The sequence below is a fragment of the Streptomyces sp. NPDC092952 genome (assembly GCF_044754785.1).
Lineage (GTDB): Bacteria > Actinomycetota > Actinomycetes > Streptomycetales > Streptomycetaceae > Streptomyces.
Genome location: NZ_JBIVPT010000003.1, coordinates 284,929 through 396,861 on the forward strand (window position 1 = coordinate 284,929; position 111,933 = coordinate 396,861).

At 71.0% G+C, this 111,933-nt stretch carries 107 protein-coding genes and 3 tRNA genes (2 of these 110 cut by a window edge); 62 read left to right on the top strand and 48 right to left on the bottom strand.

What is annotated here, in order from left to right:
* The 3 genes in view from yidD to rpmH are tightly spaced (at most 20 nt apart) and all read right to left on the bottom strand, a layout consistent with a single transcriptional unit that may run on beyond the window.
* Positions 1–354 carry the 5' portion of a membrane protein insertion efficiency factor YidD gene (gene yidD, locus ACIQGQ_RS09030; protein WP_402392553.1) on the bottom strand. Its footprint begins 6 nt before the window's first position, so the window shows 354 of its 360 coding nt (coding positions 1–354); it begins with the start codon at positions 352–354; the stop codon falls past the left edge of the window.
* A complete protein-coding gene (gene rnpA, locus ACIQGQ_RS09035; protein ID WP_352274053.1) occupies positions 351–722 on the bottom strand; it encodes a ribonuclease P protein component in 372 nt (123 codons plus the stop codon). The genes yidD and rnpA overlap by 4 nt, the downstream gene beginning before the upstream one ends.
* Positions 723–742: 20 nt before the next feature.
* Positions 743–880: a 50S ribosomal protein L34 gene (gene rpmH, locus ACIQGQ_RS09040; protein WP_030930485.1), complete on the bottom strand. Its 138-nt coding sequence runs from the start codon at positions 878–880 to the stop codon at positions 743–745.
* Positions 881–1,293: 413 nt separating this feature from the next.
* Between rpmH and dnaA the strand changes: the two genes are divergently transcribed.
* From dnaA to ACIQGQ_RS09085, 9 genes are all read left to right on the top strand, one after another.
* The gene (gene dnaA, locus ACIQGQ_RS09045; protein ID WP_402392555.1) at positions 1,294–3,132 is read left to right on the top strand and encodes a chromosomal replication initiator protein DnaA; all 1,839 of its coding nucleotides are present in this window, start codon (positions 1,294–1,296) and stop codon (positions 3,130–3,132) included.
* A 1,009-nt stretch (positions 3,133–4,141) separates the two neighbouring features.
* Entirely contained in the window at positions 4,142–5,272 is a 1,131-nt protein-coding gene (gene dnaN / locus ACIQGQ_RS09050) for a DNA polymerase III subunit beta (protein WP_072487582.1), read from the top strand.
* Positions 5,273–5,453: 181 nt separating this feature from the next.
* Entirely contained in the window at positions 5,454–6,332 is an 879-nt protein-coding gene (gene gnd / locus ACIQGQ_RS09055) for a phosphogluconate dehydrogenase (NAD(+)-dependent, decarboxylating) (RefSeq protein ID WP_366288493.1), read from the top strand.
* Positions 6,333–6,420: 88 nt separating this feature from the next.
* Complete coding sequence (gene recF / locus ACIQGQ_RS09060) at positions 6,421–7,548, top strand: DNA replication/repair protein RecF (protein WP_402392560.1); 1,128 nt, start codon at positions 6,421–6,423, stop codon at positions 7,546–7,548.
* Positions 7,545–8,105 (top strand): DUF721 domain-containing protein, encoded by a 561-nt coding sequence (locus ACIQGQ_RS09065; RefSeq protein WP_402392562.1) that lies wholly within the window; start codon positions 7,545–7,547, stop codon positions 8,103–8,105. Before recF ends, ACIQGQ_RS09065 begins: the two co-directional genes overlap by 4 nt.
* A 356-nt stretch (positions 8,106–8,461) precedes the next feature.
* Positions 8,462–10,519: a DNA topoisomerase (ATP-hydrolyzing) subunit B gene (gene gyrB, locus ACIQGQ_RS09070; RefSeq protein ID WP_366288499.1), complete on the top strand. Its 2,058-nt coding sequence runs from the start codon at positions 8,462–8,464 to the stop codon at positions 10,517–10,519.
* 47 nt (positions 10,520–10,566) lie between these two features.
* On the top strand, positions 10,567–13,200 hold the full coding sequence (gene gyrA / locus ACIQGQ_RS09075) for a DNA gyrase subunit A (protein WP_402392566.1): 2,634 nt from the start codon (positions 10,567–10,569) through the stop codon (positions 13,198–13,200).
* Positions 13,201–13,293: 93 nt separating this feature from the next.
* Positions 13,294–13,902: a DUF3566 domain-containing protein gene (locus ACIQGQ_RS09080; protein WP_352274060.1), complete on the top strand. Its 609-nt coding sequence runs from the start codon at positions 13,294–13,296 to the stop codon at positions 13,900–13,902.
* 76 nt (positions 13,903–13,978) lie between these two features.
* Positions 13,979–14,055: transfer RNA gene (locus ACIQGQ_RS09085), tRNA-Ile, on the top strand.
* 291 nt (positions 14,056–14,346) lie between these two features.
* Here ACIQGQ_RS09085 and ACIQGQ_RS09090 read toward each other — a convergent pair.
* Entirely contained in the window at positions 14,347–14,721 is a 375-nt protein-coding gene (locus tag ACIQGQ_RS09090) for a DUF6344 domain-containing protein (RefSeq protein ID WP_402392569.1), read from the bottom strand.
* A 306-nt stretch (positions 14,722–15,027) separates the two neighbouring features.
* Between ACIQGQ_RS09090 and ACIQGQ_RS09095 the strand changes: the two genes are divergently transcribed.
* Positions 15,028–15,162, top strand: coding sequence for a DLW-39 family protein (locus ACIQGQ_RS09095; protein ID WP_312002983.1), 135 nt, complete (start codon positions 15,028–15,030; stop codon positions 15,160–15,162).
* A gap of 189 nt (positions 15,163–15,351) precedes the next feature.
* Positions 15,352–16,692, top strand: coding sequence for a hypothetical protein (locus ACIQGQ_RS09100; RefSeq protein ID WP_402392572.1), 1,341 nt, complete (start codon positions 15,352–15,354; stop codon positions 16,690–16,692).
* 20 nt (positions 16,693–16,712) lie between these two features.
* Here the strand turns inward: ACIQGQ_RS09100 and ACIQGQ_RS09105 are convergent, their stop codons facing one another.
* Positions 16,713–18,017, bottom strand: a complete 1,305-nt coding sequence (locus tag ACIQGQ_RS09105; RefSeq protein ID WP_402392575.1) for a serine/threonine protein kinase — start codon at positions 18,015–18,017, stop codon at positions 16,713–16,715.
* Between the two features lie 48 nt (positions 18,018–18,065).
* On the bottom strand, positions 18,066–18,614 hold the full coding sequence (locus tag ACIQGQ_RS09110; RefSeq protein ID WP_366288511.1) for a DNA-binding protein: 549 nt from the start codon (positions 18,612–18,614) through the stop codon (positions 18,066–18,068).
* 170 nt (positions 18,615–18,784) lie between these two features.
* Here ACIQGQ_RS09110 and ACIQGQ_RS09115 point away from each other — a divergent pair.
* Positions 18,785–18,857 (top strand) — tRNA-Ala (locus ACIQGQ_RS09115).
* A gap of 212 nt (positions 18,858–19,069) precedes the next feature.
* The gene (locus ACIQGQ_RS09120) at positions 19,070–19,366 is read left to right on the top strand and encodes a putative quinol monooxygenase (protein ID WP_402392578.1); all 297 of its coding nucleotides are present in this window, start codon (positions 19,070–19,072) and stop codon (positions 19,364–19,366) included.
* 204 nt (positions 19,367–19,570) lie between these two features.
* Here ACIQGQ_RS09120 and ACIQGQ_RS09125 read toward each other — a convergent pair whose 3' ends face one another.
* Positions 19,571–20,266 carry a DUF5324 family protein gene (locus ACIQGQ_RS09125; RefSeq protein WP_402392582.1) on the bottom strand — a complete coding sequence of 232 codons (696 nt, stop codon included), beginning with the start codon at positions 20,264–20,266 and terminating at the stop codon, positions 19,571–19,573.
* Between the two features lie 361 nt (positions 20,267–20,627).
* Here ACIQGQ_RS09125 and ACIQGQ_RS09130 point away from each other — a divergent pair, with 361 nt between their 5' ends.
* Positions 20,628–21,155 carry a peptidylprolyl isomerase gene (locus tag ACIQGQ_RS09130; RefSeq protein WP_402392585.1) on the top strand — a complete coding sequence of 176 codons (528 nt, stop codon included), beginning with the start codon at positions 20,628–20,630 and terminating at the stop codon, positions 21,153–21,155.
* 173 nt (positions 21,156–21,328) lie between these two features.
* Positions 21,329–22,231, top strand: a complete 903-nt coding sequence (locus ACIQGQ_RS09135; RefSeq protein ID WP_402393412.1) for a rhomboid family intramembrane serine protease — start codon at positions 21,329–21,331, stop codon at positions 22,229–22,231.
* 265 nt (positions 22,232–22,496) lie between these two features.
* Here the strand turns inward: ACIQGQ_RS09135 and crgA are convergent, their stop codons facing one another.
* Complete coding sequence (gene crgA / locus ACIQGQ_RS09140; RefSeq protein WP_402392588.1) at positions 22,497–22,751, bottom strand: cell division protein CrgA; 255 nt, start codon at positions 22,749–22,751, stop codon at positions 22,497–22,499.
* A gap of 141 nt (positions 22,752–22,892) precedes the next feature.
* Here crgA and ACIQGQ_RS09145 point away from each other — a divergent pair, with 141 nt between their 5' ends.
* From ACIQGQ_RS09145 to ACIQGQ_RS09170, 6 genes are read left to right on the top strand one after another with little or no spacing between them, the layout of a single operon-like run.
* Positions 22,893–23,660 (top strand): DUF881 domain-containing protein, encoded by a 768-nt coding sequence (locus ACIQGQ_RS09145; RefSeq protein ID WP_402392591.1) that lies wholly within the window; start codon positions 22,893–22,895, stop codon positions 23,658–23,660.
* Positions 23,661–23,685: 25 nt separating this feature from the next.
* Positions 23,686–24,390, top strand: coding sequence for a class E sortase (locus tag ACIQGQ_RS09150; protein WP_402392594.1), 705 nt, complete (start codon positions 23,686–23,688; stop codon positions 24,388–24,390).
* A 55-nt stretch (positions 24,391–24,445) separates the two neighbouring features.
* Positions 24,446–24,628: a hypothetical protein gene (locus ACIQGQ_RS09155; protein WP_402392597.1), complete on the top strand. Its 183-nt coding sequence runs from the start codon at positions 24,446–24,448 to the stop codon at positions 24,626–24,628.
* Complete coding sequence (locus ACIQGQ_RS09160) at positions 24,625–25,263, top strand: aminodeoxychorismate/anthranilate synthase component II (protein WP_352274071.1); 639 nt, start codon at positions 24,625–24,627, stop codon at positions 25,261–25,263. The genes ACIQGQ_RS09155 and ACIQGQ_RS09160 overlap by 4 nt, the downstream gene beginning before the upstream one ends.
* Positions 25,260–26,675, top strand: coding sequence for a class E sortase (locus tag ACIQGQ_RS09165; protein ID WP_402392600.1), 1,416 nt, complete (start codon positions 25,260–25,262; stop codon positions 26,673–26,675). The genes ACIQGQ_RS09160 and ACIQGQ_RS09165 overlap by 4 nt, the downstream gene beginning before the upstream one ends.
* 27 nt (positions 26,676–26,702) lie before the next feature.
* A complete protein-coding gene (locus tag ACIQGQ_RS09170; protein WP_402392603.1) occupies positions 26,703–27,443 on the top strand; it encodes a class E sortase in 741 nt (246 codons plus the stop codon).
* 84 nt (positions 27,444–27,527) lie between these two features.
* Here ACIQGQ_RS09170 and pknB read toward each other — a convergent pair whose 3' ends face one another.
* The 6 genes from pknB to ACIQGQ_RS09200 form a co-directional block, all read right to left on the bottom strand.
* Entirely contained in the window at positions 27,528–29,501 is a 1,974-nt protein-coding gene (gene pknB, locus ACIQGQ_RS09175) for a Stk1 family PASTA domain-containing Ser/Thr kinase (protein ID WP_402392606.1), read from the bottom strand.
* Positions 29,502–29,668: 167 nt separating this feature from the next.
* Positions 29,669–31,126: a penicillin-binding transpeptidase domain-containing protein gene (locus tag ACIQGQ_RS09180; RefSeq protein WP_402392609.1), complete on the bottom strand. Its 1,458-nt coding sequence runs from the start codon at positions 31,124–31,126 to the stop codon at positions 29,669–29,671.
* Positions 31,123–32,523: an FtsW/RodA/SpoVE family cell cycle protein gene (locus tag ACIQGQ_RS09185; protein ID WP_402392612.1), complete on the bottom strand. Its 1,401-nt coding sequence runs from the start codon at positions 32,521–32,523 to the stop codon at positions 31,123–31,125. The genes ACIQGQ_RS09180 and ACIQGQ_RS09185 overlap by 4 nt, the downstream gene beginning before the upstream one ends.
* Positions 32,524–32,547: 24 nt before the next feature.
* Positions 32,548–34,059 (bottom strand): PP2C family protein-serine/threonine phosphatase, encoded by a 1,512-nt coding sequence (locus tag ACIQGQ_RS09190; protein ID WP_402392614.1) that lies wholly within the window; start codon positions 34,057–34,059, stop codon positions 32,548–32,550.
* Positions 34,060–34,188: 129 nt separating this feature from the next.
* Positions 34,189–34,704, bottom strand: a complete 516-nt coding sequence (locus ACIQGQ_RS09195; protein ID WP_366288539.1) for an FHA domain-containing protein — start codon at positions 34,702–34,704, stop codon at positions 34,189–34,191.
* A 10-nt stretch (positions 34,705–34,714) separates the two neighbouring features.
* Positions 34,715–35,572 carry an FhaA domain-containing protein gene (locus ACIQGQ_RS09200; protein WP_402392617.1) on the bottom strand — a complete coding sequence of 286 codons (858 nt, stop codon included), beginning with the start codon at positions 35,570–35,572 and terminating at the stop codon, positions 34,715–34,717.
* Positions 35,573–35,888: 316 nt separating this feature from the next.
* Between ACIQGQ_RS09200 and ACIQGQ_RS09205 the strand changes: the two genes are divergently transcribed.
* Positions 35,889–35,971, top strand: a tRNA-Leu gene (locus tag ACIQGQ_RS09205).
* Positions 35,972–36,193: 222 nt separating this feature from the next.
* Here ACIQGQ_RS09205 and ACIQGQ_RS09210 read toward each other — a convergent pair.
* Entirely contained in the window at positions 36,194–36,640 is a 447-nt protein-coding gene (locus ACIQGQ_RS09210) for a MarR family winged helix-turn-helix transcriptional regulator (RefSeq protein ID WP_402392620.1), read from the bottom strand.
* Positions 36,641–36,728: 88 nt separating this feature from the next.
* Between ACIQGQ_RS09210 and ACIQGQ_RS09215 the strand changes: the two genes are divergently transcribed.
* The 4 genes from ACIQGQ_RS09215 to ACIQGQ_RS09230 all read left to right on the top strand — a co-directional run bounded on the left by ACIQGQ_RS09215 (position 36,729) and on the right by ACIQGQ_RS09230 (position 40,912).
* A complete protein-coding gene (locus tag ACIQGQ_RS09215; protein ID WP_402392623.1) occupies positions 36,729–37,832 on the top strand; it encodes a hypothetical protein in 1,104 nt (367 codons plus the stop codon).
* Between the two features lie 164 nt (positions 37,833–37,996).
* Complete coding sequence (locus ACIQGQ_RS09220) at positions 37,997–39,457, top strand: DUF2252 domain-containing protein (protein WP_402392626.1); 1,461 nt, start codon at positions 37,997–37,999, stop codon at positions 39,455–39,457.
* Between the two features lie 58 nt (positions 39,458–39,515).
* Positions 39,516–40,520 (top strand): hypothetical protein, encoded by a 1,005-nt coding sequence (locus ACIQGQ_RS09225; RefSeq protein WP_402392629.1) that lies wholly within the window; start codon positions 39,516–39,518, stop codon positions 40,518–40,520.
* Positions 40,521–40,567: 47 nt separating this feature from the next.
* On the top strand, positions 40,568–40,912 hold the full coding sequence (locus tag ACIQGQ_RS09230; RefSeq protein WP_402392632.1) for a rhodanese-like domain-containing protein: 345 nt from the start codon (positions 40,568–40,570) through the stop codon (positions 40,910–40,912).
* Between the two features lie 114 nt (positions 40,913–41,026).
* Here ACIQGQ_RS09230 and ACIQGQ_RS09235 read toward each other — a convergent pair whose 3' ends face one another.
* From ACIQGQ_RS09235 to paaA, 6 genes are all read right to left on the bottom strand, one after another.
* Positions 41,027–42,235, bottom strand: a complete 1,209-nt coding sequence (locus ACIQGQ_RS09235; RefSeq protein WP_402392635.1) for an acyl-CoA dehydrogenase family protein — start codon at positions 42,233–42,235, stop codon at positions 41,027–41,029.
* 93 nt (positions 42,236–42,328) lie between these two features.
* Positions 42,329–43,387, bottom strand: coding sequence for a 2Fe-2S iron-sulfur cluster-binding protein (locus tag ACIQGQ_RS09240; protein ID WP_366288553.1), 1,059 nt, complete (start codon positions 43,385–43,387; stop codon positions 42,329–42,331).
* On the bottom strand, positions 43,388–43,891 hold the full coding sequence (gene paaD, locus ACIQGQ_RS09245; protein ID WP_366288555.1) for a 1,2-phenylacetyl-CoA epoxidase subunit PaaD: 504 nt from the start codon (positions 43,889–43,891) through the stop codon (positions 43,388–43,390).
* Positions 43,885–44,586, bottom strand: coding sequence for a 1,2-phenylacetyl-CoA epoxidase subunit PaaC (gene paaC, locus ACIQGQ_RS09250; protein WP_402392639.1), 702 nt, complete (start codon positions 44,584–44,586; stop codon positions 43,885–43,887). The genes paaD and paaC overlap by 7 nt, the downstream gene beginning before the upstream one ends.
* The gene (gene paaB, locus ACIQGQ_RS09255; RefSeq protein WP_352274089.1) at positions 44,583–44,873 is read right to left on the bottom strand and encodes a 1,2-phenylacetyl-CoA epoxidase subunit PaaB; all 291 of its coding nucleotides are present in this window, start codon (positions 44,871–44,873) and stop codon (positions 44,583–44,585) included. The genes paaC and paaB overlap by 4 nt, the downstream gene beginning before the upstream one ends.
* Positions 44,870–45,904 carry a 1,2-phenylacetyl-CoA epoxidase subunit PaaA gene (gene paaA, locus ACIQGQ_RS09260; protein WP_402392643.1) on the bottom strand — a complete coding sequence of 345 codons (1,035 nt, stop codon included), beginning with the start codon at positions 45,902–45,904 and terminating at the stop codon, positions 44,870–44,872. Before paaA ends, paaB begins: the two co-directional genes overlap by 4 nt.
* Positions 45,905–46,019: 115 nt before the next feature.
* On the opposite strand from paaA, the gene ACIQGQ_RS09265 reads away from it, so the two are divergent.
* Genes ACIQGQ_RS09265 through ACIQGQ_RS09275 form a run of 3 tightly spaced genes read left to right on the top strand, consistent with a single transcriptional unit; the run spans position 46,020 to position 48,777 of the window.
* Positions 46,020–46,781, top strand: a complete 762-nt coding sequence (locus ACIQGQ_RS09265) for a DUF5819 family protein (protein ID WP_402392646.1) — start codon at positions 46,020–46,022, stop codon at positions 46,779–46,781.
* Positions 46,778–48,091, top strand: coding sequence for an HTTM domain-containing protein (locus ACIQGQ_RS09270; RefSeq protein ID WP_402392649.1), 1,314 nt, complete (start codon positions 46,778–46,780; stop codon positions 48,089–48,091). The genes ACIQGQ_RS09265 and ACIQGQ_RS09270 overlap by 4 nt, the downstream gene beginning before the upstream one ends.
* Positions 48,088–48,777, top strand: a complete 690-nt coding sequence (locus tag ACIQGQ_RS09275; protein WP_402392652.1) for a TrmH family RNA methyltransferase — start codon at positions 48,088–48,090, stop codon at positions 48,775–48,777. Before ACIQGQ_RS09270 ends, ACIQGQ_RS09275 begins: the two co-directional genes overlap by 4 nt.
* Positions 48,778–48,922: 145 nt before the next feature.
* Here the strand turns inward: ACIQGQ_RS09275 and paaN are convergent, their stop codons facing one another.
* Positions 48,923–50,623 (bottom strand): phenylacetic acid degradation protein PaaN, encoded by a 1,701-nt coding sequence (gene paaN / locus ACIQGQ_RS09280; RefSeq protein ID WP_402392655.1) that lies wholly within the window; start codon positions 50,621–50,623, stop codon positions 48,923–48,925.
* A 123-nt stretch (positions 50,624–50,746) separates the two neighbouring features.
* Between paaN and ACIQGQ_RS09285 the strand changes: the two genes are divergently transcribed.
* Positions 50,747–51,340, top strand: a complete 594-nt coding sequence (locus ACIQGQ_RS09285; protein WP_352274095.1) for a TetR/AcrR family transcriptional regulator — start codon at positions 50,747–50,749, stop codon at positions 51,338–51,340.
* 35 nt (positions 51,341–51,375) lie between these two features.
* Here ACIQGQ_RS09285 and ACIQGQ_RS09290 read toward each other — a convergent pair whose 3' ends face one another.
* The gene (locus tag ACIQGQ_RS09290) at positions 51,376–51,882 is read right to left on the bottom strand and encodes an Lrp/AsnC family transcriptional regulator (protein ID WP_366289124.1); all 507 of its coding nucleotides are present in this window, start codon (positions 51,880–51,882) and stop codon (positions 51,376–51,378) included.
* A 263-nt stretch (positions 51,883–52,145) separates the two neighbouring features.
* Between ACIQGQ_RS09290 and pdhA (ACIQGQ_RS09295) the strand changes: the two genes are divergently transcribed.
* The 7 genes from pdhA (ACIQGQ_RS09295) to ACIQGQ_RS09325 all read left to right on the top strand — a co-directional run bounded on the left by pdhA (ACIQGQ_RS09295) (position 52,146) and on the right by ACIQGQ_RS09325 (position 60,607).
* The gene (gene pdhA, locus ACIQGQ_RS09295) at positions 52,146–53,294 is read left to right on the top strand and encodes a pyruvate dehydrogenase (acetyl-transferring) E1 component subunit alpha (protein WP_402392658.1); all 1,149 of its coding nucleotides are present in this window, start codon (positions 52,146–52,148) and stop codon (positions 53,292–53,294) included.
* The gene (locus ACIQGQ_RS09300; RefSeq protein ID WP_402392661.1) at positions 53,291–54,322 is read left to right on the top strand and encodes an alpha-ketoacid dehydrogenase subunit beta; all 1,032 of its coding nucleotides are present in this window, start codon (positions 53,291–53,293) and stop codon (positions 54,320–54,322) included. The genes pdhA (ACIQGQ_RS09295) and ACIQGQ_RS09300 overlap by 4 nt, the downstream gene beginning before the upstream one ends.
* The gene (locus tag ACIQGQ_RS09305) at positions 54,322–55,755 is read left to right on the top strand and encodes a dihydrolipoamide acetyltransferase family protein (protein ID WP_402392664.1); all 1,434 of its coding nucleotides are present in this window, start codon (positions 54,322–54,324) and stop codon (positions 55,753–55,755) included. Before ACIQGQ_RS09300 ends, ACIQGQ_RS09305 begins: the two co-directional genes overlap by 1 nt.
* Positions 55,756–55,850: 95 nt before the next feature.
* The gene (locus ACIQGQ_RS09310; RefSeq protein ID WP_402392666.1) at positions 55,851–56,750 is read left to right on the top strand and encodes a DUF6457 domain-containing protein; all 900 of its coding nucleotides are present in this window, start codon (positions 55,851–55,853) and stop codon (positions 56,748–56,750) included.
* On the top strand, positions 56,747–58,402 hold the full coding sequence (locus ACIQGQ_RS09315) for a molybdopterin molybdotransferase MoeA (protein ID WP_402392669.1): 1,656 nt from the start codon (positions 56,747–56,749) through the stop codon (positions 58,400–58,402). The genes ACIQGQ_RS09310 and ACIQGQ_RS09315 overlap by 4 nt, the downstream gene beginning before the upstream one ends.
* Positions 58,360–59,502: a potassium channel family protein gene (locus ACIQGQ_RS09320; RefSeq protein WP_402392672.1), complete on the top strand. Its 1,143-nt coding sequence runs from the start codon at positions 58,360–58,362 to the stop codon at positions 59,500–59,502. Before ACIQGQ_RS09315 ends, ACIQGQ_RS09320 begins: the two co-directional genes overlap by 43 nt.
* Before the next feature lie 118 nt (positions 59,503–59,620).
* Positions 59,621–60,607, top strand: coding sequence for an NAD(P)H-quinone oxidoreductase (locus ACIQGQ_RS09325; RefSeq protein ID WP_402392675.1), 987 nt, complete (start codon positions 59,621–59,623; stop codon positions 60,605–60,607).
* 235 nt (positions 60,608–60,842) lie between these two features.
* Here the strand turns inward: ACIQGQ_RS09325 and ACIQGQ_RS09330 are convergent, their stop codons facing one another.
* The 3 genes from ACIQGQ_RS09330 to ACIQGQ_RS09340 form a co-directional block, all read right to left on the bottom strand.
* Positions 60,843–61,397, bottom strand: coding sequence for a bacterial proteasome activator family protein (locus ACIQGQ_RS09330; RefSeq protein ID WP_402392678.1), 555 nt, complete (start codon positions 61,395–61,397; stop codon positions 60,843–60,845).
* A gap of 173 nt (positions 61,398–61,570) precedes the next feature.
* Positions 61,571–61,840, bottom strand: coding sequence for a hypothetical protein (locus tag ACIQGQ_RS09335; protein WP_402392681.1), 270 nt, complete (start codon positions 61,838–61,840; stop codon positions 61,571–61,573).
* A 590-nt stretch (positions 61,841–62,430) separates the two neighbouring features.
* Positions 62,431–64,113 (bottom strand): protein kinase, encoded by a 1,683-nt coding sequence (locus ACIQGQ_RS09340; RefSeq protein ID WP_402392683.1) that lies wholly within the window; start codon positions 64,111–64,113, stop codon positions 62,431–62,433.
* A 434-nt stretch (positions 64,114–64,547) separates the two neighbouring features.
* On the opposite strand from ACIQGQ_RS09340, the gene ACIQGQ_RS09345 reads away from it, so the two are divergent.
* On the top strand, positions 64,548–66,191 hold the full coding sequence (locus ACIQGQ_RS09345; RefSeq protein ID WP_402392686.1) for a protein kinase: 1,644 nt from the start codon (positions 64,548–64,550) through the stop codon (positions 66,189–66,191).
* A gap of 93 nt (positions 66,192–66,284) precedes the next feature.
* On the opposite strand, the gene ACIQGQ_RS09350 is transcribed toward ACIQGQ_RS09345, so the two are convergent.
* From ACIQGQ_RS09350 to ACIQGQ_RS09360, 3 genes are all read right to left on the bottom strand, one after another.
* Positions 66,285–67,277 carry a phosphotransferase gene (locus ACIQGQ_RS09350; RefSeq protein WP_366289126.1) on the bottom strand — a complete coding sequence of 331 codons (993 nt, stop codon included), beginning with the start codon at positions 67,275–67,277 and terminating at the stop codon, positions 66,285–66,287.
* 240 nt (positions 67,278–67,517) lie between these two features.
* On the bottom strand, positions 67,518–67,946 hold the full coding sequence (locus tag ACIQGQ_RS09355) for a pyridoxamine 5'-phosphate oxidase family protein (protein WP_402392688.1): 429 nt from the start codon (positions 67,944–67,946) through the stop codon (positions 67,518–67,520).
* Between the two features lie 130 nt (positions 67,947–68,076).
* Positions 68,077–68,736 (bottom strand): response regulator, encoded by a 660-nt coding sequence (locus ACIQGQ_RS09360; RefSeq protein WP_402393415.1) that lies wholly within the window; start codon positions 68,734–68,736, stop codon positions 68,077–68,079.
* 342 nt (positions 68,737–69,078) lie between these two features.
* Here ACIQGQ_RS09360 and pdhA (ACIQGQ_RS09365) point away from each other — a divergent pair, with 342 nt between their 5' ends.
* The 3 genes from pdhA (ACIQGQ_RS09365) to ACIQGQ_RS09375 are packed head-to-tail and all read left to right on the top strand — an operon-like array spanning position 69,079 to position 72,804.
* Positions 69,079–70,359, top strand: coding sequence for a pyruvate dehydrogenase (acetyl-transferring) E1 component subunit alpha (gene pdhA, locus ACIQGQ_RS09365; RefSeq protein WP_402392691.1), 1,281 nt, complete (start codon positions 69,079–69,081; stop codon positions 70,357–70,359).
* Between the two features lie 2 nt (positions 70,360–70,361).
* Positions 70,362–71,342: an alpha-ketoacid dehydrogenase subunit beta gene (locus ACIQGQ_RS09370; RefSeq protein WP_402392694.1), complete on the top strand. Its 981-nt coding sequence runs from the start codon at positions 70,362–70,364 to the stop codon at positions 71,340–71,342.
* Between the two features lie 10 nt (positions 71,343–71,352).
* Complete coding sequence (locus ACIQGQ_RS09375; protein ID WP_402392696.1) at positions 71,353–72,804, top strand: dihydrolipoamide acetyltransferase family protein; 1,452 nt, start codon at positions 71,353–71,355, stop codon at positions 72,802–72,804.
* Between the two features lie 39 nt (positions 72,805–72,843).
* Here the strand turns inward: ACIQGQ_RS09375 and ACIQGQ_RS09380 are convergent, their stop codons facing one another.
* Positions 72,844–73,299, bottom strand: a complete 456-nt coding sequence (locus ACIQGQ_RS09380) for an ATP-binding protein (protein ID WP_402392699.1) — start codon at positions 73,297–73,299, stop codon at positions 72,844–72,846.
* A gap of 225 nt (positions 73,300–73,524) precedes the next feature.
* Here ACIQGQ_RS09380 and ACIQGQ_RS09385 point away from each other — a divergent pair, with 225 nt between their 5' ends.
* The 6 genes from ACIQGQ_RS09385 (at position 73,525) to ACIQGQ_RS09410 (ending at position 76,725) form a co-directional block, all read left to right on the top strand.
* Complete coding sequence (locus tag ACIQGQ_RS09385) at positions 73,525–74,400, top strand: helix-turn-helix domain-containing protein (protein WP_402392700.1); 876 nt, start codon at positions 73,525–73,527, stop codon at positions 74,398–74,400.
* Positions 74,401–74,402: 2 nt separating this feature from the next.
* Positions 74,403–74,588 carry a DUF397 domain-containing protein gene (locus ACIQGQ_RS09390; RefSeq protein WP_402392702.1) on the top strand — a complete coding sequence of 62 codons (186 nt, stop codon included), beginning with the start codon at positions 74,403–74,405 and terminating at the stop codon, positions 74,586–74,588.
* Positions 74,589–74,626: 38 nt separating this feature from the next.
* Entirely contained in the window at positions 74,627–74,809 is a 183-nt protein-coding gene (locus tag ACIQGQ_RS09395) for a DUF397 domain-containing protein (RefSeq protein WP_402393418.1), read from the top strand.
* Positions 74,810–74,887: 78 nt separating this feature from the next.
* The gene (locus ACIQGQ_RS09400) at positions 74,888–75,187 is read left to right on the top strand and encodes a DUF397 domain-containing protein (protein ID WP_402393420.1); all 300 of its coding nucleotides are present in this window, start codon (positions 74,888–74,890) and stop codon (positions 75,185–75,187) included.
* Positions 75,188–75,224: 37 nt separating this feature from the next.
* On the top strand, positions 75,225–75,794 hold the full coding sequence (locus ACIQGQ_RS09405) for a hypothetical protein (protein WP_402392704.1): 570 nt from the start codon (positions 75,225–75,227) through the stop codon (positions 75,792–75,794).
* 94 nt (positions 75,795–75,888) lie between these two features.
* The gene (locus ACIQGQ_RS09410; RefSeq protein WP_402392706.1) at positions 75,889–76,725 is read left to right on the top strand and encodes an SDR family oxidoreductase; all 837 of its coding nucleotides are present in this window, start codon (positions 75,889–75,891) and stop codon (positions 76,723–76,725) included.
* Between the two features lie 9 nt (positions 76,726–76,734).
* Here the strand turns inward: ACIQGQ_RS09410 and ACIQGQ_RS09415 are convergent, their stop codons facing one another.
* The 3 genes from ACIQGQ_RS09415 to ACIQGQ_RS09425 all read right to left on the bottom strand — a co-directional run bounded on the left by ACIQGQ_RS09415 (position 76,735) and on the right by ACIQGQ_RS09425 (position 78,614).
* Positions 76,735–77,406: a class I SAM-dependent methyltransferase gene (locus ACIQGQ_RS09415; protein WP_402392709.1), complete on the bottom strand. Its 672-nt coding sequence runs from the start codon at positions 77,404–77,406 to the stop codon at positions 76,735–76,737.
* A 92-nt stretch (positions 77,407–77,498) separates the two neighbouring features.
* Positions 77,499–78,035, bottom strand: coding sequence for a hypothetical protein (locus ACIQGQ_RS09420; RefSeq protein ID WP_402392712.1), 537 nt, complete (start codon positions 78,033–78,035; stop codon positions 77,499–77,501).
* Positions 78,036–78,218: 183 nt separating this feature from the next.
* On the bottom strand, positions 78,219–78,614 hold the full coding sequence (locus ACIQGQ_RS09425) for a hypothetical protein (RefSeq protein ID WP_402392715.1): 396 nt from the start codon (positions 78,612–78,614) through the stop codon (positions 78,219–78,221).
* Between the two features lie 166 nt (positions 78,615–78,780).
* Here ACIQGQ_RS09425 and ACIQGQ_RS09430 point away from each other — a divergent pair, with 166 nt between their 5' ends.
* Entirely contained in the window at positions 78,781–79,092 is a 312-nt protein-coding gene (locus ACIQGQ_RS09430; RefSeq protein ID WP_402392718.1) for a hypothetical protein, read from the top strand.
* Positions 79,093–79,102: 10 nt separating this feature from the next.
* Here ACIQGQ_RS09430 and ACIQGQ_RS09435 read toward each other — a convergent pair whose 3' ends face one another.
* Entirely contained in the window at positions 79,103–80,836 is a 1,734-nt protein-coding gene (locus ACIQGQ_RS09435) for a DUF4157 domain-containing protein (protein WP_402392721.1), read from the bottom strand.
* Between the two features lie 211 nt (positions 80,837–81,047).
* Here ACIQGQ_RS09435 and ACIQGQ_RS09440 point away from each other — a divergent pair, with 211 nt between their 5' ends.
* The 3 genes from ACIQGQ_RS09440 to ACIQGQ_RS09450 all read left to right on the top strand — a co-directional run bounded on the left by ACIQGQ_RS09440 (position 81,048) and on the right by ACIQGQ_RS09450 (position 82,689).
* The gene (locus ACIQGQ_RS09440) at positions 81,048–81,575 is read left to right on the top strand and encodes a DUF1203 domain-containing protein (protein WP_402392723.1); all 528 of its coding nucleotides are present in this window, start codon (positions 81,048–81,050) and stop codon (positions 81,573–81,575) included.
* Between the two features lie 78 nt (positions 81,576–81,653).
* The gene (locus tag ACIQGQ_RS09445) at positions 81,654–82,160 is read left to right on the top strand and encodes a DUF2004 domain-containing protein (protein WP_402392726.1); all 507 of its coding nucleotides are present in this window, start codon (positions 81,654–81,656) and stop codon (positions 82,158–82,160) included.
* Positions 82,161–82,254: 94 nt separating this feature from the next.
* The gene (locus tag ACIQGQ_RS09450; protein ID WP_402392729.1) at positions 82,255–82,689 is read left to right on the top strand and encodes a VOC family protein; all 435 of its coding nucleotides are present in this window, start codon (positions 82,255–82,257) and stop codon (positions 82,687–82,689) included.
* A 51-nt stretch (positions 82,690–82,740) separates the two neighbouring features.
* Here ACIQGQ_RS09450 and ACIQGQ_RS09455 read toward each other — a convergent pair whose 3' ends face one another.
* The 3 genes from ACIQGQ_RS09455 to ACIQGQ_RS09465 are packed head-to-tail and all read right to left on the bottom strand — an operon-like array spanning position 82,741 to position 84,292.
* Positions 82,741–83,370, bottom strand: a complete 630-nt coding sequence (locus tag ACIQGQ_RS09455; RefSeq protein WP_402392732.1) for a hypothetical protein — start codon at positions 83,368–83,370, stop codon at positions 82,741–82,743.
* Positions 83,371–83,400: 30 nt separating this feature from the next.
* Positions 83,401–84,063: a M15 family metallopeptidase gene (locus ACIQGQ_RS09460; RefSeq protein WP_402392734.1), complete on the bottom strand. Its 663-nt coding sequence runs from the start codon at positions 84,061–84,063 to the stop codon at positions 83,401–83,403.
* 55 nt (positions 84,064–84,118) lie between these two features.
* Positions 84,119–84,292 carry a hypothetical protein gene (locus ACIQGQ_RS09465; protein WP_402392737.1) on the bottom strand — a complete coding sequence of 58 codons (174 nt, stop codon included), beginning with the start codon at positions 84,290–84,292 and terminating at the stop codon, positions 84,119–84,121.
* Between the two features lie 260 nt (positions 84,293–84,552).
* On the opposite strand from ACIQGQ_RS09465, the gene ACIQGQ_RS09470 reads away from it, so the two are divergent.
* Positions 84,553–86,001 (top strand): MFS transporter, encoded by a 1,449-nt coding sequence (locus tag ACIQGQ_RS09470; protein WP_402392740.1) that lies wholly within the window; start codon positions 84,553–84,555, stop codon positions 85,999–86,001.
* A gap of 135 nt (positions 86,002–86,136) precedes the next feature.
* Here the strand turns inward: ACIQGQ_RS09470 and ACIQGQ_RS09475 are convergent, their stop codons facing one another.
* Positions 86,137–86,295 carry a hypothetical protein gene (locus ACIQGQ_RS09475; RefSeq protein WP_402392742.1) on the bottom strand — a complete coding sequence of 53 codons (159 nt, stop codon included), beginning with the start codon at positions 86,293–86,295 and terminating at the stop codon, positions 86,137–86,139.
* Between the two features lie 710 nt (positions 86,296–87,005).
* Here ACIQGQ_RS09475 and ACIQGQ_RS09480 point away from each other — a divergent pair.
* Positions 87,006–87,935: a class I SAM-dependent methyltransferase gene (locus ACIQGQ_RS09480; protein WP_402392745.1), complete on the top strand. Its 930-nt coding sequence runs from the start codon at positions 87,006–87,008 to the stop codon at positions 87,933–87,935.
* A gap of 33 nt (positions 87,936–87,968) precedes the next feature.
* Here ACIQGQ_RS09480 and ACIQGQ_RS09485 read toward each other — a convergent pair whose 3' ends face one another.
* Complete coding sequence (locus ACIQGQ_RS09485) at positions 87,969–88,175, bottom strand: hypothetical protein (protein ID WP_402392748.1); 207 nt, start codon at positions 88,173–88,175, stop codon at positions 87,969–87,971.
* Between the two features lie 114 nt (positions 88,176–88,289).
* On the opposite strand from ACIQGQ_RS09485, the gene ACIQGQ_RS09490 reads away from it, so the two are divergent.
* Positions 88,290–88,811: a DUF402 domain-containing protein gene (locus tag ACIQGQ_RS09490; protein ID WP_402392750.1), complete on the top strand. Its 522-nt coding sequence runs from the start codon at positions 88,290–88,292 to the stop codon at positions 88,809–88,811.
* 102 nt (positions 88,812–88,913) lie between these two features.
* On the opposite strand, the gene ACIQGQ_RS09495 is transcribed toward ACIQGQ_RS09490, so the two are convergent.
* A complete protein-coding gene (locus tag ACIQGQ_RS09495) occupies positions 88,914–89,813 on the bottom strand; it encodes a D-alanyl-D-alanine carboxypeptidase family protein (protein ID WP_402392752.1) in 900 nt (299 codons plus the stop codon).
* A gap of 224 nt (positions 89,814–90,037) precedes the next feature.
* Between ACIQGQ_RS09495 and ACIQGQ_RS09500 the strand changes: the two genes are divergently transcribed.
* Complete coding sequence (locus ACIQGQ_RS09500) at positions 90,038–90,733, top strand: GntR family transcriptional regulator (protein ID WP_402392755.1); 696 nt, start codon at positions 90,038–90,040, stop codon at positions 90,731–90,733.
* On the top strand, positions 90,730–92,037 hold the full coding sequence (locus ACIQGQ_RS09505) for a nitrate/nitrite transporter (protein ID WP_402392758.1): 1,308 nt from the start codon (positions 90,730–90,732) through the stop codon (positions 92,035–92,037). The genes ACIQGQ_RS09500 and ACIQGQ_RS09505 overlap by 4 nt, the downstream gene beginning before the upstream one ends.
* Positions 92,038–92,167: 130 nt before the next feature.
* Here the strand turns inward: ACIQGQ_RS09505 and ACIQGQ_RS09510 are convergent, their stop codons facing one another.
* On the bottom strand, positions 92,168–92,992 hold the full coding sequence (locus ACIQGQ_RS09510) for a maleylpyruvate isomerase family mycothiol-dependent enzyme (RefSeq protein ID WP_402392760.1): 825 nt from the start codon (positions 92,990–92,992) through the stop codon (positions 92,168–92,170).
* Between the two features lie 171 nt (positions 92,993–93,163).
* Here ACIQGQ_RS09510 and ACIQGQ_RS09515 point away from each other — a divergent pair, with 171 nt between their 5' ends.
* On the top strand, positions 93,164–93,958 hold the full coding sequence (locus ACIQGQ_RS09515; RefSeq protein ID WP_402392763.1) for a carbon-nitrogen family hydrolase: 795 nt from the start codon (positions 93,164–93,166) through the stop codon (positions 93,956–93,958).
* Positions 93,959–94,048: 90 nt separating this feature from the next.
* On the opposite strand, the gene ACIQGQ_RS09520 is transcribed toward ACIQGQ_RS09515, so the two are convergent.
* Positions 94,049–94,543 carry an LURP-one-related/scramblase family protein gene (locus ACIQGQ_RS09520; RefSeq protein WP_402392765.1) on the bottom strand — a complete coding sequence of 165 codons (495 nt, stop codon included), beginning with the start codon at positions 94,541–94,543 and terminating at the stop codon, positions 94,049–94,051.
* Positions 94,544–94,607: 64 nt separating this feature from the next.
* Between ACIQGQ_RS09520 and ACIQGQ_RS09525 the strand changes: the two genes are divergently transcribed.
* On the top strand, positions 94,608–96,434 hold the full coding sequence (locus ACIQGQ_RS09525; protein WP_402392768.1) for an NHL domain-containing thioredoxin family protein: 1,827 nt from the start codon (positions 94,608–94,610) through the stop codon (positions 96,432–96,434).
* A gap of 43 nt (positions 96,435–96,477) precedes the next feature.
* On the opposite strand, the gene ACIQGQ_RS09530 is transcribed toward ACIQGQ_RS09525, so the two are convergent.
* From ACIQGQ_RS09530 to ACIQGQ_RS09545, 4 genes are all read right to left on the bottom strand, one after another.
* A complete protein-coding gene (locus ACIQGQ_RS09530; protein WP_402392770.1) occupies positions 96,478–99,483 on the bottom strand; it encodes a BTAD domain-containing putative transcriptional regulator in 3,006 nt (1,001 codons plus the stop codon).
* A 162-nt stretch (positions 99,484–99,645) separates the two neighbouring features.
* Positions 99,646–100,944, bottom strand: coding sequence for a M18 family aminopeptidase (locus tag ACIQGQ_RS09535; protein ID WP_402392773.1), 1,299 nt, complete (start codon positions 100,942–100,944; stop codon positions 99,646–99,648).
* A gap of 107 nt (positions 100,945–101,051) precedes the next feature.
* The gene (locus tag ACIQGQ_RS09540) at positions 101,052–101,804 is read right to left on the bottom strand and encodes a hypothetical protein (protein ID WP_402392776.1); all 753 of its coding nucleotides are present in this window, start codon (positions 101,802–101,804) and stop codon (positions 101,052–101,054) included.
* Positions 101,805–101,943: 139 nt separating this feature from the next.
* Positions 101,944–103,770: an acyl-CoA dehydrogenase gene (locus ACIQGQ_RS09545; RefSeq protein WP_402392779.1), complete on the bottom strand. Its 1,827-nt coding sequence runs from the start codon at positions 103,768–103,770 to the stop codon at positions 101,944–101,946.
* Positions 103,771–103,955: 185 nt separating this feature from the next.
* On the opposite strand from ACIQGQ_RS09545, the gene ACIQGQ_RS09550 reads away from it, so the two are divergent.
* From ACIQGQ_RS09550 to ACIQGQ_RS09560, 3 genes are all read left to right on the top strand, one after another.
* Complete coding sequence (locus ACIQGQ_RS09550) at positions 103,956–104,396, top strand: SseB family protein (RefSeq protein ID WP_148836880.1); 441 nt, start codon at positions 103,956–103,958, stop codon at positions 104,394–104,396.
* A gap of 186 nt (positions 104,397–104,582) precedes the next feature.
* Positions 104,583–105,539 (top strand): pirin family protein, encoded by a 957-nt coding sequence (locus ACIQGQ_RS09555; protein WP_352274146.1) that lies wholly within the window; start codon positions 104,583–104,585, stop codon positions 105,537–105,539.
* Positions 105,540–105,619: 80 nt separating this feature from the next.
* Entirely contained in the window at positions 105,620–106,684 is a 1,065-nt protein-coding gene (locus tag ACIQGQ_RS09560) for an AI-2E family transporter (protein WP_402392782.1), read from the top strand.
* A gap of 4 nt (positions 106,685–106,688) precedes the next feature.
* Here ACIQGQ_RS09560 and ACIQGQ_RS09565 read toward each other — a convergent pair whose 3' ends face one another.
* Positions 106,689–108,821: a SpoIIE family protein phosphatase gene (locus ACIQGQ_RS09565; RefSeq protein WP_402392784.1), complete on the bottom strand. Its 2,133-nt coding sequence runs from the start codon at positions 108,819–108,821 to the stop codon at positions 106,689–106,691.
* Between the two features lie 164 nt (positions 108,822–108,985).
* Between ACIQGQ_RS09565 and aspS the strand changes: the two genes are divergently transcribed.
* Positions 108,986–110,782: an aspartate--tRNA ligase gene (gene aspS, locus ACIQGQ_RS09570; protein WP_402392787.1), complete on the top strand. Its 1,797-nt coding sequence runs from the start codon at positions 108,986–108,988 to the stop codon at positions 110,780–110,782.
* 116 nt (positions 110,783–110,898) lie between these two features.
* Here aspS and ACIQGQ_RS09575 read toward each other — a convergent pair whose 3' ends face one another.
* Positions 110,899–111,933: the 3' portion of an ABC transporter permease gene (locus ACIQGQ_RS09575; RefSeq protein WP_402392789.1), read on the bottom strand. Its footprint extends 159 nt past the window's final position; only the last 1,035 of its 1,194 coding nucleotides appear in the window; its start codon lies beyond the right edge, outside the window; its stop codon occupies positions 110,899–110,901.

Genomic DNA, 111,933 nt, shown 5'->3' on the forward strand with positions numbered 1-111,933 from the left:
TCCTTGAGCATTGGGCGAAGTCTCTGCGGCCTTGCCCGGGGTCTCGGAGACCGATCCCGGGTCAGGCGCATCAGCGGCGGAGTCCCCGCCCTTGCCACCGCGCATGGCATTACGCAGGAGCTCATGCCAACGCGGACGTTTGCGTGGTGGAACATAGTCCACGCCACCGGGTGACCACGGATTGCACCGCAGGATGCGCCAGGCCGTCAGCGCCGTTCCCTTGATCGCTCCGTGCCGGTCGATCGCCGTAAATCCATAGTGGGAACACGACGGGTAGTAACGGCACACAGGCCCGAGGAGCGGGCTGATCGTCCACTGGTACAGCTTGATCAGAGCCAGCAACGGGTACTTCATCGCGCGCCCCCTCCCAGCAGCCGCTGAAGAGCGGCGTCCAGGTCTCGGGCCAGCTGTTCATGGTCGGCGTCGCCCGCTCCGGGCAGCGCTCGTACGACAACCAGGCTACCGGGGGGCAGCATGGCGAGCCGTTCGCGGACCAGATGGCGAAGCTTCCGCTTGACCGCTGTGCGTACGACCGCTCCACCCACGGCTTTGCTGACAACGAAACCCGCACGCGGCGGGGGAGCGATCTCCCCAGTCGCGTGCGGGTCCGTTGCACCGCTGCGTAGATGGACGACGAGAAGCGGGCGGCCGGCCCTGCGTCCTCGGCGTACTGCGGTCGCGAAGTCCTCGCGCCGCCTCAGCCGATTCTCGGTAGGCAGCACGTCATGACCTGTTAAAGCGATCAGGCGGACAGGTTGGCGCGACCCTTGCCACGGCGGGACGCGAGAATCGCGCGGCCGGCACGGGTACGCATCCGCAGCCGGAAGCCGTGGGTCTTCGCGCGACGACGGTTGTTCGGCTGGAAGGTGCGCTTGCTCACTAGGGGGCTCCAGAAATGACTCGTGTGTTGGCGGGACATCGCCTGGCTGTCACCGTGCGCCCACGAGAGACTCGCGTAAACGCTCTAGTGCACCGCTTCACAATCACAGATCGTGATCTTTGCCCATCGGAGGCAGGCGGCAGCAGCCATCGACAACTCGACCTGGTCACGGTACGCGCGGCTGCGCCATTCGGTCAAACCGGCTCCCCAGCACCCTCTGCTGTACACAGGCTGTGGACAACAACTTGAACGACGCGGGTCGCCCTGACTACCGTGGCTGAGTTCCGGTCTTTTCTTCCTGCCTGCCGGTCCCCACCCGTCCCGTCCCGAGAACCACACATTTTCGTGGGACCAGCGAGAGAGCGTGCCCTGTGGCTGACGTACCTGCCGATCTTGCCGCAGTGTGGCCGCGCGTGCTCGAGCATCTCCTCGGGGAAGGCCAACAGGGGATCGAGCCGAAGGACAAGCAGTGGATCGAGCGCTGCCAGCCGCTCGCGCTGGTCGCCGACACCGCGCTGCTCGCCGTCCCGAACGAATGGGGCAAGCGCGTCCTGGAGGGCCGGCTCGCCCCGCTCATCAGCGAGACGCTGAGCCGGGAGTGCGGTCGGCCGATCCGCATCGCGATCACTGTCGACGACTCCGCGGGTGAGCCGCCGAGCCCGCCCGCACCCCCGATGCACCAGCCCCAGCAGCACCGCTATCAGGGGCCGCAGCACGACGAGCGCCAGCGCGGCGACGCGTACGACGGCTACGGGCACCGCCCCTCCGACGACGGCATGCCGACCGGCCGCCCCGCCTACCCGGAATACCAGCAGCAGCGCCCCGAACCCGGAGCGTGGCCGCGCACCGGTGAGGACCTCTCCTGGCAGCAGCCCCGGCTCGGCGGTTTCCAGGACCGCGAGGCCCCCGCGGAGCAGTGGCGTGATCCGTACGGCGGCCGCCCTCAGCAGCCGCAGCACGACTACCGCCCGCAGCCGCCCGAGCGCCAGGGGTACGAACAGCAGCAGCCCGAGCGGCAGAGCTACGAGCCGCCGTCGGCCGAGCGTTCCGGTTACGAGCCGCAGCCCGAGCGCCAGGGGTACGAGCCCCAGCGCTCCGACGCCCATGACCTGCCGGACGCCCAGCCGCAGCACCGCCCGGGTGCCGGGACCGGCCGCCCCGCCGGCATGCCCGGCCCGATGGGATCGCAGTCCGCGCCCACGCCCGGTGCGGGAGAGCCGGCGGCCCGGCTGAACCCGAAGTACCTCTTCGACACCTTCGTCATCGGCGCGTCCAACCGGTTCGCGCACGCCGCGGCGGTCGCGGTCGCCGAGGCCCCCGCCAAGGCGTACAACCCGCTCTTCATCTACGGGGAGTCCGGGCTCGGCAAGACCCACCTGCTGCACGCGATCGGTCACTACGCCCGCAGCCTCTACCCGGGGACCCGGGTGCGGTACGTGAGTTCCGAGGAGTTCACCAACGAGTTCATCAACTCGATCCGCGACGGCAAGGGCGACACCTTCCGCAAGCGCTACCGCGACGTGGACATCCTGCTCGTCGACGACATCCAGTTCCTGGCGAGCAAGGAGTCGACGCAGGAGGAGTTCTTCCACACCTTCAACACGCTCCACAACGCCAACAAGCAGATCGTGCTCTCCTCCGATCGGCCGCCCAAGCAGCTGGTGACCCTGGAGGACCGGCTGCGCAACCGGTTCGAGTGGGGGCTGACCACCGATGTGCAGCCGCCCGAGCTGGAGACGCGCATCGCGATCCTCCGTAAGAAGGCGGTGCAGGAGCAGCTCAACGCCCCGCCGGAGGTGCTGGAGTTCATCGCCTCCCGTATCTCCCGGAACATCAGGGAGCTGGAGGGGGCGCTGATCCGGGTCACGGCCTTCGCCAGTCTCAACCGGCAGCCGGTGGACCTCGGACTGACCGAGCATGTGCTGAAGGACCTGATCCCGGGCGGCGAGGACGCGGCCCCGGAGATCACGGCGGGGGCCATCATGGCCTCGACCGCCGACTACTTCGGTCTCACGGTGGACGACCTCTGCGGAACCTCGCGCAGCCGCGTGCTGGTGACGGCCCGCCAGATCGCCATGTACCTCTGCCGCGAGCTGACCGACCTCTCGCTGCCCAAGATCGGTGCGCAGTTCGGCGGCCGGGACCATACGACGGTGATGCACGCGGACCGGAAGATCCGTGCGCTGATGGCGGAGCGGCGCTCCATCTACAACCAGGTCACCGAGCTCACCAACCGCATCAAGAACGGCTGACGGGCCACCACCGCGACCTGGCCACGAGGCCGCAGGGCGCCCGGAGAACCCCACGAGGGGGCTCTCCGGGCGCCCTTTCCGTTGGCCCGGCCGGAGAGCGTTCGAGAGCCGTCCACACGTCGCCCCGAGTGGGTCCGAAAGGCGTCCGGAGGGCGTTCGCGGGCCGTCCGGAAGGCGTTCTCGAGGCACCCGGAGCCGTTCGACGACCGTCGCGGACTGCCCGGCCCCGGCGACTCTGTTCGAATACCTGCCGCTGACCAGCGGTTCTCCACAGATCTGGGGAGTTTTCCCCTTCCACAGCCTGGGGACCGGGAAGTTGTCCATATTGCGTCCACAGGGGCGACTGCCGATACTCCATCAGGCCAGGTCAACCGCCTGGGGATTTGTGGCCAACCACAATCCACAGCCTGTGGACAAAATCTTCGTCCACAGGGCGTGGATGATGTTGTCCACCGCTGACCCACAGACCGTGCTGCCTTGTCCCCAGCTTCCCGCCGCTTCTCCACATCTCTGTCCACTGTTCGGCAACACGAGGGCGCCTTTCACCGTGCCGAGTGAAAGGCGTCACACCAGGGGCGTGGGTTGGGCTGTGGGGAACGTGGGTAAAGCTGGGGACAGCCCTGGGGAGAAACCCCCCTGCCCTGTGCATGGGGTGTGCAGAACTTTCCCGTGTCCACAGAAGCGCCGTGTTGTCCACCGGTGCCACCCACAGGACCAGTGGACAAAAAACCGGGATTGACCTGCGCAAACGACGTTATCCACGGTTTCCACAGGCCCTACTACTACTGCCACATAGAGTTAGCCCGGAATCCGCTTCGAAGTGGGGCCTGTGCACAACTCGGCGCCGGAGCGCTCAGCCACTCTTGTCGCGACTTGACCCCGAGCAGCACCGAGTGTCGGTGCCGTACGTCAGACTGGTCTCCGGCGTCCCGACCGCCCCGGCGGCGGGGGACCCGATCCGAAGACGAAGGCCAGCAGGGCGAGCGAGCAACAGCAGGAGGCGGTTCCGGTGAAGATCCGGGTGGAGCGCGATGTACTCGCGGAGGCGGTGGCCTGGGTGGCCCGTAGCCTCCCGGCCCGTCCGCCGGCGCCCGTTCTCGCGGGCCTACTGCTGAAGGCCGAGGACGGGGCCCTCAGCTTCTCCAGCTTCGACTACGAGGTGTCGGCCCGAGTCTCGGTGGACGCCGAGGTCGAGGAGGACGGCACGGTGCTGGTCTCCGGCCGGCTGCTCGCCGACATCTGCCGCGCCCTGCCCAACCGTCCGGTGGAGATTTCCACAGACGGTGTACGGGCGACCGTGGTCTGCGGCTCCTCCCGGTTCACCCTCCACACCCTTCCTGTGGAGGAGTACCCGGCGCTTCCCGAGATGCCGACCGCGACGGGCACCGTCCCCGGTGAGGTCTTCGCCTCGGCCGCCGCCCAGGTCGCCATTGCGGCAGGCCGCGACGACACGCTGCCCGTGCTGACCGGCGTCCGGATCGAGATCGAGGGCGACACTGTCACCCTGGCCTCCACCGACCGCTACCGCTTCGCGGTCCGCGAGTTCCTCTGGAAGCCGGAGAACCCGGACGCCTCGGCCGTCGCCCTGGTCCCCGCCAAGACGCTCCTGGACACGGCCAAGGCCCTGACCAGCGGCGACACGGTGACGCTGGCGCTCTCCGGCTCCGGTGCGGGCGAGGGTCTGATCGGTTTCGAGGGCGCGGGCCGCCGTACGACGACCCGGCTGCTCGAAGGCGACCTTCCGAAGTACCGCACGCTCTTCCCCACCGAGTTCAACTCGGTCGCGGTGATCGAGACGGCCCCGTTCGTCGAGGCCGTCAAGCGCGTGGCCCTGGTCGCCGAGCGGAACACCCCGGTGCGGCTGAGCTTCGAGCAGGGCGTGCTGATCCTGGAGGCGGGCTCCAGCGACGACGCACAGGCTGTGGAGCGGGTCGACGCGGTGCTGGAGGGCGACGACATCTCGATCGCCTTCAACCCGACGTTCCTGCTGGACGGGCTGAGCGCGATCGACTCCCCGGTCGCCCAGCTCTCGTTCACGACGTCCACCAAGCCCGCGCTGCTCAGCGGCCGCCCGGCCGTGGACGCCGAGGCGGACGACGCGTACAAGTACCTGATCATGCCGGTGCGGCTCTCCGGCTGACCCTGCCGTCCGCCCTGTCCCAGGCGCCACCGGTGCCACGGGCGGGGCGGACGACAGGAACCGGTGCCGCGACGGTCCGTACGGGCGTGCTCGCCCCGTGAGCACGCCCGGCGCGGCCTCCCCCGCCGGGCGTAGGCTCGTCCGTGGGTACGCATCGGCACAACGCTTAAGGAAATCTCTGATGGAGCTCGGTCTCGTCGGTCTCGGCAAGATGGGCGGCAACATGCGCGAGCGCATCCGCCGCGCAGGCCACACCGTCATCGGTTACGACCGCAACCCGGACGTCTCCGATGTCCACAGCCTGGAAGAGCTTGTGGGCAAGCTGAAGGGCCCCCGGGTCGTCTGGGTGATGGTCCCGGCCGGCGCCCCGACCCAGGCCACGATCGACGAGCTGGCCGGTCTGCTCTCGCCCGGCGACATCGTCGTGGACGGCGGGAACTCCCGCTGGACCGACGACGAGAAGCACGCCGTCGAGCTGGGCATCAAGGGCATCGGCTTCGTCGACTGCGGAGTCTCCGGCGGTGTCTGGGGCCTGGAGAACGGCTACGCCCTGATGTACGGCGGCGACGCCGAGAACGTGGCGAAGGTCCAGCCGGTCTTCGACGCCCTGAAGCCCGAGGGCGAGTTCGGTTCCGTGCACGCCGGCAAGGTCGGCGCGGGCCACTTCGCGAAGATGGTCCACAACGGCATCGAGTACGCCATGATGCAGGCCTACGCCGAGGGCTGGGAGCTGCTGGAGAAGGTCGACTCCGTCACCGATGTGCGCGAGGTCTTCCGCTCCTGGCAGGAGGGCACGGTCATCCGTTCCTGGCTGCTCGACCTGGCGGTCAACGCGCTGAACGAGGACGAGCACCTCGACCAGCTCCGGGGCTACGCCGCCGACTCCGGCGAGGGCCGGTGGACGGTGGAGGCCGCGATCGACAACGCCGTGCCGCTGCCCGCGATCACGGCGTCGCTCTTCGCGCGCTTCGCCTCGCGCCAGGACGACTCCCCGCAGATGAAGATGATCGCCGCGCTGCGGAACCAGTTCGGCGGCCACGCGGTCGAGAACAAGAAGTAGCGACAACAGCAGAAGGAAGCGGGTCGGCCCAGCCGGCCGGTCCGCTCCACGAGGCACGGAGCAGGAAGCCGGGAAGGTCGGCGTCACCATGCATGTCACGCATCTCTCGCTGGCCGACTTCCGCTCGTACGCCCGGGTCGAGGTGGGTCTCGATCCGGGCGTCACCGTTTTCGTGGGCGCCAACGGCCAGGGCAAGACGAACCTGGTGGAGGCGATCGGCTACCTGGCCACGCTCGGCAGCCACCGGGTCTCCTCCGACGCCCCGCTGGTGCGGATGGGGGCGGAGCGGGCCGTGGTCCGTGCCGCGGTGACGCAGGGCGAGCGGTCGCAGCTGGTCGAGCTGGAGCTCAATCCGGGCCGGGCGAACCGGGCCCGGATCAACCGGTCCTCGCAGGTCAGACCACGTGACGTCCTCGGAATCGTCCGTACGGTGCTGTTCGCGCCGGAGGATCTGGCGCTGGTCAAGGGCGATCCCGGGGAGCGCAGGCGTTTCCTCGACGAGCTGGTCACGGCGCGTGCGCCGCGGATGGCGGGGGTGCGCTCGGACTACGAGCGGGTGCTCAAGCAGCGCAACACGCTGCTGAAGTCGGCGGCGATGGCGCGTCGGCACGGCGGCCGCTCGATGGACCTGTCCACGCTCGACGTGTGGGACCAGCATCTGGCCCGCGCGGGCGCGGAGCTGCTGGCCCAGCGGCTGGATCTGATCGCCACCCTGCAGCCGCTGGCGGACAAGGCGTACGCGGACGTCGCGCCGGGGGGCGGCCCGCTCTCCCTGGAGTACCGGAGTTCGGCCGGGGACCTGGGGGACGTGCACACCCGCGAGGAGCTGTACGAGCTGCTGATCGCGGCCTTGGTGGAGGTCCGCAAGCAGGAGATCGAGCGGGGCGTGACGCTGGTCGGCCCGCACCGTGACGAGCTGCTGCTGGGGCTGCGCGGGATGCCGGCCAAGGGGTACGCGAGCCATGGCGAGTCCTGGTCGTACGCGCTGGCGCTGCGGCTGGCCTCGTACGAATTGCTGCGGGGCGAGGGCAACGAGCCGGTGCTGGTGCTCGACGACGTCTTCGCGGAGCTGGACGCCCGGCGCCGCGAGCGGCTGGCGGAGCTGGTGGCCCCGGGGGAGCAGGTCCTGGTGACGGCCGCGGTCGACGACGACGTCCCGGGCGTGCTCGCCGGGGCGCGGTACGGGGTCACCGCCGGCGCGGTGGAGCGGCTGTGACCGCCCGCGGCGAGGGCGACGGCGCTGGTGCCGGTGCGGGCAAGGCCCCGGAACCCTCGGGCGTCGACCTGGCCCGGGTGGCCCTGCGCGCGGCCAAGGAGCAGGCGAAGGCGCGGGGCGCCGCCGCTCAGCAGCGGAAGCAGGCCCGGCGGGGCGGCGGGCTGCGCTCGGGCGCGCGGGCGGACGGGCGCGATCCGCAGCCGCTGGGTTCCGCGATCGACCGGCTGATCACCGAACGGGGCTGGGAGACCCCGGCCGCGGTCGGCGGGGTGATGGGGCGCTGGCCGCAGATCGTCGGTGAGGATCTGGCGAACCACTGTGTGCCGCTGCGGTACGACGAGGACCCGGACCAGCGGGTGCTGACGGTGCAGTGCGACTCGACGGCCTGGGCGACCCAGCTGAGGCTGCTCGCCCCGCAGCTGGTGGCCCGGCTCAACGCGGACCTGGGGCACGGCACGGTCCGGCTGATCAAGGTGCTGGGGCCCGGCGGTCCGCGGCGCAGGTTCGGTCCACTGCGGGCACCGGGGAGCTCCGGCCCGGGCGACACCTACGGCTGACCTGGCCTTTTACCCGTTTTCCGCGGCTGTTGGGCCGCTCTTCCGGCGTCCCCGCACGGTTGTGACGTACGTGTGTTCAGTGATCGAAACCGTGCACGGTGAGTGGGACGTCCCTCACGGTAGCGGGAGGTTGACAGGTCGAAGCGCTCAAGGCCGGTGTGAGCCTCCTGAGGGCCCTTCCTGAATATGGGGAGTCGTCAGCCGCTCATTCAGGGCGGCACATGCGTACTCAGGTACCGGCAAACCCCCATTGATGTCAGCGCTACCGGTAGACTGGTGCACAATCCCGTGTCCTGCGGGAGTCGTCGATACAAGCCGAACGACGCAGCCGCTCCCGTTTGCCCGGAGAACGGCCTGTGCTGTGCCAGAGAGGGCGCTTCGTGGCCGATTCCGGCAACCCCAACGAGAACATTCCGTCTACACCCGGTGGGAGCGAGGGCGCCTCGTCGTACGACGCCAGCGCGATCACCGTCCTCGAAGGTCTGGACGCGGTCCGCAAGCGACCCGGCATGTACATCGGCTCGACCGGTGAGCGCGGTCTGCACCACCTGGTGCAGGAGGTCGTCGACAACTCCGTCGACGAGGCCCTCGCCGGCCACGCGGACACGATCGACGTCACGATCCTGGCCGACGGCGGCGTACGCGTGGTCGACAACGGCCGAGGCATCCCCGTCGACATCCACCCGGTGGAGAAGAAGCCGGCCGTCGAGGTCGTGCTGACCGTGCTGCACGCGGGCGGCAAGTTCGGCGGCGGCGGCTACGCCGTCTCCGGCGGTCTGCACGGTGTCGGTGTCTCCGTGGTGAACGCCCTGTCGACCAAGGTCTCGGTCGAGATCAAGCGCGACGGCTACCGCTGGACGCAGGACTACAAGTACGGCGTCCCCACCGCCCCGCTCGCCAAGCACGAGCAGGTCGAGGAGAGCGGTACGACGGTCACCTTCTGGGCCGACCCGGACGTCTTCGAGACCACCGAGTACTCCTTCGAGACGCTCGCGCGCCGCTTCCAGGAGATGGCGTTCCTCAACAAGGGCCTGACGATCCGGCTCACGGACGAGCGCGAGTCGGCGAAGGCGACCAGCGGTGCGGACGAGGCGGGTGCGGACGAGAAGGCCGAGGTCAAGACCGTCACGTACCACTACGAGGGCGGCATCGTCGACTTCGTGAAGTACCTCAACTCCCGCAAGGGCGACGTCATCCACCAGTCGGTGATCGACATCGAGGCCGAGGACAAGGAGCGCCTCCTCTCGGCCGAGATCGCCATGCAGTGGAACACGCAGTACACCGAGGGCGTCTACTCCTTCGCGAACACGATCCACACGCACGAGGGCGGTACCCACGAGGAGGGCTTCCGCGCCGCGCTGACCACGCTGGTCAACAAGTACGCGCGCGACAAGAAGCTGCTGCGCGAGAAGGACGACAACCTCACGGGTGACGACATCCGCGAGGGTCTGACGGCGATCATCTCGGTGAAGCTCGGCGAGCCGCAGTTCGAGGGCCAGACCAAGACCAAGCTGGGCAACACGGAGGCCAAGACCTTCGTGCAGAAGGTCGTCCACGAGCATCTGACGGACTGGTTCGACCGCAACCCGAACGAGGCCGCCGACATCGTCCGCAAGGGCATCGCCGCCGCCACCGCGCGCGTGGCCGCCCGCAAGGCGCGCGACCTGACCCGCCGCAAGGGGCTCCTGGAGAGCGCCTCGCTGCCGGGCAAGCTGAGCGACTGCCAGTCCAACGACCCGACGAAGTGCGAGATCTTCATCGTCGAGGGTGACTCCGCCGGTGGTTCGGCGAAGTCCGGCCGCAACCCGATGTACCAGGCGATCCTGCCGATCCGGGGCAAGATCCTGAACGTCGAGAAGGCCCGGGTCGACAAGATCCTCCAGAACACCGAGGTCCAGGCGCTGATCTCGGCCTTCGGCACCGGGGTCCACGAGGACTTCGACATCGAGAAGCTCCGCTATCACAAGATCATCCTGATGGCGGACGCCGACGTCGACGGCCAGCACATCAACACCCTGCTGCTCACCTTCCTCTTCCGCTTCATGCGTCCGCTGGTCGAGGCCGGGCACGTCTACCTCTCCCGTCCCCCGCTCTACAAGATCAAGTGGGGCCGCGACGACTTCGAGTACGCCTACTCCGACCGGGAGCGCGACGCCCTGGTCGAGCTGGGCAAGCAGAACGGCAAGCGGATCAAGGAAGACTCGATCCAGCGCTTCAAGGGTCTCGGCGAGATGAACGCCGAGGAGCTGCGCGTCACCACGATGGACGTCGACCACCGGGTCCTCGGCCAGGTCACGCTGGACGACGCGGCGCAGGCCGACGATCTCTTCTCGGTGCTGATGGGCGAGGACGTCGAGGCGCGGCGCTCGTTCATCCAGCGCAACGCCAAGGACGTCCGCTTCCTCGACATCTGAGTCGGCCGTACCAGCCAAGCCGCCGCTCGAAAGGACTTTGACCAGCAATGGCCGACGAGAACACCCCTGTGACACCCGAAGAGGAGCCCGCCGTCACCGGTGTGGGCATGCGCGTCGAGCCCGTCGGGCTCGAAACGGAGATGCAGCGCTCCTACCTCGACTACGCGATGTCCGTCATCGTCTCGCGTGCGCTGCCGGACGTGCGGGACGGCCTCAAGCCGGTCCACCGCCGCGTGCTGTACGCGATGTACGACGGCGGGTACCGGCCCGAGAAGGGCTTCTACAAGTGCGCCCGCGTCGTCGGTGACGTCATGGGTACGTACCACCCGCACGGCGACTCCTCGATCTACGACGCGCTGGTCCGCCTCGCGCAGCCGTGGTCGATGCGGATGCCGCTGGTGGACTCCAACGGCAACTTCGGTTCCCCGGGCAACGACCCGGCCGCCGCCATGCGGTACACCGAGTGCAAGATGATGCCGCTGTCCATGGAGATGGTCCGGGACATCGACGAGGAGACCGTCGACTTCCAGGACAACTACGACGGCCGCAACCAGGAGCCGACGGTCCTGCCGGCCCGTTTCCCGAACCTGCTGGTCAACGGCTCCGCGGGCATCGCGGTCGGGATGGCGACCAACATCCCGCCGCACAACCTGCGCGAGGTCGCGGACGGCGCCCAGTGGTACCTGGAGCACCCCGAGGCGTCCCAGGAGGAGCTCCAGGACGCCCTCATCGAGCGGATCAAGGGCCCGGACTTCCCGACCGGCGCGCTGGTCGTGGGCCGCAAGGGCATCGAGGAGGCGTACCGCACCGGGCGCGGCTCCATCACGATGCGCGCGGTGGTCGCGGTCGAGGAGATCCAGAACCGGCAGTGCCTGGTCGTCACGGAGCTTCCGTACCAGACCAACCCGGACAACCTGGCGCAGAAGATCGCCGACCTGGTGAAGGACGGCAAGGTCGGCGGCATCGCCGACGTGCGCGACGAGACCTCCTCGCGCACCGGCCAGCGCCTGGTCGTGGTGCTGAAGCGGGACGCGGTCGCCAAGGTCGTCCTGAACAACCTGTACAAGCACACCGACCTCCAGTCGAACTTCGGCGCCAACATGCTGGCGCTGGTCGACGGGGTGCCGCGGACCCTCTCCATCGACGCGTTCATCCGCCACTGGGTGACGCACCAGATCGAGGTCATCGTCCGCCGTACGCGCTTCCGGCTGCGCAAGGCCGAGGAGCGGGCGCACATCCTGCGCGGCCTCCTGAAGGCCCTGGACGCGATCGACGAGGTCATCGCCCTCATCCGGCGCAGCCAGACCGTCGAGGTGGCGCGTGAGGGCCTGATGGGCCTGCTGGAGATCGACGAGCTCCAGGCGAACGCGATCCTGGAGATGCAGCTGCGCCGGCTGGCCGCGCTGGAGCACCAGAAGATCACCGCCGAGCACGACGAGCTCCAGGCGAAGATCAACGAGTACAACGCGATCCTGGTGTCGCCGGAGCGGCAGCGGAAGATCGTCAGCGAGGAGCTGGCGGCGATCGTCGAGAAGTTCGGCGACGACCGGCGCTCCAAGCTGGTGCCCTTCGAGGGCGACATGTCCATCGAGGACCTGATCGCCGAGGAGGACATCGTCGTCACGATCACGCGTGGCGGCTATGTGAAGCGCACCAAGACGGACGACTACCGCTCGCAGAAGCGCGGCGGCAAGGGCGTGCGCGGGACGAAGCTCAAGGAAGACGACATCGTCGACCACTTCTTCGTCTCGACGACCCACCACTGGCTGCTGTTCTTCACCAACAAGGGCCGGGTGTACCGGGCGAAGGCGTACGAACTGCCCGACGCGGGCCGGGACGCCCGTGGGCAGCACGTCGCCAACCTGCTGGCCTTCCAGCCGGACGAGCGGATCGCGCAGATCCTGGCGGTCCGCGACTACGAGGCCGCGCCGTACCTGATCCTGGCCACCAAGGGCGGCCTGGTGAAGAAGACCGCGCTGAAGGACTACGACTCGCCCCGTTCCGGCGGTGTGATCGCGATCAACCTCCGGGAGATGGACAACGGTGCCGAAGGCGTGGCCGACGAGCTGATCGGCGCGGAGCTGGTGTGGGCCGAGGACGATCTGCTGCTCATCAGTAAGAAGGCCCAGTCGATCCGGTTCACCGCGACCGACGACGCGCTGCGCCCGATGGGCCGTGCGACCTCGGGCGTGAAGGGCATGAGCTTCCGCGAGGGCGACGAGCTGCTCTCGATGAACGTGGTCCGCCCGGGTACGTTCGTGTTCACCGCGACCGACGGCGGCTACGCGAAGCGGACCCCCGTCGACGAGTACCGGGTCCAGGGCCGTGGCGGTCTCGGCATCAAGGCTGCCAAGATCGTCGAGGACCGGGGTTCGCTGGTCGGCGCGCTGGTGGTGGAGGAGACGGACGAGATCCTCGCCATCACGCTCGGCGGCGGTGTGATTCGTACGCGAGTCAATGAAGTCAGGGAGACGGGCCGTGACACCATGGGCGTCCAACTGATCAATCTGGGCAAGCGCGATGCCGTTGTCGGTATTGCCCGTAACGCCGAGGCCGGCCACGAGGCCGAAGAGGTCGAGGGGTCCGAGGACTCCGGGGCCGCCGAGGCGGAGGGTGCCGAGAGCACGGTCGAAGGCAATGTCGAAGGCACGTCGCCTTCGGCCGGGGAGCACGAGGAGTAGAGCGTGAGTGGAGCCACGGGCGCCGGTTCGGCCGCTTCCGGAGCAGGAGCGAACGGTGCCCGTGGCCCCGCCACGGACTCCCAAGGGGGCACTGTGACGGACACCCGGGGGCCTCAGCCCCAGTACGAGGGCTACGCGACCGGGCCACTGCCCGGTGAGCGCGAGCCCGCACCGGGGCAGAGCGGGCCGTACCACCCGCCGCAGGCGTATCCCTCGCCTGCCGGCGGTACTCAGGGCGGCGGCCGCCAGCACGGTACGCACGGCGGCGCACAGGGCGCGGGCGCCGCTCAGGCGGCGCGCAAGCCGCGTACGGGCGCGCGGACGACCCCGCGTACCCGCAAGGCACGGCTGCGGGTGGCCAAGGCCGACCCGTGGTCGGTGATGAAGGTGAGCTTCCTGCTCTCCATCGCGCTCGGCATCTGCACGGTGGTGGCGTCCGCCGTGCTCTGGATGGTCATGGACGCGATGGGCGTCTTCGAGGCCGTCGGCGGGACGATAAGCGAGGCCACCGGCTCCAGCGACGGCGCCGGCTTCGACCTCCAGGCGTTCCTGTCGCTGCCGAAGGTCCTCATCTTCACCTCGGTCATCGCCGTGATCGATGTGGTGCTGGCGACCGCGCTGGCGACGCTGGGCGCGTTCATCTACAACCTGTCGGCCGGTTTCGTGGGCGGTGTCGAGCTCACGCTGGCCGAGGACGAGTAGGCCGCCGGATACCGATTTTGGGACTGGCCCCGACGTGCGCTAATCTTCAGAGGTCAGCGCGACACAACAGCGCGGCGGGGCTATAGCTCAGTTGGTTAGAGCGCATCCCTGATAAGGATGAGGCCACAGGTTCAAATCCTGTTAGCCCCACCAGCACGAAGGCCCTCACCGGAAACGGTGGGGGCCTTCGTCGTGTGTATGCGGCGGGAGCGGTGCGGCCGCAAGAGCGCGTAGCCGTGTGCGCGGGCTCGGGCGTACGCCGGGGGAACTGATCCCTCGCCAGGGAGGCGGGGCGCCGGTCGTGTTCACCGCCGGGCCCGGGGCGTACTGCCCGGTGCGGCCGGAGCGGCCGGTGCGGGACGGCGGGAGAGGCCGCTGGGCGCACGGAGAAGCCCCCGTCCGGTGCGAACCGGTCCGGGGGCTCAGGTGTCGGTCGTGCGGCCGTCAGGGCGGCAGCAGGGAGGCGTCCCCGGCCGGGGCCCCGTGCGAGGTGCGGGCGGCGCCCCTGGTCTCCCCGGCGTCCGTTCCGTCGTAGGAGGACAGATGGCGGGTGGCGGGCGAGGAGCCGTGTGCCTCGGCGCGGATGCGCTGCTTCATCGTGGGTGGCAGGGCCCGGTCGCGGGGAAGGGTCCATCGCACGCTCGGGGCGGCCGCGGTCGCCGTGGTCTCGGCCATGTGCTCGTGGGTCGTGGTGGCCGGCTCCGCGGCGCTCTGCTGCGTGGCCGAGGCCGGGGCGCTCATGAAGCCCAGCGTGGCGAGAAGGGCGAAGAGGGCGGTGATGAAGGAGGTCCAGATGTTCCTGGGCTGGAAGGAGTTCATGACCCCTCGCTTTCGGGTGGTCCGGTTTGCTTACCTTTCCGATGATGTGGATCAGGTCGCCGATTTCTTGGACCGACGCCACCGATTCGCCGATCTTCGGATGAACACCACTCGTATGGTTCAACCGGTTGCGGGGGATCCGTCGCAGGTCACGGACCGGGCCGGGTTTCGCCGTCCCCGCCGCCCCGAAGGATCGCTTTTTCCCGGGCGCCAGTTGGGCCACAGGCAGGTCACCGGTTGATATCGGCCGGTGTGTATAGTCGGGCGGCAGAAGTCCCCTACGTCAAGGAAAGACGAGGTCGCGCGGTGAAGAAGTTTCTCCTGGTCGCACTGGCCGCCATCGGCGGGCTCCTCGTGTACCGCCAGATCCAGGCGGATCGCGCCGAGCAGGATCTGTGGACGGAGGCGACCGACTCCGTGCCCGCAGGTTCGGGTGTGTGAGTCAGAACAGCCTGATTGCGGGCCCCGGTCGCCGAGCGGCCGGGGCTTCGTGCTGTTGCGGGACCGTGACGGCCGTGCTCTTGAAGTTCGTCGGAGCACATCAATACGTTGCCTGAGCAAAACGGCCGGGTCCCCGGGGCGGCGGCACGGGCGTCGTGGGGCGGGGCGGACGACGAGGGGAAGCGCGTGATGAGGCGGCGCAACAGGGGCCGGGTGGCGCTGGCCGCGGTCGCGGCGATGTGGATGGCGGCGACGCTGCCGGGGCAGGCGTACGGGGCCGGGGAGGTTCCCGCGTACACCTTCGATCCGCGGGCGGAGCAGGTCGCGGGGGCGGAGTTCAGCACCCAGGCCCCGGCCCTGAAGGACGGATCGGTCTACCGGAGCTCGATCAAGCCCGGTGAGAAGCTCTACTACCGCCTCGATCTCGACGCCCGGACCAACGCGTACGTCTCGGCGGTGGCCGTGCCCAAGGGCGGCGGCCGGGTCGCGTACGGGGACGGGATCACGGTCAGCGTCCGCGACAGCACGGACCTGCGGTGCGGCTCGGAGGACGCGCGGTTCCAGTCGGCGGAGTTCCCGCGGCCGATCGCCGCGTACGCCTACCGGATGGTGGAGAAGGACGGCAGCACCTGCCAGGAGGCCGGGACGTACAACGTCCTGATCGAGCGGGAGAGCAAGGCCACCTCCTCGCAGGAGCCCTGGGACCTGGAGCTGCGCTACGTGGCGGAGCCGAAGCCGAAGGCGCCCGGCTCGATGCCGACCGAGGCGCCGGAGGACTGGCCGTCGGCCTCGCCGCCACCGCCCACCACCGCCCCGCAGAAGCGGTCCGGCGGCAGCAGTTACTACGACGCGACCGGTCTGGAGACCGGCGAGTGGCAGGAGGAGGGCGGCATCCGGCCGGGGCAGACCCTCTTCTACCGGGTGCCGGTCGACTGGGGCCAGCAGATCTTCGCCACCGCCGACCTGAGCAACAGCACCACCTCGGACACGTACATCGGCAATGCGCTCGCGCTCTCCCTGGACAACCCGGCGCACGGCCACGTCGACTCGGCGACCCCGCTCTCGTACTCCGGGAAGTCCGCCTCCGTCTCGCTGGACCCGCTGCCGCCGGTGGCGTACGAGAACCGCTTCGACTTCTCGGACAACGTCTCCGGGATGCGGTTCGCCGGCTGGTACTACCTGTCGGTGACGCTGAGCCCGGCCGTCGCGAAGTCGTACGGGGACCGGGCGATTCCGCTGACCCTGAAGGTCAAGGTCGAGGGAAAGGCGGGCAGTTCGCCGTACGCGGGTGACGCCGGGCCCTTCGCGGTCACCAAGAACGACAAGGACCTGGCGCGGTCCGGGGAGAGCGGTCCGCAGGCGGCCCGCAGCGAGACCATGACGGCGGTCGGCGTGGCCGGGATCGGCACCGGGACGGTGCTGGTGCTCGGCCTCGGGGGATGGACCCTGCTGGCACGGCGGCGCGCGGCCGCCGCCCCGGCGGCTCCGGCCGGCGGCGAACCGTACGGAGGCCCGCCGCAGGCCTTCTGACCCGGGCGTCCGGGCCCGGGTCAGAAGGCCTGGGTCAGCGCCCAGATGCCCACCGCGAAGCAGACCAGCGCGACCAGCAGCACCGGGACCGCCACCTTCGGGGACGGTCCCGGACGCCGCCGGGGAGCGGCCGCCGCGGCGGGGGCGTGCGCCGGTGCCTGCGGCTGGCCGACGGTGTACGCCCGGGTGAGCGGGGGCTCGTTCCGTACGGCGGCCGTGGGAGCCTGCGAGAGGTCCTGAGGGAAGTCCTGCCCGGGCACCGCGGCGTACGGGTAGGCGGGCTGCGGCGGAACCGTGGAGTGCGGCGTGGCGGGCTGCGCGGGCCCGGGAACGGGCTGGGGCGCGGGCGCATGCTGCTGCGGGGGCGGCGGAAGGTGGAAGCTGCCCGTCTCCGACATCGAGACCGGCGGCCGGGCGTGCGGCGCCGGCTCGGGCTCCTCGGCCTTCACCGGGCCGTCGGGGCCGAAGCCCGGCGGCAGCGGCCCGAGTTGGTCGAAGACCTCGACCGGCTCGTCGTCCGGCCCCGGCTCCGGAAGCATCTCGACCGCGGCCAGCAGCGCCTTTCGGGCACCCGTGGCCGTACGGAACCGCGCCTGCGGGTCCGGCTGGATCAGCCCCGCCAGGACCTGCCACAGCGGCTCGGGTATGCCCTCCGGGGCGGAAGGCGTGCCGTACGCGGCGAAGTGCTCGACGAGCGCCTGTGCGTCGGGCTTCTGCCCCTGCAGCAGGTAGAGCGCGACCAGGCCGACCGCGAACAGGTCCGCCGGGAAGTCGGGCTCCGCACCCATCATCTGCTCGGGAGCGAAGTAACCCGGCGTTCCCACCACGTAGTTGGTCTCGGTGAGGCGCGGCTCGCCCTTGCGCATGGAGATGCCGAAGTCGGACAGCCGCAGATGCGGCCGGCCCGTACCGGTCGCCTCCATAAGGATGTTGGCCGGTTTGATGTCCCGGTGCACCACTCCCTCGGCGTGCACCGTGGAGAGGCCGGACAGCAGCTGGTCGAGGAGCGTGCAGACGAAACGGTGCGGCAACGGACCGTAGTCACCGATGACATGGGCCAGCGAACCACCGCTCACCAGGTCCATGGTGAACAGCACCTTGTCGTCGTCCGCGGCCCAGCTGGCGGGCGCGAGCACGTGCGGGTGCTCGATCCGCAGCGCCTGCTCGCGGACGAAGCGCAGCAGCGTGTGCGCGTCGCTCTGCTGAAGGACCTTGGCCGCCACATAACGGCGGCGCCGGTGGTCCCAGGCCCGCCAGACCGCGCCGACCCCACCGCGCCCGATCGGATCGATCAGCTCGTACCGTCCGGCGAAGACCTCACCCATAGCGCTGCGCCCGCTCCCTGATCCGCCCTGTCCCCCCGACGGGAAGGGCTAGCCCTGGTGTCCCTCGTAGTGCGCCACCGCTTCCGCGGTGCGCCCCGCGCCGTACACCTTGAGGAACTCTGCCAGCTCCGGGTGGGTCGGGGCGAGGGAGTCGGCGGCTTCGATGATGTCTCCGGCCGCCGCGACCGACCTCAGCAGCGACTGGATCTCGCGGACCACGCGACGGACGGTGGGGGCGCCGCCGGTGGCCGTGGTCTGGCCGGTCGAGGTGAGGACGGATCCGCCCTGGGACTTCTTGATCTCCTCCATGCGCTGGGTGGCCTCGCCCGCGCTGACGCTGCCGTCCGCGACCTGCCCGGACAGCTCCTGGAGCGCCTGGACGCGCTGGACGACCGCGGGGTTGCCGATCTTCGCCCGCTGGCCGCTCATCAGCTGCGAGAGCATGGGGGCGGACAGCCCGAGCACGGCGGCGAGCCGGGCCTGGTTGAGGCCGAGGTCGTCTATCAGCCGGCGGAACAGCGCACCGAGAGGCTCCCCGTACCAACTGCGCTGGAGTTCACGGGCCCGTGCCGTCGTCTCGTGCTGCGCTGCGTCCATGGCGTCTCCCCTTCGCTGCGGCTTCGCTGCTGCGAACCTCGCCGAGCATCTTACGGAGCGTGGTCGCCGACCGGGAGACCCCATATTGTTTGCAGGATTCCGGGGGGTACCCGGTACTCTGGTCTGCGGCGGTGGCCGGGACGGGCAAGTGTCCGTGGCTGTCCGTTTTCGGGGCCTTAGCTCAGTTGGTAGAGCGCTGCCTTTGCAAGGCAGATGTCAGGAGTTCGAATCTCCTAGGCTCCACACCTTCAACCCCTCCGATCTGCGAGAACAGGATCGGAGGGGTCTCTTCTGTCCCGGTTTCCCCATGCCGACGCCTTGGCGTGGAGATGTCGGCGGGCGGCCCGGGGCCGAGTTCGCCTGGCCGGGTTTGTACTCTCTTTGTCCGCACGGCCGTTGGGCCTGGACCGCACCAGGACGTGGCGCTCCGGCCCCACCACACCGGAGGAGCCGAGATGTTCGACCTCATCGTCATCGTCCGCGTACCCGAGGCCGAGGACATAGCCGGGGTCGAGGACGCCCTGGCCCGCATGCGCGTCCTGTGTCACGCCGAGGATGGCTGTGTCGCTTGGGAGGCGTACCACTCCCAGGACGATCCCGGCCGCTTCGTCCTGGTCGAGCGCTGGGAGAGCCGCCGGCACTGGGAGGCCCATGACGCGGGTGAGGCGATCCAGGACATCTATCTGCCCGAGATCATGCCGCGCGTCGAGCGCGAGGTGCATCCGAGCGTTCCCGTGGCCGTGCGGGAGTGACCGGCCGCTGATCCGGCCACAGGTCGGGCGCATCGGGCGAGGGGCCGCTCCTCGGGACCGGAGGGCCGGCGACGTCTCCGTGGCGCCGACGGATCTCCCCTTCGGCGGCCGCCATCGTGCCGGTACGGGGCCCGGCGGACCGTACGGGGCCGTCGCACCGGTCCGGTTCCTCCGCGGCGCACCGCTGACGGAACCGGACCGCGCTCAGCGCCCGCCATCCGGTCCTTCCGGCCCGTCCGTCCCTCCGGTCGTCCCCTCGTCGGGCTCGGCCGGGCCGCTGCCGTCGACCGAGGTCAGCGGCGTACGGCCGGAGACCTCCGTGGCGGCGGGCGGTTCGACCAGCCAGTCGGGGTCGGACTGCCGGTCCCACCAGCGCCAGAGGGCGTACGCGCCGCCCGCCACGAGACCGGCCACGAGGACGCACCGGCCCAGCCGCCCGGCCTTCGCCCGGCACGCGTGCCTCCTGTCCAGCCGCCGGATCTCGTCCGCGGTGACCTGCCCGCGCAGGGCGGCCAGCGCGGCGGCACCGCGCGCCGAGGCCTCCTCGGCCATCGGCTGGGCCGCGGCCATCGCCTGTTCGACCCGTGGCACGGTGTACTCCGCGGCGGACCGGGCCGCCAGGCGGGTACGGAGCGCGGCACGGCGGCCGGCCTCGTCGATGCGGGGCGGCACATGGGCGAGGGCCTGCTCGATCCGCGGCGCCAGATGGGAACCGTATTGGTCACGGGCCTGCTGGGCCGCCTTGGACACCTTCGGCGCCAGCCGCGCGCGGGCCTCGCACGCGAGATGCGCGGCCTGCTCCCTGGCTGTGTCGGCGTAGGGCGCCACCACGTCCGCGGCGTGCTGCACGCTCTCCTTCGCCGAGTCGGTTGCGGCGCGCACGCTGTCGATGCGGGTCACGGGATCCTCCTCCTTGGTGGCGGGTCGATACTCCGCCTTTCCACCCATTCCGAGATCATGCCCGCCGGATTCCGGTCCGGCATGCGGGGCGGGCATCCGGGGTACCCGGCCGGGTGGGGCGCACTCCGGGCGTTCCAGGTGTCCGGTGCGGCGGGAAACCTCCGTAGGGCGATGTCCCGCTTCGTCCCGTGATGCGGCAGGGAGGTGAGTGCCGCGCCCCCTGGGAGGCGGCGGTCGGCCGGGGCGCGCGGTCCGTGCGAGGATCGATGGAGCGTCACTGACGATGGACAATCGGTGAGCGGCCCCGGGGATCCGATGCCCCGGCGGACCGGCATCACGCAGGACTCACGGAAGGCAGATCGTGGCCGAGCAGCTTTACGCCACCCTGAAGACCAACAAGGGCGACATCGAGATCCGGCTCCTGCCGAACCACGCGCCCAAGACCGTCAAGAACTTCGTCGAGCTCGCCAAGGGTGAGCGGGAGTGGACGGACCCCACGACCGGACAGCCGACGCGCGCCCCGCTGTACGACGGCACCGTCTTCCACCGCGTCATCAGCGGTTTCATGCTCCAGGGCGGTGACCCGCTCGGCAACGGCACCGGTGGGCCGGGGTACCAGTTCGCCGACGAGTTCCACCCCGATCTCGCCTTCAACAAGCCGTACCTGCTGGCCATGGCCAACGCCGGGCCGGGAACCAACGGCTCGCAGTTCTTCGTGACCGTGTCGCCGACCGCCTGGCTGACCGGCAAGCACACCATCTTCGGCGAGGTCACCAACGAGGCCAGCAAGAAGGTCGTGGACGCGATCGCCGAGACCCAGACCAACCCCCGCACCGACCGTCCGGTGCAGGACGTCGTGATCGAGTCGGTCGTCATCGAGACCCGTTGATCACCGCGGGTCGTCCCCCGGTCACGGATTGATCCCCGGATCGGGAACCAAGCGCCCCGTTCGTCCGTATTGATACATAGTGGACGAGCGGGGCGGCAGGGTGCATGCCGCCTTGCCACGGCGCCGTGCCCGCCATGACCAGGACCGGAAGGGGACGGGAAGCGATGGGACCGATGGATCAGCAGCAGCCGCCGAGCGGCGGCGAGCCGCCCGCCGTGGACGGCTCGCTCGGCTGCTACCGCCACCCCGGCCGCGAGGCGAACGTCCGGTGCACCCGCTGCGAGCGGCCGATCTGCCCCGAGTGCATGGTCGACGCCTCGGTCGGCTTCCAGTGCCCCGACTGCGTCCGCCAGGGGTCGGGTACGGGATACGGCCCCGCCCCCCAGGCGCCGCGGACGGTCGCGGGCGGCTCCCTCGCCGCCGATCCCCGTCTGATCACCAAGATCCTGCTCGGCATCAACATCGCCGTGTATCTGGCGGTGCTGGCCCAGGGCACGGAGCTGGTCGTCCGCCTGATGCTGTTCGGCCACCACCGGATCTATGAAGGCGGCCCGCTCGAAGGCGTCGCCGAGGGGCAGTGGTACCGGCTGGTGACGTCGATGTTCCTGCACCAGGAGGTGTGGCACATCGCGTTCAACATGCTGGGGCTGTGGTGGCTCGGCGGCCCGCTGGAGGAGGCGCTCGGCCGGGCCCGGTACCTCACGCTGTACCTGCTCTCCGGCCTGGCGGGCAGCGCCCTCACCTACTGGCTCGCCGCGCCCGGCCAGAGCTCGCTCGGCGCCTCCGGGGCGATCTTCGGGCTGCTGGGCGCCACCATCGTGCTGATGCGCCGGCTCAACTACGACATGCGCCCGGTCCTCGTGCTGCTCGCGGTGAACCTGGTCATCACGTTCAACCCCTGGGGCGGGATCGCCTGGCAGGCCCATGTGGGCGGGCTGATCGCGGGCATGGTGATCGCCGTCGGCATGGTGTACGCCCCCCGCGAGCGGCGCACACTGGTGCAGTACGGCACCTGTGCCCTGGTCCTGCTGGCCGTGGTCCTCGTGGTCGTCGTCAGAACGGCCGCCCTGACCTGAGCGGTCCGGGCCGCCCGAACGGCTCTCCCGCAGTCGTACTTGTCCACAGCGCGTGCCGGATCTTGTGCACTCGGTGGGAACAACTGTGCCCCTTGTCGCTGAGCTGGGTTCCTCCAGCCGGGACAAGGGGCATGTCGTCCCCCGACGAGAGAGACTGCAGTCACATCGGCGTCAACTCTCGGGGAGTTATCCACAGATCGTCTGACCTTTTCCCCCGCCTGTGGATAACGGTGTGGACAACGGTGGGGTAAGTGGGCCGAGGGTGCTACTTCCACTGCGTGGAGACACCGAAGCCACCGGCGATGAAGCCGAAGCCGACCACGATGTTCCAGTTGCCCAGGTCCTGGATCGGCAGGTCGCCGTCGGTCACGTAGAAGACGACGATCCAGGCCAGACCGATCAGGAAGAGCGCCAGCATCACCGGCGCCACCCAGCTACGGCTGGTCAGCTTTATGTTGGTTGCCTGCTTCGCCTGGGGCGGCGTGAAGTCGGCCTTCTTGCGGATACGTGACTTCGGCACGAGGAACTCTCCTGTCGATGCGCTGCGTGACCGCGCAGGGAACTGTGTCGGGCGCCGGGGTGGGGCTCAAGGGGGAATACTGCCTCCCCCGGGCGTCCGTTAGCGTAGTGCTTCCCTGGTGCCTAAGGAGATAAGGGTACGTTGAGCAATTCTGCCGACTCCCGACAAGGCCCGGTCCGGCGCACGTTCCGGCACCCGGCCCGGGTGCTCACCGCTGCCGTCTTCGCGCTCGCCGGACTGATCTTCGTGACCAGCGCCAACACGGCCAAGGGCACCAACATCCGCACCGACTCCTCGCTGCTGAAGCTCTCCGACCTCATCCAGCAGCGCAGCGGCAAGAACGCCCAGCTGGACGAGGTCAACGCGGTCGTGCGCGACGACATCGACGCCCTGGTCAGGGAGGACGACGGCAGCACGAAGGCGGAGGCCGCCAGGCTGGGTGCGCTGGAGCGCGTCGCCGGTACCAGGAAGCTCACCGGCCGCTCGGTCTCCGTCACGCTCGACGACGCCCCGCCCAACGCCACCGCCAGCCCCGGCTACCCCGAGCCGCAACCCAATGACCTGGTCATCCACCAGCAGGATCTGCAAGCGGTGGTCAACGCCCTCTGGCAGGGCGGCGCCCGGGGCATCCAGGTCATGGACCAGCGGCTGATCTCCACCAGCGCGGTCCGCTGCGTCGGGAACACCCTGATCCTCCAGGGCCGGGTCTACTCCCCGCCGTACAAGATCACCGCGGTCGGTGATCCGGGGCGGCTCAAGCAGGCACTCAACGACTCCCCGGCGATCAGCAACTACCTGCTGTACGTGAAGGCCTACGGGCTCGGCTGGAAAGTCGACGAGCACGAGGCGGTGACTCTTCCCGGCTACTCGGGCACAGTGGACCTCCACTATGCGGAGCCCGTGAAGTAGCCAGCGGCTGTGGGGAGGCCGGCAGGTGTCGGTGCGACTGGTCGTCAGGACGCTCAGCGAACTCTGCCTCACCATCGGCGCCTTGATCGTGCTCTTCGTGGTGTACGTCCTATTCTGGACCGGAGTGCGGGCGGCGGGCGCCACCGAGGGGCAGATCGAATCGCTCCACGACCAGTGGGCCCGCGGAACGGCCTCCGCCCCGGCGGCCACCCCGCCGTCCGCCCCGGCCGCCCCGAAACGGCCCGCCGCGCCCGCGTATCGCGACGGCAAGCCGTTCGCGATGATGTACATCCCCCGCTTCGGCAAGGGCTGGGAGTGGCCGGTCCTGGAGAACACCGAGGTCAGGACCTTGCAGAAGGGGCTCGGCCACTACGCGGGAACGGCCCGCCTCGGCGCGAGCGGCAACTTCGCGGTGGCCGGCCACCGGCGCACCTACGGGGACCCGTTCAAGGACTTCCCGAAGCTGCGCCGGGGCGACGCGGTGCTGCTGACGGACGGGACGACGTGGTTCACCTACCGCATCGGACGTACGCCGTACCGGACGGTGCCGGGCGATGTGGGGGTCATCGACCCCGTTCCCCGGAAGTCCGGTTTCGACGGTCCGGGCCGCTATCTGACGCTGACCACCTGCGATCCCGAGTGGGGAAGCAGCCACCGGCTGATCGCCTGGGCCCACCTGGACGCCACCCAGCCCGTGGCGGACGGCAGGCCCGCGGCTTTCCACAGCTGACCCACGCCGTCGCCGCGGCCCTTTAGTCTGGTCCCGTACCGAATGGAGGGACGACATGTACGGCTGGATCTGGCGGCATCTGCCGGGCAACTCGTGGGTGCGTGCGCTCATCTCGCTGGTGCTGGTGCTGGCCGTCGTCTACGTGCTCTTCCAGTACGTCTTCCCCTGGGCGGAGCCGTTGCTTCCGTTCGGCGACGTGACGGTCGACGGCTCGACGGGGACGGGAGGCGGCCAGTGAGTGCCCGCATTCTTGTCGTGGACAACTACGACAGCTTCGTCTTCAACCTCGTCCAGTACCTCTACCAGCTCGGCGCCGAGTGCGAGGTGCTGCGCAACGACGAGGTGACCACGGCGCACGCCCAGGACGGTTTCGACGGGGTCCTCCTGTCGCCCGGCCCCGGCACCCCGGAGGAGGCGGGCGTCTGCGTCGAGATGGTGCGCCACTGCGCGGCGACGGGCGTCCCGGTCTTCGGGGTCTGCCTGGGGATGCAGTCGATGGCGGTGGCCTACGGCGGTGTGGTGGACCGCGCCCCGGAGCTGCTGCACGGCAAGACCTCGCCGGTGACCCACGAGGGGGCGGGGGTCTTCGCCGGCCTGCCCTCCCCCTTCACCGCGACCCGCTACCACTCGCTCGCCGCCGAACCGGACACCGTACCGGCGGAGTTGGAAGTGACGGCGCGGACGGCCGACGGCATCATCATGGGGCTGCGCCACCGTGAGCTGCCGGTGGAGGGCGTCCAGTTCCACCCGGAGTCCGTGCTGACCGAGTACGGCCACCTGATGCTGGCCAACTGGCTGGTGCGGTGCGGCGACACAGGGGCCGTCGCGCGGTCGGCGGGGCTCGCGCCGGTGGTGGGCAAGGCCGTCGCGTGACCTCGTCCCGCCCCGGACCGGACGCCGGACAGGACGGCCCGTACGAGCAGGGCGTGCACGGGGCGCACGGGGCTGCGGGCGCGTTCGAGGCGGCTGTCGACGGGCTGGCGGATCCGCTGACCGATCCGCTGCCGGGGCGGCACTCCTCGCCATGGTTCAGGACGGACACCGTCCCGGCCCAGCCGTCGGGGCCGGAGGCGGTTCCCGGGACGGGCCAGCACCGGGCCCCGGAGCAGCGGCCACAGGCTCCGTACGGGGCGCAGAGCCCCGCGGGGACCCCGCGGGAGTGGTACGACCCCGAGGGCTTCGAACGGGACTGGTACGGGCAGCAGGCGCCCGCGCCGGACCCCGGCGCCCAGGCCACCGAGGTCCTCTCCCGGGTCCCCCCGGCCCCCGACCCGGTCCGACCCCCGGACGCCGGTGCTCCGGTACCCGACGTTCCGGCCTTCGACGCTCCGGAATCCCGGATGACGGACCCAGGGACGACGGGTTCCGGGACGACGGATTCCGGGATCATGGGCTCCGGGATTTTGGACCCGTTCCCCGGGCTGGACCCGGAGGAGCCGGTTCCGCCGCCGGACCCCGAGCCGCGTACCGGGGGCCGTGCCGAGCGCCGTCGCGCCGCCAAGGGGCGGGGGCGGCGCCGTGCCGAGCCGCGCCAGGAGACCGCGCCGCCCGCCGCACCGTCCGGCCGGCCGATGTCGCGCGTCGAGGCGCGGCGTGCGGCGCGCGCGGCCAAGGACAGCCCCGCGGTGGTGGCCAGCCGGGTCACCGGCGAGCTGTTCATCACGCTCGGCGTGCTGATGCTGCTCTTCGTCACCTACCAGCTGTGGTGGACGAACGTCCGCGCCAACCAGTACGCGGGCAAGGAGACCCACAAGATCCAGGACGACTGGGCCAAGGGCGACCGCACCCCCGGCGTGTTCGAGGCGGGCCAGGGCTTCGCCATCATCCACATCCCCAAGCTGGACGTGGTCGCCCCGATCGCCGAGGGCATCAGCAAGGACAAGGTCCTCGACCGGGGCATGGTCGGGCACTACAGCGAGGGCTCGCTCCGCACCGCGATGCCCTCGGCGAAGAAGGGCAACTTCGCCCTGGCCGGTCATCGCAACACCCACGGCGAGCCGTTCCGCTACATCAACCGGCTGAACCCCGGCGACGAGGTCGTGGTCGAGACGCAGGACGCGTACTACACGTACGAGATGACGAGCATGCTGCCGCAGACGTCGCCGTCCAACGTCTCGGTGATCGATCCGGTGCCGCGCGGTTCGGGCTTCACCAAGCCCGGCCGGTACATCACACTGACGACCTGTACACCGGAATTCACGAGTACGTACCGTTTGATCGTCTGGGGCAAGATGATCGACGAACGGCCGCGCAGCAAGGGGAAGCCCGACGCGCTCGTGGGCTGAGTCAACATCACGACAGGGATGGGTGCGGTGACGGCTAGGACCGAGCATGACGAGCAGACCGGCGAGCCTGCGCCCCCGCTTCCGCCCCCGACCCGGAGCCGGGGAAGGCATCCCGTCGCGACCGCGGTCAGTGTCTTCGGCGAGCTGCTGATCACCGCGGGTCTGGTGCTGGGCCTCTTCGTCGTCTACTCCCTCTGGTGGACGAACGTCCTCGCCGACCGGGAGGCCACCAAGCAGGGCGACACGGTCCGCGACCGCTGGGCGGGCGGGCCGGGCGCGCTGGACACCAAGGACGGCATCGGCTTCCTGCACGTCCCCGCGATGAAGAACGGCGAGGTGCTGGTCAAGAAGGGCACCGACACCGGGAACCTGAACGACGGCATCGCCGGCTACTACACCGACCCGGTGAAGTCGGCCCTCCCGTGGGACAAGAAGGGCAACTTCACCCTGGCCGCCCACCGCGACGGGCACGGCGCCAAGTTCCACAACATCGACAAGCTGCGGACCGGCGACCCGATCGTCTTCGAGACCCGGGACGCCTGGTACGTCTACAAGGTCTTCAAGGAGCTGCCCGAGACGTCGAAGTACAACGTCGACGTCCTGCAGCCGGTGCCGAAGGGCTCGGGAGTGAAGAAGCCCGGCCGCTACATCACGCTCACGACCTGCACCCCGGTCTACACCTCGAAGTACCGCTACATCGTGTGGGGCGAGCTGGTGCGCACCGAGAAGGTGGACAACGACCGCACGAAGCCGGCGGAGCTGCGCTGAGCGCACCCGCCTCTCCTGCGTACGACGAAGGGCCCCGGTCACCATCTGGTGACCGGGGCCCTTCGCGGTGGCGTACCTACCGGCTCATCGGCGTGAGCCGGACGGGCCGCCGAAGATGTTGCCGTCCCCGCCGCCCGGCATGGTCTGGACGTTGACCGCGCTGTTCTTGTCGACCTGCTGGCCGGCTCCCGGCTGGAAGCCGATGATCCTCGCGTTGTCGTCGTTCGGGCCCTGCACCTGGCCGAGCTGGAGCCCCGCCCCGGCGAGCATCGCCTTCGCGTCACCGATGGTCTTGCCCCGCAGATCCGGCACGGTGGCCTTCTCCGGCTCCTGCGGGCCCTTGGAGACCTTCAGGACGATCGGGGTGTTCTTCGGCTGCTTGCTCGGACCGGCCGGGCTCTGCTCGATGACCGTGCCCGCCGGCTGGTCCGAATCCACCTGCTGCTGGGAGATGTTGGTGAATCCGAGCGGGGAGAGCTGGGCCAGCGCCTGGTCGATGGTCCGGCTGCGAACATCCGGAAGGTCTGCCTCCGCCTGCTTGGCGACGGTGATCGTGACCTCGGAGTTCTTCTCCGCCTTCGCGTTGCCCGCAGGGTCCTGCCGGATGACCGTGTCCGGCGTCTTGTCGGACTCCTCCGTGACGACCTTGACCGTGAAGCCCCTGTCCTCCAGGGACTTGCGGGCGGTGTCCTGGGACTTCTCCGTGACGTCCGGGACCTCGATCTTGGGAGCACCGGTGGAGACGACGACCGTGACGGTGTCCTGCTTCTCCATCGGCGTGTCGGCCTCCGGTGTCTGGCTGCAGATCTTGCCCTCCGGCTGGTCCTCGCACTCCTTGCGCGAGCCGACCTTCACGGCGACCTCGGCGTTCCCCGCGCGTTGCTCCGCCGCGTCGACGGTCAGGCCGACCAGGTTCGGTGCGTCGACCCGGTTGTCCTTCTTGTCGTTGCTGAAGACCGCCTGGCCGATCAGGATCGCGCCGATCAGCACCAGGACGCCCGCGACGATCAGCAGGATCGTCGAGGTGTTGCTCTTCTTCTGGCGGCGGCGGTCCGGGCGGTCGTCGTAGCTGCCGTCCTCCGGGTTGACCGGGGGCAGCATGGAGGTGGCGGCACCGTTCTGGTCCGCGGGGCGCAGTGCGGTGGTCGGCTGGTCGTTGCCGTACCCGTCGTAGCCGCCGTAACCGGCCGCGCCCATCGCCGCAGTGGCGGCGACCGGCCGGCCGTCGAGGCAGGCCTCGATGTCGGCCCGCATCTCGTCGGCCGACTGGTAGCGGTAGTCGGGGTCCTTGACCAGCGCCTTCATCACGATCGCGTCCATCTCGGGCGTGATCTCGGGATCGAAGGTGCTCGGCGGCTGCGCCTCTTCCCGTACGTGCTGGTAGGCGACCGCGACCGGAGAGTCCCCGATGAAGGGCGGCCGGACGGTCAGCAGCTCGTACAGCAGGCAGCCGGTCGAGTAGAGGTCGGAGCGCGCGTCGACCTGCTCGCCCTTGGCCTGCTCGGGCGAGAGGTACTGGGCGGTGCCGATGACGGCGGCGGTCTGGGTCATCGTCATTCCGGAGTCGCCCATGGCGCGGGCGATGCCGAAGTCCATGACCTTGACCTGGCCGGTGCGCGTCAGCATGACGTTCGCCGGCTTGATGTCGCGGTGGACGATTCCGGCGCGGTGCGAGTACTCCAGCGCCTGGAGGATGCCGACGGTCATCTCCAGGGTGCGCTCGGGCAGCAGCTTGCGGCCGGAGTGCAGAAGCTCTCTGAGGGTCGACCCGTCGACGTACTCCATCACGATGTACGGGATGGAGACCCCGTCGACGTAGTCCTCGCCGGTGTCGTAGACGGCGACGATCGCCGGGTGGTTGAGCGAGGCGGCGGACTGGGCCTCACGGCGGAACCGGGCCTGGAACGACGGATCACGGGCCAGGTCGGCCCGGAGCGTCTTCACGGCTACGGTGCGGCCGAGCCGGGTGTCGTGTGCGAGGTATACCTCGGCCATGCCACCACGGCCGAGCACCGAGCCCAGCTCGTACCGGCCGCCGAGGCGACGCGGCTCTTCCATAACTGTTCCAGCCCTCTCCGTCAGTCCCGACCACACCGGTGTGTGGTCCGGCGGTGTGCTGCTCGCGCATACGCTACCGGCCGCGGGCTACCTGATCGGCCCGGAGTCCGGACCTGATACCCGACCGGTATCCCCATGTGCAGATGTGGCACCCGATGTGACGGGCATCACCGCTTGCTGTCGATGACCGCCTTCATGACGTCCCGCGCGATCGGGGCGGCGAGGCCGCCACCGGAGATGTCGTCCCGGCCCGCCTGGCTGTCCTCGACGACGACGGCGACGGCGACCGGGGAGCCGCTGTCGGTCTTGGCGTAGGAGATGAACCAGGCGTACGGCTTCTCGCTGTTGTTCAGGCCGTGCTGGGCGGTACCGGTCTTGCCGCCTACGGTGACGCCGTTGATCTGCGCGTTGGTTCCCGTGCCGGTCTTGACCACGGTCTCCATGATCTGCTGGATCTTCTGCGCGTTCTCACCACTGAGGGGCTGGCTGAACTGTTCCTTCTGGTGGGTGTAGATCGCGTCGAGGCTGGGGGTCTGGCGCTCGGCGACCATGTACGGCTGCATCAGCTTGCCGTCGTTGGCGACGGCCGCGGCGACCATGGCCATCTGGAGCGGGGTGGCGCGGTTGGACGCCTGGCCGATGCCGGCCATGGCGTTCTGCGGACGGTTGTCCTTGGGGTAGGCGCTGGCGTCGGCGCGGACCGGGGTGAAGATCTCCTGGTTGAAGCCGAACTTCGCGGCCTCCGCCATCATCTTCTCGTTGCCGAGGTCGTCGCTGATCTTGCCGAAGACGGTGTTGCAGGACCACCGCAGGGCTTCCCGGAGCGAGGCGTTCTTGCAGGGGATGCTGCCCTCGTTGGGGAGGTCCTGGGTGCTCAGCGGGAGCCGCCAGGGCAGCGGCGAGTCCGTCGGATCGTCGACGTTGGTGTACAGCCCGTTCTCCAGGGCCGCGGCGGCGGTGACGACCTTGAACGTCGAACCGGGCGGGTAGGTCTCGCGCAATGCCCGGTTGAGCATCGGCTTGTCCTTGTCATTCAGGAGCTTCTGGCGGGCGTCAGAGTCCTTGAAGGAGTTTCCGGCGAAGACCGAGGGGTCGTACGACGGAGTGCTGACCAGGGCCAGGATGGCGCCGGTCTGCGGGTCGAGCGCGGCGACGGCGCCCTTCTTGTCGCCGAGTCCCTTGAAGGCGGCCTTCTGCGCGGCGCCGTTCAGGGTGGTGACGATGTTGCCGCCCTGCTTCTTCCCGCCGGTGAACATCGACAGGGTGCGGTTGAAGAAGAGCTGGTCGTCGTTGCCGGTGAGGATGCCGTCCTCGATCTTCTCCAGCTGCGAGGCGTCGAACGCCTGCGAGGCGTAGCCGGTCACGGGGGCCCACATGGGGCCGTCCTTCCAGACCCGCTTGTACTTGAAGTCGCTGTCCTTGGTCTCGACGGAGCCCGTGACGGACTTGCCGTCGACGATGATGTTGCCGCGCTCGTGGGCGTAGCGCTCGATCTGGACGCGGCGGTTGTGCTTGTTGGTGTTCAGCTCGTCGGCTCGGACGTACTGGAGCCAGTTGGCACGGACCAGGAGCGCGATGACGAGCACCCCACAGAAGATCGCGATCCGGCGCAGGGGCTTGTTCACGGTCGGACCACCTGGGTCATCTCGGCATCGGGTGAGGGGGCGGGAGCCGGGGCGGGCCGACGGGCGGTGTCGCTGATGCGGAGCAGGATGCCTACCAGGGCCCAGTTCGCGATCACGGACGACCCGCCCGCCGCGACGAACGGCATGGTCATGCCGGTCAGCGGGATGAGCCCCATGACACCGCCGGCGACGACGAACACCTGGATGGCGAAGGAGCCGGAGAGCCCGATCGCGAGGAGCTTGCCGAAGGGGTCACGGGCGGCGAGGGCCGTGCGGATACCACGCTCGACGATCAATCCGTAGACGAGCAGGATGGCCATCATCCCGGCCAGGCCCAGCTCTTCGCCGACGGTGGCGAGGATGAAGTCGGAGTTGGCGGCGAAGCCGATCAGGTCGGAGTTGCCCTGGCCGAGCCCGGTACCGAGGGTGCCACCGGAGCCGAAGGCCATGAGGGACTTGGCCATCTGCTCGCTGGCGGCCAGCTTGCCCCAGCCGTCGAACGGGTCGAGCCAGGCGGTCACACGCTGCTGAACGTGGGGCTCGAAGGTCGCGACGCCCACGGCACCTGCCGCGGACATCAGCAGACCGAAGACGATCCAGCTGGTGCGCTCGGTGGCCACGTACAGCATCACGACGAACATGCCGAAGAACAGCAGCGACGAACCGAGGTCGGTCTCGAAGACCAGGATCAGGATGGAGAAGGCCCAGACCATGAGGATCGGGCCGAGGTCACGGCCGCGAGGAAGGTACAGCCCCATGAAGCGGCGGCTGGCCAGGGCCAGTGCGTCCCGCTTCACCATGAGGTAGCCGGCGAAGAACACCGCGATGATGATCTTGGCGAACTCTCCTGGCTGGATCGTGCCGACACCGGGAATCTTGATCCAGATCTTGGCGCCGTTCACGGCGGGGAAGAACATCGGCAGGATCAGCAGGAACAGCGCCGCCACCATGGAGATGTAGGTGTAGCGCTGCAGGATGCGGTGGTCCTTGAGCAGCAGCAGGACGCCGACCAGTAGCGCGACGCCCACGGCCGAGAAGAGCAGCTGCTTGGAGGCGGCGGGAGCGAAGTCACGAGTCGCCTGGAACCTCGGGGACTGGTCCAGCCGCCAGATGATGGCCAGCCCCAGCCCGTTCAGCAGGGTCGCCAGCGGCAGCAGCAAGGGGTCCGCGTACGGAGCGAACTTGCGGACGGCGAGATGGCCGATGCCGCCCAGAAGAGCAAGGCCGAGCCCGTATCCGAGCATGCCGGAGGGCAGTTCGCCGTTGAGGGCGAGCCCGACATTGGCGTAGGCGAACACCGAGATGCCGATGGCGAAGGCCATCAACATCAGTTCGGTGTTGCGGCGGCTCGGTGCGTCGATCGCGCCGATCGTGGTCGTATTGGTGACAACGCTCATGGTGCTGAAGGCCCCCTACGGCTTTTACTGCTTACCGCACTGCGGGACCAGCTTTTTCTCTTCCTCCGAGAGGCTGGGACCAGGAGTGGGAGTCGTGGTGGTCGGCTTGGTCTTGGTGTCCTTGGACGTGGAGGACGTCTTGGGGGCGTTCGCGTCGATGCCTCCGGACTTCCCCGGGTCCGGGCGGGCGTCGCTCTCCGCCGCCGCGCGCCGCTGGGCGTCCTTCTTGCAGGCGGATGCCTGGACCCCGAGTTCGCTGATCTTCTCGCGGGCCGCGGCCAGGTCGCCCTCGGCGATCGTCGCCTCGACCTGCTTGCGCTGGTAGGGCGGGAGGTACTTGAGTTCGATCTCGGGGTGGTCCTTCTCGACCTTCGAGAGCGAGACCCACGCCAGGTCCTGGCTGAGACCGCGGAACAGCGCGACGTGCTCCTTGTTGGCGCCCACGTAGAACTGGTTCTGCGTCCAGCGGTAGCCGCCGTAGACGCCACCGCCGACGACGGCCAGCGCCAGCACGGTGTAGAGGGAGCGCTTGAGCCACTTGCGGCCGCCACCGGGCTTGACGAAGTCGTCGTCGGTGTACGAGTCGAAGGAGCCCTCCGGCATTCCGTCGTACGCGTCGGCGTCACCGCTGCCGGGCGGGCCGAAGCCCCCCGGGGGCGGCGCCACGGGGCGGCCGAGGCCGGCCGCGCGTCCGGCGGGGGTCTGCATGGCGGCCGTGCTCTCGGCGGCGGCCATCTGCGCGGCCTGGTTCTCGGCGACCGCGCCGACGACGACGGGGGTGTCGTTGAACTGCGAGGCCATGGTGTCGTTGCTGTCGACGTCGAGGACGTCGGCGACGATGCAGGTGATGTTGTCGGGGCCGCCGCCGCGCAGGGCGAGCTGGATCAGCTCCTGGATGGTCTCCTGAGGGCCCTGGTAGCTGGCGAGCGTCTCTTCCAGGGTCTGGTGGGAGACGACGCCGGACAGCCCGTCGGAGCAGATCAGGTAGCGGTCGCCGACCCGGACCTCGCGGATGGAGAGATCGGGCTCGACGCGGTCGCCGCTGCCGAGCGCGCGCATCAGCAGGGCGCGCTGCGGGTGGGTGGTGGCCTCTTCCTCGGTGATCCGGCCCTCGTCGACCAGCCGCTGCACCCAGGTGTGGTCCTGGGTGATCTGGGTGAGGACGCCGTCACGGAGCAGGTACGCGCGGGAGTCGCCGACATGGACCATGCCGAGGCGCTGGCCGGTCCAGAGCAGGGCGGTGAGCGTGGTGCCCATCCCCTCCAGCTGGGGGTCCTCCTCGACCATCACGCGAAGCTGGTCGTTGGCCCGCTGGACCGCCGTGCCGAGCGAGGTGAGGATGTCCGAGCCGGGGACGTCGTCGTCGAGCTGGACGAGGGTGGAGATCACCTCGGAGCTGGCGACCTCACCGGCCGCCTGTCCGCCCATGCCGTCGGCGATGGCGAGGAGGCGGGGACCGGCGTAACCGGAGTCCTCGTTGCCCTCCCGGATCATGCCCTTGTGCGATCCGGCGGCGAAGCGCAGGGAAAGACTCATGCCCACCTCGCCCGTCGGCTCCGGGTACAGCCGGTCCTGAGCCACACTGCCCACCCTCCGGTCGGGAGCCGGACGGAGTCCGATGCCCGGACTGCCGCGGCTCGCTCGCTCCGCTCGCTCATTGTCGTACTACTTCCGCAGCTCGATGACGGTCTTGCCGATCCGGATCGGCGCGCCCAGCGGAACGGGCGTCGGGGTGGTGAGGCGGGTCCGGTCGAGATACGTGCCGTTGGTGGACCCGAGATCCTCGACGATCCACTGGCCGTCACGGTCGGGGTAGATCCTGGCATGCCTGCTGGACGCGTAGTCGTCGTCCAGCACGATCGTCGAATCGTGCGCCCGGCCCAGCGTGATCGTCTGGCCCTGGAGCGCCACCGTGGTGCCGGTGAGGCTTCCCTCGGAGACGACCAGCTTGGTGGGCGCGCCCCGGCGCTGGCGGCCGGACTGTTGGCGCTGCTGCGGCGGCGCGGCGGCGTTCTGGCGCGCCTGCGCGGGCCGTGCGTCGCTCGCGGTGCGGCGTGAGCCGCGCTGCGTGACACGCGTTCCGAACAGATCGCTGCGGATGACCTGTACGGCCACGATCACGAATAGCCACAGAACAGCCAGGAAACCTAGCCGCATGACCGTCAGGGTCAGCTCTGACATTGCCCCCGCTTCACCCTTCGGCTTGCCGGTAAACGATGGTGGTGCTGCCCACGACGATCCGCGAGCCGTCGCGGAGCGTAGCGCGGGTGGTGTGCTGCCCGTCTACCACGATGCCGTTGGTAGACCCGAGATCCTGGATCGTCGAGGGCGTTCCGGTCCGGATCTCACAGTGCCGGCGCGATACGCCGGGGTCGTCGATCCGCACGTCGGCGTCGGTGCTGCGGCCCAGCACCAGCGTCGGGCGGGAGATCTGATGGCGGGTGCCGTTGATCTCGATCCAGCGTCGCACCTGCGCGTTGGGCAGGGGGCTGGGCCCGGCCGGCGGGTGCCGGTCGGTGCTGGGCGCTCCGGGCCTGGCGCCCGGGGGCGGGCCGGGGGGCATGGGCGGGGGAGAGCTGGGCGGGTAGCCGTAGCCGCCGCCGGGCGGCTGCGAACGGGCCGGTCCCGGCTGGGGCGGCTGGCCCTGCATGCCCTGGGAGGGCTGCTGCGACGAACTTGACGCCAGGGTGCGGCTGCGCACCCGGTAGAGCCCGGTGTCGAGGTCTTCGGCCTTCTCCAGGTGGACCTTGATGGGGCCCATGAAGGTGTACCGCTGCTGCTTCGCGTAGTCGCGGACCAGCCCGGAGAGCTCGTCGCCCAACTGCCCGGAGTACGGGCTGAGTCGCTCGTAGTCGGGTGTGCTGAGTTCGACGATGAAGTCGTTGGGGACGACCGTCCGCTCGCGGTTCCAGATCGTCGCGTTGTTGTCGCACTCGCGCTGGAGGGCGCCGGCGATCTCGACCGGCTGGACCTCGGACTTGAAGACCTTGGCGAAGGTGCCGTTGACCAGACCCTCGAGACGCTGCTCGAAACGCTTCATGACTCCCATGGGGCACCTCCTCCGTCGTAGTCGTCCCTGTACTGCTTACTGATCGTATCCACGCGTCGGGAAATCGGCTGGTTCCCCTTGTCTGCCCTGTGGATGAGTGTCACCTCTCACACGGATCGTAGAGGCGGCCTCCTCACAGTGTCCCGCACGCGGGGTGCACACAGGAGGAGTGGGGGCGGCCGCCCGGCGTTCCCGCTTCCCTTCAGTCGACCGGTGAAACAACGGATGTGAATCCACCCTGCATAGCGTGCTAATCTTCCGGATGTCGCCAGGCAAGCGCACCGAAACGGTGAAGGAGCCCGGAAACACCACTCTTGCGCGAGTGGCGGAACGGCAGACGCGCTGGCTTCAGGTGCCAGTGTCCTTAGGGACGTGGGGGTTCAAATCCCCCCTCGCGCACAAGAGAGAAGCCCCACAGGCCCAACGGCCTGTGGGGCTTCTTCGTTCCCGGCTTGGTGTGCGACTTGGTTCGCGAATCGGTGCGCGGCTTCGCTTCCAGCTTTGCTTCCTGGCTTGGTTCGCGGCCCGGTTCCGGCTCCGGCTTTTCTCCGGACTTGTTTCACGTGAAACGTCTGGTTCGGTCCCTCTGCGGCAGTTGGCGCACTCTGGGGCCTCTGCGGCCTACGTGGTGGTGTCGCCGACTGCGTTGTAGCGGAGCAGGTACTCCGCGAACCGGGCGAGATCTCCCTCCGACCAGTCCGCGAGGCGTTCGCGGTAGGCGGTGCGGCGGCTGGCATGGGTGGAAGCGAGGACCCGCGTTCCGGCCTCGGTGGGATGCAGTACCTGGATCCGGTGGTCGTCCGGGTCCGGATGGCGCTCGACCAGCCCCAGTTTTTCCAGGGTGCCGACCTGCCGGCTGACCGTCGATTTGTCCAGCATGTAGTGCGCGGCCAGATCCGTCGCGCGGCAGCCGTTTCGATCCTCGATGTGTGCCAGCAGGGTGTACGAGACCAGGGGAAGCTCCGGGTGGAGGCGGGCCGCCGTGGCGCGTGCGCGGCGGGCGAAAGCCGTCAACTCGCGCTGAATGACGTCCAGCGATGCTTCACGTTCCTCGGGTGTGTCTGCCACGTTCCGGTCTCCGTCTCGCTCGCCCCGATGCTGGTTGTATAGTACAACGAGTTTGGAGTTGTAAAAGACAACTATTGGAGTGTTCTGGATGTCCGCAAGTCCGGAAGGAGCCCCTGGCTCCACCGCTGCTGCTCTCCGTCATGTGCTGGGGCATTTCGTCACACCGCTGCTGATGTGCATCGGTATGGGTCTGGCCTATCTCGGGGCCTTCCATGCCCCGGAGCCGCACGATCTCCGGGTGGACGTGGTCGGGTCGGGGGCGAGGGCCCAGGTGCTCGCGCAGAACCTCCAGGACAGGAGCGACGGGGCACTTAGCGTGCGGACCGTTCCGGACCGCGCCACCGCCGCGGATCACCTGAGGACGCAGACGAGTTACGGTGCCTACCTGCCGGGCAGCCACCCCGAGCTGCTGGTGGCGAGCGCGTCCTCGGACACCAGCGCCACGGTGGTGGAGAAGGTCTTCACCAAGGTCGCGGCGGAGCGGGGCGCCCCTCTGAAGGTGACGGACACGGCGCCGACCGCCGACGGCGATCCGACCGGCCAGGGCATCTTCTTTCTCCTGGTCGCGTTGAGCATCGGCTCGTACGCGTCGGTCGCGGTCATCGGGGGCGCGGGGGCCGTGCTGGCGCTGCGGATCAGGGCCGCACTGGCCGTTGCCGCGTCATTGGTGGTGAGCGTGATCGGCGTGGTGTTCGCGGGGCCGCTGTTCGGGCTCGTGGACCAGGGGCTCGGCGGCCTGTGGGCGATGGCCTGGCTCTACTCCGCGGGCATCCTGCTGATCGGAGTCGGACTGCACACCTTCCTCAAGCGGTGGACGACGCTGGGCCTGATGGTGCTGTTCGTGATGCTCAACTTCACCAGCTCCGGGGGCATTTTCCGGCCCGAACTGCAGCCGGGCTTCTTCGCTTCCCTGCACTCCTTCTGGAACGGGGCGGGCTTCGTCGAGGGCGTGCGCAGCCATGTGTACTTCGACGGTCACGGGCTCGGCGGGCATGTGCTGGTGCTCGGACTCTGGCTCGTGGTGGGCCTGGTGATGGTGGGGCTTGCGGGAATGACCGAGTCGAAGCGGCGGGGGGCCGATGTCCTCGCTGGTGCTGCCACTGGTGCCTCGGTGGCAGGGGCTAAGGGGACTGTGGGGACTGCCGGGGTTGAGGAGGTCGAGGAGGAGCTGGAGGAGGCCGTCGGTGTCTGACGGCGACGGCTCCTGACCCGGACCGTGGCGTTGTCCACAGGCGGCCGGACAGGTTTTCCACAGGGGCGAGCGGCTTTCGGCGGGGCGGGGGTACCTTCGTCGGAATTGATCTGCGACAGGCATTCGGCCGGGAGCGCAGGCGAGTACGGGGGAGGCTGCGCGCCATGGGTGACAGCGGAATGGCAGTGCCGGTCCGGCGGGCGGGGGCGGCGGATCCGCGTATCCCGGCCGTGCCCGGATTCGCGCGACGGGCGGCCGGGTCGGGCAGGGCGGGAGACGGCGCGGCGCGGTTGCCGAAGGATGCGGGCAAGGCGCTGCGCGGGCAGGTGCCTCGGTCCTCGCACGCGGATCTGGACCTCCCGGCCGGGCGGCCGGACGCGCTGCGGGCCGTGGAGGAGTCGAGCCGGGACAGGGTGCCCGAGCTCACCCCGATCCGGGTGGGGCGGATGGCGGCCACGCCCTTCGCCTTTCTGCGGGGCTCGGCCGGGCTGATGGCCCACGACCTGGTGGGCACGCCCGTCAGCGGGGTCGGCGCGCAGCTCTGCGGTGATGCGCACGCGGCCAATTTCGGGCTGTACGGCGATGCGCGGGGCAGCCTGGTCATCGATCTGAACGATTTCGACGAGACCGTTTTCGGCCCGTGGGAATGGGACCTGAAGCGTCTGGCCACCTCGTTGGTGCTCGCGGGGCGTGAGGCCGGGGCGGACGAGGAGACCTGCCGGCGGGGCGCGTACGACACGGTGGGTGCGTACCGGCGGACGATGCGGCTGCTGGCCAAGCTGCCCGCGCTCGACTCCTGGAACGCCATCGCGGACGAGGAGCTCGTCTCGCACACGGACGCGCGGGACCTTCTCGGCACTCTGGAGCGGGTCTCGGAGAAGGCCCGGAAGAACACGAGCGCCCGCTTCGCGGCCAAGTCCACGGAGGAGTCCGCCGACGGCGGGCGCCGCTTCGTCGACGCACCGCCGGTGCTGCGACGGGTGTCGGACGGCGAGGCCGCTGCGGTCGCTGCCGCGCTGGGCGAGTACGTGGGCACGGTCTCTGAGGACCTGGTCCCGCTTCTCGCCCGGTACGCGATACAGGACGTGGCGTTCCGGGTGGTCGGGACGGGGAGCGTCGGCACCCGGTCGTACGTGGTGCTCCTGCTCGACCACCGGGGCGAGCCGCTGGTGCTTCAGGTGAAGGAGGCGCGGAGGTCCGTGCTGGCGCCGTACCTGCCGGCCGTCGGCTTCGACGTACCGCGGGCGGTGCACGAGGGGCAACGGGTGGTGCTCGGGCAGAAGCGGATGCAGGTCGTCAGTGACATCCTGCTGGGCTGGGCCACGGTGGACGGACGCCCGTTCCAGGTAAGGCAGTTCAGGAACCGCAAGGGGAGCGTCGACCCGGCCGCGCTGGCGGCCGACCAGGTCGACGACTACGGCCGGATGACGGGGGCGCTGCTGGCGCGGGCCCATGCGCACAGCGCCGATCCGCGGCTGATCGCGGGCTACTGCGGCAAGAACGACGAGCTGGACGAGGCGGTGGCGGCGTTCGCGGTGACCTACGCGGACCGTACGGAGGCGGATCACGCCGAGTTGGTACGGGCGATAGGTTCCGGGCGAATAGCCGCCGAGCTGGGCGTCTGAGCCGCGCCGGACCGACCGGGCGTACGGGGGAGGCGGGCCGGGGCCATACGCTGGACGGGTGACCCATGAAGCCGCCGGGGTGCCGACCACCCCGAACGACGATGGCCGGAACGACGACCGGCAGGACGAGCCGTTCGAGCAGGACGGTGGGCCGGCCGCTGCCGGTTCCCGGTCCGACGCCGAGGACGGGAGCTCCGGGATCGGGAGTTCCGGGGCCGGGAGTTCCGGGACCGGAGACGCGGATTCCGGGAGTGCGGATACGGGCGCTGCGGGCGTTCGGGCCGAGGAGGAGCAGCCCGAGGCCCGTCTGGCGAGGGCGGTGCGGACGGCGGAGCAGGCGCTGATCGAGTTCGAGATCGCGGTGGAGACCTTCCGGATCGAGGTCGAGAACTTCTCGCGGCTGCATCACCAGAAGCTCGGGCCCATGTACACCCGCCTCGATGAGCTCGACGCGCAGATCGCGGAGGCCAGGGCCGCCATGACGGGCGACCCGGAGGACATCCGCAAGGCGCAGGAGGCCCGTGCGGTCGTCATGCCGATGCCCGGTGTCGACGAGCTGTTCCATGACTGGATGGACTCCGACGGGCTCTCCCCCGAGGCCGCGGCGATGCTGACGGAGCAGCCGGTCCGACCGCCCAAGCGGGTCCGGCCGACCGAGGAGGCACGCAGGCTCTACCGGGACCTGGCCCGCAAGGCCCATCCGGACCTGGCTCAGGACGAGACGGAACGGGCCCGCCGGGACGAGTTCATCGCCCGGGTGAACGCCGCGTACGGCCGGGGCGACGAGGAGCTCCTGGCGGAGCTGGCGAAGGAGTGGGAAGCGGGCCCGGTGCCCCCGGAGAAGGGGTTCGGCGAGAGCGAGGAACTCTATGCCCGGCTGGACTGGCTGACCCAGCGCAAGGAGCTTCTGACGCTGCTCGCCCAGGAGCTGGAGGAGAGCGCCATCGGGTCCATGCTGCGGATGGCCCCGGACGACCCCGACCGGCTGCTCGACGAGATCGCCGAACAGCTCCTGGGCGAGGTCGCGCAGCGCGAGGCGGAGCTGGCGGCACTGGTGCAGTAGCGTTCCGGATGATCCAGGCGCGTACGTTACGAGAGAAGGCATGACCCATGAATTTCGCCCCTCTGCCCTCGGTGGACGCCGCGGCGGTTCCGTCGGACGGCTTCGTGCTGGACGTCCGGGAGGACAACGAGTGGGGCGCCGGGCATGTCGAGGGTGCTCTGCACATCCCGATGAGCGACTTCGTGGCGCGCTTCGGTGAGCTGACCGATGCCGCCGGCGACGGTCGGCGCGTGCATGTGATGTGCCGGGTCGGCGGCAGGTCGGCGCAGGTCACCCAGTACCTGGTGCAGCAGGGCATCGATGCCGTGAACGTCGACGGCGGGATGCTCGCCTGGGACGGTGCCGGGCGCCCGATGGTCACGGACAACGGCGCTCCGGCCTTCGTGCTCTGAGTCCGGTGCGCCGGTCCCCGTGCTCCAGCCACGGAGCTCCGGCGTCCATGCTCCGGGCATGGTGCTTCGGGCCTGCGTTCTGAGCCCCGGGCAGGAGCACCGGGGCCGCTCCTGTCAGCCGAGAAGGTGCGAGGCCAGCAGCTCGCCCAGCGCCTCCTCATGTGCCGCTGCCGGCCCGAGGGACAGCTCGATCTGCTTCGCCCAGGCGTGGAAGCGGTGCAGCGGGTAGTCGGTGTCCGCGCCGAACCCGCCGTGGAGGTGCTGCGCCGTCTGAACGACCCGTCGGATGCCGTCCGACGCCCAGATCTTCGCCACCGCGATGTCGCCCTCGGCGGGCAGCGTCCCGTCGGCCCCGGTGGAGATCCGCCAGGCGGCCTGCCAGAGCGTCGCCTCCATGGCCCGCAGGTCGATGTACCGGTCCGCGGCCTGCACCGCGACGGACTGGAACGTCGCCACGGGGAAACCGAACTGCTCGCGCTTTCCGGTGTATTCGCTCGTCATGGCGAGCACGGCCTCGCCCAGGCCCAGGGCGAGTGCGCAGGTGCCGGTCGTGAGTAGGGCGCGCAGCCACGCCCAGGCACCGGGGCGGTCCATCAGGGCGCGGCCGGTGACTCGTACCGACTCCAGCCGGACCTCGGCGAGCCGTTCGCCGTTGGTGGAGACCTGCTCGGCCAGGGTGACACCGTCCTGGTCGGAGCTGATCAGGGCGATGACGGTCCGGCCCTCGGGCGTGTGGGCCGGAACAGCTATCCAGTCCGCCGCCTGGGCCCAGGGCACCGCGGTCTGCGTCCCGTCGAGCACCCAGCCCGCGTCCGTTCCACCGGTCCGGGCGTCCCCGGCACCGGCTTCGGCCGGCGGGGTTGTCAGCGCCGTTGTCCCCGCGGCCGTCTCCGGGCGGGCCGTGACGGCACGTTCGGCCGGTTCGTGTCCCGAACGGCCGTTGGCGCCGACCGTGAGCACCAGCTCGCCCCGGCCGACCCGGGGCAACAGCTCGGCGGCCAGCGAAGGCTCTCCGTACCGCTGGAGCGCCGTCGCGACCGCGCAGGTCTCCAGCAGCGGCACCCGGGCGAGAACCCTGGCGGACTCGCGCAGCACCAGGCAGAGCGCGACGGGGTCGAGCCCGGCCCCGCCGTGTTCCGGCGACAGGGTGAGGCTCAGCAGATCGCCGGAGGCGAGCCGGGACCACAGCGGACGGTCGATGTCCTCGGCCACGGCGCCCGGTACGAGAGCGGGGCTGGGAACCCCGTCCGGGGCGACCCCGGCGAAGACCCCGCGCGCCGCCTCCGCGGCCGCCTGCTGCTCCTCGGTGAAGGTGAAGTCCACTGCCCCGGCCTCCCGCTGCCCGACGTCCTGCCTGGATCTGACGGTTCGTCAAGATAGAACAGGTTCTACGAGAAGGGAACACGTGGCGAGCGGTCAGCGGTCGAAGTCCAACTCCACCTCCGGGGTGGCGGGATGCGACTGGCAGGCCAGGACGTAGCCCGCGTCCGTCTCCTCGGGCTCCAGCGCGAAGTTGCGGTCCATCCGGACCTCGCCCGAGACGAGGAAGGCCCGGCAGGTACCGCAGACCCCGCCCTTGCAGGCGTACGGCGCGTCGGCACGGCTGCGCAGCACGGTCTCCAGCAGTGATTCGCCGTCCTCCACCGGCCAGGTGCCGGAGCGGCCGTCCAGGGTGGCGGTGAGTCTGCTGTGGGCGGGCGCCGTGGCCCGGGGGCGGGTGTCCGCGCCCGGACCGTCGTCCACATGGAAGATCTCCTGGTGGACGCGGGTCCGGTCGACGCCCAGGCCGCGCAGCGCCCGCTCCGCCGCCCGGACCAGCCCGAACGGCCCGCACAGGTACCAGCCGTCCACCCCGCCCACCGGGAGCAGCGCGGGCAGCAGAGCGGCGAGGCGGTCCTCGTCCAGCCGGCCGGAGGGCAGCCCGGCCTGCTGCTCCTCCCGGGAGAGCACCGTGACCAACTGGAACCGGTCGGGGTAGCGGTCCTTGAGCTCGGCCACCTCGTCCAGGAACATCGTCGAGAGCGCCGTCCGGTCGCTGCGGATCAGGCAGAAACGGGCTTCGGGCTCCCGCGCCAGCAGCGTGGTGGCGATGGACAGGACCGGCGTGATCCCGCTGCCTCCGACGATCGCTGCGAAGTACCCGGGACGGGGCGTCAGTACGAAGCGGCCCATCGGGGGCATCGCCTCGACCTGGTCGCCGACGGCGAGTTCCTTCAGGGCGTACGTGGAGAACCTGCCGCCGTCGACCAGCCGGATGCCCACCCGCAGGACCGGCTCGTCCGGTTCCTCGGCGGCCGGGGAGCAGATCGAGTACGAACGGCGGATCTCCTCGCCGTCGGCCGTGTACCGCACGTTGAGGTGCTGGCCCGGCTTGTGGCGGAAGGTCTCGCGCGACGCGGGCGGCACGGCGAGGGTGACGGCCACCGAATCGTCCGTGAGCCGTTCGATCGAGCGGACCCGGAGCGGATGGAACATCTACAACTCCTTGAAATGGTCGAACGGTTCGCGGCACGAGACACAGCGGCGCAGTGCCTTGCAGGCGGTGGAGGAGAACCGGCTCAGCAGCTCCGTGTCGGTCGACCCGCAGTGCGGGCAGCGGACGGAGAGAGCGAGCGGCACCGGACCGCCGGCGGCGGCCGCTTCACGGGGGCGCGGGGGCGCGATGCCGAACTCGGCGAGCTTGCGCCGCCCCTCCGCGCTGATGTCGTCCGTGGACCAGGCGGGTGAGAGCACCGTGACCACGGAGACCTCCGGTATGCCGTGGTCGTGCAGCACCCGCTCGATGTCGCAGGACATGGTCTCGATGGCGGGGCAGCCGGTGTAGGTCGGGGTGAGGCGCACGGTGACCCTGCCGGGAGCGAGGACCTCCACGCCCCGGAGCACCCCCAGCTCGTCCAGGGTCAGCACGGGCAGCTCGGGGTCGGGGACGGAGCCCGCGAGGTGGCGCAGCTCCTCCTCCAGGGGCGTCCCGGTCACCATGACGCCCCCGGGTGGCTGCGGTGCAGATGCTGCATTTCGGCGAGCATCCGGCCGAAGGACTCGGTGTGGACGCCCTGGCGCCCCGATCCCGCAGTCCACGCCCCGGACCGGGGACCGGCGGGCAGGGTCAGCGTGGCCCGCTCCAGCACCGCAGAGACGGATTCCAGCCAGTCGCCGTCCAGCGCCGTCCAGTCGATGTCGATCCCCTCGACCGGCTCGAACAGCTCACCGGTGAACCGCCACAGGGCGTCCGCTGCGCGCTGCATCCGGGCATGGCTCTCCTCGGTGCCGTCACCGAGCCGGAGCGTCCAGTGCTCCGCGTGGTCCTGGTGGTACGCGACCTCCTTGACGGCCTTGGCCGCCAGCTCGGAGAACGGGCCGTCGCCCGATGCCAGCCGCTCGTACAGCAGTCGCTGGTAGGTGGAGAAGTAGAGCTGGCGGGTGATGGTGTGGGCGAAGTCGCCGTTCGGCTGCTCGACCAGCTGGACGTTGCGGAAGGCCCGCTCCTCGCGCAGATACGCCAGCTCGTCCTCGTCCCCGGCCAGGGAGAGGAGCACCCGGGCCTGGCCCAGCAGGTCCAGGGCGATGTTGGCCAGGGCCACCTCCTCCTCCAGCACGGGGGCGTGGCCTGCCCACTCCCCCAGCCGGTGCGAGAGCACCAGCGCGTCGTCGCCCAGGGCGAGGGCCGCGGTCACAGGTGCTTCACCCCTTCCGGGATCTCGTAGAACGTCGGGTGCCGGTACGGCTTGTCACCGGCGGGCTCGAAGAAGGAGTCCTTCTCGTCCGGCGAGGAGGCCGTGATCTGCGCCGACGGCACCACCCAGAGGGAGACGCCCTCGGAGCGGCGGGTGTACAGATCGCGTGCGTTGCGCAGGGCCATCTCGGCGTCCGGCGCGTGCAGGCTGCCCGCGTGGGTGTGGGAGAGGCCGCGCCGCGAACGCACGAACACCTCCCACAGGGGCCATTCGGTCGAGCTGCTCATGCTGTCGCCTCCCCGTTCACGATGGGACTTCCGGTCCTCACCGCTGTCCGTTCCGGTGCGTGCTTCTCGGCGTAGGCGGCCGCCGCCTCCCGTACCCACGCGCCTTCCTCGTGCGCCCGGCGGCGCTGGCCCAGGCGCTGCTCGTTGCAGGGCCCGTTGCCCTTGAGGACCTCCTGGAACTCCGCCCAGTCGATCGCACCGAAGTCGTGGTGCCCACGCTCCTCGTTCCACCGGAGGTCCGGGTCGGGGAGGGTGAGGCCGAGCGATTCGGCCTGCGGGACGCATATGTCCACGAAGCGCTGCCGGAGCTCGTCGTTGGAATGACGCTTGATCTTCCAGGCCATCGACTGGGCCGAATGGGCCGACGCGTCGTCCGGCGGGCCGAACATCATCAGGGACGGCCACCACCAGCGGTCCACCGCGTCCTGCGCCATCTCGTGCTGCGCGGGGGTGCCCCGGCTGAGGGCGAGCAGCAGCTCGTACCCCTGGCGCTGGTGGAAGGACTCCTCCTTGCAGATGCGGACCATCGCCCGCGCGTACGGACCGTAGGAGCAGCGGCACAGCGGCACCTGGTTGGTGATCGCGGCGCCGTCCACGAGCCAGCCGATCGCGCCGACGTCCGCCCAGGTCAGCGTCGGGTAATTGAAGATCGACGAGTACCTCTGGCGGCCCGCGTGGAGCTTGTCGAGCAGCTCCTCGCGGCCCGTGCCGAGCGTTTCTGCCGCGCTGTAGAGGTACAGGCCGTGGCCCGCCTCGTCCTGCACCTTGGCCATCAGGATCGCCTTGCGGCGGAGCGAGGGCGCGCGCGTGATCCAGTTGGCCTCCGGCTGCATGCCGATGATCTCGGAGTGGGCGTGCTGGGCCATCTGCCTGACCAGCGAGGCCCGGTACGCGTCGGGCATCCAGTCACGCGGCTCGATGCGCTCGTCCGCCGCCACCGCGGCGTCGAAAGCCGCCTCCAGGGCCTCGTCCGCCCCAGCGGGATTGCCCGCTCCCGCCTGCGCTGTCTGGTCCGCAGCCACTGCCGCCATCCCGGGCTCCCTACCGACCGATCGTTCGGTTCAATGTCTTCAATGGTGGGTCGGCGGCCCGTAGGGTGTCAACCCTGTGGATAACTGACCGGGGATCGACGGGGATCGGGGCGGGATGGATTCGTACGACGGCAGTGGCGCCGCGCGCGGGAACGGGGCCGCCGGTCCGGAACCGGAGCAGCGCGAGAAGGATTCTTCCGACGCAGGTCAGGAGCCTGAACCAGGGCCACTGGGCGGGATGGCAGGCCTGTCCCTCCCGTACCAGATCGTCGCCGCGCTCGCGCTGTCCGTGATCGGGCTGATCGCCTGCGTCCAGCTGGCCATGGTCTTTCTGCACGTCGCCCCCTCCAACACCCTGACCAAACGGCACGGAGAGGCGGTCGACGAGTGGGTCTATCCGGAGTTCGAGCAGAACTGGAAGCTCTTCGCCCCCAACCCGCTCCAGCAGAACATCGCGGTGCACGTGAGGGCTGAGATAGCCGGTCGCGACGGCGTCCGCACGACCCGCTGGATGAGCCTTTCGGCCGAGGACAGCAAGGCGATCCGCAGCAATCCTCTGCCCAGCCACGTCAACCAGAACGAACTCCGTCGCGGCTGGGACTTCTACCTCAACTCCCACGACAACGAGAACCGGCCCAACGGCCTGCGCGGCGAGCTCTCCGAGCGCTACATCCGCCGCATCGTGATGCTCCGCCTCGGTGAGCACGACTACGGCGGCCCCGTCCGGCGCATCCAGGTCCGCTCCGAGACCCGGTCGGTCCCGGCGCCCCCGTGGAGCAACGAGAAGATCAGTACCGAGCCGTCCTACCGGGTGCTGCCGTGGTGGACGGTGACCGACGCGGACCTGCCCGCCAACGCCGGGGAGGCGGACAAGTGAGTACGCCCGCCCTCGGCCGCCGTGCCGAGCACCGGATCGCCCGCGCCGTCCAGCGCGTCACGTCCACCCCCTTCGGGCCGTACCAGAGCGCCGTCATCCGGATCGGCTTCTCGGCCACCTACCTCTTCTTCCTGCTGCGCGAACTGCCGAACCGCCACGAGCTGTACGGCCCCGACGCCCCGTGGCGCTGGGACATGGCGCAGCAGCTGATCTCCAGCAACCAGGCGTTCTCCGTACTCATGTGGTCGGACAGCACCGTCTGGTTCGAGATCGTCTACGCGGTCACGCTCATCTCCGCGGCGCTGCTGATGGTCGGCTGGCACACCCGGGCGATGTCGGTCCTGTTCATGGTCGGGGTGCTCTCCGTCCAGAACCGCAGCATCTTCATGGGCGACGGCGGCGACAACGTCATCCACATCATGGCGATCTACCTGGTGCTCACCCGCTGCGCACGGGTCTGGTCGCTGGACGCCCGGCGGGCGGCACGGCAGGAGCGGAAGGCCGCCGAAGCGCGGGATCCGGCCTGGCCGGCCGGTGCGAGCGAGGACGTCGAGGCGGCGGCGGACGGCCCGCGGCGACCGGCACGGGTCCGGGGGGACGTGGCCGGTCCGGTCCTCTGGGTCGTGCTCGGCGTGATGCTGATGGTCGCCGGGGCGACGGACGGGCTCGGCGGCACCTGGTGGCTGCCGACCCTCCTGTGGATCCTGTGGATCGGCGAGGGCGCCTGGTGGTTCGTGAACCGCTACGCGCCGCGGAGTCAGTCGCGCGTCCTGCTCGACGTCATCGCCAACCTCGCGCACAACGCGACCCTCGTCGTGATCATGGCCGAGGTCTGTCTGATCTACGCGACCGCCGGGTGGTACAAGATCCAGGGCTCGCGGTGGCAGGACGGTACGGCGCTGTACTACCCGCTCCAGCTCGACTCCTTCACGCCCTGGCCCTGGCTGTCGGACATCCTCGCCGCCAACGGCGTCATGGTGATGCTGATCACGTACGGCACGGTCGCCGTCCAGGTCGCGTTCCCGTTCACCCTGTTCAACCGGCGGGTCAAGAACGTGCTGCTCGTCGCCATGATGTGCGAGCACGCCGGTATCGCCCTGCTGCTCGGACTGCCCTTCTTCTCCATGGCGATGATCGCCGCGGACGCCGTCTTCCTGCCGACCGCCTTCCTGCTCTGGGTCGGCTCCCGGGCGACCCTCGCCCGGCAGCGGCTCTTTACCGGCAGGGGCGGTGTCCCCGTCCAGCGGCGGGCCGGGGAGGGCGAGGAGGCTCCGCAACGCGACGGCGGGGGTCATACGCTCGTCGGGTGAGCAGGAACGAGAGCGGTAGCACGGACGGCAGCGGCGACGCGGAGCCGGCGCAGTACGACGACGGCTTCGGGCCGGAGATCGGCGTCGGGCCGCACCCGCTGCCGTGGCCCGAGGACGAGCGGTACGACCCCGAGCTGCTCGCCCACGGCGACCGGCGCAACGTAGGAGACGCCTACCGGTACTGGACGCGGGAGGCGATCGTCGCCGATCTGGACCTGCGGCGGCACGACTTCCACGTGGCGGTCGAGAACTGGGGCCACGACTTCAACATCGGTTCCGTGGTGCGCACGGCGAACGCCTTTCTCGCCAAGGAGGTCCACATCGTGGGGCGGCGGCGGTGGAACCGGCGCGGCGCGATGGTCACCGACCGGTACCAGCATGTGCGCCACCACCCCGACACCCGGTCGCTGACCGCGTGGGCGGAGGCCGAGGGCCTGCCGATCATCGGCATCGACAACCTGCCGGGGGCGGTCCCGCTGGAGCGGACCGAGTTGCCGCGCCGCTGTGTGCTGCTCTTCGGGCAGGAGGGGCCGGGGCTGACCGAGGAGGCCCGGAAGCACGCGGCGATGGTGTGCTCGATCGCGCAGTTCGGATCGACGCGGTCGATCAACGCGGGGGCCGCGGCCGCCATCGCCATGCACGCGTGGGTGCAGCGGTACGCGGAGATCCCCGAGGCGGGCGCGTAGCGCTGGTCCGGTCCGGCTGGTCACGGGCATCGGGCCATGGATCGCGCGCCGGCGTCGGAGGCGGTGGTGCCGTCCGGGGCGTGGCGCCGCGACGTGGTCCCGGGGCGTGACCGGCGGGCACGCCCCGGGGTGTCGGCGGGCGCGGTCAGGCCTGGCGGCGGACCTCCACCATGCGGAAGCGGTTGGAGACGAAGGCACCGTCGCACAGAGCGGCGTTCGCCGCCGGGTTCCCGCCCGAGCCGTGGAAGTCCGAGAAGGCCGCGGTCTGGTTGACGTACACCCCGCCGGTCAGGTTCAGCGACAGCTGGGCCGACTCGTCCAGGCAGACGTCCTCCACCGCGCGCTCCACCTCCGGTGAGGTGGTGTACGCGCCGACCGTCATCGCGCCCCGGTCGCGCACCGTGCGGCGCAGCAGCTCGACCGCGTCGGCCGTCGTGTCGACCGCGACCGCGAAGGCGACCGGACCGAAGCACTCCGACAGGTAGTGCTTCTCGTCGTCGGGCTTGGCGGCGTCCAGCCGGATGACGGCGGGGGTGCGGACCACGGCGTCGGGGAACTCCGGGTTGGTCACCTCGCGGGAGGCCAGGGCCACCTCGCCCAGCTCCGGAGCCGATTCCAGGCGGGCCTTCACATCGGGGTTGACCAGGGCGCCGAGCAGCGCGTTCGCCCGGGCTTCGTCGCCCAGGAGGCCGGTGACCGCGGCGGCGATGTCGCCGACCACCTCGTCGTAGGTCTTGTCGCCGGTGTCGGTGGTGATGCCGGTGCGGGGAATCAGCAGGTTCTGCGGGGTCGTGCACATCTGGCCGCTGTACAGGGAGAGGGAGAACGCCAGGTTGGACAGCATGCCCCGGTAGTCGTCCGTGGAGTCGACGACGATCGTGTTGACCCCGGCCTTCTCCGTGTAGACCTGGGCCTGGCGGGCGTGGTCCTCCAGCCAGTCGCCGAAGGCGGTGGAACCGGTGTAGTCGATGATCCGGACTTCCGGGCGCAGCGCCAGGGTCTTCGCGATGCCCTCGCCGGGCCGCTCGGCGGCCAGGGCGACCAGGTTGGGGTCGAAGCCCGCCTCGGCGAGCACCTCGCGGGCCACGCGCACGGTGAGCGCGAGCGGGAGCACCGCGCGCGGGTGCGGCTTGACCAGGACGGGGTTGCCGGTCGCCAGCGAGGCGAAGAGACCGGGGTAGCCGTTCCACGTGGGGAAGGTGTTGCAGCCGATCAGGAGCGAGATTCCGCGCGGAGCCGCGGTGAACGTCTTCCGCAGCTGGAGCGGGTCGCGCTTGCCCTGCGGCTTGGACCAGTCGGCGCCCTGCGGCGTGCGGGTCTGCTCCTCGTACGCGTACGCCACCGCCTCCAGGCCGCGGTCCTGGGCGTGCGGGCCACCCGCCTGGAACGCCATCAGGAACGCCTGGCCGCTGGTGTGCATCACGGCGTGCGCGAACTCGTGGGTCCGGGCGCTGATCCGGGCGAGGATCTCCAGGCAGACCAGTGCCCTGGTCTCGGGGCCCGCCGCACGCCAGGCGGACATGCCGGCGCGCATCGCGGGAAGCAGCACGTCCGCGTCGGCGTGCGGGTACTCGACGCCGAGCTCCGGTCCGTACGGGGAGACCTCGCCGCCCGTCCAGCCGTCGGTGCCGGGCTGGCCGAGGTCGATCCGGGTGTTCAGCACGGCGTCGAACGCGGCCTTGCCGTCGGCGGCGCTCAGACTGCCGGGCGCGCCCCCCTCTCCGTACGCCTTCGGATGCTCGGGATGGGGGGACCAGTAGCCACGCGTACGGATCGCGTCGAGGGCCTGGTCGAGCGTGGGGCGGTGCTTCTCGGACAGCAGATGCGGGGAGAGCTCGGCGGCCATGACGGACCAACTCCTCGTCGAGCTGGGCAGGAACGGGCGGACAGAGTTAGAGTAACCGAACGATCGGTCGGGACAAGGGGGCCCGCCAAACCTGTGGACAACCGGTAGGGGAGGATCGCGGACATGACCACGGCCAAGCGGGACACGTACACCCCGGAGACCCTGCTCACCGTTGCCGTCCGCGTGTTCAACGAGCGCGGCTACGACGGCACGTCCATGGAGCACCTGTCCCGCGCGGCGGGGATCTCCAAGTCGTCCATCTACCACCATGTCGCCGGCAAGGAGGAGCTCCTGCGCCGCGCGGTCAGCCGTGCGCTCGACGGGCTCTTCGCGATTCTCGACGAGCCCGGGGCCACGCAGGGGCGGGCGATCGAGCGGGTCGAGTACGTCACCCGTCGCACCGTCGACGTGCTGATAGCCGAACTGCCCTACGTCACGCTGCTGCTGCGGGTGCGGGGCAACACGAAGACGGAACGCTGGGCCATGGAGCGCCGGCGCGAGTTCGACCAGCGGGTGAGCGATCTGCTGAAGGCCGCGGTCGCGGACGGCGACCTCCGCTCCGACGTGGACATACGCCTGGTGACGAGGCTGCTCTTCGGCATGGTCAACTCGCTGGTGGAGTGGTACCGGCCGCTGCCGGACGGCGGGGTCGACGGGGAGCTGGTGGCGGACACGCTCGTACGGGTGGCCTTCGAAGGGGTGCGGGCCAGCCGCTGAGCCCCCGGGCCGGCGGGCGAGGACCTCGGGCGGTCTCAGTCGAGTTCGGTGGGCCGGTTCGAGCCCGGGGCCAGGTCGGTCTCCTCGAACACCAGGAGTGTTCGGGTGGAGAGCACCTCCGGGATGGCCTGGATCTTCGTCAGGACCAGCTCGCGCAGGGTTCTGTTGTCCGGGGTGTGCACCAGCAGCAGGACATCGAAATCGCCGCTGACCAGCGCGATGTGCGTGGCCCCCGGCAGCGCCTGAAGCTCCTCGCGCACCGTGCGCCAGGAATTCTGGACGATCTTGAGCGTGATGTACGCGGACGCCCCCTGCCCCGCCCGCTCGTGGTCCACGCGGGCGCCGAAGCCGCGGATCACCCCGTCGTCGATGAGCCGGTTGATCCGGGCGTAGGCGTTGGCCCGGGAGACATGGACGCGGTCGGCCACCGAACGTATCGAGGCGCGGCCATCCGTCTGGAGCAGCCGGAGGATGTCGCGGTCGATGGCGTCGAGCGGGCGCGGCGGGGGTGTCCGGTCCGGGACCTCGCTCCCGTCGGCCATTTGTTCAGCTGACATGTTCCCCCGCCTCCCCGCCCTGGACGACCTGCACCCATCCCAGGCTGTGGAGAACCGTTTGTCCACAGGCTGAAGGTGCCTGTAGCCAAAATGCGCTCACGACCGAACAATCGGTAGGTGAGGCAGGCCGCAGCCGCGCCTCGGACAGTGCTCGACATTTCGATGCTTTTCGATACCCCCGGCATCGGGTGATCCCCCGATGCCGCCGGACGCCGCTCGAAACCCCTCGATGCCAGGAGGTGCTTGTCATGACGGTCCAAGAGCTGCCCGGCGCGGCCGCGTACCGGCCCACGCCGCCCCCGGCCTGGAAGCCGCTCACCGATCCCGCGCCGCTGCTCCCGGACCCCGAGCCGTACCGCGTGCTCGGTACGGACGCCGCGGCCGACGCCGATCCGGAGCTGCTGCTGCGGCTCTACGCGGAGCTGGTCCGCGGCCGGAGGTACAACGCGCAGGCCACCGCCCTCACGAAGCAGGGGCGGCTCGCCGTCTACCCGTCGAGCACCGGGCAGGAGGCCTGCGAGGTAGCCGCCGCGCTGGTGCTGGAGGAGCGGGACTGGCTCTTTCCCAGCTACCGGGACACCCTCGCGGCGGTGGCGCGCGGACTGGATCCGGTCGAGGCGCTGACGCTGCTGCGCGGTGACCGGCACACCGGCTACGACCCGCGCGAGCACCGGGTCGCGCCGCTCTGCACCCCGCTCGCCACTCAGATGCCGCATGCCGTCGGGCTGGCCCACGCGGCACGGCTGAAGGGCGACGACGTGGTGGCGCTCGCCATGGTCGGGGACGGCGGGACCAGCGAGGGCGATTTCCACGAGGCGCTGAACTTCGCGGCCGTCTGGCGTGCCCCGGTCGTCTTCTTCGTACAGAACAACGGCTTCGCGATCTCCGTGCCGCTGGCGAAGCAGACCGCCGCGCCGTCCCTGGCGCACAAGGCGGTGGGGTACGGAATGCCGGGTCGGCTGGTCGACGGGAACGACGCGGCGGCGGTGCACCAGGTCCTCACCGAGGCGGTGGCGCGGGCTCGCAGGGGTGGCGGGCCGACGCTGGTGGAGGCGGTGACGTACCGCATGGACGCGCATACGAACGCCGACGACGCCACCCGGTACCGCGCCGACAGCGAGGTGGAGGTCTGGCGGGCGCACGACCCGATCCGGCTGCTGGAGCGGGAGCTGACCGGGCGGGGGCTGCTCGACGACGACGGGATCGAGGAGGCGCGGGCGGCCGCCGAGCGGATGGCGGCGGCGCTGCGCGAGCGGATGAACGCCGATCCGGTGCTGGACCCGATGGATCTGTTCGCCCATGTCTACGCGGAGCGCACCAGCCAACTCCGTGAGCAGGCGGACCTGTTGCGGGCCGAGCTGGAAGCCGGTCGGGACGAAGTGGAGGAGGGGCGATGACCACCGCGGCGGTGACGGCGGGGCAGCGGGCCGCGAAGGCCAGGCCCGCCACGATGGCGCAGGCGCTCGGGCGGGCGCTGCGCGACTCGATGGCCGAGGATCCGACGGTGCATGTCCTCGGTGAGGACGTCGGCGCGCTCGGCGGGGTCTTCCGGGTCACCGACGGGCTGGCGAAGGAGTTCGGCGAGGACCGTTGCACGGACACCCCGCTGGCCGAGTCGGGCATTCTCGGGGCGGCCGTGGGCATGGCGATGTACGGGCTGCGTCCCGTGGTGGAGATGCAGTTCGACGCCTTCGCCTATCCGTCGTTCGAGCAGTTGGTGAGCCATGTCGCGAAGATGCGGAACCGGACGGCCGGCGCCATGCCGTTGCCGATCACGGTCCGGGTGCCGTACGGCGGCGGGATCGGCGGGGTCGAGCACCACAGTGACTCCTCGGAGGCGTACTACATGGCGACGCCCGGCCTCCATGTCGTGACCCCGGCGACGGTCGAGGACGCGTACGGGCTGCTGAGGGCGTCGATCGCGTCCGACGACCCGGTGGTGTTCCTGGAGCCGAAGCGGCTCTACTGGTCGAAGTCGGACTGGTCGCCCGAGGCGCCGGTCTCCGTGGAGCCGATAGGCCGGGCCGTGGTCCGCCGGCCGGGCCGCAGCGCCACGCTGATCACGTACGGCCCGTCGCTGCCGGTCTGCATGGAGGCGGCCCAGGCGGCCGTCGACGAGGGCTGGGACCTGGAGGTCGTGGACCTGCGCTCGCTGGTGCCGTTCGACGACGAGACCGTCGTGGCGTCCGTACGGCGTACGGGGCGTGCGGTCGTCGTGCACGAGTCCTCCGCCTTCGGCGGTCCCGGCGGTGAGATCGCGGCCCGGGTGACGGAGCGCTGCTTCCACCACCTGGAGGCGCCGGTGCTGCGGGTCGCCGGGTTCGACATCCCGTATCCGCCGCCGATGCAGGAGAAGCACCATCTGCCGGGCGTGGACCGGGTGCTGGACGCGGTCGCCCGTTTGCAGTGGGAGGCGGAGAGCTGATGGCGCGGGTCTGCGAGTTCAAGCTGCCGGACCTCGGTGAGGGGCTCACCGAGGCGGAGATCGTGCGCTGGCTGGTGGAGGTCGGCGATGTCGTCGCCGTCGACCAGCCGGTCGTCGAGGTCGAGACGGCCAAGGCGATGGTGGAGGTGCCGTGCCCGTACGGGGGTGTGGTGACCGCGCGGTTCGGCGAGGAGGGTTCGGAACTTCCGGTCGGGGCACCGCTGCTGACGGTCGCGGTGGGGGAGGACGAGGAGGCGGAGCCGAGTGCCGGGGGCGGCTCCGGTGCGGGCGAGGCGTCCGGGAACGTGCTGGTCGGGTACGGGACGGGCGCTCCGGTGGCGCGGCGTCGCCGGGTACGTCCTGCCGCCGTGGCGGTGGCGGGAGCTTCCGCGCGGGGGGCCGTGGCCGCCCCGGTCGCTGAACCTGTCCCGGATCCGGATCCGGATCCGGAACCGGTTTCCGTCTCCGTGCCGGACGTGGCCGTGGGGCCGGTGGCGGTCGTCTCGCCGCTGGTGAGGAAGCTGGCCCGGCAGCACGAGCTGGATCTGCGGAGCCTGGCGGGTTCCGGTCCGGACGGGCTGATCCTGAGGGCCGACGTCGAGGCCGCGATCAGGGCGCGGGACGAGATGGCGGTCTCTTCGGCGACCGCGCTTCCGGGGCTCGACTCCGCTCCGGCACCGGCGGTCCAGGCGGCGCAGGCGGCACCGGTGGTGCGGCCGACGGGCGAGGAGGGAGCGCGGCGGATCCCGTTGCGCGGTGTGCGGGGGGCGGTCGCCGAGAAGCTGGCGCGCAGCAGGCGGGAGATCCCGGACGCCACCTGCTGGGTCGACGCGGATGCCACCGAGCTGATGGCGGCACGGGCCGCGATGAACGCCGCGGGGGGCCCGTCCGCCGGGCCCAAGGTGTCGGTGCTGGCGCTGCTGGCCCGTATCTGCACCGCGGCGCTGGCCCGCTTCCCCGAGCTCAACTCCACGGTGGACCTGGAGGCACGGGAGATCGTGCGCCTGCCGGAGGTCCATCTCGGGTTCGCGGCGCAGACCGAGCGCGGCCTGGTCGTTCCCGTCGTGCGGGACGCGCAGGCGAGGAACGCCGAGTCGATCGGGGAGGAGATCGCCCGGCTGACCGAGGCGGCGCGGGCCGGGCGGCTGACCCCGGCCGAGCTGACCGGCGGCACGTTCACGCTGAACAACTACGGGGTGTTCGGCGTCGACGGGTCGACCCCGATCATCAACCACCCCGAGGCGGCGATGCTCGGTGTGGGCCGGATCGTGCCCAAGCCCTGGGTGCACCAGGGCGAGCTGGCGGTGCGCCAGGTGGTCCAGCTCTCGCTGACCTTCGACCACCGGGTCTGTGACGGCGGCACGGCGGGCGGCTTCCTGCGCTACGTAGCCGACTGCGTGGAGCAACCGGCGGTGCTGCTGCGCACGTTGTAGCCGGCCGGGACGGTCGGGGCCCCTGCCCGGGCGACCGGGGAAAGCCAGGGGCCCGCGACCGTGGGCCGTGGGCCGTGGCACGCATACTCGGACGCATGACCGAGTACGACGCCATCGTCCTGGCCGGAGGGGCCGCCAAGCGGCTCGACGGCGCCGACAAGCCGGGTATCCGGGTCGGCGGCCGCGCACTGCTCGACCGGGTGCTCACAGCCTGTTCCGACGCCTCGACGACCGTGGTGGTGGGCGGGCGCCGGCCCACCGTCCGGCCGGTGGTCTGGACGTGCGAGGAGCCCCGGGGCGGTGGTCCGCTGGCCGCGCTCGACGCGGGGGTCCGACGGACCACGGCGGACCGTCTCCTGGTGCTCTCCGCCGACCTGCCGTTCCTCGGGCCGGGCACGGTCGGGGCCCTTCTGTCGGCGGTACCGGAAGGGCACCGGGAGGGGATACGGAACGGGCCGCGCGACGGGCAGGACGGAGAGCCGGGGGAAGGCGCCCTGTGCGTGGACCCGCAGGGGCGGGAGCAGCCGCTCGTGGCCGTCTACCGCGCCGAGCCGCTCCGCCGTGAACTCGCGCTGATCGCCGCCGAGCACGGTGGCCTGTCCGGGCTCCCCCTGCGGCTGCTGGCGGAGGGACTCGACCTTGCCCGGGTGATGGCCGGTCCCCTGGCCTCTTTCGACTGCGACACCTGGGAGGACATCGCGGCGGCCCGTGCCCGTATCAGAGAGCATGGGGCCGTGCTGGATGAATGGATGACCGCAGTCAAGGACGAGCTCGGCATCGAGCTCGACGTCGACAACGCCGTGCTGCTCGACCTGGCCAGGGACGCCGCCCACGGTGTCGCCCGGCCCGCCGCGCCGCTGACCACCTTCCTGGTCGGGTACGCGGCGGCGAAGGCCGCCGGTGAGGGCGGCGACGGCGCCACGGCGGTGGCCGAGGCCGCCCGGAAGGCCGCCGCGCTCGCCCTTCGCTGGGCGGACGAGAACGAGACGCGGTGACCCGCCCCGGCGGTGCGGCCGACCCGGCCCCGGGCGGAGGCCCGTTCTCCGTGGCCGAGGAGAGGCCGGGCGCCGGTTCTGGGACGGACGAGGCGGAGCGGGCCGTGGAGCAGGCCCTCGCGCTGGTCGCCCGCCGGTCGTCCGGCGCCCCGCACGCCGCGGACCGGCCCGTCGGCACCCGCCCCTCGCGGGGCCGGGGAACGGTCTCCTGGCCGGAGGCACGTGCGCTCGCGGTGCGGGCGGGACGCGCCGTCGGAGCCCGGACCGTCCGGGTACCGCTGGACCGGTCGCTCGGCCACGTACTGGCCGAGCCGCTGACCGCGCTGACCGATCTGCCGTCCTTCGACACCTCGGCCATGGACGGCTGGGCCGTCTCCGGACCGGGGCCGTGGCGGCTCGATGAGGCCACCGGAGCCGAGGACGGGCCCGCCGGAACCGGAACCGGGAACAGAACCCGAAACGGAACCAGGAACGCGAACGCGAACGGGAACGGGAACGGTGCCGAGGGAGCGGGCGGAGGCGCGGGGATCCTCGCCGGGCAGGGGACCGTTCCCGAGCTGCCCGACGGGGCCGCCGTACGCATCGCCACGGGCGCCCGCATTCCGCCCGGCGCCGACGCCGTGATCCGCAGCGAACACGCCCATGCCGACGGGGCCACCGGGCTGCTGCACGCGGAGCGCCAGGTACTGCCCGGCCAGGACATCAGACCCCGGGGACAGGAGTGCCGCTCGGGCGACCTGCTCATGCCTCCCGGGGCGCTGATGACGCCCGCCGTTCTCGGCCTGGCGGCCGCGGCCGGGTACGACACGCTCGTCGTGGTGGCGCGCCCGCGCGTCGACGTCCTGGTGCTCGGCGACGAACTGCTGACCGACGGCCTGCCGCACGACGGGCTGATCCGCGACGCGCTCGGCCCGATGATCGGCCCCTGGCTGCGCACCCTGGGCGCCGAGGTGTCGGCCCCGCAGCGCCTCGGGGACGATGCGGCCGCCCTGCGCCACGCCCTCGCCACGTCCGAAGCGGACCTGGTGGTCACCACGGGCGGTACGGCGGCGGGGCCCGTCGACCACGTCCACTCCGTCCTCGCCGAGGCCGGTGCCGAGCTGTTGGTGGACGGGGCCGAGGTCCGGCCGGGCCATCCGATGCTGCTGGCCCGGCTCGGCGGCAAGGACACGGCCGACCGGGCCGGGGGCGGGTATCTCGTCGGGCTGCCCGGCAACCCCCTGGCCGCCGTCTCCGGGCTCCTCACCCTCGCCGAGCCACTGCTCCGCGGGCTGGCCGGGCAGGCGCCGGAGCCGTCGTACTGGACCGTCGCCGGTGAGGACGTCCAGGGGCACCCGCACGACACCCGGCTGGTGCCCGTTGTCACCCGGGTGGGCACCGCCGCATCCCGGGGGCCCGGAGCGACTGCGGGTGCCGGGGGCGCTGGGGGCGCCGGGGCCCTTCGGCCCCCTGGAAACGCCCCGGACACCGGGGGCGGTGCCGAGTGCGTCGTACCACTGCGCTACAACGGTCCGGCGATGCTTCGAGGTATCGCCGCGGCCGATGGACTGGCCGTCGTCCCGCCGGGCGGGGTACGGTCCGGCACCGAAGTGGAGATCCTCGATCTCCGATGGGCCTCGGCGATGCCGTGGACGGAAGGGTGTTTCACGTGAAACTTCCCGGCCACGATGCGATGGCCAGGCGCGCGGACGAGCACGTCGTACCGACACGGGTACTGCTTCCGCGCAGAGTGGTCGACGGACCGGCACGGCAGGTCGCCAAGCGACTGATGATGGCGCTCCTGGTCCTTGCCGCCACGGTGTTGATCGTCTGGCTGGACCGGGGCGGCTACCACGACGCCGCAGACGACAAGGTCGACCTGCTGGACGCGGTCTACTACGCCACCGTCACCCTCTCCACCACCGGCTACGGCGACATCACCCCGTACGGGGACACCGCCCGGCTCACCAATGTGGTGCTCGTGACACCACTGCGGGTGCTCTTCCTGATCATCCTGGTCGGCACCACCCTTGAGGTCCTCACGGAACGGACCCGCGAGGACTTCCGGCTGAAGCGTTGGAGAAGCAACTTGCGCGATCACACCGTCGTCGTCGGCTTCGGCACGAAGGGCCGCTCGGCCATCCAGACCCTGCGTGCCACCGGCCTGAAGAAGGAACAGATCGTCATCGTCGACCCGGCGACCAAGGTGATCGAGATCGCCAACGCCGAGGGATTCGTCGGCGTGGTCGGTGACGCGACGCGCAGCGAGGTGCTTCTGCGTGCCGAGCTCCAGAAGGCGCGGCAGGTCATCATCGCGACGCAGCGCGACGACACGGCGGTGCTGGTGGCGTTGACGGCCCGGCAGCTCAACCGCGGCGCGAAGATCGTCGCGGCGGTGCGCGAGGAGGAGAATGCTCCGCTGCTGCGGCAGTCGGGGGCCGACGCGGTGATCACCAGCGCCAGCGCCGCCGGCCGGCTGCTGGGGCTCTCCGTGCTCAGCCCGAGCGCGGGCACGGTGATGGAGGACCTGATCCAGCAGGGCAGCGGGCTCGATCTCGTCGAACGGCCGGTGATAAAGGCCGAGGTGGGCAAGAGCGTCCGGGAGACCGACGACCTCGTGGTCAGCGTTCTGCGCGGGCACCGACTGCTGGGTTACGACGATCCGGCGGCCAGCCCGCTCCAGTTGACGGACCGGTTGATCACCATCGTCCGTGCTTCGAACGAGACGCCGCCCGAGCATCCGCCCATGACCGCGCAGCGCCCGCTCGACTGACGCCCTTCCGCCGAACTCATCGGCCCGGTCTGCCGGATGTCGGCCCGCATGGTCGGCCGACCCGGCGGATCCGGTCGGCTCCGTCGACTCCATGGGGCCACGGAGTAGCCTCGCCGCCATGTATGCGATCACGATCCCCGAACCCGGTGGCCCCGAGGCGCTCGTCTGGGCCGAAGTGCCCGATCCGGTGGCTGGTGAGGGCGAGGTCCTCGTCGATGTCGTCGCCAGCGCCGTCAACCGCGCGGATGTGCTGCAGCGGCAGGGGTTCTACAACCCGCCGCCCGGCGCGTCCCCGTATCCCGGCCTCGAATGCTCGGGGCGCATCTCGGCGGTCGGGCCCGGTGTGACCGGCTGGGCGGTCGGGGACGAGGTGTGCGCGCTGCTCGCGGGCGGCGGATACGCGGAGAAGGTCGCCGTGCCCGCCGGGCAGTTGCTGCCGGTGCCGGACGGGGTCGGGACGGCCCTGGCGGCGGCGTTGCCCGAGGTGACGGCCACGGTCTGGTCGAACGTCTTCATGGTGGCCCATCTGCGCCCGGGCGAGACGCTGCTGGTGCACGGCGGGTCCAGCGGTATCGGCACGATGGCGATCCAGCTGGCCAAGGCGGTGGGCGCGCGGGTCGCGGTCACCGCCGGGGGGCCCGAGAAGCTGGCGCGCTGCGCCGAGCTGGGGGCCGACATCCTGATCGACTACCGGGAGCAGGACTTCGTCGAGGAGATTCGCCAGGCGACCGGCGGGGCCGGGGCGGACGTCATCCTCGACATCGTCGGCGCGAAGTACCTGGACCGGAACGTGCAGGCGCTCGCGGTCAACGGCCGGCTGGCCGTCATCGGCCTCCAGGGCGGCGTCAAGGGCGAGCTGAACCTGGGCGCTCTGCTGAACAAGCGGGCCGCCGTCACCGCGACCTCGCTGCGCGGGCGCCCGCTCGCCGAGAAGGCCGCCATCGTCGCGGCGGTGCGCGAGCACGTCTGGCCGCTGATCGCGGACGGCGTCGTACGGCCGGTCGTGGACCGTACGGTGCCGATGCCGGACGCCGCCGAGGCGCACCGGGTGCTGGAGTCCAGCGCGCACATCGGGAAGGTCCTGCTCCAGGCACCGACGAGCTGACGCCGGACGGGGCCGCACGGGTCCCCGGAGACCCTCAAGGCCCGGCGCACCGGTCATGGACCAGGTGCGCCGGGCCTTGAGGCACTTCAGCCGTCCGACAACACAGCCGTCCGACAGCCGACCCGAAGGCCAGCAGCCGACCCGGAAGACCGGCAGCCGACCCGGAAGACCGGCAGCCGACCCGGAAGGCCAACAGTCGACCCGTAAGGCCAGCGGCCGAGCCGAAAGAAACGATCTAGAGGTACGGGCCCGTCCGGACCGGTCCGTGCGGGTCGGGGCTGCCGTCCTCCTCCTCGTGCATGCTGCCCGGCGGAAGGGCGCGGCGCATCTGCTCCAGCTGGGCCCGGGCCGCCATCTGCTGGGCGAACAGGGTCGTCTGGATGCCGTGGAAGAGGCCCTCCAGCCAGCCCACCAGCTGGGCCTGCGCGATCCGCAGCTCCGCTTCGGAAGGCACCGAATCGTCGGTGAAAGGCAGGGAGAGACGTTCCAGCTCCTCCACCAGCTCCGGCGCGAGACCGTCCTCCAGCTCCTTCACGGAACCGGCGTGGATCTCCTTCAGCCGGACCCGGCTCGCCTCGTCGAGAGGGGCCGCCCTGACCTCTTCGAGGAGCTGCTTGATCATGCTGCCGATGCGCATGACCTTCGCGGGCTGTTCGACCATCTCCGTCACCGGGACCTCGCGCGATTCGTCGTCAGTGCCACCGCCACCGCCGCCGATCGCCATGCCGTCCTGCCCCACCACGAGGACTTGGGGGTGCTCCTGCGACCGTTCATTCCTCGGCATCTCCATGGCGCCATTGTCTCCCACACCTCCGGTACGACACCGTGGTGCCCCCGCAAACGGCTGATCCACCCTCCCGGCCCTCCATTCCGCCCGCCCGGCCGACGTGAGGCGCGTACGGGTGAACGCCGCGGCGAGCACCCCGTCCGGCAACGGGACTGGGTCCCGGCGGACGTGGCCGGTCAGCCGGTGCGGCGCATCCGGTACGCCAGGAAGGCCAGGCCCAGCCCGATCAGGGTGATTCCGCCGCCCAGCGACACCTGTTTCACCTGGTGCACGGTCGCGGGGTTCAGGGCCTGTTCCGGGTGGGGTTCGGTGCCGGGGAGCGCGTCGGCGACGGACGGCGTGCCCGGCGCGTCCTCCGTCGGCCGGTCCGTGGTCTGGTCGTACTGGCGGTCCGAGCGCGCGATCTCCCCCGGCGAGAGCTGCCGCCCGGGCCGGGGCCGCCCCACCCCGGCCTCCTGCCCCGCCAGCGGGGTCTGCGCGTCGGCGGGGGAGGCCGAGAGGGAGACCCAGGGAGAGGGGTCGGCGGGAGAAGCCTCGGAAGGGGCCCCGGGGTACGCCGATCCCGGGGCGGCGACCGGCGAACCGGAGAGCGCGGGGGCGGGGGGGAGCCAGGGGCCCGCAGAAGCCGAAGGCGCTGAAGGAGCCGCAGAAGCCGCAGAGCCTGACGGGACCAGAGTCGCCAGGGGCACTGAAGGCATGGCAGGCACGGCAGGCGCTGAGGGAACCGAAGGCGCTGACGGAAAAGGCGTGGGCGCGGTGGCCGGCTCGGTCGACGGGGCGGTGGTCGCGACCGCGGCCGCCGCCTGGCCCGCGCCGCCCCCCAGCGCCGCACCCGCCGTCAGCACCAGGCAGGCCACACACCGCGTGGGCCGCGAGAGCAGAGGTCCGGGAGACATGGCGCCAGCGTCACACGTGGCGACACGTCCGGCACTCTCTGTGCCCCCGGACTACGCCACTCGGGCCCGGCGAGGCTCCGACAGCCCTCCGGGCCACCGGAAACCCACCGGTCCCGCCTTGCTCCTGACCCGCTCCGGACTCAGGCCGGGTCCCCCGTGGCGACGCGCAGCTCGAAGTGGGCGCCGACCTTGTCCACGGCGGTGCCGGCCGACGGGAACTGGTCGATGATCTGGTCCTCCGCGTACGCGTTCCCCGGCACCTCGATCCTCTTGATCGTCCAGCCGGCCTTGTCGGCGCACGCCTTGGCGGAGAGGAAGTCCTTGTACATGAACTTCGGGGCGTCGACCTTCTCCGGGTCGTCCATGTTCTCGGACGCGTCCGTGCAGTCCTCGGTGTCCATGGTCCGGTTGCGCTCCGGCGGCCGGTGCTCGCCCGCGGCCGGGGTCTTGTCCCCGCCGCCGTTGTCCGTCTCGTCGCCGCCCAGCGACTGCAGCACGAGGAACCCGCCGGTCCCGACCACCGCGACCGCGATCACGGCGATGGACAGCCGCATGGCCAGCGGCATCCGCTTGGAACCGCCCCCGCCTGAGCGGGCCGGTGCCTGCCCGGTCCGGGGCTGCGGCGACATGCCGTAGGGCGGCGGGGTCTGCTGCGAGACCGGGGCCGGGGCCGGGGCCTGGGCCTGGAACTGCTGGGCCGCCTGCGGGTAGCCGTACGACGGCGCCGGGGTCGGGGCCGGTGCCGGGGTGGCCGGGCCGTACCCGCCCGACTGGTACGGGCCGGACTGGTACGGCCCCGGCTGGTACGGCGTCTGGACACCCTGCGGCATCGCACCGGACTGGTCCAGCGGCGGGAAGACCGCCGAGCCGACGCCCGAGCCGCTGTTCGCCGGGGCTCCGCCGCCCGCGACGATCACCGGCGCACCCGTGGCGCCGCCCGCGGCGAGCACCCGGGCGATCTCGTCCTGCATCGCGGCCGCGCTGGGGAAGCGGTCGTTCGGGTTCTTCTTCAGCGCGCGGGCGACCAGCGCGTCGATCGCCGGGGTGACCGAGCGGTTGATGCTGGAGGGCGCGACCGGCTCCTCCTGGACGTGCGCGTACGCGATGGCCAGCGGGGAGTCCGCGTCGAAGGGGATGCGCCCGGTCAGCAGCTGGAACAGCATGATGCCGACCGAGTACAGGTCGGAGCGGGCGTCCACGCCGCGGCCCAGGGCCTGCTCGGGGGAGAGGTACTGCGGGGTGCCGACGACCATGCCGGTCTGGGTCATCGACGTGACGCCCGACTGCATGGCGCGGGCGATGCCGAAGTCCATGACCTTCACGACGCCGCGCTTGGTCACCATGACGTTGCCCGGCTTGATGTCGCGGTGCACCAGGCCCATCTCGTGGCTGGTGTCCAGCGCGGCCAGCACGTCGTTCGTGACCTTCAGCGCCTTGTCGGCGGGCATCGCGCCGTGCGCCTGGATGTCCGCGTGGAGCACCGAGCCGAGCGGCTGCCCCTCCACGTACTCCATGACGATGTACGGCATCAGCGCGCCGCCGAGCTCGTCCTCGCCGGTGTCGAAGACCGAGACGATGTTGGTGTGCTGGAGCTTGGCGACGGCCTGCGCCTCGCGCCGGAACCGCTCGCGGAAGGACTGCTCGCGCCCCAGCTCCGTGTGCAATGTCTTGATCGCGACTTGACGGTCCAGCGCGGTGTCGTACGCCAGGTACACCGAGGCCATGCCGCCCTCGCCGAGCAGGTCGCGCAGCTGGTACCGCCCGCCGGCGACCGAACCGCCCGCGTAGCGCCCCTGAGCGCCCTGTGCGCCGTCCTGGCTCATGAGTTGCTTCCCCCTCGGCGCGACTGCCGCGATCATCCCGCTATTACGCGCCAAGTCTGCCCGAGGGGTACGACACGTCAAGCCAGGTGCCCGTTCCGTGACCGTACGCACAAGAAGAGTCCCGGAAGCGTTACAGGAACCGCATGGAATTTGCGTGGACGGCGGGTAGGACGGTTCGATGGCCGGTCCGTCACCACCGGGTGAGCCGCCCGGCGGGAGCGGGTGGCCGGTCCGGTCTCGACGACGGGGTGTCCCCCGGAGCCTGTAGCGTGACGTGGCAATGCAGTGGGGTCGTCCGGCCCGCACCGTCCGATGTGCAGCGTGGCAGATCGGCCCGGCAGGGTCCGGTCCCGTCCGGGCCGGGCGGAAGGCGCGGAGGACCCCGACACCGTGAGAACCCGCGGACGCGCGGACAGATACGACGGCGAGGACTGATGGCACCCGAATCCGAAGCAAACGGCGGCGGAGTTTCGGATGGCACCGACTCCTGGGGCATCGACGGTGTCGTGGGCGACGGGCGTTACCGGATGACGCACCGTCTCGGCCGGGGCGGAATGGCGGAGGTCTTCGCGGCCGAGGACGTACGGCTGGGCCGTACGGTCGCGGTGAAGCTGCTCCGTTCCGATCTCGCCGAGGACCCGGTGTCCAAGGCCCGGTTCACGCGCGAGGCGCAGTCGGTCGCCGGGCTCAACCACCACGCGATCGTCGCCGTGTACGACTCCGGCGAGGACACCGTGGGCGGGCAGACCGTCCCCTACATCGTGATGGAGCTGGTCGAGGGCCGCACCATCCGCGATCTGCTGCTCACCGCCGAACCCCCGCCGCCCGAGCAGGCGCTGATCATCGTCTCCGGGGTGCTCGAAGCGCTGGCGTACTCGCACCAGCACGGCATCGTGCACCGCGACATCAAGCCGGCCAACGTCATCATCACCAACTCCGGTGCGGTCAAGGTGATGGACTTCGGCATCGCCCGCGCGCTGCACGGCGCGCAGTCGACGATGACCCAGACCGGCATGGTCATGGGCACGCCGCAGTACCTCTCCCCCGAACAGGCCCTCGGCAAGGCGGTCGACCACCGCTCCGACCTCTACGCCACCGGCTGCCTGCTGTACGAACTGCTGGCGCTGCGGCCCCCGTTCACCGGCGAGACGCCGCTGTCCGTGGTGTACCAGCATGTCCAGGACATGCCCGTACCGCCGTCCAACGTGCTGGGTTCGGTGCCGCCGGAGCTGGACGGGCTGGTCATGCGCTCCCTCGCGAAGGACCCGGACGACCGGTTCCAGAGCGCCGAGGAGATGCGCGGCCTGGTGCAGTACGGGCTCCAGATGCTCCAGATGCAGGGGGGCCACACCGGTACGTGGAGCACCGGCCCGGTCGCGGTGCACGAGGGCGGGAACACCCCGGCCATGGGCATCAACGGCTCCACGATGGCGATGGGCCACCCGCAGCACGGCGACACCTCGCAGGGCCCGATCCTGCCGCCGATGAACCCGGACGACGGCGGTTACGACGGCGGCGGGCAGCCCGGTGGCAGTGGCGGGCGCGGCAAGTTGTGGCTCTTCGTGGTGCTCGCGCTGATCGCGATCGGGGCGGGGGTGGCCATCGCGGTCAACGCCGCGCAGAACGACGACGCGAACCACCGGAAGCAGCCCGGCGAGACGTCCATTTCGCCGTCCCCGAAGCGCAGTTCGTCCGGGCCGAGCGACGAGACGACCCAGGACACCCAGCAGCCGGAGAACTCCACCGGCAACCAGCAGAACCCGCCCCCGCAGCAGACGTACGAGCCGTCGACCACCCCGACCGAGCCGACCGAACCGGCGACGAAGCAGCCGACCAGCCCGCCCCCCGGCACCGACAACGGCGGTACCGGTACGGACGGCGGCAGCACGGGCACCGACAACGGCGGCACGGGTACGGACGGCGGCAGCACGGGTACGGAGAACGGCGGCACGGGTACGGACGGCGGCAGCACGGGTACGGAGAACGGCGGCACGGGTACGGACGGCGGCAGCACCAACGCCGGTTCGTCCGCGGCGGCCGGATCGGGAGCGGGCGCTCCCGGACGCGGAGGCCAGTGACACCGGCGGCACCGGTCCGGGCGGCCACGGGGCGACCCGCCCGCCGCCCGGACCTCCGGACCCAGCCCCCGCACCGGCCCGGAACCGCCCGGATCACGCCGTGAACGCCTCGCGCACCGCTTCGTACTCGCGCGTCCACCACACCGCCAGGGCCGATACCGCAGGGAACTGCGGGTCGGCCCTCCGGTCGTCCCGGCAGTAACGCCAGCTGAGTATCCAGAAGTCGTTGAGCCGCTCCCACCACACCCGGTGCACCGCCGCGGCCAGCTCCGCCGGCTCCGCACCGGCCGCCCGGCGGTAGGCGCGCGCGTACGCCCGGACCTTCTCCAGCTCCAGCTTCCCGGCCGGCTGCACGAAGAAGATCGCGGCCGCCCGTACCGCCTCCTCGGCCCTCGGCTGGACGCCCAGCCGGTCCCAGTCGAGGATCGCGACCGGCTCCGAACCCCGGTAGAGGACGTTGAGCGGGTGGAAGTCTCCGTGCACCCAGCCGACGGCCGGGGCGTCCGGGGCGGGCGGCCTGCGGTCGGCGTGCCGCTCCAGCAGGGCCCGCCGTTCCAGGAGGCGGTGCTCGGCCAGTTCGTCGAAGGCGTCCCGGGGGCGGCGCCGGCGCGCGGCGGCCAGCAGTTCGTCGATCAGCGCGGAGGTCTCGGCCGGGTCGGCGCTCCGGAGGCCACCGGCCCGGCGGGCGAGCCCGGGGCCCGCGCCCATGACCTGGGCGAGCCCGGTGTGCACGGTCCCGAGGAGCCCCCCGAGCCGCCCGGACTGGGCGGTGCTCAGCTGCGCTCCGGCCCGGTGCAGCCCGTCGACCCAGGGGTGCAGGGCGTAGCAGCGGCCGCCGATCTCGGTGACGGTGCCGCCCTCGGTGTCCCGTACGGGCGGGGCGACCGGCAGGCCCAGTGACTGGAGGCGCTGGGTCGCGCGGTGCTGGCGGACGATCGTGGCGCGGTCGCCGGTGGAGTCGTCGAGGTGGTGCTTGAGGAAGTAGCGGCCGCGGGTGGTGGAGACGCGGTAGCCGTGGTTGAGCAGGCCCTGGGTGATGGGTGTGCAGCTCAGCGGTGCACCGGCGTCCGGGTAGCGGCGCAGCACCTCGTCCACCGGCGGTACGGGGGGCGCGGGGGCGGCCGGCCGTATCGGGGGCTCGGCCCGCACCGGGCTCATCGGCGGCGCGGCCGGCCGGGGCACGGGGGGCAGCCGCACCTGGTCCACCGGGGACACCGGCGGGGCGGGGGCGGAGGGGAACGGTAAGGGGAACGGGAACAGGATCTCGTCCGCCGAAGGAACGGACGGAAGAGTGACAAATGAGCGCGGCACTCGCCAGATGTTAGATCACGCTGTGTGCCCGATCGGTTGAGTTGCGTTGAAGTCAAGAGTGTGCACAGAGGCGAAGTGCGGTTCGAGCCGGAGGTACGCGGCGTCGAACAGCTCCCCGTTCACCCGTGCCGGAGCCTCGCCGAACGACGCGCACTGGGCGGGCGAGGGGTGCACGATCTGGGCGGTGCCGGTGAACTGCACGGCCCACAGCTCGCAGTCGCCCCCGGTGGCGGCGGTGTCGAAGTTGTCCGCGCCGTACGCCACGACCGTGCCGTCGCAGGCGTTGTGGTAGCCGAAACCGCTGTGCATCCGCAGGACCACGTGACCGTCGACCACGACATGGCGGGCCACCGACAGAAACGGGAGGGCGCGCATGCTCGTCGCCAGCCGTCCGTAGCGGACACGGCCGAGCAGTTCGATCGCCTGGAGTTCCTCGGGGGACATGCTCTCCACTCTCCGTGTCCCACCGGGTCACGGACAGAGGCCGGGGCCCCGGTTGGGGCGGGACCAAAGTCCCGACACGGACACGTACGGTGATGGCCGCGGCTGCGGCCGAGCGCTGTTCCGTCCCGTCTCAGCGCTTCTCCGCCTGGAGCCGGGCCACGTACGCGGCGGCCTGCGAGCGCCGTTCCATGCCCAGTTTGGAGAGCAGGCTGGAGACGTAATTCTTGATCGTTTTCTCGGCGAGATGGAGCCGTTCGCCGATCGCCCGGTTGGTCAGTCCCTCACCGATCAGGTCGAGGATCTTGCGTTCCTGCTCGGTGAGGTTGGCGAGTCGGTCCTCGCCGCGCTCCTTCTTCCCGGCGCGCAGCCGTTCCAGCACCCGGGCGGTCGCCACCGGGTCCAGCAGCGACTTCCCGGCCGCCACGTCACGTACCGCGTTCAGCAGCTCATTCCCCCGGATCGCCTTCAGCACATAGCCCGAGGCGCCCGCCATGATCGCGTCGAAGAGGGCCTCGTCGTCGGCGTAGGAGGTGAGCATCAGGCATTTGATGGAATCGTCCTGGGAGCGGACCTCGCGGCAGACCTCCACCCCGCTGCCGTCCGGCAGCCGGACGTCGAGCACCGCCACGTCGGGCCGGGTCGCCGGAATCCGGACGAGGGCGTCGGCCGCCGTACCGGCCTCGCCGACGACTTCGATGTCGTCCTCCGACGAGAGCAATTCGTGGACCCCGCGCCGGACCACTTCATGATCGTCCAGAAGGAATACGGTGATTTTTCCTTGTTCGCGCACAAAACGCAGTCTCACACACTCGCCTCTTCCCTGCCGCCGAACGGCGGGATAACGTGCGCTTGTTCCGGTGGTCCCGAGAGGCCGTTCCCGGCGCTGTGACCAGCGAGAGTTCCCGACTTTTTCGATTTACTTGGAAATCCAAGCAAAATCGCAGGTCAGATGGGGTTTCGCAGATATGCGGCGTACTGGGTAACGTGCTTTTCACAGGGCGCTCGCCGGGGCACCTGTCACGCCTGTTCCCGGACCGAGCGGCACCCACCCCGTGCACGGGTACGGACCCAGGCGAGCCGCACTGGCTTTCCCGGCAGACCCCGGGGGCCGGACCGACGGAGGAGCACGCACGTGACCGTGGAGAGCACTGCCGCGCGCACATCGCGCCGCAGCAGCGGGACCAGCGCCGCGAAGAAGTCCGCGACGACCGCGACGACCGCGAAGAAGACCGCGTCGAACGCGAAGAAGCCCGCTGAGACGCCCGCGAAGAAGACCGCGAGGAAGACGCCCGCGAAAAGGGCGGCGAAGACGGCCGCCAGGCCGCCGCAGGGCACCGAGCCCGAGCTCGTCCAGCTGCTGACGCCCGAGGGGGAGCGCGTCGAGCACCCGGACTACGCGATCGACCTGACCGCCGAGGAGCTGCGCGGTCTGTACCGGGACATGGTCCTGACCCGCCGCTTCGACGCCGAGGCCACCGCCCTCCAGCGCCAGGGCGAGCTGGGCCTGTGGGCCTCGCTGCTCGGCCAGGAGGCCGCGCAGATCGGCAGCGGCCGGGCCCTGCGCGACGACGACTACGTCTTCCCGACCTACCGGGAGCACGGCGTCGCCTGGTGCCGCGGCGTCGACCCGACCAACCTGCTCGGGATGTTCCGCGGGGTGAACCACGGCGGGTGGGACCCGAACAGCAACAACTTCCACCTGTACACGATCGTCATCGGCTCGCAGACCCTGCACGCCACCGGTTACGCCATGGGCGTGGCCAAGGACGGCGCGGACTCCGCCGTGATCGCGTACTTCGGCGACGGCGCCTCCAGCCAGGGCGACGTGGCCGAGTCGTTCACGTTCTCCGCGGTCTACAACGCCCCGGTCGTCTTCTTCTGCCAGAACAACCAGTGGGCGATCTCCGAGCCCACCGAGAAGCAGACCCGCGTCCCGCTCTACCAGCGCGCCCAGGGCTACGGCTTCCCCGGCGTCCGGGTCGACGGCAACGACGTCCTGGCCTGCCTGGCGGTCACCAGGGCGGCGCTGGACCGCGCCCGCAGCGGCGAGGGCCCGATGCTCGTCGAGGCGTTCACGTACCGGATGGGCGCGCACACCACCTCCGACGACCCGACCAAGTACCGGGCCGACGAGGAGCGGGCGGCCTGGGAGGCCAAGGACCCGATCCTGCGGCTGCGCAGGTATCTGGAGAAGGCGGGCGCCGCCGACGAGGCGTTCTTCACCGCGCTGGAGGAGGAGAGCGAGGCCCTCGGCAAGCGGGTCCGCGAGGCGGTACGGGCCATGCCCGACCCCGACCCGATCGCGATCTTCGACAACGTCTACGCCGACGGCAGCCCGCTCGTCGACGAGGAGCGCGCCCAGTTCGCCGCCTACCAGGCATCGTTCGCAGACACCGCCGAGGAGAGCAAGTAGCCATGGCCATGGAAAAGATGTCCATCGCGAAGGCTCTCAACGAGTCGCTGCGCCGGGCCCTCGACACGGACCCCAAGGTCCTCATCATGGGTGAGGACGTCGGCAAGCTCGGCGGCGTCTTCCGGATCACCGACGGGCTCCAGAAGGACTTCGGCGAGGAGCGGGTCATCGACACCCCGCTCGCCGAGTCCGGCATCGTCGGCACGGCGATCGGCCTGGCCCTGCGCGGCTACCGCCCGGTCGTGGAGATCCAGTTCGACGGCTTCGTCTTCCCGGCGTACGACCAGATCGTCACGCAGCTCGCGAAGATGCACGCCCGCGCGCTCGGCAAGATCAAGCTGCCCGTCGTCGTCCGCATCCCCTACGGCGGCGGCATCGGCGCGGTGGAGCACCACAGCGAGTCGCCCGAGGCGCTGTTCGCGCACGTCGCGGGGTTGAAGGTGGTCTCGCCGTCGAACGCGAGCGACGCCTACTGGATGATGCAGCAGGCCGTCCAGAGCGACGACCCGGTGATCTTCTTCGAGCCGAAGCGGCGCTACTGGGACAAGGGCGAGGTCGAGACCGACGCCATTCCCGGCCCGCTGCACCGGGCCTCGGTGGCCCGTACCGGCACGGACCTCACGCTCGCCGCGTACGGCCCGATGGTGAAGGTCTGCCTGGAGGCGGCCGCGGCGGCCGAGGAGGAGGGCAAGTCGATCGAGGTCCTGGACCTGCGCTCGATGGCCCCGATCGACTTCGACACCATCCAGACCTCGGTCGAGAGGACCGGCCGGCTCGTGGTGGTCCACGAGGCGCCGGTGTTCTACGGCTCCGGGGCCGAGATCGCCGCCCGGATCACGGAGCGCTGCTTCTACCATCTGGAAGCACCGGTGCTGCGGGTCGGCGGCTACCACGCCCCGTACCCGCCGGCGCGTCTGGAGGACGAGTACCTGCCGGGGCTCGACCGGGTGCTCGACGCCGTCGACCGCTCGCTGGCGTACTGAGGACTGGGACGTGACAACGATGACCGACACTTCCAACGCCGCTCGCTTCCGTGAGTTCAAGATGCCCGACGTGGGCGAGGGACTGACCGAGGCCGAGATCCTCAAGTGGTACGTCCAGCCCGGCGACACCGTCGCCGACGGCCAGGTCGTCTGCGAGGTCGAGACGGCGAAGGCGGCCGTGGAGCTGCCGATCCCATTCGACGGGGTGGTGCACGAGCTGCGCTTCCCCGAGGGCACGACCGTCGACGTCGGCCAGGTGATCATCGCGGTGGACGTGGCCCCGGGCAGCGGCGACGCGCCCGCCCCGGTCGCGGACCCGGCCCCCGTCGCCGAGTCGGCCCCCGCGCCTTCGGCCGAGCCGGAGCCGGAGCCGGAGGCCCCGAAGGGCCGCCAGCCCGTCCTGGTGGGCTACGGCGTCTCCGAGAGCTCGACCAAGCGCCGGGCCCGCAAGGGCATGGCCGCGATCCAGGCCGAGCTGAACGGCCACGGCGCCGCGCCCGCGCCCGCGGCCGCAGCGCCGGAGGCCCCCGCTCCCAAGGAGCGCCCGCTGGCCAAGCCCCCGGTCCGCAAGCTGGCCAAGGACCTGGGCATCGACCTGGCGACCGTCGTCCCGACCGGCAAGGACGGGATCATCACCCGCGAGGACGTCCACGCGGCGGCCACGCCGGTGGCCACCCCCGTACCGGCGCAGGTCCAGGCCCCCGCCCCCGCCGCCGAGACCGTGGACGCCTTCGTGGCCGAGGCGGTCGTCCCGGCGGGCGCCCGCGAGACCCGTATCCCGGTCAAGGGCGTACGCAAGGCCATCGCGCAGGCGATGGTGGGCAGCGCCTTCACGGCCCCGCACGTCACCGAGTTCGTCACCGTCGACGTGACGCGCACGATGAAGCTGGTCGCGGAGCTGAAGGAGGACAAGGACATGGCGGGGGTGCGGGTCAACCCGCTCCTCCTCATCGCCAAGGCCCTCCTGGTCGCGATCAAGCGGAACCCGGGCATCAACGCCGCCTGGGACGAGCCCAACCAGGAGATCGTCCAGAAGCACTACGTGAACCTGGGCATCGCCGCCGCCACCCCGCGCGGCCTGATCGTGCCGAACATCAAGGACGCGCACGACCTGACCCTCCCGCAGCTCGCCGCCGCACTGGGCGAGCTGGTCGCCACGGCCCGGGACGGCAAGACGTCCCCGGCCGCCATGGCGGGCGGCACGGTGACCATCACCAACGTCGGCGTCTTCGGCGTCGACACGGGCACCCCGATCCTCAACCCGGGCGAGTCCGCGATCCTCGCGGTCGGCGCGATCAAGCTCCAGCCGTGGGTCCACAAGGGCAAGGTGAAGCCCCGTCAGGTCACCACTCTGGCCCTGTCGTTCGACCACCGCCTGGTCGACGGCGAACTCGGCTCGAAGGTCCTGGCCGACGTGGCCGCCATCCTGGAGAACCCGAAGCGCCTGATCACCTGGGCGTAGCACTCCTCGTTCCACCTCTTACGCCGGTGGGCCCGCGCATCACCTGTGCGGGCCCACCGGCGCGTCCGGCCCCCGGAGCAGGTCGAGTTCGGCGAACACGGTCTTGCCGACGGCACGCGGCTCGACGCCCCACCGGTCCGCGATCCGCTTCACGATCAGCAGCCCGCGCCCGTAGCACTCCTCGTCCGTCGCCTCACGGAGGTCCGGCAGCCGCTCACCCCTCGGATCGCTCACCGCGACCCGGAGCGCGGTGGCGGTGAGCGTGAGCCGCACCCGGAACAGCCGCCCCTCCACGGCACCGTGCACCAGCGCATTGGTCGCCAACTCGCTGACCAGCACGGCCGCGTCGCCCGCCAGCCCCGGATACCCCCACTCCCGCACGAGCCGCGCGGCCCGCCGCCGCGAGAACGACACGCTCTCGGCCGTCGGTACGTAGTCGAGCCGGTCCTCGCGGAGGACGGGCTCGGGGACAGAGATCTGTTCGGCTGCGGTCATGGCGCGGGCCTCCTTGGACGCGGGCGGTGGCGATGCCGTACCTGCGAAGCGCCGATGGGGGCGCAGGGCAGGGCGGTGCACTTCCGTCGACTGGTTCCGCTGTGCGAGCGGCTATGCGCTGAAAGTAGCCACCCTCTGAGAATGGAGGCAAGTGAAACGGAGCCAATTGTCTCCACCGAGTGACAGGCGTCGACTACCCGCGTCGGGGAGGGCCAAACTGGTGCGGTGAATCGTGGGAATCGGCAAGGCAATAGGTCGTCAACCGTCCTGGGGCGCAGGCTCGGTAGTGAGCTTCTGCGCCTGAGGGACGCGTCGGGGAAGACGCAGCAGCAGGCCGCCCAGGTCATCAGCGCGACCAACTCGAAGATCGTGAAGATGGAGCAGGGATGGGTGCCGATGAGGGACCCGGACATCAAGGCCCTTTGTGAGTTCTACGGGGCCAGTGATGCGCTCGTCGATCGGCTGCTGGAAGTTGCTCGGGTGGATCGGGAACGGCGCAAGGCGAAGGGCTGGTGGAATCAGTACCCGGAGCTGCGTTCACTGGTCGAGTACGTCGCGTTGGAAGACATCGCCAAGGGAGTCCGGACCTGGCAAGGGGCGTTCGTGCCTGGATTGCTCCAGACTCCGGACTACGCCAGAGCGCTCGCTGTCGGCAATGCGGACTGGGACGACCCGGACGAGATCGAGCGCTTTGTCGAGGCGAAGATCGCCCGCCAGGCACGCCTCACGGACGGCAGCCCTCTCGCGCTGTGGGCCATCGTGGCGGAGGCGGCGCTGCGACAACTGGTCGGCGGACGCGATGTGATGCGTGCCCAACTGGGACGTCTGGCGGAGGTTGCCGAAGCGCCAAATGTCACCGTGCAGGTTGTCCCGTTCCTCGCCGGCTCTCACCCGGGCATGACCAGTGCTTTTAGCATCGTGTCGTTCGCCGATCCCGGCGCGATGGACGTGGTCTACATGGACACCACGTCGTCTACGCTGTGGCTTGAGAGCGAGCCGGATGCGGCGCGCCACAACGACACGTTCGGTCGAATCGCACGAAGCGGACTCGCTCCCCGCGATTCCATCGCTCTGATAGGGCGTATTCGGAAGGAGTTGTAGTCGTGTCCCACTTCGAGTTCGTCAAGTCCAGCTACAGCAGCGGCAACGGCGAGTGCATCGAGGTGGCCCGAAACGTCCCCCGCACCGTGGCCGTTCGCGACTCCAAGGACCTTGCGGGGCCCATCCTGCTTGTTGGCTCCGCAGCCTGGAACGCCTTTACGGAAGGGCTGGTGCGGTCCCGGGGCTGAGCTCAGAGGGACGCCTCACACGGAACGAGGGAGTGGTTGTGTTTCGGTTCGTTAAGTCGTCCTACAGCGCGACATCCAGCGAGTGTGTCGAAGTAGCCCGCAACGTTCTTAGTGTCGTCGCTGTCCGTGACTCCAAACGGCTCGATGGGCCCGTCCTGGTTGTTGGCCCCGCAGCTTGGGAGGCGTTCCGGGCCGGGCTGGCGCAGCACGCTTCGGAATGATGCGGAGCGGCTAAGCCTCGCCGCCGTGTGAGCCTTCATGTTTGGTGTCGGCCACCCTCTGGTTGAGAAGCGATGCTGATGCCCAGCGTCACGTCAGCCTTATCGACCGCATTTTCGCGCCTGGGGGGCTTGCGCAACACACCTTGGTCAGGCTCATCAAGGCCCCCTCAGAGAGGTGTAAATCTCGTGCCCGGGTACAAGTTCGTCAAGTCCAGCTACAGCGGAGGGAACGCTGGCCAGGAGTGCGTCGAGGTGGCTCGCACCATCCCGCGTATCGTCGCTGTCCGCGACTCCAAGTGGCTCGATGGGCCCGTCCTGGTTGTTGGCCCCGCAGCTTGGGAGGCGTTCCGGGCCGGGCTGGGGCAATCGTCGGGCTGAGTGCACCGACCAAGGCGTGAAGGCGAGGAATTCTGCCGTGGAGAGTGCGGGCCAGGCCCGGGCGGCGGTCCGGGCGGCCTTCGACCGGTGCATGGCTGAGGGGCTGGCGCCGGATTCGGTGGCGGGTGCCACGGACGAGCAGGTGGAGGCGTACGCCGTGGCCCAAGGCGTCACGGCGGTGCCCGACGCCGTTCGTGAGGTGCTGCGGCTGGTCGGGGTGCGTCATGGATTGTGGGGGCTCGGCAGCGCGCTCGGGGTGGACGCGGTCGCCGGGGACGCGAAGCGGTACGCACAGGCCGTCCTGGCACCCGGCGAGGCAGACGCTCTCCGGGACCCGGCCGGGCTGCTGGTGCTGGTCGCGCACCAGGCGTACGCGTTCCACGTCGTCGACGGGGCCGACCTCGGCATGCCGGACCCGCCGGTGTGGCTGATCACGGAGGGCGAGCCGGCCCGCCCGGCCTGGCGCTCGGTGACCCACTGGTTCGACAGCATCGGCCCGGACGTCGGCGCGTACCGCACCCGCCTGGAGGTTCTGGCGGAGACGGGTGGGTGGATGCCGCCCTGGACGCGGTACCTGCACCCGGTCGATCCGGGGCGGTCGGGCTGATCGGCGGAGCCGCGTACGGCCTTGACCTCAAGCGGAGTTGGGGTCGTAGCGTGCCGTGCACGTAGTCGACGGCAGGCGACAGGAAGGTACGGCGATGATCCTCGTGACCGGCGCGACCGGGAACATCGGAAGGGCTCTGCTGAACGAGCTGCACCTGACGGGAGGCGCGCCTGTGCGGGGGCTGACCCGGGACGTGGGCCGGGCTTCGTTCCCGGAGGGCGTCGAAGCGGTCGAGGGAGATCTCGCACGAGTGGAGTCGTTGAAGGGCGCCTTGGACGGCGGGGTTCGCTCGCTGTTTCTTCCGGTGGGCAGGGGCGCGGACGCGGAGGTGCTGGCGGCGGCCCGGGAGGCGGGCGTGGAGCATGTGGTGCTCGTGTCGTCGATCACCGTGCGGACCCATCCGCATCTCCCCCAGGCCGGTGCGAACCTGGCCGTCGAGCGGGTGCTCCAGGACAGCGGCATGGCCTGGACGATTCTGAGGCCCACGCAGTTCGCCTCGAACACCCTGTGGTGGGTGCAATCGATCCGTGAACAGGGCGTCGTCCGGGCGCCGTACGGGGACGTCGGCCTGCCGGCCATCCACCCTGCGGACATCGCCGCCGTGGCCCGCGTGGCGCTGACGGAACCGGGGCACCAGGGGCAGACGTACGCGCTGACCGGGCCGGAACGTGTCACGCCCCGGCAGCAGCTCGCGGCCCTGGCCGAGGCGCTGGGGCGGGAGCTGTCCTTCGACGAGATCAGCCGCGAGGAGGCCCACCGGCAGATGGCCTCATTCATGGGCGACGGGGGCGCGAGCGCGGTCCTGGACCTCATGGGCGGGGACACCAATGACGAACTGCTGGAGGTCCGTGACACCGTTTCCCGGGTCACGGGCGCCGAGGCCAGGACGTACCGGCAGTGGGCGACGGAGAACGCCGCCGCCTTCCGGTGAGCGTGAACGTCAGGTGCTCGTGGTCGTGCCCGCGACCGCGCGTACCAGCAACGTGCCGATGTGCCCCGGGTGCGGGGCGTCCAGGACCCGGGCCTGGGCCGTGGCGAACCCGGCGCGGGTGAGCAGCCGCTCCCACACGGCGGGTCGGTAGCTGTAGCGGTACGTGTAGAGCGCCCGGCCCGCGAAGCCGCCCTTGTACATGCCCTGGGGGCCGTACGCGCCCGGGATCGCCGGTGGCTGGGAGAAGACGAAGACGCCGCCGGGGTTGAGTCGTCGCCGTACGAGCGGGAAGAGGCGGCCGGGGTCGGTGAACCAGGCGGCTCCGAAGACGGAGTAGACGGCGTCGTACGTGTCCGGGTCCGTGTTCAGGTGGTCCAGGACCTCCGCGCAGACGAACTCGGCACCGTTGCCGGTCCACCGCGCGGTGGCCTTCTCGACCATGACCGGGGACAGGTCGACGCCCCGGGCGGCGACGCCCTGCCGGGCCAGGTGGGCGAGCGCGCGGCCGGTGCCGCAGCCGATCTCCAGCACCGAGCGCGGATCGCCGAGCAGCTCGGGCCCGGGGCCGTGGTCGGCGTACTGGGTCCAGCGGAAGACCGGCTCCATGCCGTCCTTGAAGGCGGAGGCGGCGTAGGTGTTCCAGAGCTCGGTCTCGGCGGCGATGTCGTGGTGCGCGGGCAAGGCGGGTCCTTCGTGTCCGTCGTGGAGGAAGCCCTTCCCGTTCCCGGGGCCTTCAGGGACCCGGGAACGGGAAGGGCCGGTTCCGTCGCTGTCTAGAGGCCGCCGACCTTGACGGGGAACTTCTCGATGACGGCGCGCACCTTGGTCGGGTCCTCGGGGTCGACCAGCTCGACCGGCTTCTCCAGCTGGTAGAGGTCGCCCCGGGGCGGGAACTGGGTCAGCTGTCCGATGAGGACCATCGGCTCCCTGGTGGTGAGAATCAGCGGCCCGTCCTCGTCTCCGGGCCGATCGATGGTCATGGTGAAGGTCGTGACCTCGCGGAACTCGTACCTGGGCGGGAACTGCTGGGTCAGGCGCAGGGTGGACGGAGAGTCGATGTCGATGTCGTTCTGCTCAATAGTGATCGTTCCGCCGCCCTCCCCGTCGTCTCCCGGCAGTTCGGCGGTCATCCGGTGGCCGACGGTCCGCATGCGCACGGAGTTGATCGGGTCGTCGGGGTTGACGTCGATACGGTGCTTGATGCCGCCCCGGAAGTCGACGCTGACGAGGGTGTCCTCGATCCGCAGCGGAGTGTTGATGGCGAGGCGGGAGCAGGGGATCTCGGCGCCGATCGGCGGAAGTGCGGGCATTCTTCAACATCCTTGCCTGAGTAGGGAGTTGTGGCGCCGACCAGTGAAGTGGTGATGTGTGCGGCCCCCGCTGTATTCACTCCGCCGTGGGCGTGCCGATCCCTGTGCCGCGACACGCCCACGAAAGGACCAATCCAGGGATCGGGCGGCGGACGCGGTGGCCGGAGGCGTACGGCCTCCTGTTCACCCGGCGAGACGCGCCCGGACGAACGGGGCCGTTCCCAGGACGAGTGCGGCGAAGGCGGTCAGGCGCTGGAGGCCGGGTTCGGCGGCGAGGTGGCTGTGCTGGAGGGCGTGGACCGCGTACCAGTTGGCGGCGGTGTCGGTCGCCACGACGGCACAGGCGAGGTCGACTCCACGGCGTCTGCCCAGGAGCAGGAGGACAGCGGCGAGCGTGTCGAACAGTGCCAGCGACGACCAGTAGAGGTTCAGCCAGCCGGGGGCCCAGTCGTAGGGGCGCAGGCCGTGGCGGACGAGGTCGACGGTGTGCGAGGCAGAGCCGACGAGGAGCAGGAGGGCGGCGATGACGCAGACGAGTACGACCACCCAGCGCGGCGCGTGGCGCATCCATCCGGGCATGGGGTGGATCGTCTCATCCATGGGCCTGCGCTGACGCCCGCGCCGTACGTCCGCCCCGGGGGCCTGAGGGGCCTTCGAGCCGGGTACCGGCCCCGGGGCAGCGCCGATAGCCTCTCCGGAGTCTCTCCGGGAACCCGGAACAGACCCGACGAGAGGTGAGCGGCCAGTGGTCCGAGACCTGTACAACGTCCGGTCGCGGCCCGTGGAGGGCGGGCCCACGCCGCTGACCGAGGAGGAGGAACAGCGGGCGCGGGCCGTGCTGTTCAACGATCTGGGCCGTGCCGTCTCCGAACGGGGCTGGGTGCGGTTCCCCGCGTACTCGCCGGAGGAGCGCCGGCGGCTGGTCGACGTCGCGCACCGCCTCGGTGACTACTGGGGGCAGCGGGTGTTCATCGAGGCCGAGGACCAGTGCGCCATGCGGCTGTACCTCGCCGGGCACGGGCCGCAGGTGGGGAATCCGGAGCTGTCGCGGGAGTGAGGCCGCCCGGCTACTTGTTGCTGCCGAAGGGCTTCGTCTTGAACTCGTCCCCGGTCGCGCCCTTCGCCGCGTTGTAGATCTCGGCCAGCACGGCGGGGACGCCCGCGTAGTTCATCGCGCGGTGGATGCGCTCCTTGAGCGCCTCCCAGTCGATGTCCCGGTCCTTGCTCGCGTCGAGACCGGCGAGCTTCTTCAGCTCCTTGCGGGCGTTCTTCGCGTCCTTCAGGTGGGTCTCCCCGTTCTTCGGGTACGCCTTGGCGACCAGCTCCGCGAGGCGGTCGATGTGCGCGTCCTGCTCGCGGGCACCGGGCATCTTGCCCTTGTTCAGGGGCAGTACGAGCCCGTCGTCCCGCTGGTCGGCGGGGCGGTACTCCGGGAAGTCCTTCAGGTCCGGCATGCTCAGCTTGCCGAGCATGTCGCTGATGGGGCGCACCTCGCCGTAGGCCGTCTCGCCACTGAGCTGCGCGACCAGGTCGTCCCGTACGTAGGTGATCAGGGAGTTCGGGACGGCCGTGTCCGCGACCTCGTCCCGCCAGACGCCCCGGATCTCGTACTGGTCGGTGTCCTTCGCCTTGTCGGTGCTCTGGCTGGTGTTCTCCGGGTCCAGGACCGAGCCGATCTGCTTCTCGCTGACCGCGTTGCTCGTGACCCGCTGGTACGTGTAGAGCGGGACCAGGAACGAGCGCACCATCGAGGAGTCCGCCGCGGCCGGGGAGGCGTTGCCGTCGGGGGCCTTGCGGTTCTTCTGGTCCTGGTAGGTGCGCATGTAGTGCATGGACCGCCAGGGCCGCCCCATGTTCAGCCAGGCGGACTCCTTCTGGTGCATGAGGTTGATCGAGCCGTCGTCGCGCTGCTGGGTGTCCTTGAAGCTGCCGCCGCCGGTCACCGGCGCGTAGACGGTCTGGTAGACGCGGACGAACTGCTCCCCGTCGTGCTCCTCGACGTCGATGTCGCCCCGGTTGGTGAGCGACGTGCTGTCGCCGACCTTCGCCTGGTAGCTGGGCTCCTGGTGGATGACGCGCTGGACGGCCGCCGGACCGCCCGGCCCCCGGGCGGAGCGGGGCGCGTCCGGGGCCGGGTCCGCGATTTCGCCCGGGGCCTTCGCCATGACGCGGGTGGCGTTGGCCTCGGCGGCGCGCTCGAAGCGGTCGGACGGGTCGCTGATGGAGAGCCCCGAGCCGTTGTCGGTGCCCGCGACGGGCCCGTGGCGCTGCTGGATGACGTGGGTGAGCTCGTGCGCCAGCGTGTGCTTGGAGTCCCCGCCCCGGCCGAGGACGATGTGGTTCCCGGAGGTGTAGGCGTGGGCGCCGACCTCGGCGGCGGACCGCTGGGCGACGGCGCCGGTGTGCAGCCGTACGTCGGAGAAGTCGGCGCCGAGACGGGACTCCATCTCCTGGCGCAGGGGCGCGTCCATGGCCCGGCCGCTGCCGCGCAGGACCTCGTGCACGGTGGTCGAACGCTGTACGGCCGGCTCGGCCACCGGGCCGCCCGTGGAGCCGGTCCGCCGGACGCCTTCGCGTTCCTCGTCGCCGTCCGGGCCGTTGCGGCGCTGCTCGCGCTGGATCAGCCCGGTGACGTAGGTGTTGCCCATGCTGCGCTGGAGCGTGTGCAGTGCCGACGGGGAGAGGTCCCCCGCGAGCGGTGCGGGTTCGTCCGCCTGCCTGGCCGGCCTGGCGCTCCGGCTCGCGGAGTCGGCGCGCGCCCTGGCCGCATCGGGTGTCCGCGTCGGTTCGTGTGCGCGCATGGGGCCCTCACGTCGGTGTCGTAGCAGCTGCTGCTTCCTGGGTACGGCACGCGCGGCGCCCGGACAAGGTCCAAAAGGGCGCGGTACGGGCCTTCTTGAGGGGTACCGCGCGGGCAGGGCGGACCGGTGTCGCGGCCCCCACGTCGGTACGCGCCAACGCGACGTCCGATTTCCGCCAGTACGGGCAGGTGTGCCGGACCAGCATGGCCGGATGACCAAGTACACCGTGCTCCCCCTCGACCCCGCCGTCCTCAAGGAACTCCAGGCCGTCGACGACGCGGGCCGCCCCTGCGCCCCGTACACCGCGACCGACGACGACGCGGGCTCCCCGCTGCGCTGCTGTCTGCGTCCCGTCGCGGCCGGTGAGCGGATCGCCCTCGTCTCGTACGCCCCGCTGCGCCGCTGGGCCGCCGCGACCGGGGCGCGGCCGGGGGCGTACGACGAGCAGGGCCCGGTCTTCGTCCACGCCGAGGAGTGCCCCGGGTTCGCCCCGGGCGCCGGGTATCCCTTCGACCGGGCGGGCGCGCTGCGCACCGTGCGCCGCTACGACGCCCGGGGCCGTATCGCCGGTGGCCGGTTCCTGGAGATTCCGGCCGACGCCACGGCCGGCTTCGACGCGGCCTTCGACGACGCGTTCGGCGACCCGGACGTGGTGCTCGTGCACGTACGGGCGCTGGAGTACGGGTGCTTCTTCTACGAGGTGCGACGGCCCGAGGCCCGGGAGGCGTCGGGGACGTGACCCCCGCGGCGGGCCGCGCCGCCTCCGTACGATGACGAAGGAGCAGGTTCGGCACGGCAGAAGGACGGATGACCCCGCATGAAGATCATCGAGCACGCCCGCTTCGGGCGCCTGGACACCGGCGCGCTCCGTGACACGGATGCTCTCTGGCGGAGCACCGAACGGCTGGGGGACGACGAGGTCGAGGTCCTGCTGTGGGCGGCGCCGTCCGCCGAGCTGGACGCCGGGGAGCTGGACGGGCTCGCCGCCCGGCTGGAGGAGCTGCCGGCCCTCGACACGGCGGCGCGCGCGGCGCTGCGGACGTATCTGGGCGAGGACCGCTACTACATCGACTTCCACGTCGAGGAGCTCGACGACAGCGAGGAGGTCGTCCGCCTGGTCCGGGAGGCGGGCGGTGAAGAGGTCGGCGCGGACGCCTTCGTGGCGGCGATGCGGCTGAACGGCGTCGGGCTGTGGCCGGGCGGGCTTTCCGGCGGGGCTCCGGTCGTGCTGGACTACGTGCTCGACCCGGACCTCGCCGACGAGATCCTCGCCGTCAAGGTGACCCGGGACGGGGCGGTGGACTCCGTCGACTGGGAGAGCTGATGCGCGACCTCCCTTCGTACGCGGGGGAGTTCCGGGACCAACGGGCCGGAAAAATAGGAACGGGCGCGCCGGAAGGCGTTGTTAGGCTGGCCGGATGGCAACGCTGAGGAAGATCCAGGTCACCTTCGACTGCGCGGACCCCGAGCGCGTCGGCCGTTTCTGGTGCGAGGTACTGGGGTACGTACCGCCGTCGCCGCCGGACGGGTTCGACACCTGGGACGCCTACAACGCCTCGCTGCCGGCCGAGGAGCGGGGGGCGTGGTTCGCGTGCTCCGATCCCACGGGGGTGGGCCCGCGCCTGTACTTCCAGCGCATTCCCGAGGGCAAGGTCGTCAAGAACAGGGTGCACCTCGACGTGCGGGCCGGTGCCGGGCTCGTCGGCGCGGAGCGCCTGGCGGTGCTGGAGTCCGAGCGGGACCGGCTGATGGAGCTCGGCGCGGTGTGCCTGCTGGTGCAGCACGCCGACGAGGAGAACGAGTCCTGCATCACGATGCAGGACATCGAGGGCAACGAGTTCTGCCTCGACTGAGCCCCCGACCGGCGCTCGCGGGCCCGTGGGCCCGTGGATCCTGTCGGGGGTTCACGGGCGCATCCGGTGGGTGGACGGCCACGGCTTCCCGGCCCGCTCCGAAGCCGCGTCCCGGAACGCCTCCGTCAGAAGGCCGCCCGGGTAGGTACCGAACACCGGGTATTTCCAGCGGTGGTACTCCGCCCAGTAGCTCACCGCGCGCTGTTCCGTCAGGGCGAAGAGCGCGCCGTTGCGTACGACGAGATCCCCGTAGAGCGCGCGCTCGGCGGAGCCCGGGACGTCGAGCCCGGGCAGGCCCCGGCGGATCGCCTCAAGGATCTGGACGACGTATTCGCCGGTCAGCAGCAGGACGAACGGAGCCACCCACGGCCTGGGCAGCCCCGCGATCCGCTCCAGATGGCGCTGGCGGACCATGCCGTCGGTGTTCCGGGTGTACAGGCAGTGCAGGATCTCCCGCTGGGTACCGGTCAGCGAACGCACCGCGGCGGGGTCCGGTTCGTCGTGGTGGAGCCGACCCGGTATGGCGACGGTCTCGCCGGACACCTCGACCAGGAAAGGGTCCAGGCCGCTCTCCCCGCGCGGCACGACCGCCAGCACCGCGCGGACGTCGTCCGCGAGCCCGGACGGGAAGGCGCGCAGCAGGGAAGGCGCGAGGCCGGATGGTTTCGCGGGGCTGTGCATGGTGCGAGGTTAGACGCGCGGTGGAGGCGGTCAGCGGTACGGGGCGGCCTCCCGCGGACCGTACAGGACAGCGGCCTCTCCTGTGGTCAGGGCCCAGTAGCGGTCCCCGAACGACCAGTGCCACCACTCCGTGGGGTAGTTCACCAGGCCCGCGGCCGCGAGCACGGTGCCCAGCAGCCTCCGGTTGGCGCGGGCTTTCTCACCGATGTTGGTCGCGTGGGTGTAGCAGGCGCCCTCGCTCTCCTCGGGGTCCGCGTTCATACGGGTGCCCAGGTCCAGTTCGCGCCCCTCGGCGTCGGCCAGGGTGAGGTCGACAGCCGCCCCAGCGCTGTGTGGGGCGATGTCGGGAGGCGACACATACCGGCTCGCGGCCGAGTGGATCTCCTCCGGGGACCATCCGGGGTGGGCGGCGCGCAGCTGATCGGCGTACTCGTCGAAGTACTCCCGCTGAAGAGAGGGCGGCCGGTACCCCTCGACGAACAGCAGTCGCACCTCCCGGGGCAGCGAGGTCTGGGCCTCGACCAGCCGTTCCAGCACGCCCTCCCGCAGGTACGCGAAGGCATCTGCCGGCCGCTGCTCGCGGGTGTCGATCAGGAGGGAACCGGCCCGGCGGACGTCCACAAGGCGTTCACCGCATTCGGCCACGGGTATGGCGGTGACCTTCGGGTCCGACATCAACACGATCTCAGTCATGACGGGATCATTCCGTGGGGCTCACTCCGGTGAGCCTCCCCCGGGTGCACCACGATTACCGGGGTTCCTCCGGCCTTCCCGGTACGAGCAGGGCGAGGGTGCTGCGGGCCTCGCGGCGCAGGGTGCGGCGGCGGGCGAAGGTCGCGGTCAGGGCGAGTACGGAGACCGTGCCTCCGTAGAACACGGCGACAGCCGTGGAGGCGATCGTGGACAGGAGCCCGATGGACACCGGGCACGCACCTTTCTTCCCCCGCTCGGCCCGTCCGGCTCATGTCCGGGGACGGGCGTTGATGCGTTCCCCGCAATCGTAGAGAAGCCGTCAACCCCGCACCAAGGGCAACGCCGGTGCGACGTAAAGGCGTTGTGCCTCTCTCTGACGGTACGGAAGACTCCCGCGTCGTTGAAGTGTGCCTATTCATGGGCGAGTTGAGTGGAGCGGAGCGGTGGCGGACGTCCTGCTCTCCTCTGGGACCGGTGGGAGGGGCCTTCGTGCGACCTGAAATGCGTGCCCTGTTACGCAGCCGGCGCTATCTGGCCTTCTGGCTGGGGCAGGTGACCAGCACGGTGGGCAACCAGCTCACCGTCGTGGTGCTGGCCGCCCTGGTCGTCCCGGACCGTGGCCCCGGCGTCTTCGGCCTGGTGCTGGCCGTGGAGTCCGCCTTCATGGGGGTGCTGCTGCTGGCCGGCGGTGTGGTCGCCGACCGGTACTCCCGCAGCACGGTGATGGCCGTCGCGGACGTGCTCCGGCTGGCCGGGATCGTCGGCTTCCTCCTCTTCGCCTCGCAGGGGCCGCTCGCGCCGCTGCTGGTGGCCGCGGCGGTCACCGGGGCGGGCGCGGCGCTGTACGAGCCGGCTCACCGGGCGGCCCTCACGCAGGTGGTGCCGGAGGAGCTGCGGCAGCAGGCGTACGCGCTGGACGTGTCCACGAAGCGGATCGGCTCGATGGCCGGGGCCCTGCTGGCGGGCCTCATGCTCGCCGGGATCTCGCCGCCGAAGACGCTGCTGGTGGACGTCGCCACGTTCGTGGTCAGCCTGATCACGCTGGTCTGGCTGCTGCTTCCCCCGGTCCGCGCCGCCGTCGACGAGGGAGAGGCAGGGGACACCGGGGGCACGCAGGACGACGAGCCGGGCGGGCTGCGCGGAATGCTGACCGAGGCGCGGGAAGGGCTGGTCGAGGTCCGGCGCAGGCCCTGGGTGTCGGTGCTGATGCTCCAGGGCACGGTGCAGGTGTTCTTCCTCTTCGCCCCGAACTACATCCTGGTTCCGATGGTCAGTCAGACCCGCTACGGACTCAACGCCTTCGGCTGGGTCAGTGCCGCGACGCTCGCGGGCTCGGTGGTCGGTTCGCTGCTCGGCGGCCGGGTCTCCTCGTCCCGGCCGGGGCTGTGGGCGATGAACGCGCTGGCTCCGTGCGTGCTGACACCGGTGTGCCTCGCCGTCGACGTGCCGCTGTGGATGTTCTGCCTGGCCGGTGCGGCCGGTTCGGCCGGGGTCGGCTGCTTCATGGTCCTCTGGTACAGCTCGCTCCAGAAGGAGTTCCCGGAGCGGGTGCAGGGCCGGGTCTTCGCTCTGGAGGGACTGGCCAGCTTCGGCCTCCAGCCCATCGCGCTCGCCGTGACGCCGGTGCTCGTCCGGTTCGTGGGCGTGCCGTTCTTCGCGGTGCTGGCGGCCGTGGTGCTGCTGGTGTCGACGTACGGTGTGCTCGCCGTCCCCGGGACGGCCCGGTTCGCCACCCGTACGCCTGCCGTCACCGAAGCCACCGAAGTCACCGAAGTCACCGTGGAACCCGAGGGCTCCGCGCGTTCCGAGGACTTCGAGGACGCCGCGTGCGCCGCGGAGGCCGAACCCGGACGCCCCCTCCAGGGCGAAGGCCGCGGTGAGGGCGAGAACGGAGGGAGCCGGCCCCGGGACGCGGGGCGCTCCGGGGCGCGCACGTGAGTGCTCATGCCGACACACGCGCCCTCCGGGCCGGGATTCCTCCGTGACGGCAGACGGCAGACGGCTCCGGCTGCCGGGCGCGGGCGCGGCAGCCGGAGCGCGGGGAGTGCGCAGGGGGCGCCACCCGACCGGCGGTCAGCCCGTCGGGGTCACGGGTAGACAGACGGCGTAGACCACGTAGGAACCCGTCGTGCCGGATGAGTTGTTGAAGGACAGCGTCCAGGTGTCCTCGGCGGACGGGTACGACTCGTACGTCTGGACCGTGAGGTTGTTGCCTCCGAGAGGTGTTCTCATCCCGCCGCCCGTGATGACGGTTCCCGGTGGGCAGGTCGCGGTCCCGGTGTTGAGTCCCGATACCAGCGTGTGGGTCGTCTGGACGATCTGGGTCGGCAGGGTCGGTCCCGGAGGCCCCGCAGGTCCCTGAGGCCCCGGAGGTCCGGGAGGCCCGGGTTTTCCGGGCGGGCAGGTCTTCGGGCAGCCGCCGCCCCCTCCGTCGCCGCCCTCACCGCTGGCCGCGGCCTGGGACGACATCACTCCCGTCAACAGTGCGGCCATCAGCACCGGCAGGGCGGCGCGCCGCAGCAGGGCCGTGTGTTTCCGTCTCAATCCGTCCTCCTCGGGTTGCTCGGCTTCCGGGCTCACTCCCGCGTATCAGACATGAACGACAGGCAGGCAAAATGCCGGAAAAGCCTCGAATATTGAGATCTCAACACGGCAGAGGCGGCTTCGCCAGCGAGGAGTTCCTTGAGGGCTGCCCCGGACGGAGCAAGGCCGACCAGGCACACGGCAGGATCCCGAAGCCCCCACGGCGGCCCGCGGCGAGTACCGGCCTTCCGGCCCTGTCCGACGGTCGCCCTGGATACCGGAGGCCGAATCCGGGAAAGGATCACCGGCGTCCGGAGCGTCCCCGCGTCCAGCGATCCACCGGTTCCGACCGAACAGCGCCTGCTGAACCCATGGCTCACCCTTCTCGGCCGTCCCACCGATCGAAAGGCCCTCCCGCCGTGCACACGCAGCCCCCGAGCACCCTGCCCGAACCCACTCCCACCCTGCTGGAGCGGCTTCCCGTGCTGCGCCGCGGGCTCGACCGCCTGGAGCGCAGGCCCACCGCGTTCGGCCTGGTCATGTGGGCCTTCGGGCTGGCCAAGCCGGTGTTCCTGGACCATGTGGTGAGGCCCGAGCCGCGCGGCGAACTCGGCGCCGTACGCGAACTCCTGGAGGAGAACCGGGAGCGGTACGCCGTACACCTCACCGACCTCCTGGAATACGCGGACCAACTGGCCGGGATCCCCCTCGACGGGGTGGAGAAGGGGGCCACCGCCTACTGGGGCAACACCTGGCTGCCCCCGTTGGACGCCGCCTCGCTCTATGGTTTCCTCGCTACCGGGAAACCGGCCCGCTACCTCGAAATCGGCTCCGGGAACTCCACCAAGTTCGCCCGCCGGGCCATCCAGGACCTCGGCCTGAGCACCCGCATCACGTCCATCGACCCGGAGCCCCGGGCCCGTATCGACCACCTCTGCGACGAGGTGGTCCGCTTACCGCTCCAGGACGCCGACCTCGGCGTCTTCGCCGAGTTGGAGCCGGGCGACATCCTCTTCGTCGACGGCTCGCACCGGCTCCAGATGGGCTCCGACGTCATGGTGTTCTTCTTCGAGTTGCTGCCCCGGCTCAAGCCGGGGGTGCTCGTCCAGGTCCACGACATCATGCTCCCGGCGGACTACCCGGAGTCCTGGCGCTGGCGCATGTACTCGGAGCAGTACCTCCTGGCCGCGCTGTTCACCGCCGCGCCCGAGCGCTTCGACGTCCGGCTGCCGAACGCCTTCGTGCACGCCGATCCGGAACTGCGGCGGATTCTCGCCCCGCTCTGGCGGCGGCTCGGCGTGACCGAACACTTCCGCCCGGCCTCCTTCTGGTGGCGGCACATGGGCTGACGCCTCTCCGGCACCGTCGAACCGGTGACGCCGCTACCGGGCGCCCGGCCGGATCCACGGCCAGGTGACGAAGCAGGTCACCACGGGGGCGGCCAGCGCGGCCAGCAGCCACAGACCCACGCTCGCCGGGGAGTAGACGGCGTACTGCCAGCTCTCCGGCAGAGCGGCCGGGGCGATCAGCAGCACGAGCATCGCGGCCCAGGTGGCCAGCACCACGGCGATCAGGCGGAGTGCGGTCATGTCTCGTCGGTCCCCCCGTTCGCGGCCGTGGTCATCACCGTACGACGCGACGGAACCGGACCCGGCGCCCGGGGGCCCGAGGCCCGGGAGGATGCGGTGGGTAGCTTTCTATGCATGACAGGCTCCGAAGTACTCATGAACGTAAGGAAGTTCGACGGAAGACCGCACAAGAAGCAGTCGTTGGTCCGGCTCGGGGAGGACGAGCACGGGGTGTGGCTGGGGGCGCCGGCCGGGACGGCCTGCGGTGTGGGTGGGGTAGAGGCGGTCTATACGACCGAGGAGGCGCGGGTCATGCTCCTCCCGCGCGACGCCTGGTGGACCGCGCTCTTCCTGGCGGCCCCCGCGCGGCTGGAGTTCTACTGCGACGTGACCACGCCGTCCGAGTGGCCGAGCCCGGCGGAGGTCACCATGGTCGATCTGGATCTCGACGTGTGCCGGCTGCGGGGGACGGGGGCCGTGTTCATCGACGACGAGGACGAGTTCGCCGCGCACCAGGTGCGGTACGGGTACCCGCCGGAGGTCGTGGCGCGGGCCGCCGGGGCGGCGGAGTGGCTCGCCGGGGCGCTGCGGGAGGGGGCGGAGCCCTTCGGCAGCCGGTTCCTCACCTGGCTGGAGCTGGTCGGTCAACGGGGGTGAGGGAGGCGGGAACGCGGGAGGGCCCCGCACGGCTGCGGGGCCCTCGGTGCGCTGCGCCGGTCAGGGCGTCGCCGTGATCGGGCGTCGCCGTGGCCGGGTGGGCTACTTCTTGAAGGAGTAGTCCATGATCTTCTTCATGTCGGCGGTGCGGTTCGTCGCGTTCGTGGAGGCGAGCACCGTGCCGACGATGGTCTTGCTGCCGCGGGTCGCGGCGAAGACCAGGCAGTACTTGGCGGTCGGGCCGGAACCGGTCTTGATGCCGATGGCGCCGCTGTAGCTGCTGAGCATGGTGTTGGTGTTCGTCCACGACATGTAGCGGTAGCCGCCGGACTTCGTGGTGACCTTCTGCTTGGTCGACTTGGTCTTGACGACCGAGCGGAAGGTGGAGCTCTTCATGGCGCTGCTGGCGAGCTTGGTGAGGTCGCGCGGCGTCGAGTAGTTCGAGCCGTTCCCGATGCCGTCGAACGAGTCGAAGTGGGTGTTCTTCAGCCCGAGGGACTTGGCCTGGGCGTTCATCTTGCCGACGAACGACTTCACGCGGGCCGCGCGGGTGGTACCGGAGCCGAACTTGTCGGCCAGTGCGTAGGCGGCGTCGCAGCCGGACGGCAGCATCAGGCCGTACAGCAGCTGGCGGACGGTGACCTTGTCGCCGACGATCAGGCGGGCCGAGGAGGCGCCCTTGGAGACGATGTAGTCGCTGTACGCCTTCTGGATCGTGACCTTCGAATCCAGGTTCAGGTTCTTCTGGGCCAGCACCACCTTGGCCGTCATGATCTTGGTGGTGGAACCGGTGGAACGACGGGTGTCCGCGGCCTTGGAGAACAGGGTCTTCGCGGTGCCGTTGTTCATCGTGAAGCCGCCGGCGGCGGTGATCTTGGGGGTGGCGGGCGTGGCGGCCTGCGCGGTGGAGGCGAAAACGCTGCCCGCGATGACGGCACCGGCCGTGAGGGCCACGGTGGCCGTGGCGGTGGCGCGGCTTATGCCCTTAATGCCGATTTTCAACTTGAATGCTCCAAATGCCCCTGGAATGCGGCCACATGAAGGTGCCGCTCGGTGATGAGACTCATGGGAGCGGCGAATGGATGCGCCGAATTCCGGGGTGATTTCAGGTATGCGGGTGATTCCCGCCACGGGTGGGGCGGGAATGGCGGTGGCGGCGCCGGTCCGGCCCGTCCGGATGGCGAAACGGGTTCGTCATGCACGCATCTTGTATCTATGCTGTGTGCATGCCTGCCGCTCCCCCCGTAGTGAAGCCCTCGGCCGTGAAGCCGTCGAAGTCGGCCGTCAAGCGGCCCCCCGCCGCCGAGCGGGTGTACACGCACATCAAGGAAGCGGTCCTGGACCGCAGCTACGAGGGCGGCACGCTCCTCACCGAGGGCGATCTCGCCGAGGCCGTCGGGGTGTCCCGGACGCCGGTGCGCGAGGCGCTGCTGCGGCTGGAGGTCGAGGGGCTGATCAAGCTCTACCCGAAGAAGGGCGCCCTGGTCCTCGCCGTCTCCGCGCAGGAGATCGCGGACGTGGTGGAGACCCGGCTGCTGGTCGAGGAGTTCGCGGCCCGCAAGGCGGTGCCCGCCTCCGATCGGCTGATCGGCCGGCTCGAAGAACTCCTCGCCGAGCAGAGGGAGCTGGCCGAGGCCGGGGATCTGGCCGCCGTCTCCGTGAAGGACCGCTGCTTCCACGCCGAGATCGTGCGCAACGCGGGCAACGAGATCCTCTCCCGCCTCTACGACCAGCTGCGCGACCGGCAGTTGCGGATGGGCGTCGCCGTGATGGAGGCGCACCCCGGCCGGATCGCCGCCAACATCACCGAGCACGCCGAGCTGCTGGAGGCCATCAGAGCCGGCGACGCGGAGGGGGCCGCGCAGGTCGTGCGGCGCCATGTCGGCCGGGTCAAGGTGCTGGTCAGGGGTGAGGACCGGTGAGTTCCGCCGCCGCCCCCACCCTCTCCCTGCCCGGTGATCCGCCCGGCGGCCGACGTGCCGCGTGGGTCTGGGGCACCGGGGTCGCCGTCTACTTCGTCGCGATCATCTTCCGCACCAGCCTGGGCGTTGCCGGGCTGGACGCCGCCGACCGCTTCCACGTCAACGCCTCCGCGCTCTCCACGTTCTCCATACTCCAGCTGCTCGTCTACGCGGGCATGCAGATACCCGTCGGCCTGATGGTCGACCGGCTCGGCACCAAGAAGGTCCTCACCCTCGGGGCCGTCCTGTTCACCCTGGGCCAGCTCGGCTTCGCGCTCTCGCCCTCGTACGGCATGGCGCTGGCGTCCAGGGCGCTGCTCGGCTGCGGTGACGCGATGACGTTCATCAGCGTGCTGCGGCTCGGCGCCCGGTGGTTCCCGGCCCGCCGCGGCCCGCTGATCGGCCAGATCGCGGCGCTCTTCGGGATGGCGGGCAACCTCGTCTCGACGCTGTTCATCGCGCGGGCCCTGCACGGCTTCGGCTGGACCACCACCTTCGTCGGCAGCTCCCTGGCCGGGGTCGTCGTCCTCGTCCTGCTGCTGCTCTTCCTGAAGGACCACCCCGAGGGCCACGAACCGCCTCCCGTGGAGCACGCGGGCGCCGCCTACGTACGCCGGCAGATCGCCGCGTCCTGGGCCGAACCGGGCACCCGGCTCGGCATGTGGGTCCACTTCACCACCCAGTTCCCCGCCATGGTGTTCCTGCTGCTGTGGGGGCTGCCGTTCCTGGTGGAGGCGCAGGGGCTCAGCCGGTCCACCGCCGGTGAGCTGCTCACCCTGGTGGTGCTCTCCAACATGGCCGTCGGGCTGGTCTACGGGCAGGTCATCGCCCGCCGCCACACGGCCCGCGCCCCGCTGGCCCTCGGCACCGTCGCGGCGACGGCGATCCTCTGGGCCTCGGCCGTCTTCCACCCCGGCCACGCCCCGATGTGGCTGCTGATCGTGTTGTGCGTGGTGCTCGGCGCCTGCGGCCCGGCCTCGATGATCGGCTTCGACTTCGCCCGGCCGGCCAACCCGCCGGAGCGCCAGGGCACCGCGTCGGGCATCGTCAACATGGGCGGCTTCATCGCCTCGATGACCACGCTGTTCGCCGTCGGGGTGCTGCTGGACGCGACCGGCGACAACTACCGGATCGCGTTCTCGTCGGTCTTCGTGCTGGAGGCGCTCGGGATCGTCCAGATCCTGCGGCTGCGCTCCAGGGCGGCGCACCGCGAACGGGACCACCATGTGGTCAGCCGGGTGGAGGCCGTGCACGTACCGGTGTGAGCCGTGCGTGACCCGTCCGTGGGTCCTCCGCCGCGCCGGACCGGCGGCGCGCCCGTCCCTCGTACCTGCGACGGGCGCCGCCGGTCCCGGGCGTCGAGGTCCTGGGTGCCGCGGCGTCAGGGGCAGGGGGTCAGGGCGTCACGGCGAAGTTGCGCAGGATCGCCCCGGCCAGGTCCTCGTCGCCCTCGATCTTGATCCGCTCGGCGACCGAGGCCGCGCGCACCCGGCCGCAGGCGAGCAGGAAGTACGTCTCCCAGTCCATCGCCAGCGTCACCACGGGCCCGAGCGAGGGCGAGCCGTCCACCGAACCGCGCCCCTCCGCGTCGACCCTGACGGTGCGCAGGAACTCCAGCGGCCCGTGCACGTCGAGGACCACCGCCGAACCGGCCGGTGCCCCCGCGTCCTCGGCCACCACCTTCGGCAGCGCCTCCAGCAGGGTGTCCCGGACGATCGTGGCGCCGGGGGAGTCCAGATTGCCGGGCTGTCCCAGCGTCGCGCGCAGATCCTGCTCGTGCACCCAGACGTCGAAGGCCCGCATTCGCAGCGCCAGTTCGAGGGTCTGCTCGGCTCCCAGCGGCGCCCTGACCATGGTCTCGGGGGCGCGCGACTCATTGCGCAGCTGACGGGCGCGCCGGATGATCGTGTACTCCAGCTCGGAGGTCATCTCCGGTGCGGTGTGGTGGCGCCGCACATCGACCTGCATCTCCATGTACCGGGCGAAGTCGTTCTGCACGTGGTAGAGGTCGCGCGGCAGCGAGTGGATCGGGCGAGGGTCCCCGAGCTGCTCGGACTCCATGCCGATGATGTGCGAGACGATGTCGCGCACCGACCAGGCGGGGCAGGGCGTCCGGCGGTTCCACTCCGCCTCGGGGAGCGGCTTCACCAGCTCGGCTATCGACTCGATGGAGTGGGTCCAGGCATCGGCGTAGGTCTGAAGGCTGGGATGGACGGTCACTGGACCCCTCGTGCGGTTCTGCGGTGCATGGGCTGGAGAGCTGGGCGCGGGCGGCGGGCTGCGTGGGAGGTTCGATCGCTAAGTTACGCTGCGATCAGGCACCCTGGCAGTGCTTTCGTGTGACGATCGTAGGCCTGTGTCGACGGGCCCGAATGCCAGGACGGTGGTAGTGTGCGCGCCTCTCTCATCCAGATCGCAGTAGACCCGGACGAATCCGCCGGAGCGCGCAGGGAGCGGGCGGTCTCGCTGGTCATGGACCGGCGCGGCGCGGATCTGGTGGTGCTCCCCGAGCTCTGGCCGGTCGGGGCCTTCGCCTACACCGCGTTCGAGGCCGAGGCCGAGCCGTTCCGGGGGCCCACCCATGACGCCATGGCGAAGGCGGCGGCGGACGCCGGGGTGTGGCTCCACGCCGGTTCCTTCGTGGAGCGCGCCGACGACGGCACCCTCTACAACACCTCGCTGGTCTTCACCCCGAACGGGGAGCTGGCCGCCTCGTACCGCAAGATCCACCGCTTCGGCTTCGACCAGGGCGAGGCGGTCATGATGGGCGCCGGTGAGGAGCTGGTCACGGTCGCCCTCCCGGAGACCACGCTGGGCCTCGCCACCTGCTACGACCTGCGCTTCCCGGAGCTGTTCCGGGGCCTGGTCGACGAGGGCGCCGGGACGCTGGTCGTCGCGGCGGGCTGGCCCGAGCGGCGCCGCGCCCACTGGACGCTGCTGGCCCGCGCCCGCGCGGTGGAGAACCAGTCGTACGTCCTGGCCGTCGGCTGCGCGGGCACCCACGCCGGGGTCGAGCAGGCCGGGCACAGCATCGTCATCGACCCCTGGGGCGAGGTCCTGGCGGAGGCGGGCGCGGGCGAGGAGGTGCTCGACGTGGAGTTCGACCCGGCGAAGGTGGCCGAGACCCGGGAGCAGTTCCCGGCCCTCAAGGACCGCCGACTGGGCCTGGCCGCGCCGGGGCGCTGAGCCCGCGCCGAGGCTCCGGGCCCGCGCCGGTCCCCGGGCCGCGGCCGTTTCACGTGAAACAGGGCGGGCCGTTCGCGCGTCGGGCGGCGGTCAGCCGTGTTCGCGTTCCTTGTCGGCCAGGACGATGACACAGACCGCCACGGCGATCAGCAGCGCCGCGTCCGCGTCGTCCCGTACGACGTCGATGCCGTAGGTCTCCCGGACGGTCAGCCAGCGCCGGGAGATCTGGGCCAGCAGTTCGCCGTCGTACTCGACGGCGAACTCGCGGTCCAGGATCTTGCCGCTGACGTCGAGTTCGGTGCCGTCGACCAGGTCGACCCGGTAGTGGTTGCGCAGCAGGGAGAGCCGCTTGCGCCGGATCGTGGCGAGCCGTTCGCCGTCCCGCTCGATGAGCATGGTGTCGCGCAGACTGAGCAGCTTCTGCTTGATCTCGACGAGGATGCGGCCCTGCGCGTCCTTCAGCTCGAAGGTGTCCCGCACCCGCAGGGCCTTGCCGTCGACGAGGAACACCTTGCGGCCGTCCGTGTCCTCGATCCAGTAGTCGTCACCCACGGCGAAGAGCCGTTCACGCACCAGGAATCTCATGGCTCACAGGTTCCCCGAGCCGGTCGCGGAATGCGTGGATGCCACGGTGATGTTGACTGTTCACATGGCAACACGTGCGCGCGTCAGGGCCCCCGAGCTGGTCGGCAAGGGCGGCTGGCTCAACACAGGCGACCAGCAGTACACCCTCGCCGACCTGCGAGGACGCATTGTGGTCCTGGATTTCTGGACCTTCTGCTGTGTGAACTGTCTGCATGTCCTCGACGAGCTCCGCGAGCTGGAGGAGAAACACCGCGACACCCTGGTGATCATCGGGGTGCACTCGCCGAAGTTCGTCCACGAGGCCGACCACCAGGCGGTCGTCGACGCAGTCGAGCGGTACGGGGTCCACCACCCGGTCCTCGACGACCCGGAGCTGGCCACCTGGAAGCAGTACGCCGTACGGGCCTGGCCGACGCTGGTCGTCATCGACCCCGAGGGCTATGTCGTCGCCCAGCACGCAGGCGAGGGCCATGCGCACGCCATCGAGAAGCTGGTCGAGGAGCTGGAGGCGGAGCACGGGGCGAAGGGCACGCTGCGGCGCGGCGACGGCCCCTACGTGCCGCCCGAGCCGGTCGCCACGCATCTGCGCTTCCCCGGCAAGGCGCTGTCCCTGCCGGACGGCGGTTTCCTGGTCTCCGACACCACCCGCCACCGCCTGGTCGAGATCGAACGGGACGGTGAGACGGTCCGCCGTCACATCGGGACGGGGGACCGGGGGTTCACCGACGGAGGCCCCGGCGAGGCCCGCTTCTCCGAGCCGCAGGGGCTGGCCGTGCTGCCGGACGGCCGGATCGCGGTCGCCGACACGGTCAACCACGCCGTCCGCGCCCTCGACCCCGCCACCGGGGAGACCACGACGCTCGCCGGCACCGGCCGCCAGTGGTGGCAGGGCTCGCCGACCTCCGGGCCCGCCCGCGAGGTGGACCTCTCCTCGCCCTGGGACCTGGCCTGGTTCGCGGACCGGCTGTGGATCGCCATGGCGGGCGTCCACCAGCTGTGGACGTACGACCCGGGGACCGGGCGCGTCGAGGTGGCGGCGGGCACGACCAACGAGGGCCTGGTCGACGGACCGGCCGCCGAGGCGTGGTTCGCCCAGCCGTCCGGGCTCGCCGTCTCCGCCGACGGTGAGCGGCTCTGGATCGCCGACTCGGAGACCTCCGCACTGCGGTACGTCGAACGGGACGGGGACGGCTTCGCCGTCCGCACCGCCGTCGGCACCGGCCTCTTCGACTTCGGGCACCGCGACGGCGCCGCGGGCCAGGCCCTGCTCCAGCACCCGCTGGGCGTCACCGCGCTGCCGGACGGATCGGTCGCCGTCTGCGACACGTACAACCACGCGCTGCGCCGCTACGACCCGGTGAGCGACGAGGTCACCACCCTCGCCACGGATCTGCGCGAGCCCAGCGGCGCCGTGCTGGTCGACGGAGAGCTCGTCGTCGTCGAGTCCGCCCGGCACCGGCTGACCCGGCTGCGGCTGCCCGAGGAGGCGGTGCGCGTCGCCGACCGGGCCCACCGCACCCGGCGCGCGGCCACCGGGATCGCCCCGGGCACGCTCCGGCTCGACGTGGTCTTCCAGGCGCCCGCCGGGCAGAAGCTCGACACCCGGTACGGGCCCTCGACCCGGCTCCTGGTCTCGTCGACCCCGCCGGAGCTGCTCGCCGAGGGCGCGGGCGCGGGCAGCGACCTCTTCCGCGACCTGGTCCTCGCCGACGGCGTCACCGAGGGCGTCCTGCACGTGTCGGCGATGGCCGCCTCCTGCGACGACGACCCGGCGAACGAGTACCCGGCCTGCCACGTCCACCAGCAGGACTGGGGCGTCCCGGTGACGGTGGAGGCGGCGGGGGTCTCCCGGCTGCCGCTCGTGCTGGCGGGCATGGACGAGCAGGGCTGAGGCCGGTCCGGCCCGGAACCACGCCCCGGCCGACGGGGCGTGGTCAGCCGCTTTCGGTGAGGCGCTGCACCGCTTCCTCGTGCCGCTTGCGGTACCCCGGCTCCGCCGTGACCCGCAGCAGCGCCTGGAGGGCCTGGACCGCGCCCTCGTCGTAACCGGTCCGCTCCGCCTCCGCCGCCGCCGCGTCCAGCAGCCGGATGCCCTCGTCCTCCTCGCCGAGCGCCAGCCGGGCCTCGCCGCTGGTGGTCAGCAGCAGCACCCTGCGGGCGACCTCTTCCTGCTCCGGCCCCAGGTCGAGCGCGGTCCGGGTGGACGCGAGGGCCTCGCGCGGCAGGTTCGCGGTCAGCTGCATCCGGGCGAGGTGCTGGAGGGCCAGCATCTCGGTGTGCGCGTCCCGCTCCGCACGGGCCAGCCCGACGGCCTGCTCGCACCCCTCCAGGGCCGGTCCCAGCTCCCCCAGCTCCGCCTGGACGACGGCCAGGTTGATCAGCGCGGTCGCCTCGCCGAGCCGGTCACCGGCCTGCCGGGCCAGACCGGGCGAACGCTCCAGCAGGGCGACGGCCTCGGAGGTCCGGCCCTCCTCGGTCAGCACCCAGCCCAGCAGGTTCAGCACCCGCGACTCGGCGTACGTGTCCCGCTCGGTGCGGGCGGAGTCCAGCGCCAGCTCCAGCAGTGGGGACCAGCTGTCCCGCACCCGCCACACCACCTGCGGCCACTGGAGCAGGATGATCCGCCACGCCCGGTCGTGGAACCCGGCGGTCCGGGCGGCGACGGCGGCCAGCGCCAGGTCGTCGCGCTCGGCCGCCAGCCAGCCCATGGCCTCCGCCCGGTCGACGAAGTCCCGCACGGCGCGCGGACGGAGGAAGTCCTCCGGCAGGACGAAGCAGGGCTCGCCGCCCGGCTCGGCGGTGTCGGCGGCGGCGAGCGCGGTGGCGATGTAGTGGTCGAGCACGCCGACGAGCGAGGCGGCCCCGCCCTCCGGGTCCATGGCGCGGGCGTAGAGCCGTATCAGGTCGTGCAGCACCCAGCGTCCGGGCGCCACCTCGGCGACGAGATGGGCGGCGGCGAGCCGCTCCAGCGTCGCCGCCGCGACGACCGGGTCGGTACCGGCGAGCGCGGCGGCCGTGTACGGGTCGAAGTGGCCGCCGGGGTGGTGGCCGAGCCGGGCGAGCTGGTGGACGGCATCCTGCGGCAGCTGCTGCACGGTCAGCCGGAGCGCGGCGGAGACACCGGTGTCGTCCACGTCGAGATAGGCCAGCCGGCTGCGCTCGTCGGCCAGTTCGTCGGCGATCCCGGCCAGCGTCCGGTTCGGGCGCCCGGCCAGCCGGGCCGCGGTGACCCGCAGGGCGAGCGGCAGCCCGCCGCAGAGCTCGGCGAGCCGCCGGGCCGCGACCGGTTCGGCGAGCACCCGGTCCTCGCCGAGGACACCGGCCAGCAGGGCCGTGCTGTCGGCGGGTTCGAGCACGTCGAGCGGTACGGGGCGGGCCGCGTCCGAGGCGATGAGGCCCTCCAGCCGGTTCCGGCTGGTCACCAGCGTGACGCAGTCGGTGCCGCCCGGCAGCAGCGGCCGGACGATGGCGGAGTGGCGGGCGTTGTCGAGCACGACGAGCAGTCGGCGCCGGTCGGTCAGCGAACGGAAGAGCGCCGCGGCGGCCGCCGCGGACTCCGGGACGCGGCGCGGCGGGACCCCGAGCGCCAGCAGGAACTCGCGGAGCACCTCGACGAGCGCGGGTTCGCCGGTGTCGCCGAAGCCGCGCAGATCGGCGAAGAGCCGCCCGTCCGGGAAGGCGGCCGCGTTGCGGTGCGCCCACTGGAGGGCCAGCGCGGTCTTGCCGACCCCGGCCGGGCCGGTGACCAGACAGACCGGGGCCTCGCCCGCCGCGGCCCGGGTGAGCGCGGCCAGCTCGGCGGTCCGCCCCTGGAAGCCGCGGGGGGAGCGGGGCATCAGGTCCGTGGGGTGCGGATCACCGACCAGGCCCGGCACGGGGAGCGGCCGGAACGCCGACCCGGCGGCGGGCGGGGGCGGGGACGCCGCGACGGACGCGGGTGCCGGTCCGGAGGCGGGAGCCGGTCCCGTCGCGAACGGCCGGTCGGCCGCCGAACGGTCGGGCACCGGGCGCCCCGCGTCCGGGCGGGAGGGGGCAGCGGGCACGGCCCCGTTCCGGGCACTCCCGTTCGCGGGCCCGCCGGTGCCCCGGGCCCCGTTCCCGGCGGAGCCGTTCGCGGTGCCGCCCCGGGCCGGGCCGTGCGCCGGAGCGCCCTGCCCGGCGGGGGTGTTCCGGCCGCGCCCCGTGCCGGTGTCCGGACCGGGGTCGCCGCGCAGGATCAGCGCGTACGCGTCGGCCAGCTCGTGCCCGGGGTCGATGCCCAGCTCATCGGCGAGCAGCCGCCGCGTACGGTGGAACCAGTCCAGCGCCTCCGACTGGCGCCCCGCCCGGTAGAGCGCCGTCATCAGGGCCGCGGCCAGCGACTCCCGCATCGGGTGCGCGACGGCCTCCGCCCGCAGCACCGCCGCCGCCCGGTTGTTCTCCCCCAGCTCGCCGTAGGCGCTCGCCAGCTGCTCGACCGTCGCGAGCCGGGACTCCTCCAGGGAGTGCGCGGCGGCCTGGAGCGGGCGGCCGGTGAACGCGCCGCTGAGCGCCGGACCCTGCCACAGGGACAGCGCCTCCTTCAGCATCAGCACCGCGTCGGCCGGGCTGCGCTGCTCCCGGGCCAGGGTCAGCAGTTCCTCGAAGCGCTGCGCGTCCAGCAGGGTCTCCGGGAGCCGCAGCACGTACGCGTCGCCGAGTGTGACCAGCTCCACCCCGTACGCCTCCGCGTCCGCGCCGACCAGCAGGGCACGCAGCCGGGACACATGGCCCTGGATGACGCTGCGGGCGTGCAGGGGCGGGGTGTCGTCCCAGAGCGAGTCCATCAGCCGGGCGATGGAGACGGGGGTGTTCGCCGACAGCAGCAGCGCGGCGAGCAGGCTGCGGCGCTTGGCGGGGCCGAGCGGCAGCGGTCCGGTGAACGTGTCGACCGAGACGGTGCCGAGCAGCCGGAACTCCACGGGCGGATTCCCTTCCGGGCGGGATGCGCCCGGGGCCGGGCACGGCGAAAGTCCCAGGATATCGGGGGTGCCAGGGGGTCGGCGACGGGTCGAACCCGATCGGTGGGGCGCCCGGCCGCCACGGCGGACGGCGCCCCACCGGACGGCCCGGGGGCGGGCGGATCAGCCCGCCATGAACGCCGCCACCGCGTTGGCCAGCAGATACGGGTCGTCCACCCCGCACAGCTCACGGGCGCTGTGCATCGACAGGATCGCGACGCCGATGTCCACGGTCTGGATCCCGTGCCGGGCGGCGGTGATCGGACCGATCGTGGTGCCGCAGGGCATCGAGTTGTTGGAGACGAAGTTCTGCCACGGCACGCCCGCCTTCCGGCACGCCTCGGCGAACACGGCCCGGCCGCTGCCGTCGGTCGCGTACCGCTGGTTGACGTTGACCTTGAGGATCGGCCCGCCGTTGACCACCGGGTGGTGGGTCGGGTCGTGGCGCTCGGCGTAGTTGGGGTGGATCGCGTGGCCGGTGTCGGAGGAGAGGCAGACGGTCCCGGCGAAGGCGCGGGCCCGGTCCTCGTACGTACCGCCGCGGGCCAGGACGGAGCGTTCCAGCACCGTGCCGAGCAGCGGGCCGTCCGCGCCGGTGTCGGACTGCGAGCCGGTCTCCTCGTGGTCGAAGGCGGCCATCACCGGGATGTACGGCAGCGACTCGTCCGGCTGTCCGGCGACGGCGCCGAGCGCGGCGGTCGCGGCGTGCACGGAGAGCAGGTTGTCCATCCGGGGCCCGGCCAGCAGCTCGCGGTCCCGGCCCAGGTAGGCGGGGGCCTCGACGGCGTGCGGCATGAGGTCCCAGCCGGTCACGTCCGCGGCGTCGACACCGGCCTCGGCGGCGACGAAGCGGATGAGGTCGCCCTCCTCGACGTCCCCGAGCCCCCAGATCGGCTGCATGTGCTTCTGCCGGTCGAGCTTGAGCCCGTCCGCGTTGGCCGACCGGTCCAGGTGCACGGCCAGCTGCGGTACGCGCAGCAGCGGGCGGTCGACGTTGACCAGCCGGTGCGTGCCGTCGCGCAGCGAGATCCGGCCGGCGAGGCCGAGGTCGCGGTCGAGCCAGGTGTTGAGGAGCGTTCCGCCGTAGACCTCCACGGCGACCTGCCGCCAGCCGTGCGCCCCGATGTCGGGGAGCGGCTTGACCCGCAGGTTCGGCGAGTCGGTGTGCGCCCCGACGATCCGGAACGGGGTGTGCGCCGCCGCGCCCTCCGGCACGTACCAGGCCACGATCGCGCCGCCGCGCAGCACGTACTTGCCGCCGCTGCTCCCGTCCCAGGCCGCGGTCTCCTCGACCTGCCGGAACCCGGCCGCCTCCAGCCGGGCGGCAGCGGTGGCCACGGCGTGGTACGGGGAGGGAGAGGCCATCAGGAAGGCCATCAGGTCGTCGGTGTGCCCGCGGTCGAAGCGGAGGGAGGAACTCATGTTCCTCACTGTAACGAGACCGGCCGGGCCGCCCGCACCGCTGTCACTGGCTGAGGACGCGGTCGGTACCGGGCCGTCACCGGTGCCGCTGCCCGCCGGGCGTCCCTTCAGCCCTTCGGAACGGCCGCCGTCGGCCTGTCGCCGTCCTGGGCCTGCTGTGCGCGCTCGGCGAACGTGGCCGCGAAGGCCCTGACCCGCTCGTCCGGGATCACGGTCTTCCCCTGGGTGCCGGTGCTGATGCCGAGGACCGTGGTTCCGACCCGCACCTGCGCGATCGTGCCCGGTCCGCCCATGGCGCCGACCTCGGCGCGGTTGGCCTCGCGCTCGGCGCCGGTGCCGCCGAGGTCCACCTCCTTCGCGCCCACCCCGACCCGGTCCCCGCCGTACCATCCGGCCAGGAGGTCGTACGCGGTGTCCGCGGCCTTCTCGTCCTTGTAGGCGAGGGCCCAGAAGTTCAGCGTGGTGCCGTCCGGCTCGTGCGCGAAGGACGAGGTGCCCCAGAAGGCGACCTCCTTGCAGGCGGCCTCCCGCTTGTCCTTCGGGCCGACCCGGCAGACCGACGGCGGGTAGTCCGGGACCGGCTCCTGGGCATCCGGCTTCATGTAGTTCCGCCAGCCCGGTACGGCCTTCGCGTCGGGCAGCACCGAGGCGACCTGCTTCCGGTCGAGCGCCGTGGCCTTGGCGTCCCCGCCCCCGCCCCCGCAGCCCGCGAGCAGCAGCACGGCCGTCCCGGCAGCCAGGATTCCCGGCCCCCGCCGCCCACCCATGAAGCCCGTACCGCCGAACCCCGTACCGCCGAAGCGCGTACCGGTGCCGAAATCCCTGCCGTCCACGAGCGATTTCCCCCTCAGCTCGATCATCGCCGCCCGATCCTGGGCCCGGCCGTCCGGGGCGCCCCCGGCACCGGTACGACGGCACCGCCGCCCGGGAACGTGCCCGGGCGGCGGTGCGCGGTGGTACAGAAGCCCCGCGGGAGCGGAAAACCCCGCGGAAGCGGAATCAGAACGCGGCCTCGTCCAGTTCCATCACGGAGTTGTCGACGGACTCGGCGAGCGCGCGCTCGGTCGCGAGGCCCGGCAGGACGTTCGCGGCGAAGAACTTCGCGGCGGCGATCTTGCCCTGGTAGAAGGCCACGTCCTTCGGGGAGGCGTCGCGCAGCTTCTCGGTGGCGACGGCCGCGCCCTTGAGGAGCAGGTAGCCGACGACGACGTCGCCGGAGGCCATCAGCAGGCGGGTGGTGTTGAGGCCCACCTTGTAGATGTTCTTGACGTCCTCGCCGGTCGCGGTGAGGTCGGTGATCATCGTGCCGACGATCGCCTCCAGGTCGACGGCGGCCTTGGCGAGCGAGTCCAGCGCACCGGCCAGCTCCTCGTTGCCCTGGGCGCCGGCGAGGAACTTCTTGATCTCCTCGGAGAGGGTGTTCAGCGAGGCGCCCTGGTCGCGGACGATCTTCCGGAAGAAGAAGTCCTGGCCCTGGATCGCCGTGGTGCCCTCGTAGAGGGTGTCGATCTTGGCGTCGCGGATGTACTGCTCGATCGGGTACTCCTGGAGGTACCCGGAGCCGCCGAAGGTCTGGAGCGACTGCGCCAGCTGCTCGTAGGACTTCTCGGAGCCGTAGCCCTTCACGATCGGGAGCAGCAGGTCGTTGAGGCCGTGCAGCGCCTTGGCGTCCTCGCCCGCGGCCTCCTTCTCCTGGATCGCGTCCTGGACGGAGGCGGTGTACAGCACCAGGGAGCGCATGCCCTCCGCGTACGCCTTCTGCGTCATGAGGGAGCGGCGCACGTCGGGGTGGTGCGTGATGGTGACCTTGGGGGCGGTCTTGTCCATGAACTGCGACAGGTCCGAGCCCTGGACGCGCTCCTTGGCGTACTCCAGCGCGTTCAGGTAGCCGGTCGACAGGGTCGCGATGGCCTTCGTGCCGACCATCATGCGGGCGAACTCGATGATGCGGAACATCTGGCGGATGCCGTCGTGCTTGTCGCCGATCAGCCAGCCCTTGGCGGGGTGCTTGTCGCCGAAGGTCATCTCGCACGTGTTGGACGCCTTGAGGCCCATCTTGTGCTCGACGTTGGTCGCGTACACGCCGTTGCGCTCGCCCAGCTCGCCGGTGGTCCAGTCGAAGTGGAACTTCGGGACCATGAAGAGCGAGAGGCCCTTCGTGCCGGGTCCGGCGCCCTCGGGGCGGGCCAGCACGTAGTGGATGATGTTCTCGGACATGTCGTGCTCGCCCGAGGTGATGAAGCGCTTCACGCCCTCGATGTGCCAGGAGCCGTCCTCCTGCTCGACGGCCTTCGTGCGGCCCGCGCCGACGTCAGAACCGGCGTCCGGCTCGGTCAGCACCATCGTCGAGCCCCACTGGCGCTCGACGGCGATCTCGGCGATCTTCTTCTGCGCCTCGTTGCCCTCCTCGAAGAGGATGCCGGCGAACGCCGGGCCGGAGCAGTACATCCAGATGGCCGGGTTCGCGCCGAGCAGCAGCTCCGCGTAGCCCCAGATCAGGGAGCGCGGCGAGGTGGTGCCGCCGATCTCCTCGGGCAGGCCCAGGCGCCAGTACTCGGAGTCCATGAACGCCTGGTACGACTTCTTGAAGGTCTCCGGGACCGGGGCCGTGTTGGTCTCGGGGTCGAAGACCGGCGGGTTGCGGTCGGCGTCCGCGAAGGACTCGGCCAGCTCGTTCTCCGCGAGACGGGCGACCTCGTCGAGGATGCTCTTCGCCGTCTCGACGTCCATCTCGGCGAACGGGCCGGTGCCGTACGTCTTGTCGCGACCGAGGACCTCGAAGAGGTTGAACTCGATGTCGCGGAGATTCGACTTGTAGTGCCCCATGGAAGGCTCCGTAATCAATAGCAGTGGCGCACGGCGCCCCCGGGGAAGGGGGTGCGGGCCGGGCGGGCGACGAGCTGGCGACAAGCTGGCGAGGCGCATATCAGCTGACCTCTACGATGATGCTACCCGCCAGTAATAAGGCGCAACCCCTCAAGCCCCCGATGTGTCCGATTACTCTTTGCGGCATGTACGGCTACGACCAGAACCCGGGTGCACAGCAGCAGATGGGTGGCGGCTACGGCGAGCAGCCGCTGTATCCCGAGCCCTCGCCGCCGTCCCTGGGCGACGCGGTCCGGGCCTTCACCACCGGCTCGCTCTCCGCCGAGGACTTCCAGCAGATCTTCGCGACGTCGAAGGTCTACTGCCCGCGTGGCGACAATCCGGGCTTCCTGGCGCTGCACAACACGCAGCAGCCGGTGATCCCGATGTTCACCACGCTCAAGGAGCTGCGGCGGTACGCGGGCAAGGAGTCCAAGTACTTCGTGATCACCGGGGCCGAGGTGATCGACCTGCTGCCGACCGGCTACGGCTTCGTCCTCGACATGGAGGGCGAGCACCGCATGGTCTTCGACGCGAAGGCCGTGGAGCAGATGGTCGACTTCGCGATGCGCCGCATGTACGGCTGAGCTCCCGGTCTTCCCGGCTTCGGAAGGGGCCCGCACCCGACGGTGCGGGCCCCTTCGCGTTGCTCCGGGCGGGTGAGGGGCGGCTGCCGGGAGCGGGCCCGGCGGGGCCGGAAATGGATTGAGCCTTGCAAGATGTTCACCATTCAACTAAATTGAAGGCAGAACAATCCCCCGGAGGTGGCCCCCATGCCCGCAGTGACTGTCGAAAACCCGCTGACCCTGCCCAAGGTCGCCGCCCCGGGCGACGCGACGGACCGTCCCGTGCTCGCCGTCACCACGGCGCCGAGCGGATTCGAGGGCGAGGGCTTCCCGGTGCGCCGGGCGTTCGCCGGCATCAACTACAAGTACCTCGACCCGTTCATCATGATGGACCAGATGGGTGAGGTGGAGTACGCGGCGGGCGAGCCGAAGGGCACGCCCTGGCACCCGCACCGCGGCTTCGAGACCGTGACGTACCTGATCGACGGCAGCTTCATCCACCAGGACTCCAACGGAGGCGGCGGCACCATCCAGAACGGTGACACCCAGTGGATGACCGCCGGCTCGGGTCTGCTGCACATCGAGGCCCCGCCGGAGTCGCTGGTCATGTCGGGCGGCCTCTTCCACGGCCTCCAGCTCTGGGTGAACCTGCCCAAGGCCGACAAGATGATGAACCCGCGCTACCAGGACATCCGCGGCGGCCAGGTCCAGCTGCTCGCCTCCCCGGACGGCGGCGCGCTGCTCCGCGTCATCGCCGGTGAGCTCGACGGGCACGAGGGCCCCGGCATCACCCACACGCCGATCACGATGATCCACGCCACCGTGCGCCCCGGCGCCGAGGTGACCCTGCCGTGGCGCGAGGACTTCAACGGCCTCGCCTACGTGCTGGCCGGACGCGGCACCGTCGGCGCGGAGCGCCGCCCGGTCCACCTCGGGCAGACCGCCGTCTTCGGCGCCGGTTCCGCGCTGACCGTCCGGGCGGACGAGAAGCAGGACGGCCACACCCCGGACCTGGAGGTCGTGCTCCTCGGCGGCCGTCCGATCCGGGAGCCGATGGCGCACTACGGGCCGTTCGTGATGAACAGCCAGGCCGAGCTGAAGCAGGCCTTCGAGGACTTCCAGGCCGGCCGCCTCGGCACCGTGCCCGCGGTCCACGGAATGTGAGCCGGAGGGCGGGTGACGGTTCGTCACCCGTCCGGCGGCGCGGGCGGGACAGGCCGCCCGCGCCGTGATCGGGTGGGAGGGTGCGGAACGACAAGCCCCTCCTGCCCGATGCCGCGCGCCGCACGGCCGCCTGGTGCGGTGTGGTGCTCCTGGTCGCCGGGGTCGCCGCGGTGGCCGTCTGGCTGTGCGTGACGCTGAAGACGGCGGTCACCCCGGTGCTGCTCGCGCTGCTCGGGACGGCGCTGCTCGGCCCGGTGCACCGCTGGCTGACCGACCGGGGGGTGCGGCGCTCGCTCGCCGCCGGGCTCACCTGCGTCCTGCTCGTCGCGGTGGTCGGCGGTGCCGGGTACATCGTCGTCACCGCGCTCATCGACAGCGGTGACCAGATCGTCCGTTCGCTGAAGGACGCCGCCCACTGGGTCGTCGACCACTTCGGGATCGGGAAGAACACCGACGTGGACGACCTCGCGAGGGGCGGGCAGAAGCTCTTCGAGAAGTTCGGCGCGAGCGCCGCGGGCGGACTGCTCTCCGGGATCAGCCTGATCGGCACCCTCGCCGCCACCAGCGTCCTCGCCCTGCTGCTGACCTTCTTCTTCCTGCGCGACTCCGACCGGGCCCGCGACCTCGCCCACTCCATCGCCCCGCGCGGCACCGGCGAACTGGTGGAGGCGATGGGGCGGCGGGCCTTCGAGGCCGTCGAGGGCTTCATGCGGGGCACCACGTTCATCGCGCTGATCGACGCCGTCTGCATCACCGTGGGCCTGCTGGTCCTGCGGGTGCCCGGTGCGGTGGGGCTCGGGGCGCTGGTCTTCGTCGGGGCCTACATCCCGTACCTCGGGGCCTTCGTCTCGGGCACCGTCGCGGTGCTGGTCGCGCTCGCCGACCGGGGGTTCGTGATCGCGCTCTGGGCGCTGGGGGTGGTGCTCGCGGTGCAGGTGCTGGAGGGGCACGTGCTCCAGCCGGTGATCCAGAGCCGTACGGTGCAGATGCACCCCGCCATGATCATGATCGCGCTCACCGCGGGGGCCAGCGTGGCCGGGCTGCTGGGCATGCTGCTCGCGGTGCCGCTCTGCGCGGCGGCCTTCGGCATCCTCGGGGAGCTGCGCGACGGGTTCCGGGGGGCGGCCGCGCCGGAGGAGGAGTGAGGGGTCAGGCCCCCGGGGTCTCCAGGGCCTCCGGGGTCCCCGGTTCGGCCGGTCCGGTGCCCGGGGGCGACTCGTGCAGCTCGAACCAGATCGACTTGCCCGCCCCCCGCGGGTCCACTCCCCACGCGTCGGCGAGCATCTCCATCAGCACCAGCCCCCGGCCGCTGGAGGCCATCTCCCCCGGGCGCCGCTTGTGCGGCAGCTCGTCGCTGCCGTCGGACACCTCCACGCGCAGCAGCCGCCCGCCGTGCTCCCCCGTCGCCTGGGCGAGCATCAGCGCGTCGCCGTCCGTGTGGACCAGGACGTTGGTGGCCATCTCGGAGATCATCAGCACCGCCGAGTCGACCTGCTCCGGATCAGCCCAGTCGTGCAGCAGGTCCCGCAGCTGCCGCCGGGCCGCGGCGATCCGCTCCGGCTGGGCCTGCGCGATGGTCAGCGCGGTGCGCCGGGCCGTCGCCGGGCGCCCGGTGCCGCCGCCGTCCCGCCGCAGCAGGAGCAGCGCGACGTCGTCCTCCCGGCGGTCCGAGAGCGGGCCCGTGGTGTAGTGCGAGGCGGGTCCGTGCACCGTCTGGACCAGGGCGTCCGCCAGCTTCTCCAGATCGGCCGGGTGCTCCTCCAGGACCGGGCGCAGCCGGTCCCAGCCGGAGAACATGTCGTGGCCGCCGGTCTCGATCAGCCCGTCGGTGCAGAGCATGATCGTCTCGCCGGTCCCCAGGGTGATCCGGCTCGTCGGGTAGTCGGCGTCCTCCTCGACGCCGAGCGGCAGCCCGCCCTCGGTCTGCCGGATCATCGCGGTCCCGTCGGCGGTGGTCACCACCGGGTCGGGGTGGCCGGCGCGGGCGATGTCGAGGGTGCCGGTCGCCGGGTCGACCTCGGCGTACAGGCAGGTGGCGAAGCGGGGGCCGGGCGCCGTGCCGTCCTCGTACGCGTCCGTGAGCCCGGAGAGGAAGCGCGAGGCGCGGGCGAGCACCGCGTCCGGGCGGTGCCCCTCGGAGGCGTACGCGCGCAGGGCGATCCGCAGCTGGCCCATCAGCCCGGCGGCCCGTACGTCGTGGCCCTGGACATCGCCGATGACGAGGGCGACGCGGCCGTTGGGGAGCGGGATCATGTCGTACCAGTCGCCGCCGACCTGGAGCCCGCCGCCGGTCGGGATGTAGCGGGCGGCGACCGTCATCCCGGGGATCTCCGGGATGAGCCTCGGCATCATCGAGCGCTGGAGCCCCAGCGACAGCTCCCGCTCCGTCTCGGCGACCCCGGCCCGGGCCAGCGCCTGCGCGAGCATCCGGGCCACGGTCGTCAGCACCGAGCGCTCGTCCGGCGAGAACGACACCGGGTGCTTGAACCCGGCCATCCAGGCACCCATCGTGCGCCCCGCGACGATCAGCGGCAGAAAGGCCCAGGAGCGGCGGCCGAACCGGCTGGCGAGCGGCCAGGTGGCGGGGTAGCGGCGGCTGTACTCCTCGGGCGAGGGCAGATAGATCGCCCGCCCGGTCCGTGCGACCTCGGCGGCCGGATAGTCGGTCTCCAGCGGCATGTCGGTGAACGGTCCCTCGTCGCCGATGCCGTGTCCGTGGTGCCCGACGATCGTCAGCCGGTCGCCCGCGACGCCGAAGACCGCGAGCCCGTCCGGCGAGAAGCCCGGCATGGAGAGCGAGGAGGCGACCCGCAGCACCTCCTCGGTCGACCTGGCCTCGGCCAGCGCCCGCCCGGCGTCCAGCAGGAACGCCTCGCGGGAACGGCGCCAGTCGCCGGTGACGGTGACGGGCGCGCCGGTGGTGCCGGACTGCGGCTCGGGCACCTCCTGGAGCGTGCCGACCAGCACGTAGTCCCGGTCGGCCGCGGGCAGCGGCCGGGAGCGGCTGCGCACCGTACGCAGCACCCGGCCCTCGGCGTCCACGATCCGCAGCCGGGCCTCGGCGAGGGTGCCCTCGGCGCGGGCGAGGCTGACCACGCCGTAGATCTCGTTCCAGTCGACGGGGTGGAAACGGGAGCGCACCGCGGACTCGCGGAAGACGCCGGCCGCGGCGGGCAGCGCCAGCAGCCGGGCGGCCTCCGCGTCGAGCGTGACGGTCCCGGCGCCGTTGTCCCAGCTCCACAGGCCGGTACCGGTCGTGGCCAGGACATCCTCGGTGCGCATTGCCCTACTTTAAGAATATTTATGCTTCGGATGCCACCGTGGGTGCCCGGGCGGGGGCCGCCGGGGGACCGTGAAGCGTCAATGTCAATGATTCGGTTCCGGCGCGGGCGGTAGCCTGGGATGGCTGTAAGCCACCCCGAACCGCGAAGACTGGATGAACGACGATGCATCGGTACAGGTCCCACACCTGCGGCGAGCTCCGCGCCTCTGACGTCGGCACCGACGTCCGACTCAGCGGCTGGCTGCACAATCGCCGAGACCTGGGCGGCATCCTCTTCATCGATCTGCGCGACCACTACGGTCTGGTGCAGCTCGTCGCCCGCCCGGGCACCCCCGGCAACGAGGCGCTGGCGAAGCTCACCAAGGAGACCGTCGTCCGGATCGACGGCAAGGTCTCCGCGCGCGGCGCCGACAACGTCAACCCGGAGCTCCCGACCGGCGAGATCGAGATCGAGGTCACCGAGGTCGAGGTGCTGGGCGAGGCCGCCCCGCTGCCCTTCACGATCAACACCGAGGACGGGGTCAACGAGGAGCGGCGCCTGGAGTACCGCTTCCTCGACCTGCGCCGCGAGCGCATGCACCGCAACATCATGCTGCGCTCGGCGGTCATCGCCGCGATCCGCGCCAAGATGGTGGCCCTCGGCTTCAACGAGATGGCGACGCCGATCCTCACCGCGACCTCCCCCGAGGGCGCCCGTGACTTCGTCGTGCCGTCCCGCCTCAACCCGGGCAAGTTCTACGCCCTGCCCCAGGCGCCGCAGCAGTTCAAGCAGCTGCTGATGATCTCCGGCTTCGACCGCTACTTCCAGATCGCGCCCTGCTTCCGCGACGAGGACGCCCGCGCCGACCGTTCGCCCGGCGAGTTCTACCAGCTCGACGTCGAGATGTCGTTCGTCGAGCAGGAGGACGTCTTCCAGCCGATCGAGAAGCTGATGACCGAGCTCTTCGAGGAGTTCGGCAACGGCCGCCACGTCACCTCGCCGTTCCCGCGCATCCCGTTCCGCGAGTCGATGCTGAAGTACGGCAACGACAAGCCCGACCTGCGCGCCAAGCTGGAGCTGGTCGACATCTCCGACGTCTTCGCCGACTCGGAGTTCAAGGCCTTCGCCGGCAAGCACGTCCGCGCCCTCCCGGTCCCGGACACCGCGGGCCAGTCCCGGAAGTTCTTCGACGGCCTCGGCGACTACGCCGTCCAGCACGGCGCCAAGGGCCTGGCCTGGGTCCGCGTCGGCGAGGACGGCGCGCTGGCCGGACCGATCGCCAAGTTCCTCACCGAGACGGACGTCAAGACCCTCACCGAGCGCCTCTCGCTGGTGCCGGGCCACGCCGTCTTCTTCGGCGCGGGCGAGTTCGACGAGGTCTCCAAGATCATGTCCGCCGTCCGCGTCGAGGCCGCCAAGCGGGCCGGCCACTTCGAGGAGGACGTCTTCCGGTTCTGCTGGATCGTCGACTTCCCGATGTACGAGAAGGACGAGGAGACCGGCAAGATCGACTTCTCCCACAACCCCTTCTCGATGCCCCAGGGCGGCATGAAGGACCTGGAGGAGAAGGACCCGCTGGACATCCTCGCCTGGCAGTACGACATCGTCTGCAACGGCATCGAGCTGTCCTCCGGCGCCATCCGGAACCACGAGCCCGACGTCATGCTCAAGGCGTTCGAGATCGCCGGTTACGACCGCGAGACCGTCGAGCACGAGTTCGCGGGCATGCTCCGCGCCTTCCGGCTCGGCGCCCCGCCGCACGGCGGCATCGCCCCGGGCGTCGACCGCATCGTGATGCTGCTCGCCGACGAGCCCAACATCCGCGAGACGATCGCCTTCCCGCTCAACGGCAACGCCCAGGACCTGATGATGGGCGCGCCGACCGAGCTGGACGAGTCGCGGCTGCGCGAGCTGAACATCCAGCTCCGCAAGCCGGTGGCGGCGGCGAAGGGCAAGGACGAGGCCAAGACGGAGAAGTAGTCCGGCCTCTGCCGCCCCACTGTTCCACGTGAAACATCCCCCGGCCGGGGTCGGCCGGGGGATGTTCGCGTATCGGGCGCCGGGCACGCACCCGGTGCCGCTGTGCCGCTGTGCCGTTACGCCGCGTTCAGCGCGGTCGTCGGGTCGAGCCGGGCGGCCCGGACCGCCGGGTACAGACCGGCGATCACGCCGATCACCAGGGTGGCGGCCAGCCCGCCCGCCAGGGCCCAGGGCGGGACCACCGCCGTCCACCCCTGGACCCGGGCGAAACCGAAGGTGGCCGCCGAGCCCAGCAGCGCGCCCGCCGTCCCGCCCAGCGCCGACAGCAGCAGCGACTCCGTGACGAACTGGAGCCGGATCGCGCCCCGGGTCGCGCCCAGCGCCCGGCGCAGGCCGATCTCCCGGCGGCGCTCCAGCACGGAGACGACCATGGTGTTGGCCACGCCGACCCCGCCGACCAGCAGCGCCACCGCCCCCAGGGCGAGCATCAGCCGGGTCAGCCCCGCGTCGGTGGCGGCCTTGGCGGCCAGCGCGTCCGAGGGCCGGGAGACCTGGACGCCCGCCCCGTCGCCGGGGTTGAGGGTGCGGCCCAGGACCGCTCGTACGTCCGCCACGGATTCGTCGGTGGAGCGCTCGAAGACGGTGGTGGGGTGGCCGTCGAAGCCGAACCAGCGCTCGGCGGCGGGGAACCCGACCATGGCCACCCGGTCCAGGTTGGGGACGAGGTCCAGCGGTTGGAGGACGCCGACGACGACCACCCGGACGTCGTTCATCATGATCGTCTCGCCGGGCCGGGTGACCCCGAGACGTTCCGCGGCCACCGCGCCGAGCACCGTCACCGGGAGCCGCTCCCCGGCCCGGTCGAGCCAGCGGCCCGTGCGCACCTCGCCGCCGAGCGCGGCCAGCAGATCGGTCCGCACCGCCTGGGCGGTGACGCCCGCAGTGCGCTCCTCGGGGACCACGTCGCTGCGGCGGATACGGGCGTCCACGTCGGCGGAGGCCGTGGCCTGGCGCACCGGGCCGATCCGCTCGACCATCGCGACCGCGTTCTTGGGCAGCTTGAGCCTGCCGCCCTCCGCGTCCTTGCCGGCCTCGGCGGTGAGGAGGTTGGTGCCGAGCCGGTCGAGCCGGGCCATCAGGTCCGCGCGGCT

Bases quoted from the DNA above. Each gene is read 5' to 3' on its own strand.
- gnd (WP_366288493.1), top strand. From the start codon at position 5,454: ATGGAGCTCGGTCTCGTCGGTCTCGGCAAGATGGGCGGCAACATGCGC.
- recF (WP_402392560.1), top strand. From the start codon at position 6,421: ATGCATGTCACGCATCTCTCGCTGGCCGACTTCCGCTCGTACGCCCGG.
- gyrA (WP_402392566.1), top strand. From the start codon at position 10,567: ATGGCCGACGAGAACACCCCTGTGACACCCGAAGAGGAGCCCGCCGTC.
- ACIQGQ_RS09090 (WP_402392569.1), bottom strand. From the start codon at position 14,721: ATGAACTCCTTCCAGCCCAGGAACATCTGGACCTCCTTCATCACCGCC.
- ACIQGQ_RS09100 (WP_402392572.1), top strand. From the start codon at position 15,352: ATGAGGCGGCGCAACAGGGGCCGGGTGGCGCTGGCCGCGGTCGCGGCG.
- ACIQGQ_RS09105 (WP_402392575.1), bottom strand. From the start codon at position 18,017: ATGGGTGAGGTCTTCGCCGGACGGTACGAGCTGATCGATCCGATCGGG.
- ACIQGQ_RS09110 (WP_366288511.1), bottom strand. From the start codon at position 18,614: ATGGACGCAGCGCAGCACGAGACGACGGCACGGGCCCGTGAACTCCAG.
- ACIQGQ_RS09120 (WP_402392578.1), top strand. From the start codon at position 19,070: ATGTTCGACCTCATCGTCATCGTCCGCGTACCCGAGGCCGAGGACATA.
- ACIQGQ_RS09135 (WP_402393412.1), top strand. From the start codon at position 21,329: ATGGATCAGCAGCAGCCGCCGAGCGGCGGCGAGCCGCCCGCCGTGGAC.
- ACIQGQ_RS09155 (WP_402392597.1), top strand. From the start codon at position 24,446: ATGTACGGCTGGATCTGGCGGCATCTGCCGGGCAACTCGTGGGTGCGT.
- pknB (WP_402392606.1), bottom strand. From the start codon at position 29,501: ATGGAAGAGCCGCGTCGCCTCGGCGGCCGGTACGAGCTGGGCTCGGTG.
- ACIQGQ_RS09185 (WP_402392612.1), bottom strand. From the start codon at position 32,523: ATGAGCGTTGTCACCAATACGACCACGATCGGCGCGATCGACGCACCG.
- ACIQGQ_RS09190 (WP_402392614.1), bottom strand. From the start codon at position 34,059: ATGAGTCTTTCCCTGCGCTTCGCCGCCGGATCGCACAAGGGCATGATC.
- ACIQGQ_RS09195 (WP_366288539.1), bottom strand. From the start codon at position 34,704: ATGTCAGAGCTGACCCTGACGGTCATGCGGCTAGGTTTCCTGGCTGTT.
- ACIQGQ_RS09200 (WP_402392617.1), bottom strand. From the start codon at position 35,572: ATGGGAGTCATGAAGCGTTTCGAGCAGCGTCTCGAGGGTCTGGTCAAC.
- ACIQGQ_RS09215 (WP_402392623.1), top strand. From the start codon at position 36,729: ATGTCCGCAAGTCCGGAAGGAGCCCCTGGCTCCACCGCTGCTGCTCTC.
- ACIQGQ_RS09220 (WP_402392626.1), top strand. From the start codon at position 37,997: ATGGGTGACAGCGGAATGGCAGTGCCGGTCCGGCGGGCGGGGGCGGCG.
- ACIQGQ_RS09230 (WP_402392632.1), top strand. From the start codon at position 40,568: ATGAATTTCGCCCCTCTGCCCTCGGTGGACGCCGCGGCGGTTCCGTCG.
- ACIQGQ_RS09240 (WP_366288553.1), bottom strand. From the start codon at position 43,387: ATGTTCCATCCGCTCCGGGTCCGCTCGATCGAACGGCTCACGGACGAT.
- paaD (WP_366288555.1), bottom strand. From the start codon at position 43,891: ATGGTGACCGGGACGCCCCTGGAGGAGGAGCTGCGCCACCTCGCGGGC.
- paaB (WP_352274089.1), bottom strand. From the start codon at position 44,873: ATGAGCAGCTCGACCGAATGGCCCCTGTGGGAGGTGTTCGTGCGTTCG.
- paaA (WP_402392643.1), bottom strand. From the start codon at position 45,904: ATGGCGGCAGTGGCTGCGGACCAGACAGCGCAGGCGGGAGCGGGCAAT.
- ACIQGQ_RS09265 (WP_402392646.1), top strand. From the start codon at position 46,020: ATGGATTCGTACGACGGCAGTGGCGCCGCGCGCGGGAACGGGGCCGCC.
- paaN (WP_402392655.1), bottom strand. From the start codon at position 50,623: ATGGCCGCCGAGCTCTCCCCGCATCTGCTGTCCGAGAAGCACCGCCCC.
- ACIQGQ_RS09285 (WP_352274095.1), top strand. From the start codon at position 50,747: ATGACCACGGCCAAGCGGGACACGTACACCCCGGAGACCCTGCTCACC.
- ACIQGQ_RS09290 (WP_366289124.1), bottom strand. From the start codon at position 51,882: ATGGCCGACGGGAGCGAGGTCCCGGACCGGACACCCCCGCCGCGCCCG.
- pdhA (WP_402392658.1), top strand. From the start codon at position 52,146: ATGACGGTCCAAGAGCTGCCCGGCGCGGCCGCGTACCGGCCCACGCCG.
- ACIQGQ_RS09300 (WP_402392661.1), top strand. From the start codon at position 53,291: ATGACCACCGCGGCGGTGACGGCGGGGCAGCGGGCCGCGAAGGCCAGG.
- ACIQGQ_RS09305 (WP_402392664.1), top strand. From the start codon at position 54,322: ATGGCGCGGGTCTGCGAGTTCAAGCTGCCGGACCTCGGTGAGGGGCTC.
- ACIQGQ_RS09310 (WP_402392666.1), top strand. From the start codon at position 55,851: ATGACCGAGTACGACGCCATCGTCCTGGCCGGAGGGGCCGCCAAGCGG.
- ACIQGQ_RS09320 (WP_402392672.1), top strand. From the start codon at position 58,360: ATGGGCCTCGGCGATGCCGTGGACGGAAGGGTGTTTCACGTGAAACTT.
- ACIQGQ_RS09325 (WP_402392675.1), top strand. From the start codon at position 59,621: ATGTATGCGATCACGATCCCCGAACCCGGTGGCCCCGAGGCGCTCGTC.
- ACIQGQ_RS09330 (WP_402392678.1), bottom strand. From the start codon at position 61,397: ATGGAGATGCCGAGGAATGAACGGTCGCAGGAGCACCCCCAAGTCCTC.
- ACIQGQ_RS09340 (WP_402392683.1), bottom strand. From the start codon at position 64,113: ATGAGCCAGGACGGCGCACAGGGCGCTCAGGGGCGCTACGCGGGCGGT.
- ACIQGQ_RS09345 (WP_402392686.1), top strand. From the start codon at position 64,548: ATGGCACCCGAATCCGAAGCAAACGGCGGCGGAGTTTCGGATGGCACC.
- ACIQGQ_RS09355 (WP_402392688.1), bottom strand. From the start codon at position 67,946: ATGTCCCCCGAGGAACTCCAGGCGATCGAACTGCTCGGCCGTGTCCGC.
- ACIQGQ_RS09370 (WP_402392694.1), top strand. From the start codon at position 70,362: ATGGCCATGGAAAAGATGTCCATCGCGAAGGCTCTCAACGAGTCGCTG.
- ACIQGQ_RS09380 (WP_402392699.1), bottom strand. From the start codon at position 73,299: ATGACCGCAGCCGAACAGATCTCTGTCCCCGAGCCCGTCCTCCGCGAG.
- ACIQGQ_RS09400 (WP_402393420.1), top strand. From the start codon at position 74,888: ATGCCCAGCGTCACGTCAGCCTTATCGACCGCATTTTCGCGCCTGGGG.
- ACIQGQ_RS09410 (WP_402392706.1), top strand. From the start codon at position 75,889: ATGATCCTCGTGACCGGCGCGACCGGGAACATCGGAAGGGCTCTGCTG.
- ACIQGQ_RS09420 (WP_402392712.1), bottom strand. From the start codon at position 78,035: ATGCCCGCACTTCCGCCGATCGGCGCCGAGATCCCCTGCTCCCGCCTC.
- ACIQGQ_RS09425 (WP_402392715.1), bottom strand. From the start codon at position 78,614: ATGCCCGGATGGATGCGCCACGCGCCGCGCTGGGTGGTCGTACTCGTC.
- ACIQGQ_RS09435 (WP_402392721.1), bottom strand. From the start codon at position 80,836: ATGCGCGCACACGAACCGACGCGGACACCCGATGCGGCCAGGGCGCGC.
- ACIQGQ_RS09440 (WP_402392723.1), top strand. From the start codon at position 81,048: ATGACCAAGTACACCGTGCTCCCCCTCGACCCCGCCGTCCTCAAGGAA.
- ACIQGQ_RS09445 (WP_402392726.1), top strand. From the start codon at position 81,654: ATGAAGATCATCGAGCACGCCCGCTTCGGGCGCCTGGACACCGGCGCG.
- ACIQGQ_RS09450 (WP_402392729.1), top strand. From the start codon at position 82,255: ATGGCAACGCTGAGGAAGATCCAGGTCACCTTCGACTGCGCGGACCCC.
- ACIQGQ_RS09455 (WP_402392732.1), bottom strand. From the start codon at position 83,370: ATGCACAGCCCCGCGAAACCATCCGGCCTCGCGCCTTCCCTGCTGCGC.
- ACIQGQ_RS09460 (WP_402392734.1), bottom strand. From the start codon at position 84,063: ATGACTGAGATCGTGTTGATGTCGGACCCGAAGGTCACCGCCATACCC.
- ACIQGQ_RS09475 (WP_402392742.1), bottom strand. From the start codon at position 86,295: ATGAGAACACCTCTCGGAGGCAACAACCTCACGGTCCAGACGTACGAG.
- ACIQGQ_RS09485 (WP_402392748.1), bottom strand. From the start codon at position 88,175: ATGACCGCACTCCGCCTGATCGCCGTGGTGCTGGCCACCTGGGCCGCG.
- ACIQGQ_RS09490 (WP_402392750.1), top strand. From the start codon at position 88,290: ATGACAGGCTCCGAAGTACTCATGAACGTAAGGAAGTTCGACGGAAGA.
- ACIQGQ_RS09500 (WP_402392755.1), top strand. From the start codon at position 90,038: ATGCCTGCCGCTCCCCCCGTAGTGAAGCCCTCGGCCGTGAAGCCGTCG.
- ACIQGQ_RS09520 (WP_402392765.1), bottom strand. From the start codon at position 94,543: ATGAGATTCCTGGTGCGTGAACGGCTCTTCGCCGTGGGTGACGACTAC.
- ACIQGQ_RS09525 (WP_402392768.1), top strand. From the start codon at position 94,608: ATGGCAACACGTGCGCGCGTCAGGGCCCCCGAGCTGGTCGGCAAGGGC.
- ACIQGQ_RS09535 (WP_402392773.1), bottom strand. From the start codon at position 100,944: ATGAGTTCCTCCCTCCGCTTCGACCGCGGGCACACCGACGACCTGATG.
- ACIQGQ_RS09540 (WP_402392776.1), bottom strand. From the start codon at position 101,804: ATGATCGAGCTGAGGGGGAAATCGCTCGTGGACGGCAGGGATTTCGGC.
- ACIQGQ_RS09545 (WP_402392779.1), bottom strand. From the start codon at position 103,770: ATGGGGCACTACAAGTCGAATCTCCGCGACATCGAGTTCAACCTCTTC.
- ACIQGQ_RS09550 (WP_148836880.1), top strand. From the start codon at position 103,956: ATGTACGGCTACGACCAGAACCCGGGTGCACAGCAGCAGATGGGTGGC.
- ACIQGQ_RS09555 (WP_352274146.1), top strand. From the start codon at position 104,583: ATGCCCGCAGTGACTGTCGAAAACCCGCTGACCCTGCCCAAGGTCGCC.
- ACIQGQ_RS09565 (WP_402392784.1), bottom strand. From the start codon at position 108,821: ATGCGCACCGAGGATGTCCTGGCCACGACCGGTACCGGCCTGTGGAGC.
- aspS (WP_402392787.1), top strand. From the start codon at position 108,986: ATGCATCGGTACAGGTCCCACACCTGCGGCGAGCTCCGCGCCTCTGAC.